Origin of the sequence: Micromonospora sp. NBRC 101691 (genome assembly GCF_030269285.1) — a bacterium.
Lineage (GTDB): Bacteria > Actinomycetota > Actinomycetes > Mycobacteriales > Micromonosporaceae > Micromonospora > Micromonospora echinospora.
Genome location: NZ_BSTB01000005.1, coordinates 1 through 112,777, shown reverse-complemented (window position 1 = coordinate 112,777; position 112,777 = coordinate 1). Strand labels below are relative to the sequence as shown.

Annotated in this window: 108 protein-coding genes, 1 tRNA gene, 2 pseudogenes and 1 riboswitch (1 of these 112 cut by a window edge); of the genes and pseudogenes, 58 read left to right on the top strand and 53 right to left on the bottom strand. The window is 72.6% G+C overall.

Going from position 1 to position 112,777, the window contains the following annotated elements; translation table 11 throughout:
• On the top strand, positions 1–878 hold the 3' portion of the coding sequence (locus QSK20_RS11055; RefSeq protein ID WP_285788500.1) for a phytoene/squalene synthase family protein. It extends 43 nt beyond the left edge of the window; 878 of the gene's 921 nt are visible here — the last part of the coding sequence; its start codon lies beyond the left edge, outside the window; its stop codon occupies positions 876–878.
• A gap of 105 nt (positions 879–983) precedes the next feature.
• On the opposite strand, the gene QSK20_RS11050 is transcribed toward QSK20_RS11055, so the two are convergent.
• From QSK20_RS11050 to QSK20_RS11040, 3 genes are all read right to left on the bottom strand, one after another.
• Positions 984–2,132 (bottom strand): serine hydrolase domain-containing protein, encoded by a 1,149-nt coding sequence (locus QSK20_RS11050; RefSeq protein WP_285788499.1) that lies wholly within the window; start codon positions 2,130–2,132, stop codon positions 984–986.
• Between the two features lie 66 nt (positions 2,133–2,198).
• Complete coding sequence (locus tag QSK20_RS11045) at positions 2,199–2,603, bottom strand: hypothetical protein (RefSeq protein WP_285788498.1); 405 nt, start codon at positions 2,601–2,603, stop codon at positions 2,199–2,201.
• Between the two features lie 19 nt (positions 2,604–2,622).
• On the bottom strand, positions 2,623–3,117 hold the full coding sequence (locus QSK20_RS11040) for a GNAT family N-acetyltransferase (RefSeq protein WP_285788497.1): 495 nt from the start codon (positions 3,115–3,117) through the stop codon (positions 2,623–2,625).
• Positions 3,118–3,256: 139 nt separating this feature from the next.
• Between QSK20_RS11040 and QSK20_RS11035 the strand changes: the two genes are divergently transcribed.
• Entirely contained in the window at positions 3,257–4,735 is a 1,479-nt protein-coding gene (locus QSK20_RS11035; protein WP_285788496.1) for a dihydrolipoyl dehydrogenase family protein, read from the top strand.
• A 19-nt stretch (positions 4,736–4,754) separates the two neighbouring features.
• Here QSK20_RS11035 and QSK20_RS11030 read toward each other — a convergent pair whose 3' ends face one another.
• Together QSK20_RS11030 and QSK20_RS11025 are read right to left on the bottom strand one after the other, a co-directional pair.
• Positions 4,755–5,516 (bottom strand): crotonase/enoyl-CoA hydratase family protein, encoded by a 762-nt coding sequence (locus QSK20_RS11030; protein WP_285788495.1) that lies wholly within the window; start codon positions 5,514–5,516, stop codon positions 4,755–4,757.
• A gap of 45 nt (positions 5,517–5,561) precedes the next feature.
• A complete protein-coding gene (locus QSK20_RS11025) occupies positions 5,562–6,485 on the bottom strand; it encodes an EamA family transporter (protein ID WP_285788494.1) in 924 nt (307 codons plus the stop codon).
• Between the two features lie 69 nt (positions 6,486–6,554).
• Positions 6,555–6,726, top strand: a riboswitch (cobalamin riboswitch).
• A gap of 52 nt (positions 6,727–6,778) precedes the next feature.
• Between QSK20_RS11025 and bluB the strand changes: the two genes are divergently transcribed.
• Complete coding sequence (gene bluB, locus QSK20_RS11020) at positions 6,779–7,405, top strand: 5,6-dimethylbenzimidazole synthase (protein ID WP_285788493.1); 627 nt, start codon at positions 6,779–6,781, stop codon at positions 7,403–7,405.
• A 92-nt stretch (positions 7,406–7,497) separates the two neighbouring features.
• Positions 7,498–8,352, top strand: a complete 855-nt coding sequence (locus QSK20_RS11015; RefSeq protein WP_285788492.1) for a Rieske (2Fe-2S) protein — start codon at positions 7,498–7,500, stop codon at positions 8,350–8,352.
• Positions 8,353–8,487: 135 nt separating this feature from the next.
• Here QSK20_RS11015 and QSK20_RS11010 read toward each other — a convergent pair whose 3' ends face one another.
• The 12 genes from QSK20_RS11010 to QSK20_RS10955 all read right to left on the bottom strand — a co-directional run bounded on the left by QSK20_RS11010 (position 8,488) and on the right by QSK20_RS10955 (position 17,595).
• Positions 8,488–9,573: a LysM peptidoglycan-binding domain-containing protein gene (locus QSK20_RS11010; RefSeq protein ID WP_285788491.1), complete on the bottom strand. Its 1,086-nt coding sequence runs from the start codon at positions 9,571–9,573 to the stop codon at positions 8,488–8,490.
• A 14-nt stretch (positions 9,574–9,587) separates the two neighbouring features.
• Positions 9,588–9,980 (bottom strand): pilus assembly protein TadG-related protein, encoded by a 393-nt coding sequence (locus QSK20_RS11005; protein WP_352232287.1) that lies wholly within the window; start codon positions 9,978–9,980, stop codon positions 9,588–9,590.
• A gap of 95 nt (positions 9,981–10,075) precedes the next feature.
• Positions 10,076–10,546 (bottom strand): TadE/TadG family type IV pilus assembly protein, encoded by a 471-nt coding sequence (locus QSK20_RS11000; protein ID WP_285788490.1) that lies wholly within the window; start codon positions 10,544–10,546, stop codon positions 10,076–10,078.
• Positions 10,543–11,019 (bottom strand): TadE/TadG family type IV pilus assembly protein, encoded by a 477-nt coding sequence (locus tag QSK20_RS10995; protein ID WP_502888881.1) that lies wholly within the window; start codon positions 11,017–11,019, stop codon positions 10,543–10,545. The genes QSK20_RS11000 and QSK20_RS10995 overlap by 4 nt, the downstream gene beginning before the upstream one ends.
• Entirely contained in the window at positions 10,983–11,183 is a 201-nt protein-coding gene (locus QSK20_RS10990; RefSeq protein ID WP_285788488.1) for a hypothetical protein, read from the bottom strand. Before QSK20_RS10990 ends, QSK20_RS10995 begins: the two co-directional genes overlap by 37 nt.
• 21 nt (positions 11,184–11,204) lie before the next feature.
• Positions 11,205–12,077 (bottom strand): type II secretion system F family protein, encoded by an 873-nt coding sequence (locus QSK20_RS10985; protein WP_285788685.1) that lies wholly within the window; start codon positions 12,075–12,077, stop codon positions 11,205–11,207.
• Positions 12,077–12,952 (bottom strand): type II secretion system F family protein, encoded by an 876-nt coding sequence (locus tag QSK20_RS10980; protein ID WP_285788684.1) that lies wholly within the window; start codon positions 12,950–12,952, stop codon positions 12,077–12,079. The genes QSK20_RS10985 and QSK20_RS10980 overlap by 1 nt, the downstream gene beginning before the upstream one ends.
• A 76-nt stretch (positions 12,953–13,028) precedes the next feature.
• Entirely contained in the window at positions 13,029–14,651 is a 1,623-nt protein-coding gene (locus QSK20_RS10975) for a TadA family conjugal transfer-associated ATPase (protein WP_285788487.1), read from the bottom strand.
• A complete protein-coding gene (locus QSK20_RS10970) occupies positions 14,641–15,441 on the bottom strand; it encodes a CpaE/TadZ family protein (protein WP_285788486.1) in 801 nt (266 codons plus the stop codon). The genes QSK20_RS10975 and QSK20_RS10970 overlap by 11 nt, the downstream gene beginning before the upstream one ends.
• 2 nt (positions 15,442–15,443) lie before the next feature.
• Positions 15,444–16,103 carry an SAF domain-containing protein gene (locus QSK20_RS10965; protein ID WP_416901648.1) on the bottom strand — a complete coding sequence of 220 codons (660 nt, stop codon included), beginning with the start codon at positions 16,101–16,103 and terminating at the stop codon, positions 15,444–15,446.
• A complete protein-coding gene (locus QSK20_RS10960; protein ID WP_502888887.1) occupies positions 16,100–17,074 on the bottom strand; it encodes a hypothetical protein in 975 nt (324 codons plus the stop codon). Before QSK20_RS10960 ends, QSK20_RS10965 begins: the two co-directional genes overlap by 4 nt.
• Positions 17,071–17,595 carry a hypothetical protein gene (locus QSK20_RS10955; protein WP_502888886.1) on the bottom strand — a complete coding sequence of 175 codons (525 nt, stop codon included), beginning with the start codon at positions 17,593–17,595 and terminating at the stop codon, positions 17,071–17,073. The genes QSK20_RS10960 and QSK20_RS10955 overlap by 4 nt, the downstream gene beginning before the upstream one ends.
• Positions 17,596–18,177: 582 nt before the next feature.
• Between QSK20_RS10955 and QSK20_RS10950 the strand changes: the two genes are divergently transcribed.
• Positions 18,178–18,945, top strand: coding sequence for a prepilin peptidase (locus QSK20_RS10950; RefSeq protein ID WP_502888885.1), 768 nt, complete (start codon positions 18,178–18,180; stop codon positions 18,943–18,945).
• A gap of 30 nt (positions 18,946–18,975) precedes the next feature.
• On the opposite strand, the gene QSK20_RS10945 is transcribed toward QSK20_RS10950, so the two are convergent.
• Entirely contained in the window at positions 18,976–19,611 is a 636-nt protein-coding gene (locus QSK20_RS10945) for a phosphatase PAP2 family protein (RefSeq protein WP_285788484.1), read from the bottom strand.
• Positions 19,612–19,770: 159 nt separating this feature from the next.
• Here QSK20_RS10945 and QSK20_RS10940 point away from each other — a divergent pair, with 159 nt between their 5' ends.
• Positions 19,771–22,224, top strand: coding sequence for a glycoside hydrolase family 65 protein (locus tag QSK20_RS10940; RefSeq protein WP_285788483.1), 2,454 nt, complete (start codon positions 19,771–19,773; stop codon positions 22,222–22,224).
• Positions 22,225–22,332: 108 nt separating this feature from the next.
• On the opposite strand, the gene QSK20_RS10935 is transcribed toward QSK20_RS10940, so the two are convergent.
• The 4 genes from QSK20_RS10935 to QSK20_RS10920 all read right to left on the bottom strand — a co-directional run bounded on the left by QSK20_RS10935 (position 22,333) and on the right by QSK20_RS10920 (position 25,276).
• Entirely contained in the window at positions 22,333–23,367 is a 1,035-nt protein-coding gene (locus QSK20_RS10935) for a hypothetical protein (RefSeq protein WP_285788482.1), read from the bottom strand.
• Positions 23,367–23,636: a hypothetical protein gene (locus tag QSK20_RS10930; protein WP_285788481.1), complete on the bottom strand. Its 270-nt coding sequence runs from the start codon at positions 23,634–23,636 to the stop codon at positions 23,367–23,369. The genes QSK20_RS10935 and QSK20_RS10930 overlap by 1 nt, the downstream gene beginning before the upstream one ends.
• A 114-nt stretch (positions 23,637–23,750) precedes the next feature.
• Positions 23,751–24,713 carry an L-threonylcarbamoyladenylate synthase gene (locus QSK20_RS10925; RefSeq protein WP_285788680.1) on the bottom strand — a complete coding sequence of 321 codons (963 nt, stop codon included), beginning with the start codon at positions 24,711–24,713 and terminating at the stop codon, positions 23,751–23,753.
• A 92-nt stretch (positions 24,714–24,805) separates the two neighbouring features.
• Entirely contained in the window at positions 24,806–25,276 is a 471-nt protein-coding gene (locus QSK20_RS10920) for a GNAT family N-acetyltransferase (protein ID WP_285788480.1), read from the bottom strand.
• 68 nt (positions 25,277–25,344) lie between these two features.
• Between QSK20_RS10920 and QSK20_RS10915 the strand changes: the two genes are divergently transcribed.
• Positions 25,345–25,869 carry an SMI1/KNR4 family protein gene (locus tag QSK20_RS10915; protein ID WP_285788479.1) on the top strand — a complete coding sequence of 175 codons (525 nt, stop codon included), beginning with the start codon at positions 25,345–25,347 and terminating at the stop codon, positions 25,867–25,869.
• Here QSK20_RS10915 and QSK20_RS10910 read toward each other — a convergent pair.
• The gene (locus QSK20_RS10910) at positions 25,866–26,462 is read right to left on the bottom strand and encodes a TetR/AcrR family transcriptional regulator (protein WP_285788478.1); all 597 of its coding nucleotides are present in this window, start codon (positions 26,460–26,462) and stop codon (positions 25,866–25,868) included. The two genes, QSK20_RS10915 and QSK20_RS10910, sit on opposite strands and share 4 nt — an antisense overlap.
• Positions 26,463–26,568: 106 nt before the next feature.
• Between QSK20_RS10910 and QSK20_RS10905 the strand changes: the two genes are divergently transcribed.
• Entirely contained in the window at positions 26,569–27,402 is an 834-nt protein-coding gene (locus tag QSK20_RS10905) for an SDR family NAD(P)-dependent oxidoreductase (protein ID WP_285788477.1), read from the top strand.
• 99 nt (positions 27,403–27,501) lie between these two features.
• Here QSK20_RS10905 and QSK20_RS10900 read toward each other — a convergent pair whose 3' ends face one another.
• Positions 27,502–28,635 (bottom strand): hypothetical protein, encoded by a 1,134-nt coding sequence (locus tag QSK20_RS10900; protein WP_285788476.1) that lies wholly within the window; start codon positions 28,633–28,635, stop codon positions 27,502–27,504.
• A 308-nt stretch (positions 28,636–28,943) separates the two neighbouring features.
• The gene (locus QSK20_RS10895; RefSeq protein WP_285788475.1) at positions 28,944–29,783 is read right to left on the bottom strand and encodes an SCO4651 family lipoprotein; all 840 of its coding nucleotides are present in this window, start codon (positions 29,781–29,783) and stop codon (positions 28,944–28,946) included.
• A 220-nt stretch (positions 29,784–30,003) separates the two neighbouring features.
• Between QSK20_RS10895 and QSK20_RS10890 the strand changes: the two genes are divergently transcribed.
• The 3 genes from QSK20_RS10890 to QSK20_RS10880 all read left to right on the top strand — a co-directional run bounded on the left by QSK20_RS10890 (position 30,004) and on the right by QSK20_RS10880 (position 32,818).
• Entirely contained in the window at positions 30,004–32,106 is a 2,103-nt protein-coding gene (locus QSK20_RS10890) for a prolyl oligopeptidase family serine peptidase (protein WP_285788474.1), read from the top strand.
• 176 nt (positions 32,107–32,282) lie between these two features.
• Positions 32,283–32,567: a type II toxin-antitoxin system Phd/YefM family antitoxin gene (locus QSK20_RS10885; RefSeq protein ID WP_285788473.1), complete on the top strand. Its 285-nt coding sequence runs from the start codon at positions 32,283–32,285 to the stop codon at positions 32,565–32,567.
• Positions 32,564–32,818, top strand: coding sequence for a Txe/YoeB family addiction module toxin (locus QSK20_RS10880; RefSeq protein ID WP_117671408.1), 255 nt, complete (start codon positions 32,564–32,566; stop codon positions 32,816–32,818). Before QSK20_RS10885 ends, QSK20_RS10880 begins: the two co-directional genes overlap by 4 nt.
• A gap of 175 nt (positions 32,819–32,993) precedes the next feature.
• Here the strand turns inward: QSK20_RS10880 and QSK20_RS10875 are convergent, their stop codons facing one another.
• Entirely contained in the window at positions 32,994–33,233 is a 240-nt protein-coding gene (locus QSK20_RS10875) for a hypothetical protein (RefSeq protein WP_285788472.1), read from the bottom strand.
• A gap of 2 nt (positions 33,234–33,235) precedes the next feature.
• Positions 33,236–34,435 (bottom strand): helix-turn-helix domain-containing protein, encoded by a 1,200-nt coding sequence (locus QSK20_RS10870; RefSeq protein ID WP_502888880.1) that lies wholly within the window; start codon positions 34,433–34,435, stop codon positions 33,236–33,238.
• A gap of 344 nt (positions 34,436–34,779) precedes the next feature.
• On the opposite strand from QSK20_RS10870, the gene QSK20_RS10865 reads away from it, so the two are divergent.
• The 4 genes and pseudogenes from QSK20_RS10865 to QSK20_RS10845 all read left to right on the top strand — a co-directional run.
• On the top strand, positions 34,780–35,859 hold the full coding sequence (locus QSK20_RS10865; protein WP_285788470.1) for a helix-turn-helix domain-containing protein: 1,080 nt from the start codon (positions 34,780–34,782) through the stop codon (positions 35,857–35,859).
• Between the two features lie 198 nt (positions 35,860–36,057).
• Entirely contained in the window at positions 36,058–36,594 is a 537-nt protein-coding gene (locus QSK20_RS10860) for an alpha/beta hydrolase family protein (protein WP_285788469.1), read from the top strand.
• Positions 36,595–36,876: 282 nt separating this feature from the next.
• Complete coding sequence (locus QSK20_RS10855) at positions 36,877–37,155, top strand: hypothetical protein (RefSeq protein ID WP_285788468.1); 279 nt, start codon at positions 36,877–36,879, stop codon at positions 37,153–37,155.
• Positions 37,156–37,937: 782 nt separating this feature from the next.
• Positions 37,938–38,625, top strand: a pseudogene (locus QSK20_RS10845) (tyrosine-type recombinase/integrase); the annotation flags it as partial.
• An 85-nt stretch (positions 38,626–38,710) separates the two neighbouring features.
• On the opposite strand, the gene QSK20_RS10840 reads toward QSK20_RS10845, so the two are convergent.
• A tRNA-Lys gene (locus tag QSK20_RS10840) sits at positions 38,711–38,782 on the bottom strand.
• Between the two features lie 109 nt (positions 38,783–38,891).
• Between QSK20_RS10840 and QSK20_RS10835 the strand changes: the two genes are divergently transcribed.
• Positions 38,892–39,974 (top strand): NAD-dependent epimerase/dehydratase family protein, encoded by a 1,083-nt coding sequence (locus QSK20_RS10835; RefSeq protein ID WP_285788465.1) that lies wholly within the window; start codon positions 38,892–38,894, stop codon positions 39,972–39,974.
• A gap of 39 nt (positions 39,975–40,013) precedes the next feature.
• On the opposite strand, the gene QSK20_RS10830 is transcribed toward QSK20_RS10835, so the two are convergent.
• The 3 genes from QSK20_RS10830 to QSK20_RS10820 form a co-directional block, all read right to left on the bottom strand.
• Positions 40,014–41,213 (bottom strand): GNAT family N-acetyltransferase, encoded by a 1,200-nt coding sequence (locus tag QSK20_RS10830; RefSeq protein WP_285788464.1) that lies wholly within the window; start codon positions 41,211–41,213, stop codon positions 40,014–40,016.
• Between the two features lie 56 nt (positions 41,214–41,269).
• Positions 41,270–41,989 carry a PP2C family protein-serine/threonine phosphatase gene (locus tag QSK20_RS10825; RefSeq protein WP_285788463.1) on the bottom strand — a complete coding sequence of 240 codons (720 nt, stop codon included), beginning with the start codon at positions 41,987–41,989 and terminating at the stop codon, positions 41,270–41,272.
• 92 nt (positions 41,990–42,081) lie between these two features.
• Positions 42,082–42,666 (bottom strand): helix-turn-helix domain-containing protein, encoded by a 585-nt coding sequence (locus QSK20_RS10820; protein ID WP_285788462.1) that lies wholly within the window; start codon positions 42,664–42,666, stop codon positions 42,082–42,084.
• 44 nt (positions 42,667–42,710) lie between these two features.
• Between QSK20_RS10820 and QSK20_RS10815 the strand changes: the two genes are divergently transcribed.
• Positions 42,711–44,045, top strand: a complete 1,335-nt coding sequence (locus QSK20_RS10815) for a benzoate/H(+) symporter BenE family transporter (protein WP_285788461.1) — start codon at positions 42,711–42,713, stop codon at positions 44,043–44,045.
• Between the two features lie 272 nt (positions 44,046–44,317).
• Here the strand turns inward: QSK20_RS10815 and QSK20_RS10810 are convergent, their stop codons facing one another.
• From QSK20_RS10810 to QSK20_RS10795, 4 genes are all read right to left on the bottom strand, one after another.
• Positions 44,318–44,683 carry a hypothetical protein gene (locus QSK20_RS10810; RefSeq protein ID WP_088981148.1) on the bottom strand — a complete coding sequence of 122 codons (366 nt, stop codon included), beginning with the start codon at positions 44,681–44,683 and terminating at the stop codon, positions 44,318–44,320.
• A 29-nt stretch (positions 44,684–44,712) separates the two neighbouring features.
• Positions 44,713–44,946 (bottom strand): hypothetical protein, encoded by a 234-nt coding sequence (locus QSK20_RS10805; RefSeq protein ID WP_088981147.1) that lies wholly within the window; start codon positions 44,944–44,946, stop codon positions 44,713–44,715.
• A gap of 79 nt (positions 44,947–45,025) precedes the next feature.
• Entirely contained in the window at positions 45,026–45,499 is a 474-nt protein-coding gene (mscL, locus tag QSK20_RS10800; RefSeq protein ID WP_285788460.1) for a large conductance mechanosensitive channel protein MscL, read from the bottom strand.
• 38 nt (positions 45,500–45,537) lie between these two features.
• On the bottom strand, positions 45,538–46,218 hold the full coding sequence (locus QSK20_RS10795; protein ID WP_285788459.1) for a FadR/GntR family transcriptional regulator: 681 nt from the start codon (positions 46,216–46,218) through the stop codon (positions 45,538–45,540).
• 49 nt (positions 46,219–46,267) lie between these two features.
• Here QSK20_RS10795 and QSK20_RS10790 point away from each other — a divergent pair, with 49 nt between their 5' ends.
• Positions 46,268–47,572: an MFS transporter gene (locus QSK20_RS10790; RefSeq protein ID WP_285788458.1), complete on the top strand. Its 1,305-nt coding sequence runs from the start codon at positions 46,268–46,270 to the stop codon at positions 47,570–47,572.
• A 27-nt stretch (positions 47,573–47,599) separates the two neighbouring features.
• Here QSK20_RS10790 and QSK20_RS10785 read toward each other — a convergent pair whose 3' ends face one another.
• The gene (locus QSK20_RS10785) at positions 47,600–47,953 is read right to left on the bottom strand and encodes an STAS domain-containing protein (protein WP_091647659.1); all 354 of its coding nucleotides are present in this window, start codon (positions 47,951–47,953) and stop codon (positions 47,600–47,602) included.
• A 166-nt stretch (positions 47,954–48,119) separates the two neighbouring features.
• Between QSK20_RS10785 and QSK20_RS10780 the strand changes: the two genes are divergently transcribed.
• The 6 genes from QSK20_RS10780 to QSK20_RS10755 are packed head-to-tail and all read left to right on the top strand — an operon-like array spanning position 48,120 to position 53,712.
• Positions 48,120–48,986: an STAS domain-containing protein gene (locus QSK20_RS10780; RefSeq protein ID WP_285788457.1), complete on the top strand. Its 867-nt coding sequence runs from the start codon at positions 48,120–48,122 to the stop codon at positions 48,984–48,986.
• Positions 48,986–49,393: an STAS domain-containing protein gene (locus tag QSK20_RS10775; protein ID WP_285788456.1), complete on the top strand. Its 408-nt coding sequence runs from the start codon at positions 48,986–48,988 to the stop codon at positions 49,391–49,393. Before QSK20_RS10780 ends, QSK20_RS10775 begins: the two co-directional genes overlap by 1 nt.
• On the top strand, positions 49,390–49,809 hold the full coding sequence (locus tag QSK20_RS10770; protein ID WP_088981140.1) for an ATP-binding protein: 420 nt from the start codon (positions 49,390–49,392) through the stop codon (positions 49,807–49,809). The genes QSK20_RS10775 and QSK20_RS10770 overlap by 4 nt, the downstream gene beginning before the upstream one ends.
• Positions 49,806–50,816: a SpoIIE family protein phosphatase gene (locus QSK20_RS10765; protein WP_285788455.1), complete on the top strand. Its 1,011-nt coding sequence runs from the start codon at positions 49,806–49,808 to the stop codon at positions 50,814–50,816. The genes QSK20_RS10770 and QSK20_RS10765 overlap by 4 nt, the downstream gene beginning before the upstream one ends.
• Positions 50,813–52,171, top strand: a complete 1,359-nt coding sequence (locus QSK20_RS10760; RefSeq protein WP_285788454.1) for a sensor histidine kinase — start codon at positions 50,813–50,815, stop codon at positions 52,169–52,171. Before QSK20_RS10765 ends, QSK20_RS10760 begins: the two co-directional genes overlap by 4 nt.
• Before the next feature lie 2 nt (positions 52,172–52,173).
• Positions 52,174–53,712: a SpoIIE family protein phosphatase gene (locus tag QSK20_RS10755; RefSeq protein WP_285788679.1), complete on the top strand. Its 1,539-nt coding sequence runs from the start codon at positions 52,174–52,176 to the stop codon at positions 53,710–53,712.
• A 111-nt stretch (positions 53,713–53,823) separates the two neighbouring features.
• Here QSK20_RS10755 and QSK20_RS10750 read toward each other — a convergent pair whose 3' ends face one another.
• Complete coding sequence (locus tag QSK20_RS10750) at positions 53,824–54,630, bottom strand: helix-turn-helix domain-containing protein (protein ID WP_285788453.1); 807 nt, start codon at positions 54,628–54,630, stop codon at positions 53,824–53,826.
• Between the two features lie 31 nt (positions 54,631–54,661).
• Between QSK20_RS10750 and QSK20_RS10745 the strand changes: the two genes are divergently transcribed.
• Both QSK20_RS10745 and QSK20_RS10740 read left to right on the top strand, forming a co-directional pair.
• Positions 54,662–55,234 carry a TIGR03086 family metal-binding protein gene (locus tag QSK20_RS10745; protein ID WP_285788452.1) on the top strand — a complete coding sequence of 191 codons (573 nt, stop codon included), beginning with the start codon at positions 54,662–54,664 and terminating at the stop codon, positions 55,232–55,234.
• A 34-nt stretch (positions 55,235–55,268) separates the two neighbouring features.
• Positions 55,269–56,222, top strand: a complete 954-nt coding sequence (locus tag QSK20_RS10740) for a threonine ammonia-lyase (protein ID WP_285788451.1) — start codon at positions 55,269–55,271, stop codon at positions 56,220–56,222.
• A gap of 166 nt (positions 56,223–56,388) precedes the next feature.
• Here the strand turns inward: QSK20_RS10740 and QSK20_RS10735 are convergent, their stop codons facing one another.
• A complete protein-coding gene (locus QSK20_RS10735; protein WP_285788450.1) occupies positions 56,389–58,485 on the bottom strand; it encodes a S9 family peptidase in 2,097 nt (698 codons plus the stop codon).
• Between the two features lie 94 nt (positions 58,486–58,579).
• Between QSK20_RS10735 and QSK20_RS10730 the strand changes: the two genes are divergently transcribed.
• The gene (locus tag QSK20_RS10730; RefSeq protein WP_285788449.1) at positions 58,580–60,124 is read left to right on the top strand and encodes an FAD-binding oxidoreductase; all 1,545 of its coding nucleotides are present in this window, start codon (positions 58,580–58,582) and stop codon (positions 60,122–60,124) included.
• A 57-nt stretch (positions 60,125–60,181) separates the two neighbouring features.
• Here QSK20_RS10730 and QSK20_RS10725 read toward each other — a convergent pair whose 3' ends face one another.
• A complete protein-coding gene (locus QSK20_RS10725) occupies positions 60,182–62,272 on the bottom strand; it encodes a SpoIIE family protein phosphatase (protein WP_285788448.1) in 2,091 nt (696 codons plus the stop codon).
• Positions 62,273–62,498: 226 nt separating this feature from the next.
• Between QSK20_RS10725 and QSK20_RS10720 the strand changes: the two genes are divergently transcribed.
• Together QSK20_RS10720 and QSK20_RS10715 are read left to right on the top strand one after the other, a co-directional pair.
• Positions 62,499–66,866 carry a hybrid sensor histidine kinase/response regulator gene (locus QSK20_RS10720; RefSeq protein WP_285788447.1) on the top strand — a complete coding sequence of 1,456 codons (4,368 nt, stop codon included), beginning with the start codon at positions 62,499–62,501 and terminating at the stop codon, positions 66,864–66,866.
• Positions 66,863–67,417: a response regulator gene (locus QSK20_RS10715; RefSeq protein ID WP_285788446.1), complete on the top strand. Its 555-nt coding sequence runs from the start codon at positions 66,863–66,865 to the stop codon at positions 67,415–67,417. The genes QSK20_RS10720 and QSK20_RS10715 overlap by 4 nt, the downstream gene beginning before the upstream one ends.
• 4 nt (positions 67,418–67,421) lie before the next feature.
• Here the strand turns inward: QSK20_RS10715 and QSK20_RS10710 are convergent, their stop codons facing one another.
• On the bottom strand, positions 67,422–67,757 hold the full coding sequence (locus QSK20_RS10710; RefSeq protein ID WP_285788445.1) for an STAS domain-containing protein: 336 nt from the start codon (positions 67,755–67,757) through the stop codon (positions 67,422–67,424).
• A 143-nt stretch (positions 67,758–67,900) separates the two neighbouring features.
• On the opposite strand from QSK20_RS10710, the gene hemL reads away from it, so the two are divergent.
• Genes hemL through ccsB form a run of 6 tightly spaced genes read left to right on the top strand, consistent with a single transcriptional unit; the run spans position 67,901 to position 74,024 of the window.
• On the top strand, positions 67,901–69,238 hold the full coding sequence (gene hemL / locus QSK20_RS10705) for a glutamate-1-semialdehyde 2,1-aminomutase (RefSeq protein ID WP_285788444.1): 1,338 nt from the start codon (positions 67,901–67,903) through the stop codon (positions 69,236–69,238).
• 20 nt (positions 69,239–69,258) lie between these two features.
• Entirely contained in the window at positions 69,259–69,894 is a 636-nt protein-coding gene (locus QSK20_RS10700; protein WP_285788678.1) for a histidine phosphatase family protein, read from the top strand.
• Positions 69,894–70,454 (top strand): TlpA family protein disulfide reductase, encoded by a 561-nt coding sequence (locus tag QSK20_RS10695; RefSeq protein WP_285788443.1) that lies wholly within the window; start codon positions 69,894–69,896, stop codon positions 70,452–70,454. The genes QSK20_RS10700 and QSK20_RS10695 overlap by 1 nt, the downstream gene beginning before the upstream one ends.
• Positions 70,454–71,353 carry a cytochrome c biogenesis CcdA family protein gene (locus tag QSK20_RS10690; RefSeq protein WP_285788442.1) on the top strand — a complete coding sequence of 300 codons (900 nt, stop codon included), beginning with the start codon at positions 70,454–70,456 and terminating at the stop codon, positions 71,351–71,353. The genes QSK20_RS10695 and QSK20_RS10690 overlap by 1 nt, the downstream gene beginning before the upstream one ends.
• Positions 71,353–73,002 carry a cytochrome c biogenesis protein ResB gene (locus QSK20_RS10685; protein WP_285788441.1) on the top strand — a complete coding sequence of 550 codons (1,650 nt, stop codon included), beginning with the start codon at positions 71,353–71,355 and terminating at the stop codon, positions 73,000–73,002. Before QSK20_RS10690 ends, QSK20_RS10685 begins: the two co-directional genes overlap by 1 nt.
• Positions 73,002–74,024, top strand: coding sequence for a c-type cytochrome biogenesis protein CcsB (gene ccsB, locus QSK20_RS10680; protein WP_285788440.1), 1,023 nt, complete (start codon positions 73,002–73,004; stop codon positions 74,022–74,024). Before QSK20_RS10685 ends, ccsB begins: the two co-directional genes overlap by 1 nt.
• Before the next feature lie 71 nt (positions 74,025–74,095).
• On the opposite strand, the gene QSK20_RS10675 is transcribed toward ccsB, so the two are convergent.
• Positions 74,096–75,451 carry a hypothetical protein gene (locus tag QSK20_RS10675; RefSeq protein ID WP_285788439.1) on the bottom strand — a complete coding sequence of 452 codons (1,356 nt, stop codon included), beginning with the start codon at positions 75,449–75,451 and terminating at the stop codon, positions 74,096–74,098.
• Positions 75,452–75,585: 134 nt separating this feature from the next.
• Between QSK20_RS10675 and QSK20_RS10670 the strand changes: the two genes are divergently transcribed.
• From QSK20_RS10670 to mqnP, 4 genes are all read left to right on the top strand, one after another.
• A complete protein-coding gene (locus QSK20_RS10670; RefSeq protein WP_285788438.1) occupies positions 75,586–76,299 on the top strand; it encodes a M23 family metallopeptidase in 714 nt (237 codons plus the stop codon).
• Positions 76,300–76,392: 93 nt separating this feature from the next.
• Positions 76,393–77,874: an AAA family ATPase gene (locus tag QSK20_RS10665; RefSeq protein ID WP_285788437.1), complete on the top strand. Its 1,482-nt coding sequence runs from the start codon at positions 76,393–76,395 to the stop codon at positions 77,872–77,874.
• Between the two features lie 237 nt (positions 77,875–78,111).
• Entirely contained in the window at positions 78,112–79,575 is a 1,464-nt protein-coding gene (locus QSK20_RS10660) for a menaquinone biosynthesis decarboxylase (RefSeq protein ID WP_285788436.1), read from the top strand.
• The gene (gene mqnP / locus QSK20_RS10655; RefSeq protein ID WP_285788435.1) at positions 79,572–80,474 is read left to right on the top strand and encodes a menaquinone biosynthesis prenyltransferase MqnP; all 903 of its coding nucleotides are present in this window, start codon (positions 79,572–79,574) and stop codon (positions 80,472–80,474) included. The genes QSK20_RS10660 and mqnP overlap by 4 nt, the downstream gene beginning before the upstream one ends.
• Positions 80,475–80,491: 17 nt before the next feature.
• On the opposite strand, the gene QSK20_RS10650 is transcribed toward mqnP, so the two are convergent.
• Positions 80,492–81,448 (bottom strand): terpene synthase family protein, encoded by a 957-nt coding sequence (locus QSK20_RS10650; protein ID WP_285788434.1) that lies wholly within the window; start codon positions 81,446–81,448, stop codon positions 80,492–80,494.
• 211 nt (positions 81,449–81,659) lie between these two features.
• Between QSK20_RS10650 and QSK20_RS10645 the strand changes: the two genes are divergently transcribed.
• Positions 81,660–82,289: a UbiX family flavin prenyltransferase gene (locus QSK20_RS10645; RefSeq protein ID WP_285788433.1), complete on the top strand. Its 630-nt coding sequence runs from the start codon at positions 81,660–81,662 to the stop codon at positions 82,287–82,289.
• Between the two features lie 68 nt (positions 82,290–82,357).
• Here the strand turns inward: QSK20_RS10645 and QSK20_RS10640 are convergent, their stop codons facing one another.
• Positions 82,358–82,627, bottom strand: coding sequence for a BldC family transcriptional regulator (locus tag QSK20_RS10640; RefSeq protein WP_088981116.1), 270 nt, complete (start codon positions 82,625–82,627; stop codon positions 82,358–82,360).
• A gap of 260 nt (positions 82,628–82,887) precedes the next feature.
• Between QSK20_RS10640 and QSK20_RS10635 the strand changes: the two genes are divergently transcribed.
• The 3 genes from QSK20_RS10635 to cds1 are packed head-to-tail and all read left to right on the top strand — an operon-like array spanning position 82,888 to position 85,349.
• A complete protein-coding gene (locus QSK20_RS10635; protein ID WP_088981115.1) occupies positions 82,888–83,346 on the top strand; it encodes an Lrp/AsnC family transcriptional regulator in 459 nt (152 codons plus the stop codon).
• Positions 83,347–83,385: 39 nt separating this feature from the next.
• The gene (locus tag QSK20_RS10630) at positions 83,386–84,210 is read left to right on the top strand and encodes an SDR family NAD(P)-dependent oxidoreductase (RefSeq protein ID WP_285788432.1); all 825 of its coding nucleotides are present in this window, start codon (positions 83,386–83,388) and stop codon (positions 84,208–84,210) included.
• Between the two features lie 44 nt (positions 84,211–84,254).
• On the top strand, positions 84,255–85,349 hold the full coding sequence (gene cds1, locus QSK20_RS10625) for an L-cysteine desulfhydrase Cds1 (RefSeq protein ID WP_285788431.1): 1,095 nt from the start codon (positions 84,255–84,257) through the stop codon (positions 85,347–85,349).
• Between the two features lie 72 nt (positions 85,350–85,421).
• Here the strand turns inward: cds1 and QSK20_RS10620 are convergent, their stop codons facing one another.
• The 3 genes from QSK20_RS10620 to QSK20_RS10610 form a co-directional block, all read right to left on the bottom strand.
• Positions 85,422–86,054, bottom strand: a complete 633-nt coding sequence (locus QSK20_RS10620; protein WP_285788430.1) for a putative glycolipid-binding domain-containing protein — start codon at positions 86,052–86,054, stop codon at positions 85,422–85,424.
• A 114-nt stretch (positions 86,055–86,168) separates the two neighbouring features.
• Positions 86,169–87,941, bottom strand: a complete 1,773-nt coding sequence (locus tag QSK20_RS10615) for a DEAD/DEAH box helicase (RefSeq protein WP_502888879.1) — start codon at positions 87,939–87,941, stop codon at positions 86,169–86,171.
• Between the two features lie 221 nt (positions 87,942–88,162).
• Positions 88,163–88,573: a hypothetical protein gene (locus QSK20_RS10610; protein WP_285788429.1), complete on the bottom strand. Its 411-nt coding sequence runs from the start codon at positions 88,571–88,573 to the stop codon at positions 88,163–88,165.
• A 205-nt stretch (positions 88,574–88,778) separates the two neighbouring features.
• On the opposite strand from QSK20_RS10610, the gene QSK20_RS10605 reads away from it, so the two are divergent.
• A complete protein-coding gene (locus QSK20_RS10605) occupies positions 88,779–89,483 on the top strand; it encodes a hypothetical protein (RefSeq protein ID WP_285788428.1) in 705 nt (234 codons plus the stop codon).
• A 280-nt stretch (positions 89,484–89,763) separates the two neighbouring features.
• On the opposite strand, the gene QSK20_RS10600 is transcribed toward QSK20_RS10605, so the two are convergent.
• Positions 89,764–91,296: a C40 family peptidase gene (locus QSK20_RS10600; RefSeq protein WP_285788427.1), complete on the bottom strand. Its 1,533-nt coding sequence runs from the start codon at positions 91,294–91,296 to the stop codon at positions 89,764–89,766.
• Between the two features lie 233 nt (positions 91,297–91,529).
• Here QSK20_RS10600 and mqnE point away from each other — a divergent pair, with 233 nt between their 5' ends.
• The 3 genes from mqnE to QSK20_RS10585 all read left to right on the top strand — a co-directional run bounded on the left by mqnE (position 91,530) and on the right by QSK20_RS10585 (position 93,606).
• Positions 91,530–92,699 (top strand): aminofutalosine synthase MqnE, encoded by a 1,170-nt coding sequence (gene mqnE, locus QSK20_RS10595; RefSeq protein ID WP_145834532.1) that lies wholly within the window; start codon positions 91,530–91,532, stop codon positions 92,697–92,699.
• Between the two features lie 58 nt (positions 92,700–92,757).
• On the top strand, positions 92,758–93,189 hold the full coding sequence (locus QSK20_RS10590) for a hypothetical protein (RefSeq protein WP_285788426.1): 432 nt from the start codon (positions 92,758–92,760) through the stop codon (positions 93,187–93,189).
• A gap of 117 nt (positions 93,190–93,306) precedes the next feature.
• Complete coding sequence (locus QSK20_RS10585; protein ID WP_285788425.1) at positions 93,307–93,606, top strand: DUF4229 domain-containing protein; 300 nt, start codon at positions 93,307–93,309, stop codon at positions 93,604–93,606.
• Positions 93,607–93,698: 92 nt separating this feature from the next.
• On the opposite strand, the gene QSK20_RS10580 is transcribed toward QSK20_RS10585, so the two are convergent.
• Complete coding sequence (locus tag QSK20_RS10580) at positions 93,699–95,045, bottom strand: C39 family peptidase (protein ID WP_285788424.1); 1,347 nt, start codon at positions 95,043–95,045, stop codon at positions 93,699–93,701.
• Positions 95,046–95,260: 215 nt separating this feature from the next.
• Here QSK20_RS10580 and QSK20_RS10575 point away from each other — a divergent pair.
• From QSK20_RS10575 to QSK20_RS10560, 4 genes and pseudogenes are all read left to right on the top strand, one after another.
• A pseudogene (locus QSK20_RS10575) lies at positions 95,261–96,586 on the top strand (M14 family metallopeptidase); the annotation flags it as partial.
• A gap of 349 nt (positions 96,587–96,935) precedes the next feature.
• Positions 96,936–97,874, top strand: a complete 939-nt coding sequence (locus QSK20_RS10570; RefSeq protein ID WP_285788423.1) for an ABC transporter substrate-binding protein — start codon at positions 96,936–96,938, stop codon at positions 97,872–97,874.
• Positions 97,875–97,906: 32 nt separating this feature from the next.
• Entirely contained in the window at positions 97,907–99,043 is a 1,137-nt protein-coding gene (locus QSK20_RS10565; RefSeq protein ID WP_285788422.1) for a FecCD family ABC transporter permease, read from the top strand.
• A gap of 137 nt (positions 99,044–99,180) precedes the next feature.
• Positions 99,181–99,957: an ABC transporter ATP-binding protein gene (locus tag QSK20_RS10560; protein WP_285788676.1), complete on the top strand. Its 777-nt coding sequence runs from the start codon at positions 99,181–99,183 to the stop codon at positions 99,955–99,957.
• Between the two features lie 3 nt (positions 99,958–99,960).
• On the opposite strand, the gene QSK20_RS10555 is transcribed toward QSK20_RS10560, so the two are convergent.
• Together QSK20_RS10555 and QSK20_RS10550 are read right to left on the bottom strand one after the other, a co-directional pair.
• Positions 99,961–100,722, bottom strand: coding sequence for a VOC family protein (locus tag QSK20_RS10555; protein WP_285788421.1), 762 nt, complete (start codon positions 100,720–100,722; stop codon positions 99,961–99,963).
• A 52-nt stretch (positions 100,723–100,774) separates the two neighbouring features.
• On the bottom strand, positions 100,775–103,084 hold the full coding sequence (locus QSK20_RS10550; RefSeq protein WP_285788420.1) for an AAA family ATPase: 2,310 nt from the start codon (positions 103,082–103,084) through the stop codon (positions 100,775–100,777).
• Between the two features lie 215 nt (positions 103,085–103,299).
• Between QSK20_RS10550 and QSK20_RS10545 the strand changes: the two genes are divergently transcribed.
• The gene (locus QSK20_RS10545; RefSeq protein WP_285788419.1) at positions 103,300–104,586 is read left to right on the top strand and encodes an MFS transporter; all 1,287 of its coding nucleotides are present in this window, start codon (positions 103,300–103,302) and stop codon (positions 104,584–104,586) included.
• A 33-nt stretch (positions 104,587–104,619) separates the two neighbouring features.
• A complete protein-coding gene (locus QSK20_RS10540) occupies positions 104,620–105,471 on the top strand; it encodes a menaquinone biosynthetic enzyme MqnA/MqnD family protein (protein ID WP_285788418.1) in 852 nt (283 codons plus the stop codon).
• Between the two features lie 48 nt (positions 105,472–105,519).
• On the opposite strand, the gene QSK20_RS10535 is transcribed toward QSK20_RS10540, so the two are convergent.
• Together QSK20_RS10535 and QSK20_RS10530 are read right to left on the bottom strand one after the other, a co-directional pair.
• Entirely contained in the window at positions 105,520–106,479 is a 960-nt protein-coding gene (locus QSK20_RS10535) for a serine hydrolase (protein ID WP_285788417.1), read from the bottom strand.
• Positions 106,479–107,417, bottom strand: a complete 939-nt coding sequence (locus QSK20_RS10530) for a hypothetical protein (RefSeq protein ID WP_285788416.1) — start codon at positions 107,415–107,417, stop codon at positions 106,479–106,481. The genes QSK20_RS10535 and QSK20_RS10530 overlap by 1 nt, the downstream gene beginning before the upstream one ends.
• A 374-nt stretch (positions 107,418–107,791) precedes the next feature.
• Here QSK20_RS10530 and paaA point away from each other — a divergent pair, with 374 nt between their 5' ends.
• From paaA to paaE, 5 genes are read left to right on the top strand one after another with little or no spacing between them, the layout of a single operon-like run.
• Entirely contained in the window at positions 107,792–108,862 is a 1,071-nt protein-coding gene (paaA, locus tag QSK20_RS10525) for a 1,2-phenylacetyl-CoA epoxidase subunit PaaA (RefSeq protein ID WP_285788415.1), read from the top strand.
• Positions 108,859–109,146 (top strand): 1,2-phenylacetyl-CoA epoxidase subunit PaaB, encoded by a 288-nt coding sequence (gene paaB, locus QSK20_RS10520; RefSeq protein ID WP_088981097.1) that lies wholly within the window; start codon positions 108,859–108,861, stop codon positions 109,144–109,146. The genes paaA and paaB overlap by 4 nt, the downstream gene beginning before the upstream one ends.
• The gene (gene paaC, locus QSK20_RS10515) at positions 109,143–109,895 is read left to right on the top strand and encodes a 1,2-phenylacetyl-CoA epoxidase subunit PaaC (protein WP_285788414.1); all 753 of its coding nucleotides are present in this window, start codon (positions 109,143–109,145) and stop codon (positions 109,893–109,895) included. The genes paaB and paaC overlap by 4 nt, the downstream gene beginning before the upstream one ends.
• A gap of 55 nt (positions 109,896–109,950) precedes the next feature.
• Complete coding sequence (paaD, locus tag QSK20_RS10510) at positions 109,951–110,427, top strand: 1,2-phenylacetyl-CoA epoxidase subunit PaaD (RefSeq protein ID WP_285788413.1); 477 nt, start codon at positions 109,951–109,953, stop codon at positions 110,425–110,427.
• Complete coding sequence (gene paaE / locus QSK20_RS10505; RefSeq protein ID WP_285788412.1) at positions 110,424–111,539, top strand: 1,2-phenylacetyl-CoA epoxidase subunit PaaE; 1,116 nt, start codon at positions 110,424–110,426, stop codon at positions 111,537–111,539. The genes paaD and paaE overlap by 4 nt, the downstream gene beginning before the upstream one ends.
• Positions 111,540–111,562: 23 nt before the next feature.
• Here the strand turns inward: paaE and QSK20_RS10500 are convergent, their stop codons facing one another.
• Positions 111,563–112,465 (bottom strand): type IV toxin-antitoxin system AbiEi family antitoxin domain-containing protein, encoded by a 903-nt coding sequence (locus QSK20_RS10500; RefSeq protein ID WP_285788411.1) that lies wholly within the window; start codon positions 112,463–112,465, stop codon positions 111,563–111,565.
• Positions 112,466–112,777 lie beyond the last annotated feature (312 nt).

Genomic DNA, 112,777 nt, shown 5'->3' with positions numbered 1-112,777 from the left:
TGCACAGGCGTCACGGTCGCACCTACTATCTCGCCACCCGCCTGCTCCCCGCTTGGAAACGGCGGCATGTGCACGCTTTGTATGGATTCACCCGGTACGCCGACGAGATCGTCGACCGCACCGAGGAACTGCCCCCGGCCGAACGCGCCGCGCGGCTCGACGAGTGGTCCGCCCGCTTCCTCGCCGGCCTGCACGGCGGGCCGGTGGACGACCCGCTGCTGCCGGCCGTCCTGCACACCATCGCCGTCTTCGACCTGGACCGGGGCGACTTCGCGTCGTTCCTGCGCAGCATGGCGATGGACCTGACCATCACCTCGTACCGCACCTACGACGACCTGCTCGACTACATGGAGGGCTCGGCTGCCGTCATCGGCACGATGATGCTGCCGATCCTCGGCAGCGCCGAACCGGCCGCCGCCCGGGAACCGGCCCGCCAACTCGGCCTCGCCTTCCAGCTCACCAACTTCATCCGGGACGTCGCCGAGGACCTCGACCGGGGCCGCACCTACCTGCCCGACGAGGACCTCGCCAAGTTCGACGTCACCCGGGAGGACCTGCTCGCGGCGAGGGCCCGGGGCCGGGGCACCCCGAAGATCCGGGACCTGATCGAGTACGAGGTCAGCCGTGCCCAGGCCCACTACGAGGCCGCCGCACCCGGGATCGTCCTGCTCGACCCTGGTTCGCAGGCCTGCATGCGGACCGCGTACGCCCTCTACGGCGGGATCCTCGACGAGGTGGCCGGCCAGGGCTACGACGTGTTCACCCGGCGGGCGCTCGTACCGGGCCGGCAACGGCTGGCGGTGGCGACGCGGGCGCTGCTGACCCCGGCCGGCACCCCGGTCACCGTCCCCGGCCCCCGGACCGTCGCGTCCGGTTGAGGTGGTGGCCGGAGCGGTCGCCGAGGTGGTTGCAGGGGCACCTTGCAGGTGCTTTTCGAGTAACAGGGGTCCCCTGCTACCACCTCGGCGGGGCGGGGCACCGCCTCAGAGGCAGGAGTGCAGGGCGTCGACGAGCGCCTCGACCCGGTCGAACCCGGCCAGCCGCGAGGTGGTGTACGCCAGCGTGTAGCCCCGGGCCGGGTCGGCCCAGGCGCAACTGCCACCGATCCCACCCATGCCCCAGCTCCCGTCCTCCTCGTACTGCATGCCGAGGGTCCACCGGGTGTGGTCGGCCAGGAGCAGGTCCGGGCCGTCGTACTGCACCCGGGTCGCCTCGGCCACCACGTCGGCGGTGAACAGGCGTACCCCGTCGAGGGTGCCGCCGGCCAGCAGCCCGTCGTAGAACCGGGCCAGCCCGGTCGCCGTGGCGTGCAGGTTCACCGCGGGAATCTCCGCGCCGCGCCAGAGCGGACTGTTCAGCACCGCCAGGTCGAGGCAGCCGGCGGGATTGCCGAGCGCCCGCTCCCGGAGGGACCCGGGTACGCCCAGCGTGGTCACCGGCCAGTCCGGGACCCCGTACGACAGGTCGGCGCAGCGCCGCTGGTCGGCCTGCTCCAGCCCGAAGGCGAGGTCCAGTCGCCACGGCCCGGCGATCTCCTCGGCGAGGAACCGGCCGACCGTCCGGCCGTCCACCCGGCGGACCAGCTCGCCGACGAGGTGCCCGTACGTCAGCGCGTGCTCGCCCGCGACGGTGCCCGGCTCCCACTCCGGCTCGGCGGCGGCGAGGTCCCCGGTGAGCAGTGCCCAGTCGCCCAGCGCGGCGGCCGGCCGGGGCACCGGGAAGACCGGCAGGCCGGCGGTGTGGGCGAGCACCTGCCGGACGGTGGCCGGGGCGCGGAACCCCGGCCAGTGCCGGACCACCGCGTCGTCCAGGTCGAGCCGACCCCGGTCGACCAGGAGCAGCAGGCAGAGGGCGGCCACCGGCTTGCCGACGGAGTACACGTTGACCAGGGTGTCCGGCCGCCACGCCCCGCGCGTCCGGGCCGTTGACGGCAGCGATCCCGAGCCGCCACCGGCGCGGAGCGGTTCGTCCGTGGGGAGCGGGCCGGCCGCGCCGGCCGGTCGGGTCGAGCCACCGACCAGGTCGACCACCGGCTGACCGTCGTACCGGACGGCCAGCGCCGCGCCGGTCTCCCGGCCCGAGGCGAACAGGTCGTGGAAGCAGTCGTGGACCGCCGCGAAGCGTGCGCGCATCGGGCCACGGTAGGGGGTGCCGCCCCGGTTCCGCGTCGGATTACCGCGCCGGGACCGACCCGGCGCTCAGCCGGACCCGGGCAACGCGTCGAGCGCCTCCCGACAGGCTCCCGCGAGCGCGCGGGTCACGGCGTCCGCGTCACCGGGCGCGCACCGTCCGGCGATCCGCCGGCTCATCGTGTCGAGGTACGGGGCGAGCGCGCCGGCCGGGGTGGACCGGACGACCTCGGAGGCCGGTACGACCACGTTGACGGTGAGCCGTCGCCGGGCGGCGGAATACCGGAGGTGGTGCACCCCGCCGTGGCCCTCGGCGCTCGTGACCGTGCCGCCCAACGTGAGGTGGACGTCGACCTCGTCGAGCCCGTCGACCTCGACCCGTGCGAACGCCGCCTTCAGCGCCCGCCGCAGCGTGACGGTCGTCGCCAGGGAGTGCTCCGGACCGCCGAGGCGGCAGGTGAGAACCAGTCGCACGGTCTGTCGTCCCCGGCCGTCAGTCGGCGTCGGTGTCCGGCGTGGACAGGTCGAGTGCGCCGACGGTCTGCCCGCCGCTGAGTTCCCCGGTCGGCCGGAACCCGAGCCGCAGGTAGAACCGCTCCGGTCCGTCGTCCCCCGGCTCCCAGGTCGTGTAGATCCGCCGCTCACCGCGTCGCCACGCCTCGTCGGCGACCGCCCGGACGGCGAACCGTCCGTACCCGCGTCCCTGCCGGTCGGCCGCGACGTTCAGCCGCCACAGTCCGGACCGCAGGTCGTCCGGGGCCTCCTCGCGCCAGGGGATCCGGAAGAAGCCCATCAGGAAGCCCACCAGCTCGTCGCCGTCGTAGATCAGCCGGGGCCAGGCGATGTCGGGCCACGCGTACGCCTCGGCCAGCGACCGGGCGACCGGCTCGACCAGGTGCTCCTGGTCCGGGCGTACCCGCAGGTCGCAGGCCGCGTCGACGTTGCCGGGCGTGATCTTCTCAAGGCGCGGCTCGGGTGCGGGTGGCATGGGCGGACCCTACCGGCCACCCACGACGGGCTCGACCTGGTTGTCGCGGCCGGGCCACCCCCGGAGACCGGGACCGCCCGGGTACGGGCCCGGCCGCCCTCCCGGTGCTCCGGCCGGGTGGGTGGGGGATGCTGTCGGGATGACGGAGCCGCAGCAGGTGGACGTGGTCGTGGTCGGGCTCGGGGTGGGCGGCGAGGAGGTGGCCGGGCGACTGGCCGAGGCGGGTCTCGACGTGGTCGGCGTCGAGCGGGGACTGGTCGGCGGCGAGTGCCCGTACTGGGGCTGCATCCCGAGCAAGATGATGATCCGGGCGGCGAACGCGCTGGCCGAGGCGCGACGGGTCGACGGGCTCGCCGGCTCCGCCGAGGTCCGGCCGGACTGGGCCCCGGTGGCCCGCCGGATCCGCGAGGAGGCGACCGCGAACTGGGACGACACCGCCGCCGTCGAACGGTTCACCGGCAAGGGCGGCCGCTTCGTCCGGGGCACCGGCCGGTTGGCCGGGCCGGGGCGGGTGGCCGTCGGCGACCAGGTCTTCCAGGCCCGGTACGGGATCGTCGTGGGGGTCGGCACCCGGCCGTCGGTGCCGCCGGTCGACGGGTTGGCCGGGACGCCCTACTGGACCAACCGCGAGGCGATCGAGGTGGCCACGTTGCCGGCGTCGCTGCTCGTGCTCGGGGGTGGGGCGATCGGGCTGGAGCTGGCCCAGGTGTTCGCCCGGTTCGGGGTACGGGTGACGGTGGTCGAGGCGTCCGACCGGGTGCTCGCCGTCGAGGAACCGGAGGCGTCCGAGGTGGCGGCCGCCGCCCTGCGCGCCGACGGGGTGGAGATCCACACCGGTGTCCGGGTGGAGCGGGTCGACCACGACGAGGCGGCCGGGTTCACCCTGCGGGCCGGTGACGGCGCCCGGTTCACCGCCGAGCGGCTGCTGGTGGTGACCGGCCGTCGGGCCCACCTGGAGGAACTGGGGTTGGACGCCGTCGGCATCGACGCCGGGCAGCGCTACCTGCCGGTCGACGACCGGATGCGGGCCGGCGACGGGATCTGGGCGGTCGGTGACGTCACCGGCGAGGGGGCGTTCACCCACATCGCGATGTACCAGGCGGAGATCGTCGTCCGCGACCTGCTCGATCACGTCGGTCGGCGGCGGGGCGGGCCGGACGCCAGTGGCACCGCCAGTTCGATCGGTGGCGCGGTCGGTGCGGCCGGAGCGCACGGCGACGGCTCCGGCCCGGACACGGCCGGCACGGTGCCCCGGGCGGACTACCGGGCGCTGCCCCGGGTCACCTTCACCGATCCCGAGGTGGGGGCGGTCGGGTTGACCGAACGTCAGGCCCGGGACCGGGGGATCAACGTCCAGGTCGGCTTCGCGCCGCTCTCCTCGTCGACCCGGGGCTGGATCCACCAGGTCGGCGACGAGGGGTTCATCAAGCTCGTCGCGGACGCCGACCGGGGGGTGCTGGTCGGCGCGACGTCGGTCGGCCCGGCCGGTGGGGAGGTGCTGTCCGGGCTGGTGGTGGCGGTGCACGCGGCGGTTCCGGTGGGCCGGCTCCGACACATGATCTACGCGTATCCGACCTTCCACCGTGCCATCCGGACCGCCCTGGACGACCTCGGCTGACGGCTGGCCGAGCCGGTGCTCAGTGGGCCGGGACGCCGTGCCGGCCCGCCCCACCGCCGAAGCGGGCGATGCCGTCGGCCGCCTCGGTGAGGGAGTCGACGCCGTAGGCCAGCTCGACGGCCATCGCCTCGGCCTCCGGGCGACCCGCGCCGGCCCGTACCGCGGCCCGGTCGTTGCGCAGGCAGCGCTGCGGCGCGCGGGCGATCTCGGCGGCCAGCCGCTCGGCCTCCGCGCGGGCCGTGCCGGGCGCGACCAACCGGTTGACCAGACCCATCGCGTACGCCTCCTCGGCCGGTACCGGTCGGCCGGTGAGGATCAGGTCCAACGCCCGGCTCTCGCCGATCAGCCGGGGCAGGCGCACCGTCCCGCCGTCGACCAGCGGCACCCCCCACCGCCGGCAGAAGACCCCGAGCACCGCGTCGGACTCGGCGACCCGCAGGTCACACCAGAGGGCCAGCTCCAGGCCGCCGGCCACGGCGTACCCGGAGACCGCGGCGACGACCGGCTTGGTCAGCGACATCCGGGTCGGACCCATCGGGCCGTCCCCCTCGGGCTCCACGCGGTTCCCGCTCGGCGTACCGATGGACTTGAGGTCGGCACCGGCGCAGAAGGTGCCGCCCGCTCCCCAGAGCACGGCCACGGCGGCGGTCGGGTCGGCGTCGAAGGCGCGGAACGCGTCGGCGAGCGCCCGGGCGGTCGGGCCGTCGACGGCGTTGCGGACCGCCGGCCGGTCCAGGATCACCGTGGTCACCGGTCCGTCGCGCTCGACCCGCACACCCATCGGACCAGGATGCCCGGCTCCTGCCGGGCCGCGCCAGACCCCCGGTCAGGCCCGGCCGGCGCGGACCAGCGTGGCACCGAGCGCGGCACCGACCACGCAGGCCACCCCGAGGAACTGCGGCCAGGTCAGCAGCTCGCCGAGCAGGACCAGCCCGACCAGCGCGCCGATCGCCGGTTCGAGGCTCAACAGCACCGCGAAGACCCGGGCCGGCATCCGGCGCAGCGCGGACATCTCCGCCGAGTACGGCAGCACCGACGACAACAGCGCGACACCGAGGCCGAGCAGCAGGATCCACGGGTCGAGCAGCGCGGTGCCGCTCCCCGCGACGCCGAACGGCAGCACGGCGAGTGCGCCGACGGCCATGCCCAGGGCCAGCCCCCGGCTGCCGGGGATCCGCTTGCTGACCGCCCCGCCGAACACCACGTAGCCGGCCCAGCCGACGGCCGTGGCGACGCAGAAGAACAGCCCGAGGCCGTCCACCGACGCCCCGCCCAGGCCACTGATCAGCAGGACGCCGCCGCCGGCCAGCACCGCCCAGCCGGCGTCGAGCAGCCGACGGCTGCCGGCCAGCCCCACCAGCAGCGGCCCGGCGAAGCCGATGGTCACCGCCACGCCCAGCGGCACCCGGTGCAGCGCGGCGTAGAAGCTGAGGTTCATCAACGCGAGCATCAGGCCGAAGCCGACCACCAGGCCACCGGTACGCCAGCCCAGCCGCAGCCCGGGACGGGCGATCGCGAGCAGGATCAGCGCGGCGAAGCCGAGCCGCAGCGTGGTGGTGCCCCCCGGGCTGGTGGTGCCGAACAACTGCTTGGCCACGGCCGCGCCGAGCTGGGTGGAGAACATCCCGAGCAGCATCAGCACCGGCGGCGGTACGGCGTCGGGACGACCGACCGTGCCGACGAGCCGGGCGACGGTGGAGGCGGGAACCGGCTGTGAACGGAGGGCGTGCGCGTACATGGGGTGCAGCATGCCGTCCGACCCCTGCGGAGGGCGACCGGAATCCCGTCCGCCGGTTACCATGCTGGCGGCACGACACAGTGAGGTGCCCCGCGCGAGCGGGGAGAATCGGGAAGCCGGTGCGAATCCGGCACGGGCCCGCCGCGGTGACCGGGGAGCCACCGTCCACGCGCGAACAGCGCAGCCACTGGTCCGCGAGGGCTGGGAAGGCGGACGGCACGGCGTCGATCCGGGAGTCCGAAGACCGGCCTCGCGTCACGCGCCCACCCCTGCCCGGGTGGGCCGAGCGCAGCGGGAGCCTGCCCATGGACCTGTACGACGTCATCCACCGCCGCCGGGACGTACGCGCCCAGTTCACCGGGGAACCGGTGCCCGACGAGGCGCTGCACCGGGTGCTCACCGCGGCGCACGCCGCCCCGAGCGTCGGGTACTCCCAGCCCTGGGACTTCGTCGTGGTGCGGGACGCCGACACGCGCCGCCGGTTCCACGAGCACGTCCGCACCGAGCGGGACGTCTTCGCCGCCACTCTGGCGGGCGAGGCGGCCGAACGGTTCGCCCGGATCAAGATCGATGGCGTGTTGGAGTCGACCCTGTCGATCGTCGTCACCCACGACCAGTCGCGGGGTGGGCCGGCGGTGCTCGGCCGGCACGCCATCGCCGACACCGGCCTCTACTCGACCTGCCTGGCCATCCAGAACCTCTGGCTCGCCGCCACGGCCGAGGGACTCGGCGTCGGCTGGGTCTCCTTCTACCGCGAACCCTGGCTGGCCGACCTGCTCGGCATCCCCGCCGGCATCCGGCCGGTCGCCTGGCTCTGCCTCGGCCCGGTCACCCACTTCGAGACCGTGCCGGACCTGGCCCGGCACGGCTGGCGGCAGGCCCGCCCGCTCGCCGAGGCGATCCACGACGACCGGTGGACACCGCGCGACTGAACCCGTCGACGGGCTGCCCGGTCACGCCGGGCGGCGGCGAAATGGTCACCGCCGCCCGGTTTGCGGGCTCCCGGACCGGGAAGTCGGTACGGGTGCGAGCACTACTGATGAGGATCGAGCAGGCCGCCGGCCTGGACCGGGTCGGCGACCGCCTCCAGCGGGCGGTCCAGAGCACCCTCCGACCGCAGCGCGTCCGTGACCTGCTGCACGGCGTCTGGCTGGGGCATCCGCTGCATCCGGCGCTGGTGCAGGTGCCGGTCGGCGCGTGGATCAGCGCCGCCGTCCTCGACGCGATGCCGGGCCAGCGGCGGGCGGCGACCGCACTGGTGGCCGTCGGTACGGCCAGCGCACTGCCGGCCGCCGTGACCGGGCTCAACGACTGGGCGGCCCTGAACCGGGAGCAGCGCCGGGTGGGGCTGGTGCACGCCGCCTCGAACACCGTCGGCCTGGCCTGCTACGCCGGGTCGCTCGCCGCCCGGCTGAGCGGGCGGCACAACCTCGGGCGGACGCTGGCGTACCTCGGACTCGGCGCGGCGAGCGCCGGGGCGTACCTCGGCGGGCACCTGGCGTACAAGCAGGGGGCGCAGGTCAACCAGAGCGTCTCCGAGGCGCACCTGATCGGTGACGGCTGGCACCCGCTCGACGACCTGTCCGCCCTGCCGGACCGGGAACTGGTCACCCGCGAGATCGACGACGTCTCGGTGATCGTCTACCGGCACGGCGACGACGTCACCGTGATGCTGGAACGCTGCCCCCACCAGAGCGGGCCGCTCGGTCAGGGCGAGGTGCAGGAGATCGACGGTCACCCGTGCGTCGTCTGCCCCTGGCACGGCAGCGCCTTCCAGTTGAACAGCGGCGGCAAGGTCGTCCACGGGCCGGCCGCCAACGACCAGCAGGTGCTCGCCACCCGGGTCGTCGACGGCGTCCTCCAGACCCGCCTGGCCTGACCCGCACCGGTGCATGCCCGACGTCGGCGCGGGCCACTCACCGTCAGGATCCGCCTCTACCCGTACGCTGGCGTACTCAGCGTGACCGCGAACCGCCGGCACCGGTCGACGAGCGAGCGTTTCGCAAGCGACGACCTAGTCACGCCGATGGCGACCGCTGCCCAGGGGGGCGCGGGTGCCCGCCGACGACGCCGGCCGGCGGCGCAGGCCGAGCACCGCGCCGATCTGCGCGCCGACGATGCTCGCCACGGCCACCACGGCGGAGACCGCCAACGGCCGGTTGACCCGGTCCTCCTGACCCGGGCGGGCCGCCCCGACGGTCATCGGCGGGGCCTCCTCCTGCGGCCACTCGGTGGTCGGCGGCTCCGGCGTGACCTGGCGCGGACCCTGGTCGGGTGCCTGCTGGGGAGCCTGGTCCGGCACCTCGTCGGGGACAGGGGAGGCCGGCGGCGGAGCCGGGCGCGGGGACGGCTTGCGCATCAGCCCACCGGTGGCGTGCGGCCGGGCACCGCCGTCCTCGGCCTGGTGGGGCAGCCTGATCAACTGTCCCGGGTGGATCCGGTCCGGATCGCCGAGCTTGTTCAGCTTGACCAGCACCCGGTAGCTCTGGAAGTCCTCCAGGTAGCGCTCGGCGACCTCGCCCAGGTAGTCGCCCTTGGCCACCCGGTACACCTGGGTCTGGTCGGTGGTCGCGGTCCGCTCCACCGCGCCGACCACCGGGGCCACGCCCCGGGCGACCGGGGCGACGGTGGTGGGCGGCGACGCCGTGGCCGGCCCGGTCGCCGACACGGCGTACGTGGTGGTGGGAGCCGACATCCCGTACGTGGCGGTCGCCGCGGTCGCCGCCGGGCTGGCCGCGATGATCAGGGCGACCGACCCGACCAGCGCTGCCGCCGCGCGCTGCTGGTTGCGCATGCCGGGCAGCTTCGGCGTCGGCCGGCGCAGCACCTGGGCGAGCATCTCCACCAGGACGGAGAACGCGAAGGTCGCCCATCCGAACCAGCCGAGAACCGCCAGGGCCCGGAGGAAGAGCTGCCCGTCGTCCCGACTGGTCAGGGCCGTGCCGACGGTGTCCAGCGTGGGCACCTCGGCCGGCAGCGGATTGCCGGCGAGGGCGACGAGGGCGACGGGCCCCCCGACCAGTACCGCGCCGAGCACGACGAGCGCGCCGAAGCCGGTGAGGACCTGACCGGTCCGCCGGGCGGAACGGGATGCGGCCATGGCGGCCTTCCTCTCTACGGTCCGGTGATGGCGCGTGCGGTCGCCTCGCCGGAGACGGTCACGGAGTCGGTGAGGTCGAACAAGCCGAGCAGGTACCTGTCGTAGGTGATGGTCAGTCGGACGGTGATCTGCTTTTCGCCGTCCACCACCGGGAAGCTCACGGTGTGGTCGGTGACGCCGGCAGCCGCCAGGTAGTGCCGGACGGCGGCGGTGGCGGCCACCTCGTCGATCTCCTTCTTGCCGCCGTTGATCGCCTGTGCCCGGTCGATGGCCTGGCCGCCGGTCCGGGCCGCCTCGGCGGCGAGGTTGTCGGCCCGGTGCATGGTGCGCAGCTGCCCGGTGCCGTCGAAGGCCAGCCCGATGATCATGAGTAAGCCGACCATGCTCACCGCGAGGAAGAGGCTCACCCGGCCCTCGTCCCCCCGGAAGCCCCGCCCACGGCCGGACCCGGGCTGCGGCGACCGTCGGCCGCTCGCCCCGGGGGCCGGGAACCGTCGGCGGCTCACCCCCGGCTCCGGTAGCTGTCCAGCGGCGAGGTGAAGCGCGCCGACACCAGCCGGCCGGCCGGCATCCCGGGCACGCTCGACAGGTGGATGTCGGCGAACGACACCGTGCAGCTCACCTGCACCGAGACCGCCGCCGGTTGCCCCGGGGCAGCCGCGTACGCCCGCTCGAAGCTGGTCGGGGCACCGCCCACCGATCCGGTGAAGCTGAACGACGGCGGTCCGACGCAGTTGAGCCCCTGCCAGTCGAGCTGCTTGCCGGCGGCGGCGACGGCGGCGTCCCGACCCGTGCCGGCGTCCCGGGAGATCGAGGCGGCGCGTGCCGCGTCGTGCGCGGCGGCCTGGATCGCCTCCGCTCCCACCGCGGTACGTCCGGCGACCCCGGCCAGCACCATCAGCGCGATGAAGGCGGGCGCGAGCACGGCCACCTCCACCGACACCGAACCCCGCTCGGTGCCCGGCCGGCTCACGGGGTGCCCGCCGTGGTCCAGCGCTCCACCGTGCCGTGGGCGGTCTGCGACACGGTCAGGCTCATCCCGGGTACGAGCGACAGCGGCTTGCCGGTCACCGTGCAGGTGACCTCGGTGGCTCCGGTGACACAGCTCGACTTCGCGCCGGCCAGCCAGTCCCCGGCGGCGGCCAGGAAGGCGTCGGCCCGCTCGGCTCCCGCACCCGCCGGAGCCTGGTGGACGCGTTGCGCGTTCACTCCGCTCTGCGCGGCGTGCAGCGCGGTGCCCCGGGCCAGGAACCAGGCGGCGAACTGGATCGAGCCAAAGAGGAGCAGCAGGATCGCCGGCATGACCACGGCCAGTTCGACCGGGTTGGCCCCCCGGTCGGCCCCGCCGGACGTCAACCGGCGTCGGACGGCGGCGACCGCCCGACGACCGGTGACACCGAGCCCTCGAATCACTGTGCGCCTGGACCCTGGATGGCGTCCATCCATTCTTTGGCCTTGTCGGAGACGAGCCCGGTGACGACGAGAGCGGCGGCCACCAGGCCGAAGATGATCACTGCGGTGGGGACCGGGCTGTCGCCGCGCTCGCTGTCGCGGCGCAACTCGGCCAGGCGTGTGCTGACCGCGACGTGCAGGTAGGTGAAGAAGGCCATCACGTTCTCCTTTGAGGGGTGTCAGAGGCGGGCGACGAACGGGTAGGCGACGAAGCCGAGCAGCACGAACACCAGCAGCGAACCGGGAATGTCGAGCCGACTGGTGATGCCTTCGGCCTGGGCCAGGTTGTCGGTGCGGATCTGGTCGCGCAGCGCGTCGGCGCGGCTGCGCAGGGTCTCGTGCACCTGCGCGCCCTCGCTGCCGGAGGAGCGCATGATCGCGCCGACGTCCCCCAGCTCCGGGATGCCGATCTTCTCGGCCAGGTCGCGCAGTTCGTCCCAGGGCGAGTGCATCTGCATCTGGGCGATCCGCAGCGCCTCGCGAATCCGGTCGAAGACCCAGCCGTCACAGACCTCCGCCGCCCGCTCCAATGACTGCACCGGCCCGTGCGCGGCGGAGAGTTGCAGAGCGACCAGGTCGAGATAGGCGCAGACGGCCTGGCGGAACTCCGACCGCGCCTTGTCGGCTTTCTCCAGCACCGCCCGGTGAGCCAGCAGCGCGGAGAGGAACGCCATGCCCAGGCTGCCCAGCACCGGCACGACGAACGGCAGCCGCACCCCGATCATCGACAGCCCGAAGGTCAGCAGGGCCGGCGAGGCCAGCCCGATCAGTGCGGAGAGCAGCACCGAGAGGGCGTACTGCTCGGGGGTCTGGCCGATCAGCGCGAGCTGCTTGTGTGGCGGGCGTAGCCAGCGGGCCGCCCCGGTCAGCCACTCCGGGTTCCGCGCGGCGGACGCGGTCGCTGCCCGGGCGGCGGTCGGCGGCTGGTGCAGCCGGCGCAGCGCCGGACCCAGCGCCGGGGTGGCCGGCAGCATCTCCCGGACCACCAGGAACACCCCCAAACCGACCGCCGCGCCGCCGACGACAGCGAGGGTGAGATGCCAGTTGAGGATCATGCGAGCGCGTCCTCCGGATCGGGGGCGGGCAGGAAGCGCGCCGGACGCGGAGGCTGGCTCATCGACCGCACCCAGGCCAGCAGGGCGATGAAGGCGGCGCCGAGCACCACCATCACGACCTGGCCGGTCGGGGTGCCGTACGGGCGGATGTAGTCGGTGTTCAGCAACCCGTACGCGAGGGTGGCCAGGGTCATTCCGGTGAGGAAGCGGACCGCGAACCGGGGCTGGGTGCGTTTCGCCTCGATCTCCCGGCGGGTCGCCACCTCGGCCGCCGCCGCCCCGGCGATCGCCCCGAGCACGTCGCCGAGGCGCTCGCCCCGGTCGGTGAGGTGCAGGATCAACGCCGCCACCACCTGGTCGGCGACCGGGTCGCCGATGTCGTCGGCGAACGCGAGCAGCGCGGGACGGGCCAGCCAGCCGGCCTGGAGCCGGGCGGCGAGCAGGCGTACCTCCTCCTCGATCTCCGGCGGCGCGGTGGCGATGGTGCCGACGATGGCCTGCTGGAGACCCTGACCGGTGGCGGAAATGTCCTTGAGCCGGCGGGTCCACTCGCCGACCGCCTCGATCCGGGCGATGGCCCGCTGCTCGGCCTGGCCGACCGAGAAGAGCCACGGCGCACCGGGCACCGCCACCGCGACCAGCAGCCCGACCACGGGCAGCCCGGTCAGCAGGAACGCCAGCGCGCCGGCCACCGCCGCCCCCACCAGCAGGGTCTGGTGACGCCGCTGGTCCCGCCGGCTGCTGCCGGAGCCGAGCCAGAGCCGGCGCAGGCCCGTTCCGCCGCCAGGTCCGGGGCCCGGCGGGCGCGTGGTGCCGACCAGGGCGACCACCGCCAGCACCAGCCCGGCCACGCAGGCCGCCCCGGAGACCATGGCGATCAGTTCGATGTTGACGATCACCGGCTCACCCCCGGCCGCGTCCGGTGTCCGACCGGTCCGGCCACGGGGATCACCGCCGACCCAACCGGGTCTGCACGGGCCGTCGCCACGCACCGGTGCCCGCCTCGATGTACGGGCTGAGCAGGCGGGCGTCGTAGCCGACCCGGAGGAGCTGCTGACGGATCCGCTCGGGCAGGTGCTTCGGCACCGCCCGACCGTCCGGTCCGGGGCCGAAGACCTCGGTGGTGGTGATCCGGTTGCCCTCGCCGGCCCCGATCACCTCCTCCACGTGCGAGACGAAGCGGTGCTTGCGCCCGCCGATCGCGGTCTCGTCCTCGACGTTGACGTAGACGATCAGGTCCAGCGCGTTGCCGGCCATCCGACGGGCCTGGTCGACGGTCATCTCCCGGCCGTGCGAGAGCGCCAGCTCGATGATCCGCTCGGTCACCCCGGCCGGCGTGCGGGCGTGGATGGTGCACATCGACCCACGGCTGGTGGTCATCGCCTGGAGCATCGGCACGATCTCCCGGGAACGCACCTCCCCGACGACGATCCGCAGCACACCCATCCGGAGCGAGACCGGGATCAGGTCGGCGATCGTCACCTCACCGGCCGGACGCCCGTCCAGGCCGCGCTCGCCGTGCCCCTCCCGGGCCTCGAAGCTCATCACCGCCCGGTGGCGGAGCTGGCGGCGGGCCGGCAACAGCTCCCGGCTCTCCTCCAGCAGCACGAACGGCTCGTCCGGCGGGATCTCGTCCATCAGCGCCCGGACCACTGTGGTCTTCCCCGCCCCGGCCAACCCGGCGACCATGATGTTCAGCCCGGCGCGCATGGCCGCGCGGAGAAAGTCCCGGAGCAGGACGTCGACCATCTCGTCGAGGTCGGCGCGGAAGCCGGCGACGTCGTCCAGGCTCACGTCGAGCGTGTTGTGCTTCCGGATCACCGCGTACGGTCGGCTGCTGACCAGGTAGACGGCGGCGAGCCGGCTCCCGTCGGGCAGTTGCAGGTCCAGGGTGGGCTTGGCGGTGGAGAGCGACCGCTCGGTCGCTCCGGCCCGGCGGGCGGCGGCCTGGAGGATCTCCACCAGCTCGTCGTCGCTGTCGGCGATCGGGTCGGCCCAGTCCACGCCGCCGCCGCGCCGGGTGATGCGCACCTGGTCGCAGCCGAGGATGTGCACCTCCTCGATCGTCTGGTCGACCAGCAGGGACTGGAGCCGGCCGAGTCCGACCAGCTCGGCGGTCACCTGGTGGAACAACTGCCGTTCCTCGTCGGCCGGCATCGGCGTGCCGGCCCGGCGCACCGCGTCGGCGTACTCGGCCACCACGTCGACGGCGATCCGGGCCCGCTCGACGTCCTCCTCGTCGACGGTGAAGTCCCGGCCGCGCTGCCAGAGGGTGAGGCGTTCGCTCAGCTCGCGGCGTAGCTCCCGGACGACGGTGAAGTCGACCCGGGGGCGCGGCGGCGGGCTCGGTGCGGGAGCCGGTGCCAGGGCCACCCCGCCGGGGTGGCGGCCGTTCGGCCCGGCCGGGTGCCCGTTCGGCGTGGACGGGTGGGAGTGCCCGTTCGACGCGGGCGGATGCGGATGCCCGTTCGGGCCGGTCGGGTGACGGTGTCCGTTCGCGGGGGCCAGTGGCGGGGTGACCGACGTGGCCGAAGCGGTGCGTGGGTCGTGCTGGACCGGTTCAAACCGCATGGGGCACCCCCTGGCCGGTGGGCCAGCCCAGGCGGGCCCGCCGCCGGTCCAGCAGCGTGCCGACCGCCACCTCCAGCGCGCCGGCCGCGCGCATCAGCGGCCGTCCGGCGCGGACGTTGCCGCCGAGTCCGAGCACCTGGGCGGTACGTGGGTCGTCCGGCAGCCGGCCGATCACCGGCAGACCGAGCGCCTTGCTGATCTCACTGTTGCCGTGGCCGTCGCCGACCACCAGCAGGCGCAGCGAGCCGGGGGCCACCCGGTGCTCGGTGAAGTCCCGCCCGATGGCGCGGACGAGCGACCGGGTCGCGGAGATGCCGGGCAGGGTGGCCCGGGTGACCACCAGCACCACCGCGGCGGTGCGCAGCATCGGCCAGGGCGGGCCGACCACGGCCAGCCGACCGCAGTCGACGAGCACGTCGTACCCGGGGGTGCCGTTCTCCAGCGTGCCGAAGAAGTCCGCGAACCGCTGCCAGAGCGGGGTGACGCTGCCGGCCTGGACCGGGTCGACCACGCCGGGCAGGAGCAGCCGTTCCCGTTTCGGCGCGTCCAGGTCGACCAGCTGCGACCAGAACATCGCCTCCAGGCTGCCGTCGCGCAGTTCCCCGACGGCCAGCTCGCCGAGCCCCCGGGGGCCGTCGAGCAGGCCCCCCAGGTAACCGGCGAGCACCGACCCGCCGGCCGGGTCGCACTCGGCCAGCACCAGCCGGCGGTGCCAGCTCAGCGTGCAGGCCAGCGCCGAGGTGGTCACCCCGGGCGAGCCCTTCGCCGAGACCAGCGCGATGATCGCCATGCTCAGACCGACCCGGTCAGCACGAGGGCGATCCGTTGTTCGGCGGCGAGCGCCACCACCGCCGGCACGTCCCGGACGGACACCGCCAAATAGACCACGACGGTGCTGGTCTCCGGGCTGTCGCTGTCGATGACGGTCGCGGTGAACCGGGTGGCCGAGGTGGTGGTCCGGCCGTCGTTGGTCTTCGTCGGCGTGCTGACCAGCAGCACCTTGTCGCCGGGACGCAGCGTGCGGGCCGGCACCTCGCTGGGCTTCAGGCCGAGCGCGAGCTGCTGCTGGTCGGGGCCGAGCAGCGGCTTGTCGGTGAGCTGCGCCTGGGTGACCAGGGTGCCCGGGGTGAGGGTGACCGCCGCCCGCTTGCCGATCACGTCGTCGATCTCGGCTGCTGCCACCGGCTTCAGGCCCTGACCACCGGCCACCTGCACGGACATCAGGTCGTCCGCGCTGAGCACGGTGCCCACCGCGACCGGGCGGGCGACGGCGAGGTACGTGCCGGTGGCCCGGACCGAGGTGACCGCGAAGGCCGCGCCGAGGCCGCCCAACGCGATCAGGAGCACCGCCAGACCGAGCAGGCCGGGCCGCATCCGTCGTTGCCGGACCACCTTGGGCGGGGCGACCGGGGCGTCCACCGGCCCCGGCCCGTTGCGCGTCGCCAGGCTCACCGGGTCACCACCTGAAGCTCGTTGATTTGGATCTGTGCGGAGTCGCTGGTCCGGGTCACCGGGATGGTGCCGCTCTCGTTGCCGCCCTCCCACTCCACGACCCAGTGGTTGGTGACGCTGATCCGGTACGTGCCGGCCTTCCGGTACCCGTTGTCGTAGCCGCAGTCGGGCGACTTCTGTCCGGCGAACGGACCGGTGGTCGAGTAGGGGGTGCCCGGAACCTTGCAGGTGACCGTCTCGCCGTCGCCCATGTTCCAGACGGCCTGGTTCACCTTGGCCGTGATCCGCACCGTCAGCCCGCGCTCCGAGGCGGAGGCAGAGATCTCACCGAAGTAGTTCGGGCCGGGGCTGGCCCACAGCCAGACCGGGAGTCCGACCAGGCCAGGACCCTGGCTCTTGCGCGGGGCCACCCAGATGTGCGGCTTGAGCAGGTCGATCGAGGCGAGCGCCCGGAACGCCAACTCCTCCGGATCCGGCGGCGCACCGAACCCGGGCGGCGGAGCGTCCAGCTCGACTTCTTGTGCGGAGCCCAGGCCACCGCCGGGATTGATGCAGGTGCGGGTGTACCACTGCTTGCCCGGGGAAGCCGGCCGTTGGGGCTCGGAGAGCTTGTAGTAGCAGCCATCGCTGTTGTTGAACCAGCCGGCTTCCTCGTCGTAGCAGTCGACGGGCTTGCCGTTCCACTGGCACTTGGCCGGGCCGCCGCCGTCGCCGTCCCCGCCGCCCGGACCACCCGGGGTGCCCGGATTCCCCGGGGCGCCCGGCTCGTCGTCCCAGACGCTGCAGTCGGTCTGTCCCACCGGGCACTCGGCCCCTGGGTCGGCGACGGCGGGCGTGGGCGCGGTGATCGTGAGGGCAAGCCCGGTGAGGGTGGCGACCAGGGCGGCGACCAGCCGGCGAGCCGTCCCGGCCGGCGCGCTCGCTCCGGTCCGGGTGCCCCTCCGGCGCGGCGTGGTTGCCGTCCGGGTCAGCACGGCTGGTCCTCGTGGGCGACCCCGGCGTTGATCAGCCAGCGCCCGTCCGGGTAGCGGGTCGCGGTGGCCGTGGCGAGGTGGCGTCCCGCCCCGGTGCCGGGGACGACCTTGCGGGTCTTCGCGTAGACCAGCTTGTAGTCCGTCGCGTCGAGACAGTCCTGGATCTCCACGGTGGCCGGGACGGTGTCCAGGCTCACCACGGTGACGGTCGGGTCGGAAACGAGCTTTCCGGTACGCATCGCACCGTGCTCCTTTGCCTCGCGAATTACCAGCCGCACCCTGGTCAGAAGTGGATCTGCCAGGTATTTGGCCAGGTCGGGATGATGTGGATCACTGCGTGCGCTGGCTGCCCGGGAAGCGGTCAGATATCCGGCGTACGCCGCGAGAGCCGCCTTTCCGGCCGCCTCCTCCTCCGCTTTCCGGTTCTCGGAAGTGGCGGGCTCGTGTTCCGCCGTGACCCGGCCGGGCGGCGCGGGATCCGTGCCGCAGGCGGTGCCGGTGCCGACCAGCAGGAGCATGACGAGGCAGGCCGTCCAGCGCCGGGGGTGCCGTGCTCGCAACGCCGCCCTCCTCGATGCGGAGCCCGTCCGGCCGGTTTCCGGGTATGCGGCAGCGCGTCCGGATGCCCCGGTCCGGATCATTCGATCTTCCATCTGCATTTACTCTTACGGATATGTGCCGATTTTTCTGTCGGGTTTCTGCCCGATCATCGGTCGACGTGTTCCGTCGACGGTTGCGTCCCACCCAAGGGGCGAGCATAGGCTGACGAAAGCCGATGCAACAGAGGCAATTGGATTGAATACTCTCCGTGATTGAGGGTGGTGGGATGCAGCGGCGTCGCCGTCGTCGTCGGGGTGTGCCGCCCGGCTCGTGTCGCCGTTCGGTGGCACGGGGGCGGCCGCCCGGACGCTCCACCACGGATTCCGGTACGGGACAACGGATCCGCTCGTCGCGGCGCTCGCCCTGCGCCCCGGCGAGGGGCGGGGCCTGTCGGGCGGCTGGTTCGGGTGTCGACCGGTGCGCCGGTCGGTGGCGGCTCTCGGAGGTGTCGCTCCGCCGATGACGAAACTACTTTGCGTATCCGCCGCTCCGGCCCGCACCTGGAGATCCACATGACGCTGACCCGGCCACCGGTCACCCGTTCGGCCTGGGTGCGCCTCGCCGCCGCCCTCGCCGTCACCCCACCGCTACGGCTGGCCGCGCTGCGGCACGCCGTACCGCCGGAGACGCCGTGCCGGAGCGGCTGCGCCGCCTGCGGCACCCCGATCGGCCTGGACCGGCCGGTGCCGGCACTCACCCCGGCGGCCCGCTGCCCACACTGCCGGGCCCGGGTCGGACCGCCGCCCGGCAGCGTCGAGGCGGCCGTGCTCGCCGCGCTGGTGCTGCTCGGGACGCTGGACCTGCCCCTCTTCGCCCTGCTCGCGACCGGCTGGTGGTTGGCCTGGGCGGTGCCGCTGGCCCTGGTGGACGTGGCGGTGCACCGGCTGCCCGACCGGCTGACCTGGCCGGCCGCCGCCGGCACCTGGCTGCTGCTCGGGGCCGCCGCGCTGACCAACGCGGGGCCGGGCCCCTGGATCCGGGCCACCGTCTGCGGCCTGTCCCTGGCCGCCGGCTTCGCCACCACCACGGTGCTGCTCGGGCGGCGCGGCTTCGGCCTGGGGGACGCCAAGCTGGCGCTCGGTGCCGGCGCGCTCCTCGGCTGGTTCGGCTGGACCGCGCCGGTGCTCGGGCTGGTGCTGGCCTTCCTGCTCTCCGCGCTGGTCGCCGGGATCCTGCTGGCCGCCCGGCGGGTGCGCTGGACCAGTCACCTCCCGTTCGGGCCGTTCCTGATCCTCGGCACCGCCCTCACCCTGGCGCTGCTCGGCTGAGGCACTCCGGCCCGCGAACAGCGGCCGGTTCTACCGGGCTCCGGTGGGGGTGCGGGTCTGCGCCGGCGGGCCGGTGCGGCGGCGGTCCAGCAGGTGGGCGACCGGTCCGGTCAGCGTCATCAGCAGCACGGTGCCGACCAGCGCGCCGAGCAGCACCCCGGCGACCACGTCGTGCGGGTAGTGCACCCCGACGAAGGTGCGGGAGAACGCGGCCAGCAGGGCCAGCGGGACGGCCAGCAGCCCCAGCCGGGGGCCGAGGACCAGGGTCGTGGCGGCCAACGCCCCGGCGATCGTGGAGTGGTTGCTCGGAAAGGACCAGTCCCCGGTCGGGGGGCAGTGCCCGGCCACGATGGTCAGCTCGGCCACAGCCCGGCACGGTCGTTCCTGGTCGACGAGAGTCTTGATCCATTCGCTGAGGCCGTAGGCGAGGACCACCGCCACCGGGGCGACCAGCGCCGCCGCCCGGTCGCGGGACGTCCCGCCGAACCGCCGCCAGGCCGCCAGCAGGAACAGCAGGCCGAGCAGGACGACCGAACCCTCGGTGAAGTGCGCGGAGAACCACTGCACCGGCTCCGGGGTGCGGTCGGCGAACTCGACGATGTCCCGGTACCACTCCACGCTGACCTGCGGCACGTCCTGTGGCAGGTCGACCATCCATGACGTCATCAACTGCTCATACCTCCTCCAGCCCGGATGGACTGTAGAAATGGGCGGAGTCCGGCACAGTGTGCGAAGGTGGGATCTGATCCCTGACTTTCGTCTCAGCGCGCGCACAGGCGAGCGTGCTGGGATGATGGCGAGTGCACCTGAGTACGGGGAGGCCGTGTGCCCGACACGACCGTCAGCGAGCAGCCGGCCGACCGCCGCGCCGAGGACGACGACTGGCGGATCCGACGGACCGAGGCAGACGCCGACCGCCTCGGCGAGACCGAGTCGATCTTCGCGCTGAGCAACGGCTGGCTGGGCTGGCGCGGCAACCTCGACGAGGGCGAGCCGTACGGCATGCCGGGCAGCTACCTCAACGGCTTCCACGAGCGGCGGGAACTCAGCTACCCCGAGGACGGGTACGCCTTCCCCCAGCTCAGCGACACCGTGATCAGCGCGCCGAACGCCGCGTTGATCCGCCTCTGGGTCGACGGCGAGCCGCTGGACGTGCGCACCGGCACGCTGCACCACCACGAACGGGTGCTCGACCTGCGGGCCGGTCTGGTCGAGCGGCACACCGAGTGGACCTCGCCCGGCGGACACCGGGTCCGCGTGCGCAGCACCCGGCTGGTGTCGCTCGCCCACCACCCCGTCGCCGCCGTGCGCTGGGAGGTGGAGGCGCTCGACGGGCCGGTCGACGTACGGGTCTGCTCCGACCTGGTCGCCAACCAGCGCGTCCCGGAACGCTCCGACGACCCCCGCGCCGCCACCGTCCTGGACGAGCCACTGGTCGCCGAGTACCGCCGGTCCGACGGGCCGGACGGCGTGCTGGTGCACCGCACCGGCCGCAGTGGGCAGCGGGTGGCCGTCGCCGTGGCGCACCTCGTCGAGGCCCCCGACACCACCGCCACCGACACCGGGTGCCAGGGCGACCGGTTCCGGCTCGCCCTCGACGGTCCGCTCCGCCCCGGGCAGCGGCTCCGACTGACCAAGTTCGCGGCGTACGAGTGCACCCGTACCGACGTCGTCGACCACCCGGCGGAGGCGGCGGACCGGCCGGCGGGCGACCCCGGGGGAACCGGGGCGGAGAGCCCGACGGACCTGGCCGCGCGGGCGGTGGAGGCCGCCGCCGAGGCCCGGTCGGTCGGCTGGGACGCCCTCGTCGTCGAGCAGCGGACCTGGCTCGACGCGGCCTGGACCACCGCCGACGTGGTGCTCGACGGCGACCCGGAACTCCAGCAGGCCACCCGCTTCGCCCTGTTCCACCTGATCCAGGCGGGGCGGGCCGAGGGCGACCGGACCATTCCCGCCAAGGGCCTCACCGGCAACGGCTACGACGGGCACGTGCTCTGGGACACCGAGGGGTACGTCCTGCCGGTGCTCACCTACGTCGCCCCGGCCATGGCCCGGTCGGCGCTGCGCTGGCGGCACGCCCACCTGCCCGAGGCGCGGGAACGCGCGGCCGAGCTACGGCTGCCCGGCGCGAGTTTCCCGTGGCGGACCATCGGCGGCCGGGAGTGCTCCGGCTACTGGCCGGCGGGCACGGCCGGGCTGCACGTCAACGCCGACGTCGCCGACGCGGTGCTGCGTTACGTCGCGGCCACCGGCGACGAGGGTTTCCTGGTCGACGCCGGACTGGAGATGCTGGTGGAGACCGCCCGGCTCTGGCACGGCTTCGGGCACTGGTCCGACACCGGCTCCTACCACCTGCGCGGGGTGACCGGCCCGGACGAGTACACCGCCCTGGTCGACGACAACGTCTTCACCAACCTGATGGCCCGGCGGAACCTGCGGGGCGCCGCCGACGCCGCCGAGGCCCACCCGGAGGTCGCCGCCCGGTTCGGCGTGGACGCCGCCGAGGTGGCCGCCTGGCGGGCCGCCGCCGACGCGATGCACCTGCCGTACGACCCGAAGCGTGGGGTGCACCAGCAGTCGGCCGGGTTCACCGACCTCCCCGAGTGGGACTTCGACGGCACCGACGGGGACGACTACCCGTTGCTGCTGCACTTCCCGTACCTGGAGCTGTACCGCAAACAGGTGGTCAAGCAGGCCGACCTTGTGCTGGCCATGCTGCGCAGCCCGGGGGACTTCACCGCCGACGAGAAGGCCCGCACCTTCGCGTACTACGAGGCGCGCACCGTCCGCGACTCGTCGCTCTCCTCGCCCGGCCAGGCGGTGCTGGCCGCCGAGGTCGGCCACCTGGACCTGGCGTACGACCACTTCGCCGAGTCGGTGCTCCAGGACCTGGAGGACCTCGGCGACAAGACCTCCGACGGGCTGCACCTCGCCGCGCTGGCCGGGGCGTGGATCGCCCTGGTGCAGGGGTTCGGTGGGCTGCGCGACGACCGGGGCGAACTCTCCTTCGTGCCCCGACTGCCCCGGCGGCTCACCCGGCTCGCGTTCAGCCTGCTCTGGCACGGGCAACGGCTGCGGGTGACCATCACCGGTGAGGAGGTCCGCTACGACCTTCCCGGTGCCGGACCGGACGTGGGACTCGACCTCTGGCACGACGGTGAACGCGTCCGGGTGACCGGCGGCGCCTCCTGCGTCCGCCCCCTGCCCACCCCGCCCGACCCGGGCCCGGAGCCGCCCACGCCCCCCGGTCGCCGTCCGACCCGCCGCGCCACGGCCTGAGCCGAACCGACGGCGTCAGGTGGTTGCAGGGGACCCTTCCTACCGCTTTTTGCCGAGCAGGGGTCCCCTGCAACCACCCGTGGTGCCCCGGCCGCGCCAGCCGAGCGTCTACGCGTACGGCCTGGTCGCGTAGGCGGCTCGCAGGGCGGCCAGTCCGGTGTCCTTCGGGATCAGCGTGCCCCAGCTCGAGTTGAAGTAGTTCGTCCGGGTGATCCGGGGGCCGCCCTCCCGGTTGAGCCGTCGGATCGCCTCCGGCACGGTGGCGATCCAGGCCGCCTGGTCCGGGAACTCCGCCTTCCGGACACCCCATTCGGCGATCAGCACCGGCCGGGAGAGCGCCACCGGCCCGAGGTCGGTGACCGCCCAGTCCTTCGTACGACGGAACCGGGCCAGCGCGGTGTGTGCGGGGTCGGTGGCGTAGACGTTCCACTGGAGGAAGTCCAGCCGGGTCATCAGCGACTCCGGGTGGGTCCGCCGGAAGCAGGAGCGGTCGAAGCCGCCGGCCCCGACGGAGAAGGTGGTGCCGGCCGGTAGCGACCGGGCCCGGAACCAGTCGACGACGTAGGACATCGCCGTCACCGCGCGGGCGTCCGACTCGGCCCAGTTGTACGCGGTGCCGGCTTCGGTGGTGCCGAACTCGTGGTCGGTGTCCAGCTCCGAGGCGAGCTGGATGTTCACCGGGAACCCCATGGTCCGGTACTGGGACAGGGCCCGGGCGAGGAGCCCGTCGCAGTGCCCGGCGAGAACCTGGCTGTACCCGTACGCCCTCGGCCAGGTGGTGCCGGGGCGCTGCTGGATCGTCATCGACGGGGCCGGGACCGTGTAGGTGACCCCGTCGACCGTGAAGGTCTGCGTGCCGGTGTTGGGGTTGCCGTAGTGCTTCAGCTCCAGCACCATGTTGACCCGCACCCCGGAACGGCCGAGGGTGAGCAGCCAGTCCTTCTGCCAGCCGGGGAAGGTGTACCCGTCGGCGAAGCTGCGGTACTGCGTCAGCGACCGGAAGCCGCCGCCGGCGAAGTCGGCCGTCGGGTCGGCGTTGCCGGCGAGGTAGTAGCCGCCCAGCACGGTGGTGACCTGGTAGTCCGCGGTGGCGGTCGCGGTCTGGCCGGCGGCGTCCCGGACCCGCACGGTGATCCGGGGCATCAGGCCACCGCCTGGAACACGGCGACCGCGCCGCTGTCGGAGACCCGGGTCCAGGTGCGGCCCGAGTCGTCGGTCACGGCCACGGCGAGAGGGTCGATCACGATCGGAATGGTCACCGGCGTGCTGTGGTTGCCCCGCGCGTCGGTGACCGCGATCGTGACGGTCAGTGGTTGGGTGTCGGTGTCGGCGTACGCGACGGTCAGGAGCATCTGGTCCCCGGGCGCGTACGTCGCCGCGTCCAGCGACGCGGTCACGGTCGGAACGGCCATGGCGGGTCCTCATTTCCGGCTCGAACCCTTTCCCGGTCAAACGACGGTCATCGCTTTACGGAATCGACCGTCGTCAGTCGCGTTCCTGGTTGCGCCGGAGCGCCCGGTGGCGGACTATCCGGACGTTTGCCAGGTGGCGGCGGCCCGCCGCAGCCGGTCGTTGACCGCCCGTCCGAGGCCGGCATCCGGCACCCGCTCGGCGACGATCTCGCGCACCCCGGTCGCGTCGAGCCGGTGCAGGGCGTCGAAGAGCCGGGCTGCCGCGCCGGTCAGGTCGCCGTCGGGGGCGAGCACCTCCACCGCCCCGTACGCCCCCTCGGGCGCTTCGCGGAAGGCGAGATACCCCCGCGTACCGTCGTCCGGCCGGTTCGGGGCCGGGGCGTCGACCACCCGCAGCGGAGTCCGGGGCGCGTAGTGCGCGGCCAGGGTGCCGGGCGCGACCGGCTGCCCGGAGCTGCCCGGCCGTACGCTGACCGGACCGACCGCCTCGACCAGCGCCTCCACCGGCAGCGACCCGAGCCGCAGCACCACCGGCTGGTCGCCGCGCGCGTCGACGATCGTGGACTCGATGCCGCACCGGGTCGGCCCACCGTCGAGGATCAGGTCCACCGCGTCGCCCAACCCGGCCACCACGTGCTCGGCCCGGGTCGGGCTGAGCATGCCGAACCGGTTCGCGCTCGGTGCCGCCACCGGCAGCCCGGCCTGCCGGATCAACTCCCGGGCGACCGGGTGGTCCGGCACCCGGACGGCCATCGTCTCCAGCCCGGAGGTGACGATCGGCGGTACGGCCGGCGGCCGGTCCACGATCAGCGTCAGCGGGCCGGGCCAGAACCGCTCGGCCAGCGCGGCCACGGTCGCCGGCAGCGCGCCGACCAGTGCCGCCAGGTCCTCGACGTCGGCGAGGTGGGTGATCAACGGATCGAAGCTGGGCCGGGCCTTCGCCTCGAAGATGCGGGCCGCCGCCCGCGCGTCGAGCGCGTTCGCGCCCAGGCCGTACACGGTCTCGGTGGGGAAGGCGACCAGCCCGCCGGACCGCAGGACGGCGGCGGCCTCGGCCACCCCGCTGGCCGCCGGCAGCACCGGCGCGGACTTCGCGCTCATGCCCCCGACGCTAACGTCCCGGGAGCGACGGGACGCACGGGGGCGGCGGTCCGAGGAAGTCCCCGGGGCTACAGGCGCTTCCGCATCTGGATGGAGGTGGTCTCGAAGCCCATCTGCTCGTACAGGCTGCGGGCGGCGTGGTTGAACCCGAACACGTTCAGGCCGACGGAGACGACGTCCCGCTCGCGGCACCACTCCTCGGCGGTCTCGAGGATCGCGCGGCCGTAGCCCCTCCGGCGCATTTCCTGGCGCACCTCGATGTTGAACACGAAGGCGTGCAGGCCGTCCGACTTCGGCACCACGTGCAGCCACAACATGCCGACCTCGGTGTCGCCGTCGTAGGCGGTCCAGAGATGGTGGTCCGGCGAGTTCAGGCCGTCGGGCAGCAGCGTCTCGTGGTCCCGGCGGGACTTCTCCTGAGCCTCCGGCAGGGGCATGGCGCCGGAGTCCGCGATGTTCCGCGCGTAACTGCCCTCCGCGTGTTGCCGGTACCGGTCGTACTGCTCCTCGGTCATCGGCGCGAACCTCAGCGTTCCCATGCCGGCACCCTAGGCGGCCGCCCTGCGGCGCGTCGTCTGGTTTTGGTGCGTGACGTTAGGGTGCTGGCGTGGACGATGAGCGCCGTGACCTGCCGCCGTCGCTGTCCGAGGCCCATCGGGAGGGCTTCGACTACGACGACGGTGCCGGGATCGACTTCGAGCCGTACGCCGAGATCCTCGACGCCCGCGAGACCGCCGAGTGGTGGCGGGCCTGGACGGGGAACGCGGCGCTCGACGGCGCCGAGTTCCGGGTCTTCGGGCAGGACGGCACCGGGGGTATGGCCGCCTTCTGGCTGGCGCGTCCGGGTGAGCCGCTGGATCGACAGCCGGTCGTGTTCCTCGGCTCCGAGGGCGAGAGGGGGGTCGTGGCGCGGGATCTGGGGTCCTACCTGTGGCTGCTCGCCGCCGGGGTCGGCCCCTTCGAGGCGACCATGTACGCCCCGGACGAGCATACTGCCCGTCCGGACGAGCGCCTGACGGAGATCGCCGAGCGCTGGGCGCCGTCGTCCCGCGCGTCCGCAGCCGAGATCGTCACCGCCGCGCGGGAGGAGTTCCCCGGCTTCGACGGCCTGATCGAATCGATGTGCCGTTAGTCGCGGGCGGTGGGAGCGAAGGCCCGGAGGGTGGCCTCGACCAGCGCGTCGGCGTAGGCGTCGTCGAGCGGTCCGGTCCGGCTCAGCCAGCGTTGGGTGAACGGGGCGTAGAGGAAGTCGAGGCAGAGGACGAGGTCCGCGTCGGGGTCGAGCTGGCCGGCGCGTTGGGCGGAGTGCAGCCGGTCGAGCTTGGCCTCGGTGAGCGGGCGTTCGACCTTCTCCCGGTAGAGCGTGGCCAGCTCCGGGTCCACGGCGATCTCGGCGTACAGGGCGCGCAGCAGGGCTGACAGGGTGGGGTCGGTGAACTCCACGGCGGTGGCCCGCAACACCGTCTTCAGGTCGGCTTCCAGGTCGCCGGTGTCGGGCAGGGTGATGGCGCCGGCCTCGTCCTCGCTCAACGCGCGTACGGCGTCGAACACCACCGCGCCCTTCGACGGCCACCAGCGGTAGATCGTCTGCTTGCCGACGCCGGCCCGGCGCGCGATGGACTCGATCGACACCCGGGGGTAACCGGCCTCGACGACGAGATCCCGGGCGGCGGCCAGGATCGCCAGGCGGGACCGGTCACTGCGGCGGGCGGCGTCGGGCGGCATGGCCGGAGCATATCCCGAGACGAGACGGTCCGTCTTGACAGGGGGCCGGATTGCGGGGACAGTTCTCCGCGAGACGGTACGGTCCGTCTCGTTGAGGAGAATCATCATGCGAACCTGGTTCATCACCGGCGCCTCCCGTGGCCTCGGGCGTGCCTTCACCGAGGCCGCACTCACGGCCGGGGATCGGGTGGTCGGCGTCGCCCGGGACGTCGGTCCGCTCGACGACCTGATCGCCGCGGCGGACGGACGTCTCGTCGCCTACCCCCTCGACGTCACCGACCGCGCCGCCGTCCTCGCCGGAGTGCGGCGGGCGGTCGACGAACTCGGACGGCTCGACGTCGTCGTCAACAACGCCGGCAGCGTGCTGCTCGGCATGGTCGAGGAGGTCACCGAGGAACAGGCCCGTGCGCACCTCGACGTGAACTTCTTCGGCGCGCTCTGGGTCAGCCAGGCCGTGCTGCCGGTGCTCCGCGAACAGGGCAGCGGGCACCTGTTGCAGGTCTCGTCGCTGGGGGCCTCCGGGGGATTCGCCTCGACGGGTCTCTACAGCGCGGGCAAGGCGGCCCTCGACGCCGTCAGCGACGCCCTCGCGATGGAGGTCGAGTCGTTCGGGGTCCGGGTCACCGTCCTGAACCCCGGTGGATACGAGACCGAACTGTTCACCAGGGGACTCACCCAGACCGCACCCCACCCGGCGTACGAACCGCTGCGCGCGAAACTGAACGAGATGTGGAGCGCGGCCGAGGACTTCGACCCGGCGCTCGCCGCGGACGTGGTCATGCGGGTGGTGGCACTGCCCGACCCGCCGAAGCGGATCCACCTGGGCGGTGTGGCGTTCGACCTGGCCCGCGAGATGGGGGCGGAGCGCGCCGCCGAGTACGCGCGCTGGGAGGAACTGAGCCGGCTCGGCGACCGTCCCAGCGCGCGCCCCGGGCAGTGACCCGCCTCCCCGTCTTCCGCCTCCGGCACCCGCCCGGACGGTGCCGTCGACGTGACCCCCGTCGACGGGCGCCGTCCGGGCGGATGGACGTGCGGTCTGCTACATGTCGGACTCGTCGAGCGGCTTGATCGACACACTGATCTCGACCAGGTCGTCGTCGCCGCCGGGGCTGTCGACGACGTTCATGCCCGCGCCCTGGCGGATCATCGCCATCAGTCGGCTGGCCACGTCGAATCCGCTGGCGAGCCCCCGGCGGATGCCCAGCGCCTGATTGTCGCGGAGCAGTTGCAGCGACTGCGACCAGGCGATTCCGGTCACGCCATTGGTGAGTTCGAGAACGTCCGCGTTGCTCTTGGCGAAAGTCCTCATAAGTGCGCCGAAGGTGTGGTGCATGGTCGAGAAAACCAGGCCGGCGGTACGGTTGTTGAGCTTGTCGAGACCCCACACGTTGTTACGGCCACCGCCGACGGCCATGAACGTCGTGGTCTTGTCGGCCTTGTCGTAGACCTGCATCCACAACGCCTCACCGTCGAGGGCGTGCACCTCCGACGTGCTCATCAACGAATACCGGACGACGTACAGGTCGTTTTCCAGAATCTTGGCCTGGCTGGCCTTGACGAAAACGTTGCCCAGGGAGATCGGCCCGGACACCGGGACGTTCTCGGTCAGCCGCTTCTGCCGGTACTCGACAAGCGTCCTGTCGTACTCGAACTCCTTGCTGAGGTCACTGTTCGCCGAGGAGTCGTCGATCACCGGCTGACTGATCCGCGGCACCTGCGGCACCTCGCCGCCGGACGGTGGGAACATCGACAGCAGGGCGCGGAACGGCATCCAGGACCGGACGTTGCCGAACAGCGGCTGGAACGGCGTGGGCACGGGCACCGCGTTGCTGACGTGCGTGTACATGTGGAACTTCTCGCCCGACACGCAGTCGGTGAAGCCGGACGCCCCCAGCTTGTTGGACTTCTTGCTGTAGGGCGTGGCCTCCTTGACGAATTCCATCACCTTCTCGCCGTTGTTGGCGGTCAGGTCACGGACGGCCTGCTCCGGGTTGTCGTAGTTCCACCTGATCACCGAGCTGCCGAGAGAGGCGGTGTGGAAGCGATCGCGCTGGTACTTGCGGATCGTGATGCCGGTGGCCAGGTCGAACTGGCTCAGAGAAAGCCGCAGGTAGAACAGAGCGTCCCTGCGGACGATCGGCGGCTTCGGCTCTTTCGGCTGCTCTGGCTGCATGGTTGTTCCCTTTCGCACCGGGCGCGCGGCCCCACGGCTTGCGCCCCGAAACTGAATCCCGACAAGCATGCGGCAGGAACGGGATTCCGGACGAAGCGAAAGCTACTCAAATCCCGTGTCGACGTGTCGGGTTTCTTGCACACGCCTTCGGCGTCGTGGTGCGCAAGATCCAAGCCCAGGCAAAACAGCAGATCAGGATTCCGGTAGCGCCGACGGATATGACGGGAGGCGCTGTCGTTTACGGCACGACGAAGGGCGGACCGCTCGTCGTACGAGCGATCCGCCCTTCGGTTCGTTCCGGGGCCCGGTCAGCTGCCGGCGGACATGTCCTTCAACTCCTCCAGCATCTTCATCAGGTCGGTGGTCTCCGCCGGGGGCGGCGTCTCGATGGTGACCGGCTTGCCGTAGTCGGTGTAGTCGATCGTCATGTCGCTCATCGTGCCCATGACCATGCGCGCCCGACGCGGCTGGTACTGCTCGTCGACCCAGAGGTCCAGCTTGACCTCCTTGACGCCCTGCTTGGCCAGTTCCTGCTCGACGCCCTTGCGCATCTCGGCGTCGAGCTGACCGAGGTAGGTGGCCACCGGAGCAGTGACGGTGTAGTGGACCGTGGCCGCGCCGTTCACCGTCTCCTCGCCGACGGCGGTGATCCCCTCGGTGGCCAGCAACGTCTTGGCCTGCTTGGTCGGGTCCATGTCGTCGAACTGCTTGGTGACGTCCATCCCCGCCATCTCACCGACAGCGGACAGGTCCATCATGAGCCAGCTCTTGCCGCCCATGTTGGCCCGCTCGGCCTCCGGCACCTGGGTGTAGACCGTGGTGCCGATCATCCGGACGGTCGTCGGGGTGCCGTCCTCGCCCGGCGTCGTCATCTCGAACTTGAGCGGGTCGCCCAGGTCGATGACGCCCTGCATGGACATCTTCTCGCCGGCGGCCGTGCCCTCCAGCTTCACAGCCACGGAATCGGCCTTGTCGGTGGTGTCGACCACCTTCTGCAACGAACCCTTGAGGTCACTGGCGAGCAGCTTCAGCACGCTCGGCTGCTGCGGAGCCTCCGACGACGAGCCGGGCTCCGAGCCGCAGGCGGTGACCGCGAGCGCGGTGAACGCGGTGACCGCGAGAACAGTGGACCTCTTCCACAACGACATGTGGCAACTTCTCCCCGTAGGACGGACGCCGGGGGTGTCCCCGGATCGACGGACACGCTATCCCAGCAGATCAACCCGGGGTGGCGCGGCCGGGTTGGCGTACCACGTCCGGTCGCCCGCGCCGACGACCCGGGCCGCCACTGATCGTGCGAGCCGGCCCGAGTCGCCATGCCGACAGCGAGCGGGTACGGCGACCGAGGCGTCGGGAATAGTTGTGCGGATGGCGAGCGACGAGGGTGACGACCCGTACCTGTGGCTGGAGGACCTCGACGGCGACGATGCCGCCCGGTGGGTGCGGGAGCGCAACGCCGAGACCGTCGCGGCGCTGACCGGCGACGAGACGTTCACCGGGTTGCGGGCCGAGATCCGGCAGGTCTTCGACTCGGACGAGCGCATCCCCTATCCGGGATGGTGCGGAGACGGCTTCTACTACGGCTTCTGGCAGGACGCGGCCCACCCGCGTGGAGTGTGGCGACGTACGACGTCGGACCAGTACCGCCGACCCGAGCCGGACTGGGACGTGTTGCTCGACGTCGACGAGCTGGCCGCGCGGGAGGGGGAGAACTGGGTCTGGAGCGAGGTCCACCGGCTGCGGCCCGGTCACCAGCGCGTCCTGATCAGCCTGTCCCGAGGCGGCGCCGACGCGGTGGTGGTCCGGGAGTTCGACCTGCACCGCCGTTCGTTCGTGGCGGACGGCTTCGAGGTGCCGGAGGCCAAGAGCTCGGTCTGCTGGATCGACGCCGACCACATCTACGTGGCCACCGACTTCGGGCCGGGGTCGCTGACCACCTCCGGGCATCCGCGGATCGTCAAACGGTGGCGGCGCGGCACCACGCTCTCGGAGGCCGAGGTCGTCTACGAAGGCCAGGCGGAGGACACGGAGGTGTCCGCCCGGCACGACCCGACGCCCGGCTTCCGGCGTGACTTCGTCCTCCGGGGCCTGGACTTCTACCGCAGCGAGAACTACCTGCTGACGTCGGCGGGCGAGCTGGTCCGGATCCCGGTACCGGAGGACGCCGACTGGAACGTACACAGGGAATGGCTGGTGATCCGGCTCCGTTCGCCCTGGACGGTCGACGGGGTGACCCACCCTGCGGGCGCGCTGCTGGCGACCAGGTTCGACGCCTTTCTCGCCGGTGCGCGGGAGATGACCCTGCTCTTCCGGCCCGACGCCCGGACCGCGTTGAGCTACCACTCCTGGACCCGGAACCACCTGATCCTGGCCACCACCGTGGACGTGCGGAGCCGGCTGGAGGTGTTGACGCCCGGCGACACGGGTTGGCAGCGGGCGCCGCTCGCGGGCGTGCCAGAGCACGAACACAGCTTCGTCCTGGACACCGATTCCGACCACAGCGACGCCTACCTGCTCGTCTCGGAAGGCTTTCTGCGACCGAGGACGCTCCGGCTCGGGCAGGTCCGGGGCCCGGTCGAGACGCTCAAGCGGGAGCCGGCGTTCTTCGACGCGGACGGCCTCGCGGTGCGCCAGTTCTTCGCCACCTCGGCCGACGGCACGAGAGTGCCGTACTTCGTGGTGGGGGATCCCGACGCGACCGCCGGGCCGGCGCTGCTCGTCGGCTACGGCGGGTTCGAGATCTCGCAGACGCCGCACTACAGCGGCACCATCGGCCGGGCCTGGCTGGCCCGGGGCGGCACGTATGCCGTGGCGAACATCCGGGGCGGCGGGGAGTACGGCCCTGACTGGCACCGCGCCGCGCTCCGGGAGAACCGGCTCCGGGCGTTCGAGGACTTCGCGGCGGTGGCGGTTGACCTGGTGACGCGAGGCATCACCACGCCGGAACAGCTCGGCATCATGGGCGGCAGCAACGGCGGGCTGCTGACCGGGGTGATGCTGACCCGCTACCCGGAGTTGTTCGGCGCGGTGGTCTCCCACGTCCCGCTGCTGGACATGCGGCGGTACCACCGGCTGCTGGCCGGTGCCTCCTGGATGGCCGAGTACGGCGACCCCGACCGGGAGGCCGACTGGGCCTACCTGCGCGAGTACTCGCCGTACCACAACGTCCGCAGCGGTCGGCCGTATCCACCGCTGCTGCTCGCCACCTCGACCCGGGACGACCGGGTACACCCCGGGCACGCCCGCAAGATGGCGGCCCGGCTACGCGAGCACGGCTACGACGTGTCGTACTACGAGAACGTCGAAGGCGGGCACGGCGCTGCCACGAACAACGAGCAACGGGCCTTCTTCTGGGCGTTGACGCTGGAGTTCCTGTGGCGGAGGCTGACCGGGCCGGCGCGTCCCGCCGTGCCGCGCCAGCAGTCGTCCGCCGACGCCGGGCAACCGGCACCGGTTGAGGGCCGGGCGTGATCTGGTGGCTGCCGGACGGCACGGTCAGGCACCTCGATCGCGGCAAGGGGATTTTCGGGCAGGATGGCCTCTCGCGGGGAGTGGGCCGGAGCCGCCGCAACGAACCACATGGTGAGCTGGCGCACGCGGCCTTACCGGGTTGTACAATTTCTTGTACGTCCTGCTCGGGAGGCATCATGCGTACCGTCCCTTACTCAGAAGTCCGGCAGAACCTGGCCAAGATGCTCGACCATGTCGTGGACGATGCCGAGGAAGTGGTGGTCACCCGCTCCGGCCGTGAGGCCGCCGTCATCATCTCGCTGCGTGAGTACGAGTCACTGAAGGAAACGGCGTACCTGATGGCCAGCCCCGCCAACGCGCGCCGTCTGAACGAAGCCGTCGAAGAGTTGCGCCACGGGGGTGGGGAGATGCACGACTTGATCGACCCGGATGCCGATCCGGGCGAGGCATCGGCAGCGTGAAGGTGCAGTTCGCCAGCCGGGGGTGGGAGGACTATCTGGCCTGGCAGCGGGATCGCCAGATGCTCAAGCGGGTCAACACGCTGATCGAGGACATTCGACGCAACGGGCATCAGGGCATCGGTAAGCCGGAACAGCTCCGAGGTAACTGGTCGGGATTCTGGTCGAGACGCATTGATCAGGAACACCGCTTGGTGTATCGGATCGTTGACGACACGGTTCAGATTGCGCAGTGTCGCTACCACTACGAGTGAATCCGCCGTTGCCCAGCAGGGCCATGCGCCCCTGTTGGACCGGACTCGCCCACTGTCGTCGGACGGATGCGAAGCGTAGTTAAATAGTGGGATCGCGTCGTGGGTGGGCCGCCAGGGACTGAACCCTGAACCTATGGATTGCCGGCGAGCCGGCCGGATCGGGTGCCGTCCGAGGTCACCCGACCTGCTGGGGGTCGTCTCGGTCGGGCTCGGTCGGCTCGGTTGCTGTACTCCGCTGCTGTACTTCTTCGGCCGTACGGAGGACGTTGCGGGCGGCGGTCGCCACCGGGCAGGCTGCGGTCCGGCAGATCGGGCAGCGGCCGTCGGGTCCGGGTCGGTGGTCGCGGAGGATCGCTCGGGCGGTGAGGATCAGCCGGTTGCGGATCTGCGCCAGGGACAGGAACGGCGCGGTCACCCTCAGCCCACCCCGAGAGTGGCGGCGAGGTGAATGAGCGTCGTCGGAGCGGCGGGATCTCGGGCGACCTGGGCGAGCACGTCTCGGCCGGCTGGCCGGTGGCGGATCTCGGCGGGTGCTATCCGGTCGGCCTCGATCAGGACCCGGCCGGCGTTGACCGGGTCGTCGGCGTACTGGTAAGCGCGGGCGGCGTCGATCAGGTGGGCGGCGCGGTGCTCGGCAGCCAGCCACCGCCACCCGTCCCGCGTGGTCGCTTTCTCATGCCAGGCCACGGCTTCCTCTGCGTCGCCTGACTCCACCATTGCGGCGACGCGGGCGAGCTGAACCGCTGTCGGCCCGAATCCGGTGCGATGGTGGTCGTGACCGTCCCCTACCCGCGCCGCCATGTCGGCGGCTTCTTTGATCAGTTCGGCGGCGGTGCGGTCGTCTCCGTCACGGGCAGCGGCCAAGGCGGCCTGGACCACCAGGGTGCCGCAGAGGGACAGCTCGGCCGGGGTGCCGTATTCGATCACGGGTGGGGCGATGCGGTACGCGGCGGCCAGCATTACCGACTTCCCCACCCGCGCCCGCCCCGATTCACGCAACACCTGGCCGAGCTGCACGGCAGCGGCAGCCACCAGCACCCGGTCACCGGTGGCGGCGATCATCGCGCGGTCGACCGCCAGCCATGCCACGTGGGGGGCACCGAGCTTCACCAGTAGCGATGCGGTCACCCGGTACGCCTCCACCAGCGGCACCCGACCCGCCTGAGGATCGTGGGCGTGGGTGCGCTGCGCGTCGGCCACCAACTCCGGCACCAGCTCGACGACCTGCGGGTAGCGGGCGTGCTGGAAGGTGATCCACGCGTGTGCAACCTCCCGCATCAGGCGGTCGGCCGGCAGCACACGGCGGGCCGCCGGGCGCTCCAAGGCGATCTCGTACGTCGACAGAGCTGCGCGGATCTGTTCCACACCCTCGACGCGCTCGGCCACCCTGGCCGGCTGGGCGTCCCGGCCGAGCAGCACCGCCGTGTTGATCTGTAGGACGGCGGCGATGTCCTGAAGCGTCGACACCTTGTCCAGCGACCGGACACCCCGCTCGACCTTGTCCACCCAACTCTTCGACTTACCCAGCCGATCAGCCAATACCTGCTGGGAGAGCTTTCGCCGCCCCCGCCAGTACGCCACCCGACGACCGACCGGCAACAGGTCAGTGCTGTCCACGACGCCACCGCCGATCCGGAATGGCCCGAGTAGCCTCTTCGGCCGGTATTCGATCGGCCTCGGCCTGCGCGAGGATCCGCTGCCGTGCCGCTTCCCGTTCCGCCTGCTGGATCTGCTCGCCCCTGGGTTGGTCCGGAACGTCGCCGCTCATTCCCGCCTCCGCCGTAAGAGGGGCGCGGCGACACTGCTCTTGGAAGGACCGATGCCGCCGCGCCCGGCTGTCGACGCAACCAGGCCCGGTGTCACACCAGCCGCGCGCTCACCGCGTCTGGGATCTACTCTGTGACCCCACGACTACGCTCGGAAGTGGCTCGATGCTTTCAGGACCTTTCACGGGGGCTCCGATGGATGACCTCGGCGCACAACTGAGGCAGGCTCGTACTGAGGCAGGCGTGACGCTGGCCTCCATCGCGGCCCGTACCTGCTACTCGGCATCGCACCTGAGCAACGTCGAGGCGGGACGCCGGACCGCGACGCCGGACATCGTGCTCGCCTACGCGCGAGCGTTGGGAGACCCGGACGTGAGACGCAGGCACCTTCTCCAGGCCGCCACCATCGGCCCGATCGCCGCCAACGAGCTGATCCGATCCGGCTTCACCGCCGCTCTCGCCGGCCGGCGGGACAGCGAGGACCGCTGGCGTGACCGGGTCGAGCAGTACGGCCGCGACTACATGGAGATCGGTGCCGACAGTCTTCAGACCCAGCTCGCCGGTGACCTTGTCGTCCTGCAACAGCAGCTCGACTCCCCGACGATGTGGGCGACCGCCGCCCGCGCACTTACCACATACGGCAAGACGACCAAGGACCCGACCGAGGCGATCGGCTGGTACGACACCGCCCGCATTGCCGCCGACCGCTCCGACGACCTCGCCGTCCGGGTGTGGGTACGCGGCCGGGCCGCCATCGCCCTGGCCTATGAAGGCGCGGCCCTCCCCGTCGCCAAGCGGTACGCCGACGAGGCCATCGCCCTGTCCGACCGGCCCTCGCTCGGACGCCTCCAGGCGTTGATGGCCCGCGCACACGCCGCCGCCGGACGAGGCGACATCGCCGGAGCCATCGCTGCCGACGAGGACGCCCGACGAGTCTTCGACCAAACCGCCTCACCGGACGGCGAGATCTCCGACGCCGCCGTACCCGCCTGGCGCATGGCCACCTTCCGGTCGATGCTCTACGCCAGACTCGGCATGGTCGGTCCCGGTGAGCAGGCCCAGACCGACGCCGACCGGCTCCGACCGCCGGTACTGACCAGGTTCGCCACCCACATCGAGCTGCACCGCGCCCTCATGATGACCAAGTCCGGCGACCGATCCGGCGGACTCGCCTACGCCCGACGAGCCTGGGCAACACTGCCAGCAGACCGCCGCTCACAGACCCTCGGACTGGTACTACAAGAAGTCGAGAGAGCAGCCCGCAAGCAAACCTGACCCCCGCTGGGGGGATGCGGTGGGTCTGTCGGTCTGTCTCAACTGGTGGTGCTCGGCGTTGCTGAGCAGGTGACGAGCGTCGTCGGTTCAGGTTCGGGGTCGACCTGTGTCGTCGCTCGTGCTGCCTTGCCCGACCCCTCGCTTGTAAGCTCTGCGCGCCGTCCAGCGGCGTCTTGACCGGTAGATAAGGTCGTCCGCATGGCTGACGCTGTCGTGATTCCCGGTGGTAGGTTCGGGCCGGGCGCGCCCCTGCTCATGTATGCCGGCGATGTGGCGGAGCAGCGGGGCGCAACGGTGCACCGATACTCGTGGTCCCAGGAGTTTCCGAAGTTTGATGAGCCGGAGATCGAGGGCTGGGTGAGCGGCGAGATCGCTCCGCTGATCGACACTGTTGGCGGTCGCCCACTGCTGATCGCTAAGTCGCTCGGCACCAATGCGGCGGCGATTGCCGCCGAAAGATCGCTGCCCGCGGTATGGCTCACGCCCTTGCTCACCCTGCCGTGGGTGGCTGATGCGTTGAGCCGTGCGACCGCACCATTCCTCCTCGTGGGTGGCACGGCCGACAAAGTATGGGACGGTGACACCGCCCGCCGGCTTTCACCACATGTGCTGGAGGTCGAAGGAGCGGATCACGGAATGTACGTACCGGGCCCGCTTCCGGAGTCGATCGCAGTGCTCAGCCGAGTCGTGGTCGCCGTGGAAGAGTTTCTTGACGCTATTGGCTGGCCGAGCTAGTGGCCCGTGGATGGCCCGCCGGGCGCTGACCCCGGCAACGCCGAAGGCCCTGGCTGGGACGTGTGTCCTGACCAGGGTCTTCGTGGTGGAGCGGGTGACGGGATTCGAACCCGCACTGTCAGCTTGGGAATCGGATTGATCTACACGTTGGGTAGCCGCATCGCCCGGTAGAGGAACACGGAGGGTTCGGGTTGTGGCCGCCGCGATGCCGACGTTGGCTCGTGTTCACCCCTGCATCGGGCACGTGATCGAGGGCGGGTGTCCGGGTGAGAGGCTGAGTACGTGGGGCTGAACAAGGAGACAGCAGCGCGGCTCGCCGATGCACGTCTGGCTGAATGGCAACGCGTCAGCTATGGCGAGTGGCGCGCGATGCTCGACGACAAGGACGTATGCCAGGTCGTCGGCGAGGACGGCAAGCGGTACAGCGTGGTCAGCTACGCCCTCGATGACGGCGATGGGCGTATCCGCATGGTGGTGGCCGTGGATGACGGGGGCTGGTCGGCGTTCGTTCCGCTGGTGCGCGACGAGATCATGATGCCGGATGGCACGTTCGTCGAATGACCTCTTCGGTGTAAAGGAACGATCAGCCACCGATGAGCTGCGCGAATGGTAGGACCGAGCTGCCCGAACGCTCCACCGAAGTCCATCGAGGTCCGGCGTTGTTCGTACCCGTCGTCACTCAGTTAGTCACCCGGCCCGAGGGATGCTCGGACCTCACTCGTGCACTTGTCTCGGCCACGAAGCCGCCGAGCGGGCCTGCGACGAACCCTACGGGATGGCTCCCACCCCAACCACCCACGGACCGCGAGCCGCCGACGGAGCCCCGGCGATCCTGGAGCCGGAGCGCCCCCGCCGGAGGCGCAGTAACCGCAACCCCGCCACCCGCCCGGCAGCCGCCGACGGGCCCGGCGTGCGCTTCCCCCACGCCGCGCGGTGCTCGCCGCGCGGCCCGGCCGGCTGCCGGCCCACCACCCCACCGGACAACAGCTGTCGTCATCCGGCGGCCCACCGGGCTACCCGCCTCCGCGCCAGCCGCCGGGCGTCCTGCGTGGCCGGAGTCGGAGCGCCAGCGCAGCGACGGGCGCGCGCCCTGGCGGCGGCGCGTGCGGCCCGTTCAGGGCCGCCTTGATAGACGTACAGAAAGTCCTCCCACACCGGCCGGCAGCAGGCCGGTCCGCCTCGGGCTACGAGATCACGGCGGGTGGACGTGTCGGTGCTCGGTGCTACTCTGGCGCTCGTTGAGCACGCCAGCGCGGCCTTCCTGCCGGATCGCTGGACTCAACTTCGGAGATGCCGAGCGGCCTTCCTGCCGCTAATGCGGGTCACGTCCCGCCGGCTCTCGATCGCAAGGGCTGATCACCCGCAACGTCGCGTCCCTGGTGAAGCTGCCGCCGGTACGTAAGCGCAAGCGGAAGGCGTGGACGAGCGATGAGGCGCGGCGCTTCCTGGAGTCGGCCCGCGCCGACGACGACCCGCTCTACGCCGCGTACGTCCTGGTCCTGGTGCTCGGTCTTGCGCAAGGGTGAGATGTTGGGGCTCACCTGGGCGGATGTCGACCTCGACGCGGGGGAGTTGACCATCGACCGGCAGCTCCAGCGGGTCGGTGCCGAACTGCTGCACCGAGAGACGAAGACGGCCGCCTCGGACGCCACCCTGCCGCTGCCCGACATCTGCGCCGTGGCGCTCGACCGTCGCCGTGCCGCGCAGACCGCCGCCCGGGATGCCGCTGGTCCGGCCTGGCAGCCCTCCGACCTGATCTTCACCACCCGGTACGGGCGGCCGGTCGAGCCGCGCAACGTCAACCGCTTCTGGGACCGGCGCTGCGACGCGGCCGGCGTCCGGCGGATCACCGTCCGGGACGCCCGGCGGACCTGCGCCTCACTCCTGGCGGACCTGGACGTGCATCCTCGGGTGGCGATGCAGATCCTCCGGCACGCGCAGTTCGCCATCACGATGGAGATCTACACGGTGGTGTCCTCGGCGGCCACCCGCGACGCCCTCAAGCGGCTCGGCAGCGCGCTGGACCGATGAACGGCCTACTGCTGTACTCCGCTGCTGTACCGGCCCTGGTCGCGGCGTTGCTGATCCCGGTCAGGGCGGCTGACCTGGGGAGGAGTGGGCCGCCAGGGACTCGAACCCTGAACCTATGGATTAAAAGTCCACAGCTCTGCCATTGAGCTAGCGGCCCGCGCGCTCAGGCTACCGGACAACGCGCGTTGATCGCTCGTCGCTTCCTGCGGGGGTGTCGGGCGGCGCCGGGCACGGTTGGAGCGGGCCGGACCGGGTACGGGAACGGCATGCGGATCGTGGTGGTGGGGGCCAGCGGTAACCATGGAACCGCCCTGTTGCGCCGGCTGCGCCGGGAGCCGGGGCTGGAACTGGTCGGGGTGGCGCGCCGCCTGCCCGACCCGTCGGCCGGGTCGCCGTACGACGCGGTCGAGTGGCACTCCTGCGACATCGGTGAACCGGGGGCCGTGGACCAGCTGGCCGGGGTCTTCGCCGGTGCCGACGCGGTGGTGCACCTGGCCTGGCAGATCCAGCCCAGCCACGACCAGCGGCAACTGCACCGGACCAACGTCGGCGGCAGCCGTACGGTGGTCGACGCGGTGCTCCGGGCGAAGGTGCCGGCCCTGGTGTACGCCTCGTCGGTCGGCACGTACGCGCCGGGCCCGAAGGACCACCCGGTCAGCGAGCGCTGGCCGACGACCGGGGTGCCGGCCTCGTCGTACAGCCGGGACAAGGCGGCGGTGGAGGAGCTGCTCGACCGGGTCGAGCGGGAGTACCCCGGGCTGCGGATCGTCCGGCTCCGCCCGGGGCTGGTCTTTCAACGGGACGCGGCCACCGAGATCACCCGGTACTTCCTCGGTCCGTTCGCGCCGGTCCGGCTGCTGCGGTACGGCCGGCTCCCGTTGGTGCCTACGCACCGCCGGCTGCGCATGCAGGCGGTGCACGCCGACGACGTCGCCGACGCGTACGCCCGGGTGCTCCTCGGCGACGCGCGCGGCGCGTTCAACGTGGCGGCCGACCCGGTGCTCACCCCGGAGCTGGTCGCCCGGCACTTCCACGGCTGGACGGTGCCGGTGGCCGCCCCGGTGCTCCGGACGGCGGCGGCACTGACCTGGCGGGCCCGGTTGCAGCCGGTCGACCCGGGCTGGGTGCAGTTGGCCCTGGACACCCCGCTGATGTCCAGCGACCGGGCCGAGACCGAGCTGGGCTGGCGGCCGGAGACGGACGCGCTGACCGCGCTGCGGGAACTCTTCGCCGGGATGGCCGACGGGGGGCACACGCCCAGCCCGCCGATGTCCGCCCGCAACGACCTCGCCGGCCGCCCCGGCGCGTTGCTGCTGGGCCGCCCCGCCGGCCAGGGCAACCCGTACTAGCCGGGCGACCCGACCGGGCGACGTCGGCGTCGGCGGAGGTCAGAAGCTGGCGCAGAGGTACGGCAGCTCGCGCGGGAAGAGGCGACGCAGCTCCAGCATCGCGTCGATCGGCACGTCACCGAGCCCGCGCACCACCACCTCGGCCGGGTCGAGCGCGCCGTACGCCAGGGCGGAGAGTCCGGCGGCGGTGAGCGTGGCGGACGGCGGGTCGACCGCGCCGAGGGACGCCCCGGACCGGATCTCCAGTTGCCCGGTCGTCCCGTCCAGCAGGTACGTCCCGGCGAGCCAGCGGTCCCCGGTCAGCTCCACCCGGCAGCACCCGGCGTCGGCGGGCAGCCCGGCCAGCGCGTCCATCGAGAGCACCCGGGCCATCGGGGCGGACTCGTCCGGACGGGTCACCCGGGTCTCGCAGACCACCCCCAGGTCGGTGGCCCAGAGTTCGGGCAGGTCGTCCGGGGCGACCACCACGCTCACCCGCTCCACCTGGTCGACGTGCCGGGCGAGGAACTGCAACAGCAGCGCACGGGCGAGGGGACTGGTGGCGAGCAGGTGGCCGCCTTCCAGGGTGCCGCCGTAGCCGTCGATCCGGTACGTGAGCAGGCCCTCGGTCACCCCGTCGACCCGCGCGGTCACCAGCCAGCGGTTGTCGTCGTCGCGTACCCGGATCCGGCGGTAATCGGGGAGGACCGCGAAGCCGTGCCGCTGGACCAGGCAGCGGTCGTGGAAGGCGGCGTACTCGTCGTATCCGGCACCGGTCCGTTGCCAGACCAGCTCGCCCGGCAGTTCCACCCGGAGCAGAGCGGCGAGGTCGTCCGGGGGGAACGTCGCGGTACGCGGCGCGGGGAGGCCGACGTAGCCGAACCGTTCGTAGAACGAGGGCCGGAACGGGTAGAGCGCGGAGAGCAGGTGCCCCTCGTCGAGCATCTCGTCGAGCAACTGGTGCATCAGGTCCCGGACGTGTCCCTGCCGGCGGGCGAGCGGGTGGCTGGCGAGCCCGGCGACCCCGGCCATCGGCAGCACGGCGCCGCGCAGGTTCTGCCGCATTCCGATGGCGGAGGCGCAGGCCAGGGTGGTGCCGTCCGCCTCGGCGACGAGCGTCCGGTTGCCTTCCTGGTACGGCAGCCAGTCCCGCATCGACTCGGCGTCGTCCGCCGGGCGGGGCGTCTCGTCGAAGGAGTACGCCTGGAGCGGGAAGCTGGTGGTCAGGCGTTCCCCGGGGGTGAGACGACGAATGCTCATCCGTCCATCCCAACCCCGGTCCCGGGGCCCCGCAACCCGATTCGCCCGTCGCCGGTTCAGACCTCGGTGACGTCGGAGACCACGACCGTGACGTTGTCCGGTGCGCCCGCCTGGTGGGCCAGTTTCACCAGCTGCTCGGCACACTGCTGCCGGTCCCCGTACGTGAAGACGGTGTTCGCGACCGTGCTGTCGTCGACGTAGTCGGAGAGCCCGTCGCTGCACAGCAGCAGCCGGTCGCCGGGCAGGACGGTGTACCGGGCGACCGACGGGGGCGCGTCGACCCCCTGGACCGCACGGGTGACCAGGGCTCGCTGCGGGTGCTGGCGGGCGGCGGCCGGGGTCAGCGCCCCCTGGTCCACGAGCGCCTGGACGAAGGTGTCGTCCTTGGTGAGCTGGTGCAGCGCACCCTCCCGGAGCAGGTAACACCGGGAGTCACCGACCTGGGCGACGACCAGGACGTCCTCGGCGAGCAGCGCGGCGGTCAGCGTGGTGCCCATGCCCTCGCGGGCCGGGTCGGCGTCGATGGCGGCCCGGATGCGCTGGTTGGCGGTCTGCACGACGGCGCGGAGCGCGTTCTCCGCCTCGTCCGGCGTCTCCGGTGGTATCAGCTCGTCGAGGATCCGGATGACGATCTCGCTGGCGACCTCCCCGGCCGGCAGTCCACCCATCCCGTCCGCCACCGAGACCAGCCGTTCCCCGGCGAGGGCGGAGTCCTCGTTGTTGGTCCGGACCAGGCCGACGTCGTTCAGAATGGCCGAGCGGAGGATCAGCGTCATGGGTGAAGTCTGCCAAGAAGACCACACCCACGTCTCCACCCCACCACCGCCATGGGTCGTCGTGGCGCTGGACCGTGCCCGGACGGACGGCTTCAGTCACGCGGGTAGCGCAGCAGGAGACTCGCGGCGACCTCCTCGTCACCGACTGCGGCGTAGCAGTGCGGCACGTCCGACGTCCAGCGCAGGTGCCCGCCTGCGGCGGCGGTCAGCGGCGCGTCGACCGGCCCGGCCCGGAGCACGCCCGCGAAGACGGTGACGTGCTCGGTGACCCCGGGTCGGTGCGGGGGTGACACCTGTCCCGGTCCGGGCGCGACCCGCATCCGGTACAGCTCGTAGGTCGCCCCGGCCTCGGTGAACACCTCCAGCAGGGTGGCGCGTACCGCGGCGCCGCGCACCGAGGGCGCGCTCGCCGGTCCGGCCAGCACCGCACCCAGGGGTACGCCGAGCTGCGCAGTCACCGCGTAGAGCGTCTCCAGGGTGGGGTTGCGGGTGCCGTTCTCCAGCCCGGAGAGGGTGGCCTTGCCGACCCCGGCCGACCGGGCCAGGGCGGAGAGCGAGACACCCCGCTCCTCGCGGAGAAGCCGGACCCGGCGGCCGATGGCGGCGGCACTTTCCTGGGGGGACGCGGAGTCGGCGGCTTCCCGCTGGGGGGCCGGTGGTCGGTCGGCGGTGGACATGCCGCTATCGTGCATCACGCCTCTGTTCCGTATACGGAACGGTCGTGAAGGGAGACGGAATGGCCGGCGTCCTGCAACCCGTGCTGGCCGGCGTGGTGACCGCCCTGGTCGGCTTCGCCAGCTCGTTCACCGTGGTCCTGGCCGGGCTCCGGGCGGTCGGCGCCACCGAGACGCAGGCCGCCTCGGGCCTGCTCGCGGTCTGTCTCGTGTCGGGGGCCAGCGCCGCCTGGCTCGGGCTGCGGCACCGGCTGCCGATGAGCGTCGCCTGGTCCACGCCGGGTGCCGCGTTGCTGGTGGCGACCGGCCCGGTGGCGGGTGGCTGGCCGGCGGCGGTCGGCGCGTTCGTGGTGTCCGGCCTGCTGGTCGTGGCCGCCGGTCTCTTCCCGCCACTGAGCCGAGCGGTCGCGGCGATCCCGAAGCCGATCGCGGGTGCGATGCTGGCCGGCGTCCTCCTGCCGCTCTGCACCGCGCCGGTCCGGGCCCTGGTCGAGGTGCCCGCCCTCGCCGGGCCGGTGGTGGTGGTCTGGCTCCTGTTGCACCGGTTCGCGCGCCGCTGGGCGGTGCCGGGGGCGCTCGTCGTCGCGGTGCTGGCGATCGCGTCGACCACGCCGTCCGGTCGGCTCGGGGGCACCGGGCTCTGGCCGGCGTTCGACCCGACGCCACCGGCCTGGAGCATGTCGGCCCTGGCCGGGCTGGCGGTGCCGCTGTTCCTGGTCACCATGGCCGCGCAGAACGTACCGGGCATGGCGGTGCTCACCGGGTACGGCTACCGCCCGCCGTTCGGCTCCGCGCTCCGGGTCACCGGGCTGGCCAGCGTGGCCGCCGCGCCTGTCGGCGGGCACGCGGTCAACCTGGCGGCGATCACCGCCGCGCTCGCCGCCGGCCCGGACGCCCACCCCGACCCGGACCGTCGCTGGATCGCCTCGGTCACCGCCGGGGTCGGGCTGGCCCTGCTCGGCCTCGGTGCGGGGGTGGCCACCACGCTGGTCCTGCTCTCGCCCCCGGTGCTGATCGAGGCGGTCGCCGGCCTGGCGCTGATCGGCGCGCTGGCCACCGCCCTGACCTCGGCCGTCGCCGAGCCGGACGACCGTGAGGCGGCGGTGGTCACCTTCGTGGTCACCGCCGCCGGGGTCACGCTGCTCGGGATAGGCGGCGCTTTCTGGGGGCTGCTGGCCGGTGGAGCGATGCGGCTCCTCTTCCGCCGGAGTCCCGTCGCCCGGCGTGGACGTCCCGTGCCGCAGCGCCGCTCGGCGGATCGGGAGCACCCCGACGGCGTCGGCGGGTCGGAGGGACCTGGGGAGCGGGAGTCACCGGAGGGTGACGGTGCATTGGCGAGAGACTGTGGAGCTGCCCGCACCGACGGGGCACCACGGGTCTGAGTGCTGTGCGAGCGGCCGGTCACCCTGGCCGTGGCCGTGGCCGTGGCCGGTCCGGCGAGCCGCACCGGTCGCGGTCCGGCGAGCGGTGCCGGGAGGGCGTCGGCCGGGGGCCAGGGGTTGGTGAGGCCGGCGTTCGACTGCCCCGTCTGTGCGGGCAGCTCCACAGGACGTGCGGAGGCACCATGCTCCCCCGGCCTGACTTCCTGTCGGCGGGGCGCAGCCTCCGCGCGCCCGACGGCTCTGACCTGCCCGATCGGGCCGGAGCGGCCGGGCTACTCCTCGCGGGCGAGGTCGGCGAGGGGGACGGTGAGGCGTACCCGCTGGTCGGCGACGTCGGCGATCTGCTCGGCGAGGGCGTAGACCGCCCAGCCGGATGTGGTGATCTTGAGATAGCCGCTACGCAGCAGTCGGGCGGCCAGATCGGCCGGCACGTCCGGTTCCTCGACCGCCGCCGACTCGATCAGCTCGTCGAGGCTGCTGCCCGGGTCGGCGGTCGGTGCCTCCACGGTCACCGCGTTCGGATCCCCACGCTGGACGAGGTCGACGGTGCCGACCTCGGTGCCGGTCGCGTCGACGACCCGCATGCCGGTGGTGACCCGTCCGATGACCGTCTGCGCGTCCGTGTCCTGTCGCGTCATGCTGGCGCGGTTCCCGGCCCGGCGTCCGGCTAAACGCGGGGCGGGCGCGGGGAGAGCTCCCGCCAGGTGTCGGTGCCGTCGAGCAGGGCCCGGACCGTCTCCTCCGCCTCCTCGGCGCTGTCGTACTCGTAGAACCGGGAGACGCCCTCGGCACCGCCGGCGCGTTGTTCGACGTGCCACCGGTCGGCGTCCACCCGGAGGAAGACGTCCCGTCGGGCCAGCCGCCCCCACTTGCCGTTCCACCAGTGCTTTCGCTGCTCCATGGCGGCACTGTATCGAACATGCGTACGAAAGAATCCGGCCCCTGCGGGATTCCCGCAGGGGCCGGTGTGCGTGGTCGGATCAGCGTGCGGTCGGCGGCTCCGGCCGGCGGCCGAGCACGTCGTCCAGCGCGCCGCGCTGCTGCCCGGGGGTGGTGTGCCCGGCGGCGAGCAGGGCGTCCCGGATCTCGGTGAGCAGCTTGACCTCCTCGCTGGGCGCCTTCGGCGGCGGCTCCTCGCCCCGCTTGCGCCGCTCGGCGAGCTTGTTCATCGGGTACACCACGAGGACGTAGAGCGCCGCTGCGGTGAGCAGGAACGTGATCAGCGCGTTCACGAACGCCACCCAGTCGAAGGGGATGCCCCGGAACATCGGCGTCGAGCCTTCGATGCCCTTCTCGTTGCCGGTGATCAGCACGATCAGGACCCGGACGAAGGGCTCCAGGAACGACTTGGTGAGCTGCGTGACCACACCGGTGAACGCGGCACCGATGACGACGCCGACCGCCAGGTCGACGACGTTGCCGCGCATGATGAAGTCCTTGAACCCTTTGAGCATCTGTCACTCCCGCTGTCCGGTGCTCGATCCCGGACAACCTATGCCCTGGCCCGCTGCTCCAGGAACGCGCCCGCCTCGTGCGCCGCCCGGATCGGGTCGCCCGCGCGGATCGCCGCCACCAGGCGGCTGTGGTCGACGTACCGGTCGGGCTCCAGGGAGCCGATCGCCTGGGCGACGGAGGCCCGCATCGCGGTGCCCACCGAGGCGTACAGCTCGGCGAGCATGGTGTTGTGGGCGGCGGCCACCACCACGACGTGCAGCCGGGCGTCGGCCTCCACGAACTCCTCGAACCGGCCGTCGCGCCAGGCCGCCTCCCGCTCGGCCAGCGCCGCGTCGAGCGCCGCCAGGTCCTCCGGGGTGCGCCGGAGCGCGGCCAGCCGGGCGGCCTCCACCTCGAACGCGCGGCGGACCTCGACCACCTCCGCCATCCGGTCGTCAGTGAGCCGACGGGCCACCACCGGGGCCAGTTCGTCGGTCGACACCACGTACGTGCCGGAGCCCTGGCGGGGCTCCAACACCCCGGCGTGCACCAGCGCGCGTACCGCCTCGCGGACGGTGTTCCGCCCCACCCCGAGGGCGGCGACGAGCTGCGGCTCGGTCGGGATCCGACCACCCAGGGGCCACTCCCCGCCGAGGATCCGGGCCCGGAGCTGCTCGATCGTCTCGCTCACCCGACGGCCGCGCGGCGGCACGGACGGGGAATGCCCGGACGGTGTCACTGGTTACAACCCACGCCGGAATTCATCCCATGATTGTAGGTTCAAGCTCATGACCCCGCCAACAGCCGCCCTCGCGGGACCCGACGTGGCCTCCGACGTCCCTCCGGCGACACCCGCCGACCAGAGTTCCGGCGCACCGGCCGCCACCTCCACCCCTGCCCCGGCCCGGCCCGGGACCGGAGGGCTGCTGGTGCTCGCCGGGATGCTCCTGGTCGCGCTCAACCTGCGGGCCGCCATCACCAGCCTCGGCGCGCTCCTCGACGAGGTCCGTACCGGCCTGGCGCTCTCCGGCGCGATGGCCGGCTTCGTGACCACGCTGCCCACCATCGCGTTCGCCGTGTTCGGCGCGTTCACCCCGTGGCTGGTCCGGCGGGTCGCCCCGGCCCGGGTGCTGGTGGTGGCGATGGTCACCCTCGCCCTGGGGCAGTTGCTGCGGGTCCTCACCGGCTCGTCCCTGGTCTTCCTGGTCGCCAGCGCGCTCGCGCTGGCCGGGATCGCGGTGGCGAACATCCTGCTGCCGATGCTGGTCAAGCAGTACTTCCCGCACCGCACCGGGCTGGTCACCGGGGCGTACACGGTGGCCCTGACCCTGGGCACGACGGTGGCCGCCGCCGCAGCGGTGCCGGTCGCCCACGCGTTCGGGTCGTGGCGGGTCGGCCTCGGGGTCTGGGCCGGGCTGGCCGCGGTGGCCGTACTCCCGTGGGCGCCGCTGGCGCTGCGGGCCCGGGCCGCCGCGCGGCGGGCGGGACGGACGGCGCAGGTCTCCGCCCGGTCGCGGATCCGGCCGGAACGCACCCGGCTCGGGTGGGCCATGGCGGTGTACTTCGGCGCCCAGTCGCTCAGCGGGTACGTGGTGATGGGCTGGCTGGCCCAGCTCTTCCGGGACGCCGGCTACCAGCCGCAGGACGCCGGGCTGCTGCTCGCCGGGGTGACCGCCTTCGGGGTGCCGGTGGCCCTGGTCATGCCCGCCATCGCCACCCGGCTGCGCACCCTGCGCCCGCTGGTGCTCTTCCTGTCCCTGTCGGCGACCCTGTCCTACCTGGGCCTCGCCTTCGCGCCGCACGACCTGGCGCTGCTCTGGGTGCTCCTCCTGGCCATCGGTCAGGGCGCGTTCCCGCTGATCCTGACCACCATCGGCCTGCGGGCGCGCACGGCGGAGGGAACGGTGCAGCTGTCGGCGTTCGCGCAGAGCACCGGATACGTGATGGCCGGCCTCGGCCCGCTGCTCGTCGGCATCCTCTACGAGGCGACCGGGGGCTGGCAGGTGCCGATCGCCTTCCTGCTGGTCGCCCTCGTCGTGCAGACCGTCGCCGGACTGGCGATCGCCCGGCCCCGCTACATCGAGGACGAGTGAGTCGACGGGTGGCGCGCGGGGGGTGGATCAGGAGGCCGGGGTCGGCTCCCCCGCCACCGCCTCGTCGACCGTCGGGTACGTCTGCAGCACCTCGACCAGTCCGCTGACCTCGAGGATGCGCAGCACGCCGCGCTGGGGTGCGGCGAGTCGCACCACGCCACCGGCCTCGTCGCAGCTGTTCTTGGCGCGTACGAACACCGACAGCCCGGTCGAGTCGCAGAACGAGACCTCGGCGAGGTCGAACACCAGCCGGCTGCGCCCCTTGTCGAGCAGGTCGGTGATCTGGTCCTGGAGTTGGGGGGCGGTCGCCATGTCCAGCTCGCCCGCGACCGACACCACGACCACGTCGCCGCGCTGTTCCGTGTGCACCGTCAACGACATCCGCCAGACCTCCTGTTGTCGGTGGAACCGTATCCCACCGTCGGGGCGCCACGCAGAACGGGAGCCGTTCCCGGTGGGGGCGGGCAACAGTTCTTTGTCCTGCGGCAACTAGTCTTACCAGGTCCGGTGATAGAGTCCGCCCCGGTCAGGGTGGAGGGGGAGTCCGATGGCGCTGAGCACGGAAGTAAGCGGACGGCTGGCCAGTCTGCTCACCGAGCATGCCGATCTGGTCACGCAGCGCTGGACGGAGATGGTCGCGGCCTCGCTGCGCGGCCGACTCAGCCAGGCGGAACTCCGCAGCCAGGTGCAGGACCTGCACCGCGGCATCGTCGTCGCCGGCGAGGGCGGGGCCGTCGACCTGGAGTCGGAGTCGGCCGGCGAGCTGCGGGCCGTGCTCGCCGAGCTGTCCCGGGGCCGGGCCCGGCAGGGCTTCACCGCCACCGAGACGGCGGTCAGCATCTACGCCCTCAAGGACGTGCTGCTGGAGCTGATGGAGAGCCTCTCCGACGACGGCACCCGGCTCCGCGACTTCGTGGGCTTCTCCAGCCTGATCGACAAGATGGGGCTGTTCACCTTCGAGAGCTACGTGCGCACCCGGGAGAGCCTGATCGCCGACCAGGCCGAGCAGCTCCTCGAACTCTCCACCCCGGTGGTCAAGCTCTGGGAGGGCGTGGTCGCCGTGCCGCTGGTCGGCACGCTCGACTCGGCCCGGGCCCAGGTGGTGATGGAGCGGCTGCTCCAGACCCTGGTGGACACCAGCTCGCCGTACGCGATCATCGACATCACCGGCGTGCCGGCGGTGGACACCCAGGTCGCCCAGCACATCCTGAAGACCGTGGTGGCCGCCCGGCTGATGGGGGCGGACTGCATCATCTCCGGCATCCGGCCGCAGATCGCCCAGACCATCGTGGCGCTCGGTATCGAGTTCGGCGACATCGCCACCAAGGCCAGCCTGGCCGACGCCCTGCGCCACGTGCTGCGGCTCACCGGCGTCGAGAACGCCGCCAACCGCCGCGTACGTCGGGAGGTCTGATGGAGCGGGTGCCGGTCCTCAAGATCGGTGACATCCTGCTGGTCTCCATCCAGGTCGACATGGAGGACCAGACCGCCCTGCAGCTTCAGGAGGACCTGGCCGAACGGATCGTCGAGACCGGTTGCCACGGGGTGATCATCGACATCACCGCCCTGGACATCGTCGACTCGTTCATCGGCCGGATGCTCTCCACCATCGCCTCCATCTCCAAGGTCCTCGACGCCGAGACCGTGGTGGTCGGGATGCGTCCCGCGGTCGCCATCACGCTGGTGGAGCTGGGCCTGTCCCTCAACGGCATCCGGACCGCGCTGAACGTCGAACGCGGTATCGAACTCATCGCGGCGGCCCGGGTCGAGGACGACGACCTCGACCTCGAGCCCACCGACGCCGAGCCGGCATCGCCATGACCACCGGCATCGACCTGGGCCGCCCGCAGGCGCAGGCGATCCGGAGCGACGAGGACGTGGTCCGTGTCCGCCAGTTGGTGCGTACCGTCGCGGTCGCCGTCAAGCTCTCCCTGGTCGACCAGACCAAGCTGGTGACCGCCGCCAGTGAGCTGGCCCGCAACACGCTGGTCTACGGCGGTGGCGGCGAGGTCGAGGTGACCTGCGTCGACAACGGCGTACGACGCGGGGTGCGGATCGTCTTCGCCGATTCCGGCCCGGGCATCGCCGACCTCGACCTGGCCCTCACCGACGGCTACACCACCGGCGGTGGCCTCGGGCTCGGGCTCAGCGGAGCCCGCCGCCTGGTCGACGAGTTCGACATCCAGACCGCAGTGGGCAAGGGAACCCGGATCACCGTGACCAAGTGGTCCCGATGACCACGGAACCCGTCTCCGACCAGGGCCTCTGGTTCCGGGTGGAGACGAGCAGCGCGGCCAGCGCGGTACGTCGGACCGCCGAGCGCCTCGGCGATCAGCTGCATCTCGGTGCCCGGCGCACCGCCGACCTGGCGATCGTCGCCGCCGAACTGACCAGCAACCTGGTCAAGCACGCCCAGGACGGGGTGCTCCTGCTCCGTCCGGTGCGGCGCGGCGGCGAGGCCGGCGTGGAACTGGTCGCCGTCGACTCCGGGCCCGGCATGGCCGACCTCACCGTCTCCTCCCGGGACGGGCACTCCACCACCGGCACCCTCGGCATCGGCCTCGGCGCGATCGCCCGGCAGGCGAGCTGGTACGACGGCTACTCGCAGTCCGGCCGGGGCACCGTGCTCGCCGTGCAGGTCTGGCCGTCGGCCGTGCCCTCCCCCGGCTGGGCGGCCGGCATCACCCGGCCGCTGACCGGGGAGGACCGGTGCGGAGACGCCTTCGCCGTGCGGCTGGTCGACGGGCGTCCGCAGGTGCTGGTCTGCGACGGGCTCGGGCACGGTCCGCTGGCCGCCGTGGCGAGCGAGGCCGCCGTCACCGCGTTCCGCGCCGCGCCCGCCGGGCCGCCGAAGGCCCTGGTGGATCACCTGCACCGGTCGATCTCGCACACCCGGGGGGCCGCGCTCGCCGTCGCCGAGCTGGAACCGTCGGCCGGGCGGCTGCGCTTCGCGGGACTGGGGAACATCGCCGCCACCGTGGTCGAGCACGGCCGACGGCGCGGGCTGGTCTCGCTCCCCGGCATCGCCGGCCACCAGCGTCCGGTGATCCGGGAGTACGAGTACCCGTTCGACGGGAACGCCCTGCTGGTCATGCACACCGACGGGGTGACCGACCGGTGGAAGCTCACCGACTACCCGGGGCTCACCGACCGGGCCCCGTTGCTCACCGCCGCCACCATCCTGCGTGACTACGGCGTGCGCCGCGACGACGCCGGTGTCCTCGTCGCCCGGGCCCCGGCATGAACCCGCCCCTCCCCGCGCCGCTGATGCAGATGGCGCTCCGCGCCGAGCCCGACATCTTCGTGCTGCGGCAACGCGGCCGGGAGGTGGCGACCGCCGTCGGTCTGGAGTACCAGGACCAGATCCGCATCGCCACCGCGCTCAGCGAGGTCGCCCGGGACCTGGTGCGTGCCGTCGGCGGCGCGGACGTCGCCTTCCGCGTCGCCGGGGCGGAGGAGGGGAGCCCGGTCCTGCGGGTCGAACTCGCCCCGCTGCGACCGTTCGGCCCGGCCGGGTACGAGCCGACCTCCGGCGCGGTGGCCCGGCTCGTCGACAGCCTGGACCTGACCCCGGTCGATGGAGTTACCGTCATACGGATGTCCCGACGCATTCCGGCCCACGCGGAGGCGCTGACTCCCCAGCGTCTCGCCGAACTGCGCGCCCAGCTCGCGCAGAGCGCGCCGGCCAGCGTGCTGGACGAACTCACCTCCCAGAACGAGCAGCTCATCGCCGCCCTCGACGAGGTACGCAGCCAGCGTGACGAGCTGGCCGTGCTCAACGAGGAGCTCCAGGAGACCAACCGGGGGGTGCTCGCGCTCTACAACCAGCTCTCCGAGGAGCTGGAGGAGACCAACCGGGGCGTGGTGGCGCTCTACGCCGAGCTGGACGAGAAGTCGGCGCAGCTCAAGGCGGCCAGCGAGTCGAAGAGCCGGTTCCTGGCCAACGTCAGCCACGAACTGCGCGCCCCGGTCACCGCGGTCATCGGGCTGGCCCGGCTGCTCGCCGACTCGGCCTCGGACCCGCTCACCAGCGAGCAGGCCCGCCAGGTGGGGCTGATCCGCTCCTCCGCCACTGACCTGCTGGCTCTGGTCAACGACCTGCTGGACCTCGCCAAGGCCGAGTCCGGCCGGATCGAGCCGGACTGGACCGAGGTCGACCTCCGGGTGGTTTTCGGTCAGCTCCGGGGCACGCTGCGGGCACTGGCCACCCGGCCCGGTGTGGACCTGGTGGTCGAGGAGCCGCCCTCCCCGGCGACGCTGCGGTCGGACGAGACGCTGCTGACCCGGGTGCTGCGTAACCTGCTGCACAACGGGCTCAAGTTCACCGAGGCCGGTGAGGTGCGGATGCGCGCCGACCTGGTCGACGGCCGGTGGCGGATCGTCGTCACGGACACCGGCATCGGTATCGCGCCGGACCAGCACGAACGGATCTTCGAGGATTTCTACCAGGTGCCCGGGAGCGCCAGCAGCGTCGGCACCGGCCTGGGCCTGCCGTACGCCCGGCGGCTGGCCATGCTGCTCGGGGGTGCCCTGCGGGTGGCCAGCGAGCCAGGCCGGGGCAGCGTGTTCACCCTGGACCTGCCCGTGGACGGGGCGTGACGGTGGAGGGCGGGCCCGCGACAGTGCTGGTGGTCGACGACAGTCGCACCAAGCGCTACCTGCTGGTGAGCTGGCTGACCCGGGCCGGCTTCGAGGTGCGGGAGGCGGAGACCGGCAAGGAGGCGCTGGAGCGGGTCGGTACCGACCCGGTCGAACTGGTGGTGCTCGACGTACGCCTGCCCGACATGAGCGGCTTCGAGGTGTGCGAACGGATCAAGGCCAGCCAGCCGGCCCTGCCGGTCATCCACGTCTCCGCGCACGCCATCGACGTGGTCGACCGGGCGCAGGGCCTGACCCGGGGCGCGGACGCGTACCTCGCCGAACCGATCGAACCGGACGAACTGGTTGCTACCGCCCACGCGGTGCTGCGCTACTACCGGGCCCGCCGACGGGCCGAACTCTTCGCCGAGCGGCTCGCCCGGCTGGCCGAGACCACCGTCGCGGTGCACGCCGCGCCGACCTTCGCCCGCCTGCTGGAGGAGGCGGCCGTGGGCGCGGCGGCGATCTTCCGTACCCCCGCCGCGGTGGTGGCCGAGACCTTCGACGGGGAGTGCGTGGCCGGGGTCTGCCCCGGCCCCGGCGAGGCGGGCAGCGTCGTCCCGTGGACGGTGGACGACACCGGGGTGCCGACCGGCACGACGGTGCGCATCGACGAGCCGTCCGACTGGGACCTGACCGACTGGCCGGCCGACGACCGGCTGGCGGTCGCCGCGGCCCGGCTGCGGGAGGACCGCGCCCCGCTCTACGTGGTGGTGCCGGCGGGAGTGCAGGTGCCGGGCATGCCGGTGCTGGTGCAACTCGCCCAGGCGGTGGCGGCGTCCGTCGAGGCGCAACGCTCCTACGACGAGGAACACCGCATCGCGGTCACCCTCCAACGCAGCCTGCTGCCGCGCCGTATCCCGACGATCGATGGCCTGGACCTCGCCGTACGGTACGAGCCGGCGAGCGCGCAGACCGAGGTGGGCGGCGACTTCTACGAGCTGGTGATGCTCGACGGGCACCTGCTGATGGCGATCGGCGACGTGGCCGGACACTCGCTGCACGCCGCCACGGTGATGGCCGAGCTGCGCCACGCGGTGCGGGCGTACGCGGTCGAGGGGCACCAGCCCGGGGAGATCCTGCACCGGGTCAACGAGTTGATGCGGCGACTGCTCCCGCACGAGCTGGCCACCATCTGCGTGCTGCTGCTGGAGCCGGACACCGGTAAGGTCCGGATGGCCAGCGCCGGCCACCTGCCACCGCTGCTCGCCGTGGACGGGCGGGTGGAGTTCCTCCAGCACACCGCCCCGCTGCTCGGGGTACGGGCGGCCCGCCCGCCGGACCTGGAGTTCGTGGTGCCGGCCGGGGCGACACTGGTGCTCTACACCGACGGGCTGATCGAGCGCCGGGACACCACCATCGACGAGGGACTTGCCGCCCTGGCCGGGCAGGCCGCCCGGGTCGAGCCGGACCTGGACGCCTTCTGTGCCCGCCTGCTGCGCGAACTCGCCCCCGCGGAGATCCACGACGACGTCGCCGTGCTCGCCCTCCGCCGCCACTGAGGTGGCATTTCGTGGTAGCAGGGGACCCCTGCACGGCATTTTTCGGTAGCAGGGGACCCCTGCTCATCACCAGGCGGTAGGAAGGGACCCCGGCAACCACCCGACTCCGCGCTACCCGGTGCGCAGTGAGCGGACGTAGGCGGTCGGGGTGATGCCGGTGACGGCGGTGAAGTCGCGGACCAGGTGCGCCTGGTCGCTGTAGCCCAGGTCGGCGGCGAGCCCCGCCCAGTCCGGCGGGCCGGCGGCGGCCCGCTCGATCGCCTCCTGAAGTCGGTAGCGCCGGATCACCCACTTCGGTCCGACACCGACGTGGTCGAGGAAGAGGCGCTGGAGGCGGCGGGTGGAGACGCCGTGCCGGCGGGCCAGGTCGTCCACCCGGAGGATGCCCCGGTCGGTGCGGATCTCGTCGGTCAGGCGCATCGCCTCGTCGGCCGACGGATCCGGCTCCGGTGCCCAGCCGAGGAGGAAGTCGTCGAGCGCCCGCCGTCGGTCGTCGTCGTCACCGGCGCAGACCCCGGCCGGGTCGGGTGCCGGCACGAGGGGCAGCCGACGGTCGGTCAGCTCGGCGACCGGACGCCGCCAGAACGGTCGGAACCCGCCCGGCCGGAACTGGACGCCGCAGACCCGGCCGACGCCGGCCAGGGTGATCGAGAAGAGGCGCTGCCCGACGCCGGAGACCTCGACCGAACCGGCAACGTCGCCGTGGGAGCCGACGTCGTGCCGGAACACCAGGTTCACCGCCGGGTGCGGTACGACCCGCTGCTCGAACGCTCCGGTCACCGCCCAGTCGACGAACCAGTAGTGCTCGACGTACCGGCGCAGCGGAGCGGCGGGCAGGTGCCGGCGGAAGCGCAGTTCACGGTGGAGCCGACCCGGGTCGAGGATGCCCCGGTTGTCGCTCCGCGGCTCGTGTCGCATTCCTTCAAGACCACCCTCATACGCTGCCCGTATGGCGACAAAGACTAGTGACCTGCTGACCGCCGCCGCCCCGGAGACCGTGGCGGTGGTCCGGGGCATCTCCGACGACCAGCTCGACCTGCCCACCCCGTGCCAGGAGTACGCCGTACGCGACCTGCTCGGCCATCTGTTCCAGGTGGTGGTCAACTTCCAGGAACTGACCGCCCGGCGCCCCGTCGACTGGGCGGAGCAGCCGGACCTGTTCACCGGCGACTGGCGGGACCGGTTCGCTGCCGAGACCGAGCGCGTCGTCGGGGCCTGGTCGGAGCCGTCCGCCCTGGAGGGGGTGTCCCCCGGCATGGGCATGCCGCAGGAGGTCGTCGGGGGCATGCTGCTGCTCGACCTGACGGTGCACGGGTGGGACCTGGCCCGGTCGACCGGCCAGCCGTACCGTACCGATCCTGCGGTGGTGGCCGACCTGCTCGACCTGGTCGCCCGGCTCGCGCCGACGGCCCGCGAGCGGGGCGTGTTCGGCGCGGCGGTGGAGCCCGCCGACACCGGCGACGACCTCGCCCGCCTGCTCTGCCTGACCGGTCGCGACCCGGCCTGGCCGTCGGCGGGCTGACCCGGACAGCCCGTCCAGCGGGCAGGATGTCGGGATGGACCTGGTCTCGCTCGCCGACATCCGCGCCGCCGCCCGTGCGGTCGCACCGACCGTGCTGCGTACCCCGCTGCTGCCCGCCCGGTGGGACGACCAGCTGTGGCTGAAGCCGGAGAGCCTGCAACCGGTCGGCTCGTTCAAGCTGCGGGGAGCGGCGCACGCGGTGGCCTGCCTCGACCCTGCCCGACGGGCGCGCGGTGTGGTCACCCACTCCTCCGGCAACCACGGCCAGGCCCTCGCGTACGCGGCCCGGGCGGCCGGGGTTCCCTGCACCGTGGTGGTGCCGGAGGGCGCGCCGACGGTCAAGGTCGACCAGATGCGGGCGCTCGGGGCCGAGGTGGTGCTCGTACCCCGGGAACGGCGGGGCGCCGAGGCCGACCGGATCGCCGCCGCGACCGGCGCGGCGCTGGTGCCGCCCTTCGACGACCGGCGGGTCATCGCCGGTCAGGGCACGGTCGGGCTGGAGATCGTCGAGGACCTGCCCGACGTGGACGTGGTGCTGGTGCCGGTGGGCGGCGGTGGGCTCTCCTCCGGGGTCGCCACGGCGGTACGGGCGGTGCGCCCGTCCGCCGTGGTGGTCGGGGTGGAACCGGCGCTGGCCGCCGAGGCGCGGGACTCGCTCGCGGCGGGCGAGGTGGTGGTCTGGGGCGAGGATCGCACCTACCGGACCTGCGCGGACGGGCTACGGCTGCCGCTCTCCCCGCTGACCTTCGCCCATCTGCGGGCCCGTCTCGACGGCATCCTCACGGTCACCGAGGACGAGATCCGGGCGGCGATGGGGCGGCTGGCCCGGGACGCCCGGCTGGTGGCCGAGCCGAGCGGCGCGGTGGCACTCGCCGCCCGGCTGTTCCACGCCGACGAACTGCCCGCTGGTCGTACCGTCGCGGTGGTCAGCGGAGGCAACGTCGACCCGGAGGCGCTCACCGCCGCGCTCTCCGCCCCACCTGGGTGAGGTGGTAGCGCCCCGCCCCGTCCTGCCCGCGCTGCCCTGCCCGCCGGCCGGGGCTAGGTGGTAGCAGGGGACCCCTGCTCCTCATAAAGCGGTAACAGGGGGCCCCTGCTACCACCTCAGCCCGAAAAAGAGCACCCAGGGTGCTACCGGGTGGGGTGCGGTCGGATCAGTTGCGGCGGAGGCGGTCGAGGATCCAGGCGTTGATGAACGCCTCTTCCTTCCACGCGTCGTACCGGCCGCTCGGGCCGCCGTGCCCGGCGCCCATCTCGGTCTTGAGCAGGTAGTCGCCCTGCGGCGCGACCGCGCGCAGCCGGGCGACCCACTTGGCCGGCTCGTGGTAGAGGACCCGGGTGTCGTTGAGGCTGGTCACCGCCAGGATCGCCGGGTAGTCGACCGGTGCCACGTTCTCGTACGGCGTGTACGACTTCATGTAGGCGTACACCTCCGGGTCGGCCAGCGGGTTGCCCCACTCCTCCCACTCGGTGACGGTCAGCGGCAGCGACGGGTCGAGGATGCTGGTCAGCGCGTCGACGAAGGGCACCTGGGCGACGATGCCGGTGAACGCGTCCGGGGCGAGGTTCGCCACCGCACCCATCAGCAGGCCGCCGGCGGAAGCGCCCCGGGCGACCAGCCGGTCCTGGGCCGTCCAGCCTGCCTTGACCAGGTGCCGGGCGCAGGCCACGAAGTCGGTGAAGGTGTTCTTCTTGGCCAGCAGCTTGCCCTCTTCGTACCAGCGTCGGCCCAGCTCACCGCCGCCCCGGATGTGCGCGACCGCGAACACCACGCCCCGGTCCAGCAGGGAGAGCCGGGGAATGGAGAACCACGGGTCGATGCTCGCCTCGTACGAGCCGTATCCGTAGACCAGGCAGGGGGCGGAGCCGTCCTTCGGGGTGCCGGCCCGGCAGACCAGCGAGATCGGGATGCGGGTGCCGTCGTCGGCGAGCGCCCAGTCCCGGTGCTGCTCGTACTCGGCCGGGTCGTACTCGCGCCCGTCGGGGCCGGGCCGCACCGGCTTCCGCCTGCGCAGGATCATCTCCCGGGTGACCAGGTCGAAGTCGTAGACCGAGTCGGGGCTGATCAGCGAGCTGTAGCGGAACCGGATCCGTCCGGTGCGGTACTCCGGGTTCGCGTCGAGGCCGACGCTGTAGAGCGGCTCCGGGAAGTCGATGTCGTACCAGTCGGTGCTGCCGTCGGTGAGCACCCGCAGGCCGGTGAGCCCGTTGGTGCGCAGCGAGATGACCAGGTGGTCGGCGAAGGCGTCGACCGACTCCAGCCGGGTGCCCGGGGCGTGGTCGATCATCGGCACCCAGTCGCCGGGTGCGTCCGCCGAGGTGTACGCCAGCGCGAAGTCCTCCGCGCCGTCGTTGTGCAGGATCAGGAAACGGTGCCCGTGGTGCTCGACGGAGTACTCGACGCCCTGCCGGCGCGGGGCGACGACGGCGGGCGCGCCGGTGGGATTGCCGGCCGGGATGACCAGCACCTCGCTGGTGATCTTGCTGTGGATGTCGATCAGGATGAACCGCTCGGAGCGGGTCAGCTCGACGCCGACCCAGAACCGCTCGTCGGGCTCCTCGTGGACGATGACGTCCTCGCTGGCCGGGGTGCCGATGACGTGCCGCCACACCCGGTACGGCCGCCACGACTCGTCGACCGTGACGTAGAAGAGGACGGAGGCGTCGGCGGACCAGGCGGTGCCGTAGGAGGTGTCGGGCACCTCGTCGGCGAGCACCTCGCCGGTGCTGAGGTCCTTGACCCGTAGCGTGTACCGCTCGTCCCCGGCGAAGTCGGTCGAGTACGCCAGCCAGCGTCCGTCCGGGCTGACGTCGTACGCGCCGAGCGAGAAGAAGTCGTGCCCCTCGGCGAGCTGGTTGCCGTCGAGCAGCACCTCCTCGCCCTCCAGGGGCGCGCCGTCGACGCTGACCGGGGGCTCGGTCTCGCCGTCGCGGACCGGCCGGCGGCACTGGATGCCGTACTGCTGGCCCTCGACGCTGCGGCTGTAGTACCAGTACCCACCCTTGCGCGCGGGTACCGAGAGGTCGGTCTCCTGGGTGCGCCGCCGGGTCTCCTCGAACAGGGTGGCGCGCAGGTCGGCCAGGTGGGCGGTGCGCGCCTCGGTGTAGCCGTTCTCGGCGGTCAGGTGGGCGATGGTCTCCGGGGCGTCCTTGTCGGCGAGCCAGGCGTACTCGTCGACGACCGTGTCACCGTGGTGGACACGCTCGGTGGGGACGCGCTTGGCGACGGGCGCGGGGGTCTCGGTGGTCACTCCGCCACGTTACCGGCCGGCATGCCGGGACCGGGGTACGCGCCGATGCCCGGTTTCGCCCCACAGCTGTTCGTACACATGTACGATTGCCGCCATGTCGGGATCCCTGCCTTCGGCCCACCGTTCCGGTTCGACCGACATCACCCGTCGGCTCGTCGAGATCTGCGGCCCGTCCTTCGCCCGTCCCGCCGGCCCGGCCGACGAGGTCGCCGGAGGACTGGCCGGCTGGGTGGCGGTGCCGGGCGACGCCGGTGCCGCCGCCGAGGTGCTGCGGCTGGCCGCCGCGCACGACCTGACCGTGGTGCCGCGGGGCGCCGGCACCAAGATCGATTGGGGTGCCGCGCCGGAGCGGGTGGACATCATGCTCGACACCGGCCGGCTCGCCGGCATCCGTTCCCCGGACGGCCCCGGCTGGCACGGCCCGGCCGGTGCCGCCCGGTCCGGGCCCGCCGGGAGCGGGCGGTCGGGCCCGGTCGGCCGTCCCGGCGGGCGCCACCGCCGGTCCGGGGGCGTTCCCGACCCGTCCGGATCAATGGTCGAGATCGGCGCGGGCACTCCGCTGCGCGCCGTGCAGGCCGCGTTGGAGCGGACGGGCTGGCGTCTGGCGCTGGACGCTCCGTCCCCCGGGGCGACCGTCGGCGGTGTGCTCGCCGCCGACGAGGCCGGTCCGCTGCGCCTGCGGTACGGCACCCCGGGCGACCAACTCCTCGGCCTGCGTTACCTGACCGCCGACGGGGAACTGGTCGAGACCGGCGGCGACGCGTCCGGTCCGGAGCTGGCCCGGCTGCTCTGCGGCTCGCACGGCGGGCTCGGCGTGCTCGTCTCGGCCACCCTGCGGGCCCGGCCCCTGCCACCCCGCCGGGCCTGGGTCACCCGTCCGGTCTGGACCCCGCTGGAGGTGCACGAGCTGATCCACGCCGTGCTGTCGGCCGGGCTCCGCCCCGCCGCGATCGAGCTGGACCTCCCCGCCGTGCGCCGGCCTCCGGCCCCCCGTCCCGCCGTCGCCGGCCCCGTCTGGTCGGGCCATCCGGCGGGCTCGGCCCGGGCGGCGCACCCGGCTGGTTCCGGGCGGGCCGCCCACCCGGCCGGCTCGGCGCGTTCCGGCCCGACCCCCGGGGCCGGGCGGTCCACCCCACCCGCCGCCGGTGACCTGGTGATGCTTCTGGAGGGCGGCCCGGCCGACGTGGCCGAGCGGGCCCGCCACCTGACCAGGCTGCTCGGTGAGGGGGCCACCGTCGCCGACTCCCCGCCCGAGTGGTGGCGGCACTATCCGTTCCGGCCGGACGACATCGCGCTCCGGGTCGACGTCCCCCTCACCGACCTGCACGCCGCCATCTACGCGCTGCGGGACGCGGTCGGTGCCCCGGTGCCGGTGCGTGGCTCGGTCGGCCTCGGCGTGGCCCATGCCGTGCTGCCCGGTGGCACACCCGTGGAGCGGGTGTCCTCGATCCTCACCGCGGTCCGACAGGTGCTCCTGGCCCGTGATGGCCGCTGCGTGGTGCTGGCCGCGCCGCCCGCCGTCCGGCAGGGTGTCGATCTCTGGGGCGACCTGCCGGCCCTGTCCCGGCTGCGCGCGGCCAAGCAGCAGCTCGACCCGCACCACCGGCTCGCCCCCGGCCGCCTGCCCGGCGGCCTCTGACCGCCAGGCGCCCGGGTCCCGGCGACCGGCTCGGGCCGGGCTCCGGGGAACCGGCGCTCAGACCGCGTCGTTCCGGATGACCAGCACGGCGATGTCGTCCCGGGGCGGCTCGGGCGAGAAGTTGATCGCGGTGGAGCGCAGCCGTGCGGCGATCACGTCCGCCGAGTAGCCGGCGAGCGGTGCGGCTGCCTCCCGCAGGCGGTCCGGGCCGAAGAGTTCCCGGCCGCGTCGCCGTTCGGTCACCCCGTCCGTGTAGAAGATCAGCGCGTCGCCGGGGTCGAGCGGGACCACCGAGGTCGGTGAGGCGATCGTGTCGAGCAGGCCGAGTGCCGTACCGCCGGTGCCGACGAAGGACGCCCCGCCCACGCTGCGCAGCAGCACCGGCCGGTCGTGCCCGGCGAGGTGCAGTGACACGTCGAGCTGGTTGCCCTCGCCCGGCCCGACCGCCGCCAGGGCGAGCGTGCAGTACCGTCCCCCGCCCCGCTCGACCAGGGTCTCGTTGAGCCGGTTCAGCGCCTCCGGCAGCGGCTTGCCGTCGCCGACCAGCACCCGGATCACGTCACGGACCAGCCCGGTCACCGCGGCGGCCTGGACGCCCTTGCCGGAGACGTCCCCGATCACCACCAGCCAACGGCCGTCCGGCAACGGCAGCACGTCGTAGAAGTCGCCACCGACCTCGGCGTCGTCCCCGGTCGGGACGTACTCGGCGGCGAAGCCGATGCCCTCGATCAGTGGCAGCACCGGCGGCAGCAGCGACTGTTGCAGGGTCTGCGCCACCCGGCGGCGCTCGGCGTGGATGCGGGCGTTCTCGATCGCCAGCGCGGCCCGCCGGGCCACGTCCTCCAGCACGGCGATCTCGTCCGGATCGTGGCGGTGGCGCTGGTGCCGGCCGACCGCGAGGGTGCCGAGCCGCTGTCCCCGCGCGACCAGGGGCACCGCGAACCCCTCCATCGGACCGCCCAGCGGCACCTGCGAGCCGATCCGGATCGCCTCGCGCAGCCGGGCCTGGATCGACTCGTGGCCGGTCTCCCGGAGCACCTTGTGCAGGTGCGGCAGGACCGACTCGTCGGTGTGGCTGGCCGCCGCCAGGTTGAGCTGCCCCCACTCGTCGGTGATGTGCACCGCGCACCACTGCCCGAGCCGGGGCACCACGAGCTGCGGGACGAGCGCCATGGTCAACTCGACGTCGAGGGACTGGGCGAGCAGTTCGCTCGCCTCGGCCAGGAAGGTCAGCCAGGCCTGCCGGCGGATGTCGGCCCGGCGCAGCCGGTCGTTCTCCAGGTGCAGGGAGAGCCGTTCGGCGGTCAACGCGGCGAGCGGGCGCGCGTACGCCGAGGGCACCGCGTCCAGCTCCAGCTCACCGGAGTACGGCCGCTGCACCGCCAGCCGTACCCGGAGCAGCTCGCTGTCGGTGCGGGGCGGTCGGCCGTACCGGGCCAGCACCTGGGTGCCCTGCCCGTCGCCCCGGTCCAGCCGGACCAACCCGCCGGTGGCCCCCACCATCGTGGCGACCCGGGCGAGCAGGTCGGTGGCGAAGTCGGGGAGCGGATCGTCGGCGTACGGGTCGGGACGGGTCTGCATCAGCTCGCTCATCGCGGCCGCGCTCGGCCCGGTGGTCTCCACCGGGTTCCCGTCGCCGTCGGTCCCCGACGAGCAGGGGGAGAGCCGGCGGCCCTCGGCGAGCGCGTCCCGGCGTGGCGGGGGGGCGTCCGGACGGTCCAGCCGGAACCAGACGCCCTTGCCGGAGGGGAGGTAGGTCGTCCCCCAGCAGCTCGCGAAGTGGTCGACCAGGAGCAGGCCCCGACCCCGCTCGGCGACCTCGGCGATGTCGGCCGTGTCGTTGCGCACCCCGACGGTCAGCTCGTCCACCGGCCCCGGCGCGTAGTCGGAGACCATCACGCTCAGCCCCACCCGGTCCGCGACCACCTCGATGTCCAGCTCGGTGCCGGCGTGCTCGACCGCGTTGGTGGAGAGCTCGGTGGTCAGCAGGAGCGCCTCGTTGAGCAGCTCGTCCAGGTGGGCTTCGGCGAGCACCGAGCGGACCACGGCACGGGCGGTGGCGGGCGTGCGGCGGTCGGCGGGCAGCCGGACCCGCCGGACGTGCTCGTCCGGGCCGCCGGTCGTCGTCGGTCCCGTCTCCGCTGCCACCCTCGTATCCTCCTCTCCCTTTCGCCGGGAAGCCAAGCGGGTCGACTCTCTTTCGCGCCCCGGCGCGTCGTCCCGCCCCATGTGTCACTCCGGCCACTCCGTCCCGCCGATCCAGGTGGCGACGCATCGACGGATGGGAGCGGCGTGGAGATGCGCAGGCCCGGTGCGGGCACAATGATGGGATGGCCGGCACGAGCCTGGAGGCCCCCGAGCTGAGCGAGGAACGATGACGACGGCGAGAACTCAGGCCGGCGCGGACTCCGCGGCGTCCGACCACGATGCTGTCCTCGGCGAGCTGGCGGCGGCGCTGCGCCGGGTCGGCCAGGGCGATTTCAAGGTACGGCTGCCCCGTCGGGCGGGCGTCGCCGGTGACGTGGTCGACGCCTTCAACGACGTGGTGTCGTTGCAGGAGCGGCAGTACTTCGACATGCGCCGGATCAGCCGGATCGTCGGCCGGGAGGGGCGGCTCACCGAGCGGCTCGACGAGGAGGGGCTGGACGGCTCCTGGGCGGAGGGCCAGCGGGCGGTCAACTCGCTCATCGACGACCTGGGCCGCCCCACCACCGAGATCGCCCGGGTGATCGTGGCGGTCGCCGACGGCGATCTCTCCCAGCACATGGCGCTGGAGATGGACGGCCGGCCGCTGCGGGGCGAGTTCCTGCACATCGGTCGCACCGTGAACACGATGGTGGACCAGCTCTCGTCGTTCTCCAGCGAGGTGACCCGGGTGGCCCGTGAGGTGGGCACCGAGGGCAAGCTGGGCGGCCAGGCCGACGTGCGGGGCGTCGCCGGCACCTGGAAGGACCTCACCGACTCGGTGAACACCATGGCGTCGAACCTGACCGACCAGGTGCGGTCGATCTCGCAGGTGGCCACGGCGGTGTCCGGGGGCGACCTGTCGCGGAAGATCACCGTGTCGGCGAAGGGCGAGGTCGCCGAGCTGGCGCACACCATGAACGGGCTCACCGACACGCTCCGGCTCTTCGCCGAGCAGGTGACCCGGGTGGCGCGTGAGGTGGGCACCGAGGGCAAGCTCGGTGGCCAGGCCGAGGTGCCGAACGTCGCGGGCACCTGGAAGGACCTGACCGACAGCGTCAACTCGATGGCGTCGAACCTGACCGCCCAGGTGCGGAACATCGCCCAGGTCTCCACCGCGGTCGCCCGGGGCGACCTCTCCCAGAAGATCACCGTCGCCGCGCAGGGCGAGATCCTGGAGCTGAAGGACACCGTCAACACGATGGTGGACCAGCTGTCGTCGTTCGCCGACGAGGTGACGCGGGTGGCCCGTGAGGTGGGCACCGAGGGCAAGCTCGGTGGCCAGGCGCAGGTGCGCGGCGTCTCCGGCACCTGGCGTGACCTGACCGAGAACGTCAACCAGCTCGCCGGCAACCTGACCAGTCAGGTCCGGAACATCTCCCAGGTCTCCACCGCGGTGGCGAAGGGTGACCTGTCGCAGAAGATCACTGTGGACGCCCGGGGCGAGATCCTGGAGCTGAAGTCGACGGTGAACACGATGGTGGACCAGCTGTCGTCGTTCGCCGACGAGGTGACCCGGGTGGCCCGTGAGGTGGGCACCGAGGGCAAGCTGGGCGGCCAGGCCCAGGTCAAGGGCGTCAGCGGTACGTGGCGTGACCTGACCGACAACGTGAACTCGATGGCGTCGAACCTGACGTCGCAGGTGCGGAACATCGCCTCGGTCACCACCGCCGTGGCGAAGGGTGACCTGTCGCAGAAGATCACTGTGGACGCCCGGGGCGAGATCCTGGAGCTGAAGTCGACGGTGAACACGATGGTGGACCAGCTGTCGTCGTTCGCCGACGAGGTGACCCGGGTGGCCCGTGAGGTCGGCACCGAGGGCAAGCTCGGCGGTCAGGCCCAGGTCCGTGGCGTCGCGGGCACCTGGCGGGACCTGACCGACAACGTGAACTCGATGGCGTCGAACCTGACCGCCCAGGTGCGGAACATCGCCCAGGTCTCCACCGCGGTCGCCAAGGGTGACCTGTCGCAGAAGATCACCGTGGACGCGCAGGGCGAGATCCTGGAGCTGAAGAACACGGTGAACACGATGGTGGACCAGCTGTCGTCGTTCGCCGACGAGGTGACGCGGGTCGCCCGCGAGGTGGGCACCGAGGGCAAGCTGGGTGGTCAGGCGCAGGTGAAGGGTGTCTCCGGCACCTGGCGGGACCTCACGGACAATGTGAACTCGATGGCGTCGAACCTGACGTCGCAGGTGCGGAACATCGCCTCGGTCACCACCGCCGTGGCCAAGGGCGACCTCGGCCAGAAGATCACCGTGGACGCGCAGGGCGAGATCCTGGAGCTGAAGAACACTGTCAACACGATGGTGGACCAGCTGTCGTCGTTCGCCGACGAGGTGACCCGGGTCGCCCGTGAGGTCGGCATCGAGGGCAAGCTCGGTGGTCAGGCGCAGGTGAAGGGCGTCTCCGGCACCTGGCGCGACCTCACCGAGAACGTCAACCAGCTCGCGTCCACCCTCACCACCCAGCTCCGGGCGATCTCCCAGGTCTCCACCTCGGTGACCCGGGGCGACCTGACCCAGCGGATCTCGGTCAAGGCGCAGGGCGAGGTCGCCGAGCTGAAGGACAACATCAACCAGATGATCGTCACCCTCCGGGAGACGACGAAGAAGAACGCCGAACAGGGCTGGCTGGACTCCAACCAGGCCCGCATCGGCGGTCTGCTCCAGGGGCAGCGCGACCTCGGCGAGGTCTGCCGCATGATCATGATGGAGGTCACGCCGCTGGTCGACGCCCAGCTCGGTGCCTTCTTCCTCGCCGAGACCTCGGACGGCGTCACGCGACTGCGGCTCACCGCCTCCTACGGATACGTCGCCCGGGGCCACGAGGTCACCTTCGGTCCCGGCGAGGGCCTGGTCGGGCAGGCCGCCCTGTCGCGGCGCACCATCCGGGTCAGCGCGGTGCCGGACGGCACCATCACCCTCCGCTCCGGCCTGGCCGAGACGAACCCGGCCGACCTGGTCGTGCTTCCCGTGCTCTTCGAGGGGGAACTGCTCGGGGTGATCGAGTTCGCCAGCGTGGCGACCTTCTCCGACCTGCACCTCTCCTTCCTGGAGCGGCTGGTGCTGACCATCGGCATCGCGGTCAACACCATCCAGGCCAACCGGCGTACGGAGGAACTGCTCTCCCAGTCGCAGCGGCTCGCCCTGGAGTTGCAGGAGCAGTCGGCGGAGTTGCAGCGCACCAACGCCGAGCTGGAGGACAAGGCCCAGCTGCTGTCCGAGCAGAAGGGCAACATCGAGACGAAGAACCGGGAGATCGAGCTGGCCCGGCTCGGCCTGGAGGAGAAGGCGCAGCAGCTCACCCGCGCCTCGGCGTACAAGTCGGAGTTCCTGGCGAACATGAGCCACGAGCTGCGGACGCCGCTGAACTCGCTGCTGCTGCTGGCCCGGCTACTCGCCGAGAACTCGGAGCAGAACCTCACCCCGAAGCAGACCGAGTTCGCCCGGACGATCCACAGCGCCGGTTCCGACCTGCTCTCGCTGATCGACGACATCCTCGACCTGTCGAAGATCGAGGCCGGCCGGATGGACGTCCAGCCGGTCGACGTGCGCTTCGGCGACATCCGGGGCTACGTCGAGCAGGCGTTCAAGCCGCAGGCCGAGGAGAAGGGGCTCGACTTCCAGGTCGAGATCTCCCGGGACCTGCCGACCACCGTGGTCACCGACGCCCAGCGGTTGCAGCAGATCCTGCGCAACCTGCTCTCCAACGCGGTCAAGTTCACCGACGCCGGAACGGTCACCCTGCGGATCGGCCCGGCGGCGGAGAACGTGGTCTTCGACGTGCCGGCGCTGACCAACGCCCGGCAGGTGATCGCCTTCACGGTGGTCGACACCGGGATCGGCATCCCGGACGACAAGCTGTCACTGATCTTCGAGGCGTTCCAGCAGGCCGACGGGACGACCAGCCGGCGGTACGGCGGCACCGGACTCGGACTCTCCATCAGCCGGGACCTGGCCCGCCTGCTCGGCGGCACGATCACCGTCGCCTCCGCGCCCGGCCAGGGGTCGACGTTCACCCTCTTCGTGCCCGACGTGCTGGCCCCGGACGCGGTGGTCGCCCCGCTGCCGCCCTCGCCGGCCCGGGCCGGGCTGCCCTCGTCGCTGCTGATGCCGCCGCCGGAGCTGCCGAAGCCGCCGGAGGGCCCGGCGACGCGGCGGCTGGAAGGGGCCACCGTGCTGATCGTCGACGACGACGTGCGCAACGTCTTCGCCCTGACCAGCGCGTTGGAGTTGCACGGCATGACCGTGCTCTACTCGGACAACGGCGCGGACGGGATCCGGCTGCTCGCCGAGCACCCGGAGGTCGACATCGTGCTGATGGACGCCATGATGCCCGACCAGGACGGGTACGAGACGACCCGATCGATCCGGCGCAACCACCGCTTCGCGGACCTTCCGATCGTCTTCCTGACCGCCAAGGCGATGCCCGGGGACCGGGAGTCCGCCCTGGCGGCGGGCGGCAGCGACTACATCACCAAGCCGGTCGACCTGGACGAGCTGATCGAGCTGATGTCGTCCTGGATCAGCGGCAGCGGACGCGAGGAGAACCAGTGACTCAGATGGCCAAGGCGCTGCTGGTGGACGACCGACGGGAGAACCTGATGGCCCTGGAGGCGATCCTCCAGGGCCTCCCGGTGCAGTCGGTGGCCGTCGAGAGCGGCGAGGCGGCCCTGAAGCAGCTCCTGGTGGACGACTTCGCGGTGATCCTGCTGGACGCCCAGATGCCGGACATGGACGGATTCGAGACGGCCGGGCACATCAAGCGCCGGGAACGGACCCGGCACATCCCGATCATCTTCCTCACCGCCGCCGACCGGGACGCCCAACTCGCCCTGCGCGGGTACGCGGTCGGCGCGGTGGACTACCTCACCAAGCCGTTCGACCCGTGGGTGCTCCGGGCCAAGGTGTCGGTCTTCGTCGACCTGTGGTCGAAGACCCGCCAGCTCGCCGCCCAGTCCGAGGTGGCCCGGGAGCGCGAGTCGCAGTGGCGGGTGCTCAGCGACGCGGTCGACGAGGCCACCGCGCTGCTGCGCTCCGACGACCCCGACGCCCGGGACCGCGCCGTCGAGATGCTGGAACAGGCCCGTTGGGGCAACCCCCTCTGAGCCCTCAGAGGGGGGAGTGGTTGTTGCGGATCATCAGGGCGGACCGCAGGCCGGTGATGTCCAGGACGCGCAGCAGGAAGTCGCCGACGTGGGTGAGCACCAGCAGGCTCTGCGCGTGACTGGCCTTGCGGCTCAGCACCACGAGGGTGCCGAGCCCCTGCGAGTCGCAGAAGGTGACACCCCCGAGGTCGAGGACGACGCGGGGCGGCGGATCGGCGAGGATCTCGTTCACCGCGCTGGAGAGCTGGGCTGCGGTGAGCATGTCGATCTCACCGACCAGGCGCAACACCACTTCGTCGGCCGTCCGGTGTACCGTGATGGACAGTTCGGCACGATCCACCCGGTCAGCCTAGCGCGAACCGGGTGACCTGGCCTGCCGAGCCCGATCCGGCCCCCGACCGGGCCGGTGACGGGGTGAGTCTGGTAACCCTGACCAGGGGTGGTTGTCGATCGGCCCCCCGGCGCTGACACAATGGCCGCATCGTGACGGATACGTACCCTGCCGGATCCGGCCGTTACCCGGCCGACGCACCGGCCTCCGAGGCCCTGTTCGACCGCGCCCGCGCCATCGTGCCGGGCGGGGTGAACTCCCCTGTGCGCGCCTTCCGTGCCGTCGGTGGCACGCCGCGCTTCATGGTCCGGGGGGAGGGTCCCTGGCTGTACGACGCGGACGACCGGCGTTACGTCGACCTGGTCTGCTCCTGGGGGCCGCTGATCCTCGGGCACGCGCACCCCGGCGTGGTCGAGGCCGTCCAGGCCGCCGCCGCGCGGGGCACCAGCTTCGGCACCCCGACCCCGGGTGAGGTCGAGCTGGCCGCCGAGATCGTCGACCGGACCCCGGTCGAGCAGGTCCGGCTGGTCAACTCGGGCACCGAGGCGACCATGTCGGCGATCCGGCTGGCCCGGGGCTTCACCGGCCGGTCCAAGATTGTGAAGTTCGCCGGCTGCTACCACGGGCACGTGGACGCGCTGCTGGCCGCCGCCGGCTCCGGCGTGGCCACCCTCGGCCTGCCCGACTCGCCCGGCGTGACCGGCGCGGCGGCCGGCGAGACGATCGTGCTGCCGTACAACGACCTCGCCGCGGTGGAGGAGGTCTTCGCCGCCGAGGGGCCGCACATCGCCGCGGTGATCACCGAGGCCGCCGCCGGCAACATGGGCGTGATCGCCCCCCGCGACGACTTCAACGCCCAGCTCGCCCGGATCGCGCACGCGCACGGCGCGCTGCTGATCGTGGACGAGGTGATGACCGGGTTCCGGGTCTCCCGCTCCGGCTGGCACGGCCTAGACCCGGTCGACGCCGACCTGTTCACGTACGGGAAGGTCATGGGAGGCGGGCTTCCGGCCGCGGCGTTCGGCGGGCGCGCGGAGATCATGGCCCGACTCGCCCCCGCCGGCCCGGTCTACCAGGCCGGCACCCTCTCCGGTAACCCGCTGGCCTGCGCCGCCGGCCTGGCCAGCCTGCGGCTCGCCGACGACGCCGTCTACCGCCGGCTCGACGAGACGGCCGCCGTCGTGGGCAAGCTGGCCGGCGACGCGCTCGCCGCCGCCGGGGTCCCGCACCGGCTGTCGTACGCGGGCAACATGTTCTCGATCTTCTTTACCGACGCCGAGGTGCGCGACTACGACAGCGCCCGCACCCAGGACGTGCCGGCGTTCACGGCGTTCTTCCACGCGATGCTGGCCGGCGGGGTCTACCTGCCGCCCAGCGCGTTCGAGGCGTGGTTCGTGTCGGCGGCGTTGGACGACGCCGCCTGTGAGCAGATCGCCGCCGCCCTGCCGGGCGCGGCGAAGGCGGCGGCAGCGGCAGGCCACGGGGGGTAGGTGCGGTGAGCAGCAAGACGGTGGTCCACGTGCTGCGGCACGGCGAGGTGCACAACCCGGACAAGATTCTCTACGGCCGGCTGCCCGGTTTCCGCCTCTCCGAACTGGGCGTGCAGATGGCCAAGGCCGCCGCCCAGGGCCTGGCCGACCGGGACGTGGTGCACGTCGTGGCGAGCCCGCTGGAGCGCGCCCAGCAGACCGCCGAGCCGATCGCCGCGCAGTTCGGTCTCCCGGTCGGGGTGGACGAGCGGCTGATCGAGAGCGCCAACTGGTTCGAGGGCAAGAAGGTCTCGCCCGGTGACGGGTCCTTCCGCGACCCGCGCAACTGGTGGGTGCTGCGGGACCCGGTCACCCCGTCCTGGGGCGAGGCGTACCGGACGATCGCCGAGCGGATGTTCGCCGCGCTGCACGCCGCCCGGGTCGCCGCCGAGGGGCGCGAGGCGGTCTGCGTCTCCCACCAGCTCCCGATCTGGACGCTGCGCCGGCACGTCGAGCGCAAGCGGCTCTGGCACGACCCGCGTCGCCGGCAGTGCGGACTGGCCAGCCTCACCTCGTTCCACTTCGAGGGGGCGAAGATCGTCGGCGTCGGGTACTCCGAGCCGGCCGCCCACCTGATCGCCATGTCGCCGACCGCCAGGACAGCCAAGGGAGCCTGATGAACGCCCGGAGGTGGACCGCCGCCCTGCTCGTCACCGTCGCCACGGTGGCGCTGGCCGGCTGCACCGCCGAGAACGGCGAGCAGCGCTGCGCCACCCGGGAGGGCTTCCTGGAGTGCGCTCCCGACCAGCGCGGCACCGCGCCCAAGGTCAGCGGGGAACTCCTCGACGGCGGCGGCTACGACCTCAGCCAGGACCGGGGCAAGGTCGTTGTGATCAACTTCTGGGGTTCCTGGTGCAACCCCTGCCGGGCCGAGGCCGACGATCTGGAGAACACCTACCAGGCGACCAAGGGCTCCGGGGTGACCTTCCTCGGCATCAACGTCTCCGACAGCCGGGACAAGGCCATCGCGTTCGAGAAGAACTTCGGGGTCACCTACCCGAGCCTCTTCGACCCGCCCGGCCGTACCGCCCTCGACTTCGAGATCGCGCCGAACGCGATTCCGGCGACCGTCGTCCTCGACCGGGAGGGGCGGATCGCGGTGCTGCGCCGTGGCGCGGTGATCCAGGACGCCCTGCAACCGGTGGTCGAGCGGATCGCCGCCGAGGACTCCCGCTGATGGGAGAGACCTTCCGCAGCCTCGCCGAGAGCGGCCCGCTGCTGCTGGCGATCGGCGCGGCGGCCCTCGCCGGCCTGGTCAGCTTCCTCTCGCCCTGCGTGCTGCCTCTCGTCCCGGGCTACCTCTCCTACGTCACCGGCCTCGCCGGCGCCGACCTGGAAGGCCGAGGTGGTGGTAGCAGGGGCCCCCTGTTACCGGATTCTGCCGAGGAAGGGCCCCCTGCAACCACCTCAGCCAGCGGCGGCATCAGCCCGGCGGGCGGCGGCACGGCGGGCGGCACGGCGCTGGCGGTGCGGGAGCGGACGTCGTCGACCGTTGCCGTGAAGGGGCGGGTGCTCGCCGGGACACTGCTGTTCATCGGCGGCTTCACCGCGGTCTTCACCGCCACCGCGATCCTCTTCGCCAGCGTCGGCAAGGTCCTCTTCGCGTACGAGCGGGCGCTGGAGATCGGCATCGGCACCCTGGTCATCGTGCTCGGGCTGGCGTTCGTCGGGGTGCTGCCCGGCCTGCAACGGGAGTTCCGGATCCACCGGCTGCCGTCAGCCGGCCTGCTCGGCGCGCCCGTCTTCGGCGCGGTCTTCGCGCTGAGCTGGATGCCCTGCACCGGACCGACCCTCGGGGCGGTGCTCGGCATGGCCGCCGCCGGTGGCCAGACCGACCGGGCGGTGGTGCTCGCCGTGGCGTACTGCCTCGGGCTGGGCCTGCCGTTCGTGGTCTTCGGGCTCGCGTTCCAGCGGCTGCTCGGCGTCTTCCGGCTGATCCGGCGTAACAGCCGCTGGGTCACCCGGGCCGGCGGGGCGCTGATGCTCCTGATCGGCCTGGCCCTGGTCACCGGGGGTTGGCAGAGCTTCGTGATCTGGTTGCAGACCACCTTCGGGGTGGGCGAGGTGAGCATCTGATGGCGATCGTCGACGACCGGCCCGCGACGCCCTCCCCGCCGACCCCGCGCCGCCGGTCCAACCCGGTGCTGGCCCTGCTGCGCAACTCGTGGCGACAGCTCACCAGCATGCGTACCGCGCTGGTCCTGCTCTTCCTGCTGGCGGTCGCCGCCGTCCCCGGCTCGGTGCTGCCGCAGCGCGGGGTCAACCCGGAGGACGTCGACGACTTCTTCGTCGAGAACCCCGACCTGGCCCGGGTGCTGGACCGGATCGGCGGGTTCGAGGTCTTCGGCTCGATCTGGTTCTCCGCGATCTACCTGCTGCTGTTCACCTCGCTGGTCGGCTGCATCGTGCCCCGGCTCCGCGACCACGTACGCGCGCTGCGGTCCGTACCGCCGGCGGCGCCGAAGCGGCTGGAGCGGCTGCCGCAGCACGCGGTCCTGACCGACCACGACGGCGGCCCGGAGGCCATCGCGGCGGTGCTGCGCCGCCGCCGGTGGCGGGTCATGGTCCGGGACAACGAGGTCTCCGCCGAGAAGGGGTACCTCAAGGAGACCGGGAACCTCCTCTTCCACACCTCGATGATCGCGGTGCTGATCGGTGTGGCCCTCGGCTCGTGGTACGGCTGGAGCGGCAACCGCCTCCTGGTGGCCGGCGCGGACAACGCCTTCTGCAACACCCAGTTCCAGTACGCCGAGTCGAAGTTCGGCGCCCGGGTGCAGAGCCCGGACCTGCCGCCGTTCTGCATGACGCTGGAGGAGTTCGAGGCCCGCTTCCTGGAGTCCGGCCAGCCGGAGTTCTACAACGCCACGGTGACCGTGACCGAGGAGGGACGTCAGCCGCGCCGGGAGGAGTTCTCGGTCAACTCGCCGCTGCGGCTCGACGGGGCCAACGCCTACCTGCTCGGCCACGGCTACGCGCCGATCATCCGGTACACCGACCGCAACGGCGACTCGCAGACCTCGACGGTGCCCTTCCTGACCACGGACAACACCCTCACCGGTGAGGGTGTGGCGCTTTTCCCGGACGTCAACGCGGACCCGGCGACCGGGAAGCGCAACCCGGACCTCCAGGTCGCCTTCGAGGGGCTCTACCTGCCCACCGCGCCGGACGCCCCGCCGTACGTGCGGTCGCAACACCCGACCGAGCGGAACCCGGGGGTCTTCCTGATCGGGTACCGGGGAAACCTGGGTGTGGACGCCGGCATCCCCGGTTCGGTGTACCGGCTCGACCAGCGGCAGGTCGACAACGGCAAGCTCACGCAACTCGGTGACGCGAAGCTGCTCCGGCCGGGCGAGAAGTGGACCCTGGACGACGGGAGCAGCGTCGAGTTCCTCGGCACCGAGCCGTTCATCACGCTCTCCGTCCGGTACGACCCGGGCTCCACGCTGATGCTGGTGAGCTGTGGGGTATTGCTGGTCGGCCTGATGGGGTCGCTCTTCGGGCGGCGGCGTCGGGTGTGGTTCCGGGTGGTTCCGGGTGGTGCCCCCGACCCGGACGGCGCGTCAACGACGGGCGGTAGTAGTTTGGTGGAGGCCGGTGGGCTGCCGCGCACCGAGTACCCCGGGTTCGCCGCCGAGTTCACGCAGCTCGTCGACGAGATCCAGGGCACCGGCGGGGCCGGTGCCGACGGCCGGGCCGCCCCGGGCTCGCGAGAAGGGACCGAGTGATGTCCGCGCTCTCCGATCAGCTGGTGACCTTCGCGATCCTCGCGTACCTGGTCGCGATGATCTGCCACGCCGTCGAGTACGCCCTCGGCAACGCCCGTACCCGGGCGGTGGCCGCGACGCCCGCCCGCGAGCTGGTCGGCGCGGGGGTCGGCGGGTCCGGCGGAAGCCCGGCCGGTGCGGACGCCCCGGTCGCCGGAGCGACGGCTGCGGACGACCTGGAGGGCGGGGACACCGACCCGAAGCTGCCGGCAGGCCCGAACGGGCGGGCCCGGATCGGCGGCCGGATCGCGGTCGTCGCCACCGTGGTCGCCACCCTGTTGCACCTCGCGGGCCTGGTCACCCGCGGCATCGCCGCCGACCGGATGCCCTGGGGCAACATGTACGAGTACGTGCTGACCGTCTCGCTCATCGGGGTCGTCGGCTGGCTCACGGTGCTCTGGAAGCGCCCCTCGCTGCGCCGCCTCGGGCTGTTCCTGACGCTGGTCATGGTGCTCCTGCTGGCCACCGCCGAGCTGGTGCTCTACGTGCCGGTGGTGCCGCTGGTGCCGGCGCTCAACTCGTACTGGTTCATCATCCACGTCTCGACGGTGGTCTTCGCCTCCGGTCTCTTCCTGCTCGGCTCGGTGCCGGCGGTGACCTACCTGATGCGCGCCGGGTACGAGCGCGGCAAGCGGAGCTTCCCGTACACGCTGGCGAAGCGGATGCCGGCGGCGGAGAGCCTGGAACGGCTCACCTTCGTGCTGCACGCGTTCGCCTTCCCGGTCTTCACCTTCGCGGTGATCGCCGGGGCGATCTGGGCCGAGGCGTCCTGGGGCCGGCCGTGGGGCTGGGACCCGAAGGAGACCTGGTCGTTCATCTCCTGGGTGATCTACGCCGGCTACCTGCACGCGCGGGCCACCCCGAGTGTGAAGCGGAACGTGGCCACCTGGATCGCGGTGCTGGGCTTCCTGACCATGCTGATGAACCTGTTCGGCGTGAACATCTTCTTCGAGGGCCTGCACTCGTACGGCGGCCTGGACTGACCCCACTCCGCCCCTGCGGACGACGACCGCCGGCGCCCTGACGGGCAGCCGGCGGTCGCGTCGTTCCGGGATCAGGAGATGGTCACGGGGGCGCTGTCGTTCGTCGGGTCGTCGTCCGCCCGTGGGTAGGCGTACGGGATCCGGACCTCGCCCGGCGCGCCGAGTGGGCCGTCGATCCGCAGGTCGAAGTCGACCAGGAAGGCCTCGCCGGCCGCGAAGATGCCACCCGGCTTGGTGCAGTACCAGGTCACCGGCCCCTCGAAGCCGTCGTCGCCGCCCATGGGCCAGCAGTCCGTCGGCCAGTTGGCGACGACCGTGCCGGCCGGCGGGACGAAGGCGAACTGGCCCGGATCCCCACCGGAGATGGTGTTGTCCGGGACGCCGGGACCGTCGTTGCGCATGCCGACCCGGACCGTCACCGTGTCACCCACCGAACCGGTGGCGGCGGCACCGAGCGTCACCACGTCGAATGCGCCGGGGACGTCGCGCAGGTAGTACCGGCCGTACGGGTCCTGGTGGTCGGCGCCGATGACATCGACCGGGGCGCCCACCTGGCGGAGCCGGAGGGTGCGGTCGGCGGGACGCGGCTCCAGCACCACGCCCGCCGGCGGCGGGCCGGCGGTCGTGGCCGGTTCCACCGTCTGCCTGATCTGCTTGCCGCCGAGGGCGGCCGGGCCGACAGTGGTGGCGAAGCCGCCCGGGACATGGTAGCTCAGCCCTGGGTGGAACGTGCCCGGGAAGGCGCAGACCGCGATCGTGCTGAGCTGGTCGCCGGCACCGTAGCGGCAGTTGCGGTAGGCGGCGGGCGCCAGCCCGACCGGGAACCGGATGGTGAGCCGGAGACCGGACATCGACACGTTGCCGGCGCTGATCAGGGCCACCGGCATGGCGAGGGTGTCGCCGGTGTCGACACCGTCGACGGACTCGTCGACCAGGCTGACCGCGTCCGGCCCGGCGTGCACCGAGACGGCGGCCTGCTGGGCCCCGTCGCTGACACCGTCGGCCAGCACGGTGTAGCCGATCGTCCCGACCACGCCGTCGGCGGTGCCGGGGACGGCCCGCAGCACGACCGGCACGCTGCCGTTCAGCATGCCGAGCTCGTCCGGGGTGGCGGTGGGCGGCATCGGGCAGGTGACCCCGGCGCCGGCGGTGACACACCAGTCCGGGAAGGTGGCGGTGGCGACTCCGGCCAGTCCGCTCAGGTCGAGGACGACCCGGGGATTGGTCGCTCCGTTGCTGACCAGGCTGAGAACGGTGGTCCGGCCGGGGGCGCCGGCGGCACCGATGGTGGTGTCGTTGAGCCAACCGTAGACCCAGCCGGGATCGTCCTCCGCCGATGCGGGGTTCGCCGCCAGGCCGACCACAGTCACCGCCGCGAGCGCGGCCGCGCCGACCTGGAACGTGCGGGTAACGCGTACAGGTGTCATGGGACTCCTTCAGGAGGATGATCCGGTCGGACCGCCCGGCCCGAGCGGCGGACCGGATCCTATGGGGACGGTGCGACGCGAGGGGGGTGGTCAGTAGCGGAAGCGGCCTGGCGCGGCCTGGCTAGGCTCGCCTCGTGGCCGAGAAGGAGTCTTCGGGGCGTCCGGTGCATCCGGAGGTCACGCTCTCGCTGCCGTTCGAGGGGCTGTGGCTCGTCCGGAACAGCCCGGCCCGGCGGGTTCCGAGTCATGGCACTGACCTGTTCGGTGAGCGGTACGCCATCGACTTCGTCGGGGTGGACGAGCGCCGCCGGACTGCCGACCGCCGCGACTGGCGGACCTTCCTCGCCACCGAACCGGCCGACCGGTTCTTCGCCTACGGTCGGCCGATCCTGGCCCCCGCTGACGGCACCCTCGTCGAGGTGCACGACGGCGAGATCGACCACGCCGGCCGGCGCTCACAGCTTGCTCTCGTGCCGTACACGCTGGGCCAGGCGGCCCGGGTCCGGCAGGGCGTACGTGCGGTGGCCGGCAACTACCTGGTCATCGCGCTCCCCGGTGGCGCGTTCGTGGCTCTCGCCCACCTGCGCGGCGGTTCCGTCCGGGTCACCCCCGGGGAGGAGGTGACGGCGGGGCAGCACGTGGCGGCCTGTGGCAACTCCGGCAACTCGACCCAGCCACATCTGCACATGCAGGTCATGGAGACCCGGGACTTCTCCGTCGCCCGGGGCGTCCCGATGGCGTTCCGGCACTTCCGCGAACGGCCGCGCGGCGGGAGGCAGTTCCACCCCAGGGAGTACGGCGTGCCAGGCGAGGGCGCGGTCGTCGAGCCGCTGGACCCGCCTTCCTGAGCGGCGCGCTCTGTCCCGTTCCCAGCCGCCACCCCGTCCGCAGAATGTATAACTACACTTCTTAGAAGTGTAGTTATACATCCTGGAGTGCCGATGACGCTCAGCAAGCCGGCGGGGATCTTCGACCGGGACGTCGAGTGGGCTGAGCTGGCCCGGTTCGCCACCGACGCCCGTCCCGGTGCGACCCTCGGTGTGGTCACCGGTCGCCGCCGACAGGGGAAGACGCTCCTCCTGTACGAGTTGGCCCAGGCGACCGGAGGCTTCTACTTCGGCGCGACGGAGGCGACCCCGGCGGAGTCGCTTCGCAGGCTGGGCGAGGCGATCGGTCGGTACACGGAGGCACCGGGGCCGGTCCGGCTGGCCGACTGGTCCGAGGCCGTCGACGCGCTGCTCGCCCTGGGCCGGGCCCGCCCGGTGACCGTGGTGGTCGACGAGTTTCCGTACCTGGCCCGGGCGAGCCGGGACCTGCCGTCGACCATCCAGCACGCGCTCACTCCGGGCAGACCGCAGCGTACGGACTCCCGAACCCGCCTGCTGCTCTGCGGGTCCGCCCTCTCGTTCATGGGCGGACTTCTCGCCGGGTCGGCTCCCCTGCGGGGGCGCGCGGGCCTGGAGCTTCCGGTCGCACCGCTCGACTACCGGGCGGCGGCAGCGTTCTGGGGGATCGGCGACCCGCTCCTCGCCGCCCGGTTGTTCGCCATCGTCGGGGGCACCCCGGCCTACCGCCGGGAGTATGTCCAGGACGACGCGCCGGGCGGCCCGGACGACTTCGACGACTGGGTGGTACGGGCGGTGTTGAACCCGGCCCGGCCGCTGTTCCGGGAGGCCCGGTACCTACTCGCCGAGGATCCGGACCTCCGCGACGCGGCGCTCTACCACTCCGTACTCGCGGCGGTGGCTGAGGGGAACGGCACCCGGGGTGGGATCGCCGGCTACATCGGCCGTAAGGCCACCGACCTCCAGCACCCGCTCACCGTGCTGGAGGACGCCGGCCTGCTGGCCCGGGACCCGGATCCGCTGCGCAGCGGCCGGAGCCGGTACCGCATCACCGAGCCGTTGATCACCTTCTACCAGGCGGTCATGCGCCCGGCCTGGACCGCTTTGGAGCAGCGGCGCGGTGCGGACGTCTGGCGCCGCTCCCAGCGCCGGTACGCGAGCGCGGTGCTCGGGCCGGGCTTCGAGGAGACCGTCCGGCAGTGGGCGCTCCGCTTCGCCGCACCGGAGACCTTCGGCGGGATCGTCGCCGAGGCGAGCGCGGCGACCCTGACCGACCCGGCCAGCCGGACCAGTCACGAACTGGACCTCGTCGCGCTGGGGGAGCCACCGCTCGGGGACGGGCCGCGGCCGTTGCTCGCCATCGGCGAGGTCAAGTGGGGGCGTACCCTCGGTCGGCCGGACCTGGAACGGTTGGAGCGAGCCCGCGTCCTGCTCACCGCGAGACCCGGGTGGGACGCCGGGAGCGCCCGCCTGCTACTGGCCAGCGGGGAGGGCTTCACCGACGAACTCCGGCAGCTCGCCGCCCGACGACCGGACGTACTTCTCCTCGACCCCGAACGGCTCTACTCCGGCGACTGAGCCGCCGGAGACCAGGTCGCTGGTCGTGATGTCTGTCCAGTGGGCCGGGCTCCCGGTGGTACCGCAACCCCGACCCGGTCCGCCCGCCCGGCGTCGGCCTCTTGTCGGTGTCCCGGTAGCCCGATGACGGGGACGCCCCCGGTCCGGCGACAAGAAGTGGATCATCGAGGGGGCGGTGACCGGCCCCCGTGGGGACCGGGTGGGGTGGGGCTCAGGTTGGTGCGGGACACTGGGGGTATGGCGGCTCGTGGCTTCCCGTACACCGATCTCAAGGACTTCCTGAAGGCGCTGGAGCGCGCGGGGGAACTGCGGCGCGTGAGCGTGCCGGTGGACCCGTCGCTGGAGATCAGCGAAATCGTCACCCGGACGGTACGGGCGAACGGCCCCGCGCTGCTCTTCGAGCGCCCCACCCGGGGCGAGATGCCGGTGGCGGTCAACCTCTTCGGCACCGAGAAGCGGATGGCGATGGCGCTCGGCGTCGAGTCGCTGGACGAGATCGGCGACCGGATCGGCGAGATGCTCAAGCCGGAACTGCCGATGGGCTTCTCCGGCATGATGGGCGGCCTGGGCAAGGTCATGCAGCTCAAGTCGATGCCGCCGAAGAAGGTGAAGACCGCCCCCTGTCAGCAGGTGGTCTACCGGGGCGACGACGTCGACCTGAACCGGCTGCCGGGGTTGCAGGTGTGGCCCGGCGACGGCGGCATCTTCCACAACTTCGGGCTGACCCACACGAAGCACCCGGAGAGCGGCAAGCGCAACCTCGGGCTGTACCGGCTCCAGCAGCACAGCCGCAACACGCTCGGCATGCACTGGCAGATCCACAAGAACTCCACCGCGCACCACGCGGTCGCGGAACGGCTCGGGCAGCGGCTGCCGGTGGCGATCGCGATCGGCTGCGACCCGGTGGTCAGCTACGCGTCCAGCGCGCCGCTCCCCGCCGACATCGACGAATATCTGTTCGCCGGGTTCCTGCGCGGGGAACGGGTCGAGATGGTCGACTGCCTGACCGTGCCGCTCCAGGTGCCGGCGCACGCCCAGGTGGTGCTGGAGGGCTACATCGAGCCCGGAGAGCGGCTGCCGGAGGGGCCGTTCGGGGACCACACCGGCTTCTACACCCCGGTCGAGCCGTTCCCGGTCATGCACGTCGAGACGATGACCATGCAGCGTGACCCGGTCTACCACTCGATCGTCACGTCGAAGCCGCCGCAGGAGGACCACGGCCTCGGCAAGGCCACCGAGCGGATCTTCGCCCCGCTGCTGCGGTTCCTCATTCCGGACATCGTCGACTACAACCTGCCCTCGGCCGGCGTGTTCCACAACTGCGCGATCGTGTCGATCCGCAAGCGCTACCCGAAGCACGCCCAGAAGGTGATGAACGCGATCTGGGGCGCGCACATGATGTCGCTGACCAAGCTGGTCGTGATCGTCGACGAGGACTGCGACGTACACGACTACCAGGAGGTGGCCTTCCGGGCCTTCGGCAACGTCGACTACTCGCGTGACCTGCTGCTCACCGAGGGGCCGGTGGACCACCTGGACCACGCGTCGTACCAGCAGTTCTGGGGCGGCAAGGCGGGCGTCGACGCGACCCGCAAGCTCCCCACCGAGGGCTACACCCGGGGCTGGCCCGAGGAGATGACCATGTCGCCGGAGGTCGTCGCCCTGGTCGACAAGCGCTGGAAGGAGTACGGCGTCCGATGACAGCGGTCGCCGAACGGCCCGGTCGGGTGAAGTCGTTCCTCCGGCTCGTCGCGATCGAACACTCGGTGTTCGCGCTGCCCTTCGCGTACCTCTCCGCGCTGACCGCGATGCAGGTCGAGGGCGGTCGGGTGCGCTGGGTCGACCTGCTGCTGATCACCGTGGCGATGGTCGGGGCGCGGACGTTCGCGATGGCCGCCAACCGGATCCTCGACCGGCGGATCGACGCGCGGAACCCGCGTACCGCCGGGCGGGAGCTGGTGACCGGGGCGGTGAGCGTGCGGACGGCCTGGACCGGCGCGGTGGTCGCGCTGGTGGTCTTCCTCGCCGCCGCCGCCCTGCTCAACCCGCTCTGCCTGGTGCTCGCGCCGCTGGCCGTGGTGCCGCTGGTGGTCTACCCGTACGGCAAGCGGTTCACCGACTGGCCGCACGCGATCCTCGCGGTGGCCCAGGCGGTCGGCCCGGTCGGCGCGTGGCTCGCCGTCACCGGCACCTTCGCCGGCTCCTGGCCGGCCTGGCTGCTCGGGATCGCGGTGGGCCTGTGGATCGGCGGGTTCGACCTGATCTACGCCTGCCAGGACGCCGAGGTGGACCGGAAGATCGGGGTGCGCAGTGTCCCGGCCCGGTACGGGCTGCGTTTCGCCCTGCACGCCTCGACGGCGGCGCACGTGGTGACCTTCGCGCTCTTCGTCTGGTACGGGGCGCTGGTCGGCTTCGGCTGGCCGTGGTGGGCGGGTCTGGCGCTCACCGCGCTCGCCTTCGGCTACCAGCACGTGGTGGTCAGCCCGACCGACCTGACCCGGGTCAACCGGGCGTTCTTCACCGCGAACGGCTTCGTCGGCATCGCCCTCTTCCTCTTCGCCCTGCTCGACCTGGTGCTCCGGCTGGACCTGCGGGCCTGAGCAAACCGCGCGGCCGGTCAGGACACGGGGTAGCGGGCGCTCTCCCGGGACCAGTCGATGGTGCCGCGCACGGAGTTCGCCACCGCGTCCAACTGGACGGCGACCGCCCGGTCCAGCTCCGGCCCGAACGACGGCACCGCCGTGCGCAGCGCCACGAAACGGTCCATCGCCTCCCGCCACCGGTCGGCCACCAGGGTGACCGCGGTCTCGACCGGCACCCCACGCTCGTGCGCGGTGGCCAGCACCAGGTTGTGCCCACCGGCACCGGCCCGGTCCCGCTCCAGCGAGATCACGTCGTTGAACCAGGAGAGCAGGTCGTTCGCGGTCTCGGCGATCCGGACCAGCAGCGGATGGTGGTAGACCGCGTCCGGCAGCACCTGTCCGGTGGCGAACTCCACCAGCGTGTACGAGACGTACGCCGCCGAGGTGGCCCGGCGCAGCGGCACGTACTCGTCGACTGTCGGCATCCGCCCGGCGGCCTTGTTGACCGACTCGCGCCACGTCCCGTCCAGGTGGTGGGTCATCGCGTCGGTGAAGCGGACCCGCCAGCGGGCGGGCATCCGGGCCCGGGGCGCCCGCCAGGCGTCCACCAGCATCCGGCGCAGCGGACCGGTGAAGCCGGGGTGGCGCGAGCGCGGACCGGCCCGCAGCAGCCGCAGCACCCCCTGCCGGAGCCCGTCGACCTCCTCCGGGGTGGAGCGGCGCGGCCCGTCGCAGAAGTCGTCGACCAGGAAGAACCAGGTGAACAGGGCGGCCAGGGTGCGTAGGTCGTTCTCGCCGGCGTCCGGGTAGATCCGGCCCGCGTACCGGGCGATGCCGGCCCGGTCGAGCCGTTCGAGGGCGACCCGCTCCAGCGGTAGGTCGAACCGGGCGACCCAGGAGGACAGCCATTCCTGGGTCGCGTCGACGTGCGGCGACAGCCGGGACGGAATGGGGCAGTCGAACCGTGGCGATCCGAGGGATCCGCCGGTCATCACCGATTCCTTCCCCGCTGTACGTTATGCACCCGCAGCATGCCAGGTGCAAACGCTCTCCCGTCACTCGCCCCCGGCGGTGACGCGGGGCGGTCGGTGTGGGGTTGCAGGGGTCCCTGCTACGCAAAAAGCGGTAGCAGGGGACCCCTGCAACCACGAAGCGGCGGGGGCGGCGGACACCCCGGGCGGGCGACCAGGCACGCTTGTCGGTATGCGTGAACCATGGGTGGTCGGGGTCTCCGGAGCCTCCGGTACGCCGTACGCGGCGGCGGTCCTACGCGGGCTGCTCGACGCCGGGGCGGCCGTCGACCTGGTCGTCTCCCGGGCGGCCCGGCTGACCGTCCTCGACGAGACCGGCCGGCCGTTCCGGGACGGGCACTGGCGGGAGGACCTGGGCGACTGGCTCGGGCGCGACCTCGACGGAGCCGATCTGCGGTACTGGTCCGCCGGTGACCTGGCCGCCGGTCCGAGCAGCGGCTCCTACCGGGTACGCGGCATGGCGGTGGTGCCGGCCAGCACCGCGGCCTGCGCGGGCATCGCCATCGGGCTCTCCAAGGACCTGTTGCAACGGGCTGCCGAGGTCAACCTCAAGGAGCGGCGGCCGGTGGTCGTGGTGCCCCGGGAGACCCCGGTGACCCGTAGCCACCTGGAACACCTCATCGCGCTGCTGGACGCCGGGGCGGTGGTGCTGCCCGCCAGCCCCGGTTTCTACGGTGCCGGGGCGTCCGCCTCCGCCCAACAGCTTGTCGATTTCGTCGCCGGCAAGGTGCTGGACGCGCTGGGCGTACCGCACACGCTGTTCCGTCGGTGGTCCGGGGAACTCGGCGCGGCCCTGGACTGACCCGCCGACCCGGTGGGACGGGACACGGACCGGCGGCCTGCGCCCGGTCCGCGTGACCCGTCGTCCGGTCAGTACATTCCGGCGTTGGCCGGCCCCGGGCCGGTGGAAGCCGTCGGTCCGACGTTGCGCGGCCGGTTCGCCACGTCCTCCCCCTCGTCGAGCATGCCCTCCCCCTCGAGCAGCGCCCGCACCTCGGATTCCCGAAAACGGCGATGCCCGCCTGGAGTCCGGATGCTGCCGATCCGGCCGGCCGCCGCCCATCTCGTGACGGTCTTCGGGTCCACCCGAAACAGCGCGGCCACCTCGCCCGGTGTCAGCAGGCGATCTCCAGTGTCCACAGCCCCCTCCTCGCGTCGACGAAGCCCTCGGCTGAACACACTGCCCCCGGCCGGTGCGAGCCCAGAGCCGTCATGAGGGACGTATGGCAATTACAGCACCAGCGAGGTGACGCGGTCCGCCAAACGCGAAAAATGCACTGGTTGGGAACGGGAAACCGGTGGGACGTCCGACCTCTGCCATTGTCGTACGGACCCGTGAGGTCGGAATCCCGCACGCCCGCCGTTCCGGGCGCTCCGGAGACGACTAGGGTCTACAGTCCGTGGACGCCATCGACCTCAGGCTCGTGGATCTGCTGCGGGGCAATGCCCGTCTGTCGTACGCCGAACTGGCCCGTCAGGTGGGTCTTTCCGCTCCTGCGGTACACGAACGGGTCGGCAAGCTGGAGGCCGGCGGGGTCATCCGGGCGTACCGGGCGGAGGTCGAGCCCGAGTCGATCGGGCTCGCCGTCACCGCCCTGATCGGCATCGTCGAGGACTCCGCCGCCGACACCGACGACGTGCTGGAGGCCCTTCGGCAGATGCCGGAGATCGAGTCCTGCTACTTCATGGCCGGGGTGGAGTCCTTCCTGCTCAAGGCCCGGGTGGCCACGATCGCCGAGCTGGAGCGGCTCATCGTCCGGCTGAACCGCACCCCCGGAGTGGCCTCCACCCGCACCGGCATCGCCCTGTCGACGAAGTGGGAGAACCGCCCACAGCCGGGCACCCCACCCACCGGTTGAGCCGCCCCGCCCACGCGGGCCGCGCGGTACGGTGCGGCGGTGACGGATCGGGCGCTCGGGACGGCGGTGGTGACCGGTGCGGCCGGCGGGCTCGGTCACGCCATCGCCGTCGCGCTGCACGCCGACGGTTGGCAGGTGCTCCTCACCGACCTGGACGCCGAGGCCGTGGGCGCGGTCGCCGGTCCGCTCGGTGGCTGGTCCCGTCCGCTGGACGTCCGTGACGAGGCGGCCTGCGCGGCGGTGGCCACCGAGGCGGCCACCCGCGCCGGCGGCCTCGGGCTCTGGGTGAACAACGCCGGCCTCCTGGTCACCGGCCCGTCGTGGAGCCACGACGCGGCCACCCGCCGCCGGATCGTCGAGGTGAACACCCTCGGCGCGATGAACGGCACCCTCGCCGCCCTGGCGGTGATGCGCGGCCAGGGAGCCGGGCACGTGCTCAACGTCGTGTCGCTCGCCGGGCTGGTCGCCCCGCCCGGCGAGACCGTCTACGCCGCCAGCAAGCACGCCCTGCTCGCCTTCAGCCTCGGCACCCTCGCCGACCTGCGGCTGGCCGGGCACCGGGACGTACACGTCTCCTGCCTCTGCCCGGACGGGATCTGGACGCCGATGCTGCACGACCGGCTGGACGACCCCGGAGCCGTGGCGTCCTTCACCGGGACGCTGCTGTCACCGCAGCGGGTGGCCCGCCGGGCCGCCCGGCTGGCCCGGCGGCCCCGACCGGTGGTCGCGCTGCCCCGCTGGCGTGGCGCGCAGGTCCGCCTGCTCGACGCGCTGCCGGGGCTCGCGCTCCGGCTGGCCCCGCTGGTCCGCGCCGCCGGCCGGGCCGGGCAGCGCCGCCAGCGCCGGCGGATCGACGGTACGTGAATCGGCCGGTACCGCCCGGACGCGAAGGTTGCTAGTTTCTCGGCGTGACTCATCTCGACCGGTGCGACGAGGCTGTCCGGGCGTGGGTGACCGAGGCGATCGCCGCCGTGGAGGCCGACGCGAACCGGTCGGCCGACACCCACCTGCTGCCGTTCCCGCTCCCCCGGGAGTGGGGCATCGACCTCTACCTGAAGGACGAGTCGGTGCACCCGACCGGCTCGTTGAAGCACCGGTTGGCCCGCTCGCTCTTCCTCTACGGGCTCTGCAACGGCTGGATCGGCCCGGACACCACGATCGTCGAGGCCTCCTCCGGCTCGACCGCGGTCTCCGAGGCGTACTTCGCGCGGATGCTGGGGTTGTCGTTCGTCGCGGTGATGCCCGCCTCCACCTCGCCGGAGAAGATCGCCCAGATCGAGTTCCAGGGGGGCCGGTGCCACCTGGTGGACGACCCGGCCAAGGTGGTCGTCGAGGCCCGCTGGCTGGCCGAGGACACCGGCGGGCACTTCATGGACCAGTTCACCTACGCGGAGCGGGCGACCGACTGGCGGGGCAACAACAACATCGCCGAGTCGATCTACGCCCAGCTCACCCTGGAACGGCACCCGGTGCCGGCCTGGGTCGTGGTGGGGGCGGGCACCGGCGGCACCGGTGCCACCATCGGCCGGTTCACCCGGTACCGCCGGCTGTCCACCAAGCTCTGCGTGGTCGACCCCGAGAACTCCGCGTTCTACCCCGCCTGGCAGGCGGCCGACTGGTCCGTCCGCACCGGCCGGGGCTCCCGGATCGAGGGGATCGGCCGGCCCACCGTCGAGGCGTCGTTCCTGCCCAGTGTGGTCGACCGGATGGTGCAGGTGCCCGACGCCGCCTCGCTGGCCGCGATGCGGGCCGGCTCGGCGGTCCTCGGCCGGCGGGTGGGTGGCTCGACCGGCACCAACCTCTGGGGCGCCTTCGGGCTGATCGCCGCGATGCTCGCCGAGGGGCGGACCGGCTCGGTGGTGACGCTCATCTGCGACGCCGGCGACCGGTACGTCAACACCTACTACTCCGACGACTGGGTGGCCGCACAGGGGCTGGACCTGGCTCCGCACCTGGCGACCGTCGAGCGGTTCCTGGACACCGGCGTCTGGCCCGCCGCCTAGGCGGTCGGCCCGGTCCGCCCCTCCGGGGCGGGATGCGGTCAGCCGGCGGTGGGCGTCCGGCGGGAACGCCGGTCAGCGCTCCGGGACGACCCGATCGGCGAGTCCCGGGTAGTGCCGCACGTAGCCGTCGGGGTCGAGGTCCAGGTCGGCGGTGAAGTCGCCGCTGGCGAAGCGGACCCGACCGCCGTCGAGCGCCGTGTACGTCTGCTCGGCGGGCAGCACCAACAGGCTCGGCACCAGCACCCAGGCGACCTCGATCCGGCGTTCGGTGCCCGGCTCGGCGTCGCGAAGCCCGAGCCGGCGTACCGGGAGGCTGTTGAACAGCGGTGACCCGCCCAGGTCGACGTCCACCGCGTCGGCCAGTCGGTCGGGGTCGTCGGTGCCGGGCAGCCCGACCGGTGGCCGGCCGGCCGCACGGAGCGCGGCGTCGAGGTCGCCCTGCTCGTTGGTCACGACCCGCCACCGGTCCGGCTGCCGCTCCAGCCGGACCCCACGTGACCAGCCCGCCCCCTCGACCTCGACCTCCAGCCGGACGGTCGCCCACTCCGGAGTGGTGGTCAGGGTGTACCGGCAGGTGTACGGGAGGGTGTCGACGGCCAGTGCCGTACCCCGGGCGGTGAGGCCGTTGGCGTCGTCCAACCGGGTGTGCTCGCAGCCGGCGGTGTCGGCGCGGTTCCAGAACAGCGACTTCGGCATGGTCGGCATGAGCCGGACACTACGGCAGGTCGGTGCCGCCGGCACCCGGGTCGCGATACACCGTCGACGCACGGACGCCGCCGTGGTGACAGGTGCACCACGGCGGCGTCCGGTCGACGTGCCTCAGTAGCTGCGTGCGGGAGCCCGTCCGCCGAACCCGCGCCGGTCGTCGCTCCGACCACCGAACCCGCGCCGGTCGTCGCTGCGCCCGCCGTGTCCACGCCGGTCGTCGCCACGGACCGGGTAGGCCCGCTGGTCGTCGGTCCGGCTGCGGTAGCCGGGACGTTCGTCGGTGCGGTGGTGGCCGGGACGCTCGTCACCGAAGCGTCGCTCGTCGCGGCCGGTGTGCCGGGTCTCGCCCCGGTCGGCCCAGCGCCGCCCGGCCGGACCCGCGCGGTGCTCGGCCTGGTCGCCGTAGCCGCGTCCACCCGGGCTCTCGCGGTCGCCGAACCGGCCGTCGCGGTCGCCGAACCGCTGTCCGCCCCGGCCGTCGCGGTCGCCGAACCGCTGTCCGCCCCGGCCGTCGCGGTCGCCGAAGCGCTGTCCACTCCGGCCGTCGCGGTCGCCGAAGCGCCGGGGACCGCCGGGGCGGTCGCCGAACCGGCGCGGCTCCTGCGGCTCGTTCGACACCGGCACCCCACTCGGCTGCCGGGCACCGGTCAGCTCGGTCAGCTCCGGGTCACCGGCCCGGACCCGCAGCTGGCCCGGCTCGACTCCGGCCTTCTCCAGCATGGCCAGGGTGGTCCGCCGCTGCTTCGGCAGGACCAGCGTGGCCACCGCGCCGGACTCGCCGGCCCGCGCGGTACGCCCGGCCCGGTGCAGGTAGTCCTTCGGGTCCTTGGGCGGGTCGACGTGCACCACGAGCGAGACGCCGTCCACGTGGATGCCGCGGGCGGCCACGTCGGTGGCGACCAGCACGTTCATCCGTCCCTCGCGGAACTCGGCCAGCGTGCGGGTACGCATCCGCTGGGTCTTGCCGCCGTGCAGGCCGCCGGCCCGGACGCCCACCGCACCGAGCTGCTCCACCAGCCGGTCCACACCGAGCTGGGTACGGGCGAACATCATGGTCCGGCCGGGGCGGGCCGCGATCGACGCCGCCACCGCGAACTTGTCGTGCGGCGGGATCAGCAGCAGGTGGTGGTCCATCGTGGAGACGGCGGCGGTGGCCGGGGCGGTGGAGTGCGTGACCGGGTCGGTCATGAACCGCTTGACCAGCGAGTCCACGTCGTTGTCCAGAGTGGCCGAGAAGAGCAGCCGCTGGGCGTTGGCCGGCGTCTTCGCGAGCAGTTCGGTGACCTCCGGCAGGAAGCCCATGTCGGCCATCTGATCGGCCTCGTCCAGGACGGTGATCTCGACGTCGTCGAGGTGGCACACCTGCCGGGAGATCAGGTCGCCGAGGCGTCCCGGCGTGGCCACGATGATCTCCACACCGCGCCGGAGGGCGTCGATCTGACGGTCGTAGGGCACCCCACCCACGGCGGTCTTGAGGAACACCCCGACCGCCTTGCCCAGCGGCACGAGCGCGTCGTTGACCTGCATGGCGAGTTCCCGGGTGGGCACCAGCACCAGGGCCCGGGGGTGCAGCGGCCGGGCCCGGTCACCGTCGGCGACCCGGGCCAGCAGCGGCAGGCCGAAGGCGAGGGTCTTGCCGGAACCGGTCTGGCCCCGGCCGAGGACGTCCCGTCCGGCGAGAGCGTCCGGCATGGTTGCCCGTTGGATCTCGAACGGGGTGGTGATGCCCTGCCGGGCCAGTGCCCGCACGAGTGGCTGCGGGAGCCCCAGGGCGGCGAAGTCGACGTGGTCGGTGCCGTCGGTGGGGGCGGTGTCGTTGCCGCTGGTCACCAGCGGGGTGTCGAAGGCGGACGGGGACGTGCTGAGGTCAGCAAAGGTCGTCAAGAAATACCTCTCCAGCGGGGCGCATCTTCGCGATGGCCCGCCGCGAAGGTGACGCCGCCGGTTCGCCCGCAAGATCGCCCATGGGCACGCGACGACGCGCACCAGGTCAGTGATCAATACCAGTGTACGGCGACCCGCACGGTCGGCAACCGCGCCGCGACGGGGTAGTGGGCGGGCTCACCCCGACCCGTCGGCTCCGGTGCCGGCGTCGGGACGGGGACTCACCCGTTGAGCAGGTTCTCCATCAGGCCACCCATCGCGTCGTTCGCGATCAGGGCCACCGCCACGCTGATCGCGACCAGCAGCCCGAGCGAGGCCACCAGCACGATGATCACCCGGGCGTTACGGGAACGCTCGGTGGGGGTGTCGGCCCAGCCCTGGGCGAGGATGTGCCCGGTCAGGGAGCCGGTGTTCTCGACCGGGTTCCCGGTGGGCAGGGCGACCGTGGCGAAACCGGGCCCCTCGGTCACCGAGCCGCCGTAGACCGTTCCGGAGCGGGCGGACGTGCCCGGACGACCGTCGGCGCCGACGTCGTTCCCGGTGGCCGGGGCGGCAACGATCCCGTTGGGCGGCAGGTGGTGGTGCACCGGCGCGCCGCCGCTGGGCGCGAGTGGTGACGGTCCGGCCGGCACCGACCGCCCACCCGGGTCGGTCCCGGGGTGTCCGCCCGGCACGGTCGGTGGCGGCCAGGTCGGCAGGGCCGGCTCCGGGACGACCGGCGATGCCGGCGCAGTGGAGGGCAGGGTGGCCGGTGGGCCGGAGGTCGGTGGGGTCCACGGCGTGGACGGGGCAGAGTGCAGGGTGGCCGGTGGGCCGGAGGTTGGTGGCGTCCACGGCGTGGACGGGGCAGAGTGCGGGGTGACCGGCGTCGGCGGTGCCGAGACCGGGTTGCGGCCCTGGACGACCGGGGACCCCGGTCCGCCGGGCGGAGCCGGATCGGCCGCCGCCGGAGCGAAGGGCGGTGCCAGTGATCCGGGGACGGCGGCGCTGCCGCTGATCCGAGCCGGCCCCGGAGCGGACGCCGTCGCGGCAGGGGCCGGGACACCCGAGACCGGGGTGGTGGACGAGGGTCCGGACGAGATGGTGGGTGCGGAGGCCGGTGGCGGCGGGAACGGCGGTGCCGGCATCGGCCCGGGCGGTGGCGGGGGCGGGGGCGTCGGTGGGCCGGGCGGCGGCGTGGGCGGACCCGGAGTCGGCGGCACCGGACCCGGCGGAGTGGGTGCCGGACCGGGCGGGACGGGTGCCGGAGGCTCCGGCAGCGGCGGCGTCGGTGTCGGCACCGGCGGTTCGGGCAGCGGTTCGGGTCGCGGCTCCGGGACCGGGGCGGGTTCGGACAGCGGCTCGGGCTGTGGTTCCGGGACCGGGATGGGGGTGGGCCGTGGCTCGGGCTGTGGTTCCGGGGCCGGCGTGGCCTCGGTGGAGCGGTACACCTTCGCCCCGCCGGTACGCACCCCGGCGGCGACACCGGCTTCCTGCGGCGACACCCGTTGCCCGCCCGGCACGGCGGCGCTGGCCCGAGCCGGGGAGGTGGGAGCACGCTGAGCCGGGACGACCGGCCCGTCCGGCGTACCCCCGGACGGGTTGCTGATGCTGGCCCGCCCGCGAGCCGGGGCGGACGCGGCCGGCGCGGTGTCGCCGACGCCGGGCGAACCGCTCAGCGGGCGGGACCCGGCACCGGATTCGACGGTCTCGGCCGGACCCTGCTGCTCGCCCATGTTCGTCCTCCGTGCTCGCACCCGGACCCGTGGCGCCGAGCCGGGAGTGCCTGGCTCTCACGGTGCCACATTCCGGTCCGGCCGCACAGCCGGAGTTGGGTTACCGGTCAGCCACCGGTGCTCGGGCTCGCGGACCCGCTCTGCGCCGGGCTGCCGCTGGGCTCGCCGGTGCCGCTCGCCGAGGCGCTCGGCTCGCTGCCCCCGGTGCTGCTGCTGGTGCTCGGCGTCGGGGCGACCGGCGGGGTCGTCGTGGGCGTGGGGTCGGGCGACGTGGACGGCGTACCGGTCGGCTTGGGCGTCGTCGAGTTGGTCGGCGTCGGGGTGGGCGACTTGGTCGGGGCCGGCGACTTGGTCGGAGCTGGCGACTTGGTCGGGGCCGGCGACTTGGTCGGGGAGGGCGTGGGCGACGGGGTGGCCCCCGGCGCCGGCACCGCGTCGATGACCCGGGTGGCCGCGAAGAGCCGCGACCAGCGGACGGTGGAGATCTTCACCACGTCGCCGGTGGTCGGGGCGTGCACCATCTTGCCGTTGCCGATGTACATGCCCATGTGGTGGATCGACGTCCAGCTGCTGCCCGAGGCGTAGAAGACCAGGTCGCCGGGGAGTAGGGCGCTCCGGCTGACGGTCTTGCCCTTCGTGGCGTTGTACTGGTCGCGGGAGACCCGGGGCAGGCCGGAGTAGTCGGCGCCCTTCGACCGGTACGCCGCCCAGACCAGGCCGGAGCAGTCGAAACGGTCCGGTCCCTCGGCCGCCCAGAGGTACGGGTCGCCGAGCTGCGCCAGGGCGTACCGGACGGCGGCCATGGCACGCGGGTGGGAGGTGAGCCCGTTGGCGGTCGCGCCCTGGAGGTACTGCTCGCCGAGCTTCTGCTCGGCGGCCTCCTGCTGACGCTCGATCTCGGCCAGCTGGGCGGTGTTGTCCTGCCGCAGCTTGAGCAGGGCCGCTTCCTGGGTGCGGTAGTTCTTCTGGGTGGCGGTGAACTGCTCCGTGGTGGTCCGCAGCCGGCTCTCCGCCGCCGTGTACGCCTGCTGGGCGGCCTGCTCGGTGGTGCGGGCGCGGTTCAGCTCGCCGGTCGCGGCGGTGGTGGTGCCCTCGACCTCCTCGCCCCGGTAGATCCGCTCCAGCACGCTCAACCCGTGCAGGTCCGACGCGAAGCTCCCCGGCGGCAGCTTGGCAGCGGTCTTGAGCGCCTCGGCCGCGGCGGCGTCGGCCTCCCGCTGGGCTACACCGAGGGTGTCCTTGGCGAGCTTCAGGTCGCGTTCGGCGGCGACGAGCTGGGTCTTCGCCTCGGTCTGGAGTTGTTCGAGCTTGAGGAGTTCCTGCCCGAGCAGGCCCACCTGTGCCTCGGCGGCGGCGATCTGCGCGGCGAGCGGGCCGGTGCCGACCGGGGTGATCGGGGTGGTGCCGAGCGGGCCGTTGCCACCGGGGGCCCCGCCGGGCAGGTGCAGCGGCCCGGCCAGGACCGGACGTGCGCCGGTGTCCGGGACGGTCTGGGGCAGGGCGGGGTCGGCGAAGACCGGGGTGGCCATGGCCGCTGCGGCGACCATGCCGAGCAGCGCGGACCAGAGCTTGGGACGCAGGACCGGCGAAACCAGCGGGGTCCTCCGTCGCGGCCGTCGCGTGCGCTTGCTGTCGGTCATCCTGCTCCCGTCCGGCGTGGCGAAGCCGCGCCCTCCCCGAGCGCGGCGTCCGGACGCTGTGTTGCGCGCCCCACTTTGTCTTACCTCAATGTTTCGACTGTGTCGATGGTGCGGCGGTAACGACAGCCTGAGAGTCCGGTGAAGTATGTCGCTGCTGGTGCCCGTGCTCGACGGTAGGGGGAGGCCGCGACGTAGGCTCGACCGGGACCGAGGTGGAAGGGACGGGCTTTTCAATGGACGCCGGACTCAAGCGCGAGCTCGAAGCCAAGGTGTACGCGGGTGAGCGGCTGACCCGGGAGGACGGCATCGCCCTCTACGACAGCGACGACCTCACCTGGCTGGGCCGTCTGGCCCACCACCGGCGTACCGAGCTCAACGGCGACCGGGTGATGTTCAACGTCAACCGGCACCTCAACCTGACCAACGTCTGCTCCGCCTCCTGCGCGTACTGCTCGTTCCAGCGCAAGCCGGGCGAGAAGGACGCCTACACGATGCGGATCGACGAGGCCGTCCGCAAGGCCAAGGAGATGGAGGACGAGCAGCTCACCGAGTTGCACATCGTCAACGGCCTGCACCCGACCCTGCCCTGGCGCTACTACCCGAAGGTGCTGCGCGAGCTGAAGGCGGCGCTGCCCAACGTCAAGCTGAAGGCGTTCACCGCGACCGAGGTGCAGTGGTTCGAGAAGATCAGCGGCCTGCCCGCCGACGCGATCCTCGACGAGCTGATGGACGCCGGCCTGGAGTCGTTGACCGGCGGCGGCGCGGAGATCTTCGACTGGGAGGTCCGGCAGCACATCGTGGACCACGCCTGCCACTGGGAGGACTGGTCCCGGATCCACCGGCTGGCCCACAGCAAGGGCATGAAGACGCCGTCCACCATGCTCTACGGCCACATCGAGGAGCCCCGGCACCGGGTGGACCACGTGCTGCGGCTGCGCGAACTCCAGGACGAGACCGGCGGTTTCGTGGTCTTCATCCCGCTGCGCTACCAGCACGACTTCGTCGACTCGGCGGACGGCAAGATCCGTAACCGGATCCAGGCCCGGACGACGATGGCCTCGCCGGCCGAGTCGCTGAAGACCTTCGCGGTCTCCCGGCTGCTCTTCGACAACGTCCCGCACGTGAAGTGCTTCTGGGTGATGCACGGCCTCTCGGTCGCGCAGCTCTCGCTCAACTTCGGCGTCGACGACCTGGACGGTTCGGTCGTCGAATACAAGATCACCCACGACGCGGACTCCTACGGCACGCCGAACACCATGCACCGGGACGACCTGCTCCACCTGATCTGGGACGCCGGGTTCCGCCCGGTGGAGCGGAACACCCGCTACGAGGTCGTCCGGGAGTACGACCCGGCCCCGTCGCTGGCCGAGCGGCGTTCCGAGCCGCAGCAGGTGTGGGCCTGACCGTCGCCGGGCCGGTCGCCGTCGGGCGGCCCGCCTGCTCACGTACCCTGCAAGCGTCATGAGCGAGCGCGACGAGAAACGGGACGGCTTCCCCCGGCGGGACGCCGAGGGGCGGGTCGTCGCCCTGGGCGACCTGCTCGGGGTGACCCTGGCCGGTGTGGTCATCGGGGTCCTGGCCCTGGTGCTGTTCGACTGGACGTTCGAGCTGATCGGCTCGGGGGACTTCGGCCAGGCCAACGGCTGGCTCGCGGTGATCCTGCCGGCCTGGCTCTTCCTGGAGGACTTCCGCGCCTGGAGTTTCGGGGCCGCCCGGGTGGTCGCCGCGCTGGTCGCGGTGGTGCTGGGGGTGGCCGGTGGTCTGCTGGTGGCGGGGCTGGCCGACGGGTTGCCGCCGTTGGCCTCCGGCACGCTGGCGGCGACGGTCTTCACCGTCGTCTACGCCGTCGTCTGGTTCAACGGCGTGCACTGGCTGGCCCGCCGGACGGGCTGACCGCCGGCCCGCGCACGGGCTGGACAGTTGGCCCGTCGGGTGGCCGGGCACCGGCCCGGCGGACGGGCCGAGACCTCTCGCCGGACGGCTGTCCGGCGCGGGAGAACGGAGTGGAACGTGAGCGCGGCGGTCAAGTACACGCTGGGCCGGATCGGGCTGTTCACGGTCGTGCTGCTCGCCCTCTGGCCGGTCGAGCTGAACATCTTCATCAAGCTGATGGTGGCGCTGGCCTTCTCCGCCGCGCTCTCCTTCTTCCTGCTGCGTGGCTGGCGGGACGAGATGGCCGAGGAGATGGCGGTCGCGGCCGAACGCCGCCAGAGCGAGAAGGAGCGGCTCCGCTCCGCCCTGGCCGGCGACGACCAGACCGACTCCACGTCGGGGCCGGACGCCCCGCCCGCGGACCGGCCCCGCCGGTGACGGCGTACCGGCACCGACGACCGTTCCGCACACCGGGCGGGACCCGCCGGTGACCGGCGTACCGGACGGGCCCCGCGAACCGGTGGCTCGGACTACCAGTTGGTGGAGCCGGCCGGGCGGTCCGGCCAGGGGCTGTCCAGCGGCTTGACCAGGTAGACGATGCCCCCGGGACCGCCGGCGACGCCACCGCTGGCCGTGGTCCGCTTGGTCCGCAGCCAGATCTGCTCGAACTGTTCCCGCTTGTAGACGTTGCGGACCACGTCGTTGCTCGACGACGCCGGGTCGTTGACGATCACGTCACCGTCGGCGGTGAAGCCCACCACCACGAAGAGGTGGCCGGAGGTCCCGTAGTTCGCCCCGTCGAGTTCGCTGGCGAGGAAGGACTGGCTGGTCACCACCGGGATGCCGGCGGCGATGAAGCGCTCCAGCTCGTCCAGCGAGTGCAGTCGGGTGACCCGCCCCTCCAGACCACGGAAGCTGGCCGCGTACGCGGTGTTGAAGGGCCAGTTGCCGGCCCCCTCGTAGGTGTAGTCGTAGACCGACCGGGCGGCGTGGTTGACCGTCGGGTCCGGGTACGTCGGGTCGACCCAGGCGGTGTCCTCCGCGCTGGGACGGCGGCCCCAGTACTCCACCACCATCTCGGTCGAGGTGGGGGAGCACCAGGCCTGACCACCGCCGTCGTACTCGGGGTAGTGGCCGGAGTGGACCATCTGCGAGTAGCGGGGCACCGGCAGCTCGACGCCCCAGGCGATGCCCCCGGCGCTCGGGGTGACGGTGAACCGGTCGGGGACGTGTGAGCTCATCGCGCCGACCATCCGGACCACCGGGGAGACCGACTGGTCGGTCGCCCGGTACAGGGTCAGCCGGAGCTGGTACCCGCGCAGCAGCGGTCCGGCCGTCTTGTTCCGGACGGAGAGGGTGTCGGTCCAGACGTCGGAGCGCCCGTCCCCCTGGTCGTCGACGGTGGTCCGCCGGATGTCGGCGTCGCCGGAGGCCCAGCGACCCATGACGTACCACGGGGTCCGGACGTCATCGGTGTACCGGCCCTGCACCTCGACCTGGATCCAGGTGCCGGCCGGGGTCGCCGCGTTCCAGGAGGCGATCATCTCGCTCGCGTCGAAGCCGATCCGGGTGACCGGCGAGGTCCACGTGCCGTACGCCCAGGTGCGGGTGACGCCGGTGTGCGGGTCCTGGTAGGTGGTGGTGCCGGCCGGAGTGCCGAGGGTGAGCCCGGCCGGGGTGGCGACCGTGCCGGCGGCCGTGCCCCGCCGCCACTCGCCCCGGCCGGTCCAGTCCTGCCAGGTGATCTGTTCGTCGTGGGTGGTCTGGCCCTTCCGGTCGGAGCCCGGGGACGCGACGGTGGCGGTGGCGGTGGTGGCGAGGAGGGCGAACGCGGTGACGCCGACGACGGCGACCGCGCGCAGACGTGGTCCGGCCATGGAAGCTCCGCTGCTGGTAGGGGTTGATGCATCGTCGACTTTCACTATCCCGTTCGGTGGGAAGTTTCGCCAGATGTCCATCGAGGGGAAAATTTTTGCCGATGCGAGGATGCGCTTGGCATGAAAGAGATGGCCGTCAATATTGATATGACCATGTGACCGGTGGTGAAGTGTGATCCACCAGCGGAGACACTCCGCGCCGTCAGGAGGTTGGCATGGCCTTCCGAAAATCCGTCACACTCCGTCGCGGGATGGTGTTCGCCGTCAGTGCCGCGGTGGGGCTCTTCGCCGTCGTCTCCGGACCGGTGGCCGCAGAACCCCGCGCCGACCGGTCCGAACCCGTCGCCGCGCAGTACCAGGTGCACGGTCCGCGTACGGTCGACGACCGCAGCGCGGTGGCCCGCACCGGTGCCAGCATCGACGGCATCGAGCACGGCCGGCTGGTCGTCTCGGCCACTCCGGCCGAGGCCGCCGCGATCACCAAGCTCGGCTTCCGGCTCGACCCGATGGCCGCCCCGCACGACGATCACTCGCACGAATCGTCGGACGTCGGCCCTGCGGCGTTCCCGCCGGCCGACTCGAACTACCACGACTACGCCGAGTTGACCGCGGTGGTGAACAAGGTGGTCGCGGACCATCCCACCCTCGCCCGCAAGATCAGCATCGGCCGCTCGTACGAGGGCCGCGACCTGATGGCGGTCAAGATCTCCGACAACGTCGCCACCGACGAGAACGAGCCGGAGATCGTGTTCAACTCCCAGCAGCACGCCCGGGAGCACCTGACCGTCGAGATGGCGATCTACCTGCTCAACCTCTTCACCGACAGCTACGGCACCGACTCGCGGGTCACCAACGTGGTGAACAGCCGGGAGCTGTGGATCATCCCGACGGTGAACCCGGACGGCAGCGAGTACGACATCGCCACCGGTTCGTACCGGTCCTGGCGGAAGAACCGGCAGCCGAACAGCGGCTCGACGGCGATCGGCACCGACCTGAACCGGAACTGGGGCTACCAGTGGGGCTGCTGCGGCGGCTCGTCCGGCTCGCCCGGGTCGGACACCTACCGGGGTCCGTCGGCGTTCTCCGCGCCGGAGACCGCGGCGTTCCGGAACTTCGTGAACAGCCGGGTGATCGGTGGCGTCCAGCAGATCAAGGCGAACATCGACTTCCACACGTACTCGGAGCTGGTGCTCTGGCCGTTCGGCTACACCTACAACAACACCGCGCCGGGGATGACCCTCGACCAGTACAACACCTTCGCCACCATCGGCCAGCAGATGGCGAACCTCAACGGCTACACCCCGGAGCAGTCCAGTGACCTCTACATCACCGACGGCGACAGCCTCGACTGGATGTGGGGGCAGCACAAGATCTGGGCGTACACCTTCGAGATGTACCCCCGCAACGCCTTCAGCGGCGGCTTCTACCCGCCGGACGAGGTGATCACCCGGGAGACCACCCGGAACAAGGACGCGGTCCTGCTGCTCAGCGAGTACGCCGACTGCCCGTACCGGGCCATCGGAAAGCAGGGCACCTACTGCGCGTGACAGCCTGACCAGGGACGTCGAGGGCGGGCCGGCCACGCCGGTCCGCCCTCACCGTCCGTGTTGCGCTACCGTTCCCCCCGGACCACCCGCAGCGAAGCCGGTCAGAACCCGGCGCTGTCCCGCAACTGTGACGCCTTCCGCCCCGGCCCTCCGGCCGGGGGCGTTCCGGCCTCCCGGGCCGGGGCGCCGCTCCCCGCCGGGTCACCGGCCCGAGTCGGGCGGGAGGACGAGCCAGGCCGCCTGCGGAGGGTCGCGACCCGCGCTCTCGAGGAAGGGCGCCTCGCGGGCGGTCGGGCCGTGGCCCCTGTCGGCGAAGCACACTCCTCGACCGACAGGAGGCCAGATGACACGACGCACCCCTCGACTCCTCACCGTGGCGCTCGCGGTCACCGCGCTCGCGCTCGGTGCCTGCGCCGACGCGGACGACGACGAGCCGGCCACCGGCGCGAGCGGCGCGGCGGGACAGTTCCCGGTCACGGTGGGCGGACTGACCCTGGAGAAGCGGCCCGAGAAGATCGTCTCGCTCTCCGCCGCCGCCACCGAGATGCTCTTCGCCATCGGCGCGGGCCCGCAGGTCACCGCCGTCGACGAGCAGTCGAATCACCCGCCGGAGGCGCCGAAGACCGACCTGTCCGGCTTCCAGCCGAACGCGGAGGCGATCTCCGCGAAGACCCCGGACCTCGTCGTGCTCTCCGACGACCGGAACAAGATCGTCGACCAGCTCACCGCGTTGAAGATCCCGGTGCACCTCGTGCCGGCGGCGCAGACGCTGGACGACACCTACCGGCAGATCGGCGAGCTGGGCCAGCTCACCGGGCAGGCCGACGGGGCGACCGACCTGACCCGGCGGATGAAGGACGACATCACCAAGCTCGTCGCGGACCTGCCGAAGCGTGCCGAGAAGCTCACCTACTACCACGAGCTGGGTCCGGAGCTGTACACCGCGACCAGCAAGACCTACATCGGCTCGCTGTACGCGATGGTCGGGCTGGAGAACATCGCCGACGCCTCCGACGCCGACGGCAAGAGCGGCGGATATCCGCAGCTCTCCCAGGAGGTCATCGTCTCCGCCGACCCGGACTTCATCTTCCTGGCCGACACCAAGTGCTGCCAGCAGAGCGCGCAGACGGTCGGCGCGCGCGGCGGCTGGGGCGGGATCACCGCGGTGAAGAACAACCAGGTCGTCGCGCTCGACGACGACATCGCCTCCCGGTGGGGTCCGCGCGTGGTCGACCTGCTCCGCGCGATCGTGGACGCCGTGGCCAAGGCCCCGGTCGCGTGACCGTGCCGAGTTGGTAGCAGGGGTCCCCTCCTATGCAGAAAGCGGTAACAGGGGACCCCTCCTCACACCTGGGCGGGGCGGGCAAGGGCACGGGTGCGGGTACGGCTCCGGCGTTCGGGGTGAAGGCGCGGCCGGCCGGGCTGCGCCTGCCCTGGCTGGCTGCCGGGATCCTCGCGGTGCTCGTCGCGCTCATCGCCGGGGTGTCGTTCGGCGCGGTCAGCCTGCCGCCCGGCAGCGTCGCCGTCGAACTGCTCAACCTCATTCCCGGGGTACGCCTCGACAGCGGGCTCACCGAACGTGAGATCGCCATCGTCGTCGAGCTGCGCCTGCCCCGCGCCGTGCTCGGCCTGCTCGTCGGTGGGCTGCTCGCCCTGGCCGGCGGCTGCTACCAGGGCGTCTTCCGCAACCCGTTGGCCGACCCGTACCTGCTGGGGGTGGCGGCCGGCGCGGGCCTGGCGGTGACCGCGGTGATCGCCCTCGGCGGCACCGACGGCGCGCTGAGCCGGCTGCCGTTCACGATTCCGCTGGCCGCGTTCGTCGGTTCGCTCGGCGCGGTGGCGATGACGTACCTGCTCGGCGCCGCCGGGGGACGCGACCGCTCCCCGGCGACCCTGATCCTGGCCGGGGTGGCGGTCTCGGCCTTCCTCTCCGCCGGCCAGACCTACCTGCTGCAACGCAACTCCGACAACATCCAGCAGGTCTACTCCTGGCTGCTCGGGCGGCTCGCCACCGCCGGCTGGCACGACGTGCTGCTGGTGCTGCCCTACTTCGCGCTGACCGCCGGGGTGGTGCTGCTGCACCGGCGGGAACTCGACGTGCTCGCCCTCGGCGACGACGAGGCGAGCAGTCTCGGCCTGCACCCGCAGCGCTCCCGGTACCTGCTGATCGCCGCCGCCTCGCTCGGCACCGCCGCCGCGGTCTCCGCCTCCGGCCTGATCGGCTTCGTGGGGATCATCGTGCCGCACACCGTACGGCTGCTCGCCGGCTCCAGTTACCGGGCCATCCTGCCGCTGTCGATGCTCTTCGGCGGGGCGTTCCTGGCGCTGACCGACGTGGTGGCCCGGACCGCCGCCGCCCCCGCCGAGGTGCCGATCGGCGTGGTCACCGCCCTGCTCGGCGGCCCGTTCTTCGTGCTGGTGCTGCGCACCGTACGCCGGGTGCTGACGTGACCGCCCGCCCGGCCGGTGCGTCCGGTGCCGGCCCGACCGTGCGCCGCCAGGCTGGCGCCGGCGTGACCGCCCACCGCCCGGCCGGTGCCGACGCCGGCGTCCGCCGTCCGGCGGGCGTTGGCGTCGCCGCCGTCGAGATCCGGGGGCTGCACGTCAGCCTGGACGGCGTTCCGATCCTCACCGGGGTCGACCTGACCGTCGCGGTCGGCGAGTGGGTCACCGTGATCGGTCCGAACGGCGCGGGCAAGTCCACCCTGCTCCGTGCCGTCGGGGGCCTGCTGCCCGCGTCCGGCGTGATCTCCCTGTTCGGTACGCCCAGCGCCGCCCTGCGCCGCCGGGACCGGGCCCGGGTGGTCGCCACGGTCGCCCAGTCCCCGGCCGTGCCGGCCGGCATGTCGGTCTTCGACTACGTGCTGCTCGGGCGGACCCCGTACATCCCGCCGCTGGGCCGGGAGTCCGCCGCCGACCTGGCCGCCGTGCACGAGGTGCTCGACCGGCTGGACCTGGCCGGCTTCGCCCGCCGTGAGCTGTCCACCCTCTCCGGCGGGGAACGGCAGCGGGTCTTCCTGGCCCGGGCGCTGGCGCAGGGGGCCACGCTGCTGCTGCTCGACGAGCCGACCAGTGCCCTGGACATCGGCCACCAGCAGGAGGTGCTGGAACTGGTCGACCAGCTCCGGCACGCGCACGGGCTGACCGTGCTCGCCACCATGCACGACCTCACCGTCGCCGGCGAGTACGCCGACCGGCTGGTGCTGGTCGCCGACGGCCGTGCGGTCGCCACCGGCGCCCCGCGCGAGGTGCTCACCGAGGAACTGCTGGCCACCCACTACCGGGCGCGGGTCCGGGTGGTCGACGGCACCCACGGCCCGCTGGTGGTGCCGGTCCGTCCCCGCCCGCCGTCCACCACGCCCTGACCGCTACCCGGCGGGCGCGATCACGGAGAAGAGGGCACCCTGCGGGTCGCGGAGGGCGGCGTACCGACCGGACCGGCTGTCCCGGGGCGGCACCAGCACCTCCCCGCCGAGCCGTACCGCGCGGTCGGCCGTCGCGTCCGCGTCGTCCACCGCGAAGTACACCGCCCAGTACGCCGGCAGGTCGGCCGGGAATCCGTCACCCAGCGGCGGCATCATCCCCGCGACGATCCGGTCCCCGAGTCGCCAGCCGGTGTACGGACCGTCCGTCGGCTGCTCCTCCGGGTGCCAGCCGAAGACCAGCTCGTAGAAGACCTTCGCCGCCTCCGGGTCGGGGGTCACCAGTTCGTTCCAGGCCATCGAGCCCGGGGCGCCGAGCACCTCCGCGCCGGGCATCGACATCGGCTGCCAGACCGACAGCACCGCACCCGCCGGGTCGCTGAAGACCGCCATCCGGCCCTGGTCGAAGAGATCGAACGGCGGCACGAACACCAGGCCACCCGCTGCGGTGACCCGCCCCGCGACCAGGTCCGCGTCGTCCGTGGCCACGTACGTCGACCAGATCGGCACCTGGTCGGGAGCGGCCGGCGGCCCCGCCCCGGCGACCGCTCGACCGTCGTGCCGGAAGACCGTGTAGCCCTGCGCGTCGGGCTCGGGCGAAACGTGCGCCGTCCAGCCGAACAGCTCGGGATAGAAGCGCCGCGTCTCCGCCAGGTCGGGGGTGGCCAGGTCGGCCCAGCAGGGCGTACCCGGTGGAACGTCGCGCACCGGATCCCCCTCTCGCCGGGGCGTACCCCGGCGGCACGCCCTGCCGGCATCCTCACACCGGCGGACGCGCCCCGTCCGGCGAACCGCTCAGAACGTCCGCGCGCCACGCCGGTCCGGTGAGCGGGGCGGGCAGGGGAACGGTGTGCAGCACGGCGAGGCGGGAGACCGCCCGGGTGAGCACCACGTAGAGGCGGTGCAGGCCACGCGGCTCGGCGGCGACGATCGCCGTCGGCTCGACGACCACCACGTGGTCGTACTCCAGGCCCTTGACCAGGGTGGCCGGGACGACGGTGACCCTCGCGGCGGCCTCGACGTCGTCCGCGCCGCCGGTCGGCACGCCGGCCGCGTCGAGTGCGGCGCGCAGGGAGTCGACCGCGTCGTCGGCGGCGATCACCCCGACCGAACCGTCGTGGGCCAGCGCCGCACGCACCTCGGCCACCGTCGCCGCGCCCAGGTCGGTCACGGTACGCACGTCGAGCGCCCCGTCGCGGCGCAGCGACTCGGCCGGCGGCACGTCCACGGCGAGCGCCGGCAGCAGCCGGTTGGCGAACGCCACCACCACGGCCGGCACCCGGAACCCGACGGTCAGCGGGACCACCGTCGCGTCCGGCTTGCCCAGGTGGGCCAGGCTCTCCCGCCAGTCGGTGGCGGCCCACGGGGCGGTGCCCTGGGCCAGGTCGCCGAGGAGGGTGATCGAGCCGTGCTCGCTGCGTCGGGCGACCACCCGGCACTGCATCGGGGAGAGGTCCTGGGCCTCGTCCACCACCACGTGCCCGTAGCCGGCCGGTCGTTCGATCAGGCCGGCGGCCTCGTCGACGAGGACGGCGTCGGCGGCGCTCCACCGGGTCGCCTTCGGGGTCCGGGCCGGCTTCGCCCAGGTCAGCAGCGCCTGCTCGGCCGGGGTGAGCAGGCCGTCGGCCGCCCGGGCGAGCAACTGCGGGTCGGCGAGCAGCCGGTGCACCAGCCCTTCCGGGGTGAGCGCCGGCCAGACCGCGTCGAGGAACGCGGTGACCGGTCGGGCCCGGCCCATCCGGCGCAGCCAGGCATCGCCCGGCGACTCGGCCCGCCGCGACTCGGCCTGCCGTTGCAGCAGCCCGACCACCCGGGCCCGGACCCGTTCCCGCCCGGTGGCGTACGGCAGCCCCTCACGGCGGGTCTCCTCGACCACCCGGTGCAACGGGTCCAGCCCGATCCGCCAGCGGAACGACCCGTCCGAGACCACGATCGGCTCGGTCGGCTCGCCCACGTGCGACCGGACCGCCCGACGCAGCACCTCCGCCATCCGCGCGTCGTGCTTGAGCGTCGTCACGGCCGGCTCGTCGACCGCGCGGACGGCGACCCGGCCGACCAGGTCCTCCACGGTGGCCTGCTCCACCTCGACCTCGCCGAGCGCCGGCAGCACCGCCGCGATGTACGACAGGAACGCCCGGTTCGGCCCGACGATCAGGACGCCGGACCGGCGCAGCCGTTCCCGGTGCAGGTAGAGCAGGTACGCGGCCCGGTGCAGGCCGACGGCCGTCTTGCCGGTGCCCGGCGCGCCCTGCACGCAGATCGAGTCGGCCAGGTCGGCCCGGACCAGTTCGTCCTGCTCGGGCTGGATGGTGGCGACGATGTCCCGCATCGGTCCGACGCGCGGCCGTTCGATCTCGGCGGTGAGGATCCGGCTGGTGGTGCCGAGTTCCTCGCCCCGGTCGAGGTGCTCGTCCTCGAAGCTGGTCAGCGCGCCTCCGCTGAAGCCGAACCGGCGTCGGGTCGCCACGCCCTGCGGGTCGCGGGCGCTGGCCCGGTAGAACGACCGCGAGACCGGGGCCCGCCAGTCCAGCACCAGCGGCTCACCGGCCTCGTCGGTGACGTGCCGCCGCCCGACGTGGTAGCGGTGCCCGGCGTGGCCCGGGTCGGTGCCACCGCCGTGGTGTCCGTCGGCGGTCAGGCCGCCGTGCTGCCCGTCGGCCGTCTGGCCGCCGTGGTGGCCGTCGGCCGTCCGGCCGCTGTGCTGCCCGTCGGCGGTCAGGCCGCCGTGCTGCCCGTCGGCCGTCTGGCCGCCGTGCTGCCCGTCGGCCGTCTGGCCGCCGTGCTGCCCGTCGGCCGCCTGGCCGCTGTGCTGTCCGTCGGCCGCCCGGCCGAAGTCGAGCCGGCCGAAGAAGAGCGGGGTGGAGGGGTCGTCGGCCAGTTCCGCGACCCGGCGGGCCATGTGCCGGCCGAGCTGCTCGGCGGTGTAGGCGTCACCGGCGACCTTGTCGCCGCCGGCGAAGAGGAGCTCGGCGCGTTCGCGCATCCGGCGCAGCGCCGTACGGGACGCGGCCAGGTGGGACTGTTCGGCGGCGAGTTCGTCCGCCAGGGACACGGGGGCGTGCAGGGACATCCGACGTACTCCTCGACACGGGGGAGAAGGCTGCCGCTCGCGTTTCCGACCGTGCGGGTCGGCGCGGGACGTCCGCTGCGGTGCTCGATCACCGCGGCCGTCGGCGGGAACGAAGAGTTTACGCCCCGCCGTCCGGCACGGCCGCCGATATCCCGCCCGTGGCGTCGCGGATAACCGGTTGTCCCGGGCGGAGGCGCGTAACTACGTTCCGCGAAATGCCCTCCACCTTCGTCCTGTCGGCACCGCCCTACTCCCGATGGTCCGACGTCGGGTTCGCGACCGTCGCCCGAGGCGTCTCCACCGGTGGGGACTTCCTCGCCGCCACGGCGCTGACCCTGGCGCTCCAGTCCGCCGGGGCAGGTGGGCTGGCGGTGTCGGCGCTGCTGCTCGCCGCGACCCTGCCGCTGGTGCTCCTCGCCCCGCTGACCGGACGACTGGCCGACCGGGTGGACAGCCGCACCCTGCTGGTCGGCACCGGGTTCGCCCAGGCGGCCGTCTGCCTGTCGCTCGCGTACGCCGAGCATCCGGTCGTGATCGTCACGCTGGTGGCGCTGCTCGCCAGCGGCCTCGCGGTCACCCAACCCGTGCTGGCCGCGCTGCTGCCCGCGATGGTCCGCGCCGAGGACCTGCCCCGGGCCAGCGCGTTCAACCAGACCGCGGCCACCATCGGCATGCTCGGCGGGCCGGCCCTGGCCGGGCTGCTGGTGGGACAGTTCGGCACCCGGGTTCCACTGCTCGTCGACGCCGCCAGCTACCTGGCGCTGGTGGTGGCCGGGCTCGTCATCCGTACCCGCCGGGGTGGCTCCCGGTCCGCCGGGCCGGCGTCCGGCGGCGAAAGCGCGGCGCCGGCCTGGCGACTGCGGCACGACCCGGTGCTGGTGGCGATGGTCGCCACGATGGCTGCGGTGGTCGGTGCGCTCGGCGCGCTCGGGGTGGTCGAGGTCTTCTACCTCCGGGAGACCCTGGACGCCTCCGCGACCATGTTCGGCGTGGTCACCGCAGCCTGGCCGCTCGGCATCCTGCCCGGGGCCTGGCTGCTGGCCCGGTTCGCCGCCCGGTTCACCGACGACGTCACACTGCTCTGGGGTGGGCTGGTCCTGCTGGCCGTCTGCTGCCTGATGGTCCTGGTCGGGGCGGTGGTGCCGGCCGCGCTGCTGGTGGTGCCGTGCTGGCTGCTGGGCGGGTTGGCCAACGGCGGCGACAGCGTGCTGAACAACCTCCTGCTGGCCCGCCGGGTGCCCGAGGCCGCCCGGGGCCGGGCCTTCGCGGTCTTCGGCGGGGCCACCCAGGGCGCCGCGATGGTCGGCTACCTGATCGGCGGGCTCGCGATGGAGGTGGCCGCGCCCCGCCCGCTGGTCGCCGCCTGCGGGGTGGCGGGACTGCTGGTGGTGGTCGTCTTCGTGGTGCCGGTCGCCCGCGCGGCGCGTAGCGACCGGCGGCACCGGCCGACCACGGACGGTGCCGTCGGTGCGGGGTTGCCCACTCCGACCCCCGCCCGGTGAGCGGCCGGTTTCCGACGGGGATACGGTCGGGGCATGGTTGACCGTGTCGCACGCCCCCGGGTCGGGCACATCCAGTTCCTCAACTGCCTGCCGATCTACTGGGGCCTGATGCGCTCCGGTGCGCTGATCGACGTCGACCTGCACAAGGACTCGCCGGACCGGCTCAGCGCCGCGCTTGTCGCCGGTGACCTGGACATCGGTCCCATCTCGCACGTGGAGTACCTGCGCCACGCCGACGAGCTGCTGCTCCTGCCCGACCTGGCGGTGGGCAGCGACGGCCCGGTGCTCTCGGTCAACGTGGTCTCGACCCGCCCGCTGGACGAGCTGGACGGCCGTCCGGTGGCGTTGGGCTCCACCTCGCGGACCGGGGTGCTGCTGGCCCAGTTGCTGCTCGGCGAGCGGTACGGGGTGCGACCCGAGTACTTCCGCTGCCCGCCCGACCTGACCCAGATGCTGCTGGAGGCCGACGCCGGGGTCCTGATCGGCGATGTGGCGCTGCGCGCGCTCTACGAGGCCCCGCGCCGGGGGCTGGCGGTGACCGACCTCGGGCAGGCCTGGCGGGAGTGGACCGGCCTGCCGATGGTCTTCGCCGTCTGGGCGGTTCGCCGGGACTTCGCCGCCGCCCACCCCGGGCTGGTCAAGGAGGTGCACGAGGCGTTCCTGCGCTCGCGTGACCTCTGCCTGTCGGAGCTGGACGAGGTCGCGGCCTCGGCGGCCCGGTGGGAGCCGTTCGACGCGAAGACGCTGGCGTCGTACTTCCGGGTGTTGGACTTCTCCCTCGGCGAGCGCCAGGTCGCGGGGCTGCGGGAGTTCGCCCGCCGTGCTGCCGAGGCAGGCGAGGCCCCGGCGCTGCCGGCCGGCGGCCCGGAGTTCTTCGCCGGCTGACCGGGGGCCGACCGCATGGGGGGCATCCCGGCGGCCGGCCCGACGAGATCAGGTGGCGGCGGCCCGGAGCTGCTCGGCGACCTTCTCGCAGTTGGCCATGCCGTACTCGTAGCCCAGGTTGATCGGGTAGCGGACCATCACGCCCATGGTCCAGCCGTCCCCGATGGCCAGGCAGTTGACGTGGATCTCCTGCTCGCGGGTCCGGTCGACCCAGCCGTTCTTGATGGCGATCTGCTTCTGCTCGGCGGCCGGGAAGGCCTTGCGGATGCCGAAGTCACCGGTGCCCCGGACCAGCTTCATCTCCTTGAGCAGCCAGTCGGTCCACTCCGGGCCGGCGGCCCGGCCGTCGGCGATGCAGGCCCCCATCCGGGCGGTGTCGCGTGCCGAGAGGTTGGTCCGGCTCCAGCCTCCGTCGGCGGCCGGGCTGCTGTCGGTCAGCTTGCACGTGGCGATGAGCCGCTTGATCGAGGGCTCGCCGCCGAGCGAGTTGTAGAACTGCTGCGTCCGGGTGTTGTCGCTGTCCCGGATGATCTTGGTGGCGTCGGCGAGCTTCGCGTCGCTCACCGTGCGACCGTCCTCGTCGGCACGGCGCAGGTAGTCCGCGACGATCCAGGCCTTGATCAACGAGGCGGTGGTGTTGGTCTCGCTCATGTTCGCCGAGCCGGCGATCTCGCCGCTCCGGGTGTCCAGCAGGCTCCAGCTCCACCAGCCCTCGGCGTCCAGCGTGACCTCGGTCGCGCGTAGCGGCAGCGGGGGCGGCTCGGGCGAGGGGGTCGGGGACGGGACCGGCGTGCTGCGCGTACTGCGGTCGGTCGCCCCGTCGGTGACCCGGGCGGCCGGGTCGTCAACGGTGCCCCAGCGGGCGGCGACGTCCGACTCGAACGGAGATCCGGGCAGCAGTCGGAGGGCGACCAGCACCAGCCCGATCAGGACGACCGCGACGCCGATCAGCCGCAGCGGCGAGGGATCGCCGCCACCCGACCGGTTGGCCCGGCGGTTGCCCGCCATCAGGGCTTCGCCACCGGCTGCGGGACCTTGAGCGCGGCACCCGGCTGCGGGGTGACGAGCTGGGTGGTCACGCTCTGGCAGACCTGCGCGCCGTAGTCCAGTCCGTGGTCCTTCGGGTACCGCATCATCACCGCGAGACTCCACTTGTCGGTCACGGCCAGACAGTTCAGGTGCCACTGGAGATCCGCCCAGAGCATCGTCCAGCCGTTCTTGATGCCGACCGGGCCCTGCTCGGTGATCGCCGGCGGCAGGCCGTCGATGATGCCCCACCGGCCGCCGCCCTGCTTGAGTTCCTGGTCCTCGGGAGCGGTGGTGCCCCGGACGCTGGCCATCTCCTGCAACAGGAACGGCGTCCACTTCGGGCCGGCGGCCGTGCCGTCGGCGATGCAGTCGCCCATCCGGACCGCGTCCCGGGGCGACATCTGGGTGTACGCCCATCGGGCCCGCCGGTCGACCCGGGTGTCGGTCAGCTTGCACGTGCTGATCAGCCGTTCGAGGACGGCCCCGCTGCCGCCGGCCTGGTAGAGCGCCTGGGCTGCGGTGTCGTTGCTGTCCCGGATGGCGGTGACCACCTGCGTGCGCTGCCTGGCGGGAAGCGGTTTGTCACCGAGGCGACGCAGGTAGTCGGCGGCGATCCAGGCCTTGATCATCGACTCGGTGGAGTTGGTGGTGGTGAGGTTCTCCGCGCCCGAGATGGTGCCGGTCTCGCGGTCCATCAGGGCCCAGGAGAAGTACTTGCCGTCGAAGGGCACCGACACGGGGGCGTTCGTCAGGGTGGGCGGCGGGGGCGCGGCGGGCGGCGGGGCCGCGACGCTCTCCGTGCCGTCGCCCGAGTTGCCGCTGTCACTGGCGAGACGGACGTACGCGGTCGGGACCAGTATGCCGGCGCCGAGCAGCACCGCCAGGATGGCGAGCACCAGGGTCACGCGGGGACGCATGAGCGGGCGAACTCCCAGAAGTCAGGGCCGGGGGGACCAGCTTTTCCGATGTACGTCGGCGGGGCGGCCGGAGGCCGGGGCGGGGATGCGGCCGGTCGGGGACGGCGATCGCCCGGAGCCGATCGGTGTGACCGGCAAAGTCTACGTCCGGGACCGGGAGGCGCCAGAAGCCGTGGCCGGTTGACGCGCCAGAAAACCAGGACATCTGACGCATTGCCCCACATTGCCCAGGTTCGAGAATGTGAGATGGCGCACTGTTCGGCGGATGTCCCGCCCGACCTGGCTGGAGGTGGTCGCCCGCCCGGTCGCCGCCCGATCCTGTTCGCTGTTACATCCCTCTAGCGCCCGTTACGGGGAGCTGTAACACTTGGACCGTGTACGGCAACGACTTCGCGAACCCGGACGAGGCCCCCGGCGGGGGTCTGCTCGATCAGGTCGAGGCGGCCGAGGCGGCCCTGCGGGAGGCCGCCGCGCGGGGGCGTCCCGACGGCGCCCCACCCGGGGCCGACCTGGAGGCGTACTTCGCCGAGGTGGTCGGGGCCGACCAGAAGATCGAGCCCCGCGACTGGATGCCCGAGGCGTACCGCAAGACGCTGATCCGGCAGATCGCCCAGCACGCCCACTCCGAGATCATCGGCATGCAGCCGGAGGGGAACTGGATCAGCCGTGCCCCCTCTCTCAAGCGCAAGGCGATCCTGCTGGCCAAGGTCCAGGACGAGGCCGGGCACGGGCTCTACCTCTACTCCGCCGCCGAGACCCTCGGGGTCAGCCGCGACGAGCTGGTCGAGATGCTCGTCTCCGGCCGTCAGAAGTACAGCTCGATCTTCAACTACCCGACGCTGACCTGGGCGGACGTCGGCGCGATCGGGTGGCTGGTGGACGGCGCGGCGATCGTCAACCAGGTGCCGCTGTGCCGCTGCTCCTACGGCCCGTACGCGCGGGCGATGATCCGGGTCTGCAAGGAGGAGTCCTTCCACCAGCGGCAGGGCTACGAGATCCTGCACACCCTCGCGCACGGGACACCCGAGCAGAAGGCGATGGCACAGGACGCCGTCGACCGCTGGTGGTACCCGTCCCTGGCCATGTTCGGCCCGCCGGACGGCGACTCCACCCACTCCGCGCAGTCCATGGCCTGGAAGATCAAGCGCTTCTCCAACGACGAGCTGCGCCAGCGCTTCGTCGACATGTGCGTGCAGCAGGCCGAGATCCTCGGCCTCACCCTGCCCGACGGCGACCTGCGCTGGAACGAGCAGCGCCAGGCGTACGACTTCACCCAGCCCGACTACGCCGAGCTGATGCGGGTCATCAAGGGCGACGGGCCGTGCAACCGGCAGCGGATCGAACACCGCCGCCGCGCCCACACCGAGGGGGCCTGGGTGCGCGAGGCCGCCACGGCGTACGCGGTCAAGCAGGCGGAGCGGAAGAAGGAGCAGGTCGCCGCATGAGCCAGGAACTGTCCCCGCTCTGGGAGGTGTTCGTGCGTGCCCGGCGCGGGCTGTCGCACACCCACGTCGGCAGCCTGCACGCCCCCGACGCCGAGGTGGCGCTGCGCAACGCCCGGGACCTCTACACCCGGCGGCAGGAGGGGGTCTCGATCTGGGTGGTCCCGGCCGGTGCGATCACCGCGTCCAGCCCGGACGAAAAGGACGCCTTCTTCGACCCGGCGGCCGACAAGGTCTACCGTCACCCCACCTTCTACCAGGTGCCGGACGGGGTGGCCCACCTGTGAACCGCGACCTGCACGAGTTCACCCTCCGGCTCGGCGACGACGCCCTGGTCGCCGCCCAGCGCCTCGCCGAGTGGACCACCCGGGCTCCGGAGATGGAGGAGGACGTCGCGCTGGCCAACATCGCCCTCGACCAGCTCGGCGCGGCCCGGCTGCTGCTGACCTACGCCGGCGAGCTGGAGGGCGCCGGGCGGGACGAGGACGCGTTGGCGTTCCTGCGTGACGACCGGGCGTTCCGCAACTGCCTCCTGGTCGAGCTGCCCAACGGTGACTTCGCGGTGACCATGGCGAAGCTGCTCTTCCTCGCCGCCTACCAGCACCTGCTCTACGACTGGCTGGTGGCCTCCACCGACGAGCGGCTGTACGCGATCGCGAAGAAGACCCGCAAGGAGTCCGCGTACCACCTCGACCACGCCGCGCTCTGGGTGCGGCGGCTCGGCGACGGCACCGAGGAGTCGCACCGGCGGATGCAGGCCGCCGTGGACGAGATCTGGCCGTACACCCACGAGCTCTTCGCCGCCGACGAGCTGACCGCCCGGCTGGACGCCGCCGGGCTGGCCGCCGCCCCGTCCACCCTGCGCCCGCAGTGGTTGGAGACCGTGGAGGCGGTGCTCGCCGAGGGCACGCTGAAGCGCCCGACGGACGGCTGGGGCCCCTCCGGTGGCCGCGACGGCGTGCACACCGAGCACCTGTCCTACCTGCTCGCCGAGATGCAGGTCCTGCACCGCGCCCACCCGGGTGCACAGTGGTGAGCGCGAGGAGTGCAGCGCAGCGGAGCCCCGCAGTCGCGAACGGAAGGCGGTTCCGGTGGTAGGTCCCCGGGAGGCGGTGGCGGCGGTGGTGGACCCGGAGATCCGGGTGGTCACCATCGACGACCTCGGCATCCTGCGCTCGGTCGAGGAGGACCCGACCACCGGCCGGGTGGTGGTGACCATCACCCCCACCTACACCGGCTGCCCCGCGATGGACGTGATCCGCGCCGACATCCGCCGCGCGCTGGCCGCCGCCGGCCATCCCGACGTCGAGGTCCGGACGGTGCTCACCCCCGACTGGAGCACCGACTGGATCTCCGACGCCGGGCGGGCCAAGCTCGCCGCCGCCGGTATCGCCCCACCGGCCCCGACCCGCAGCGGCGGGGTCGTGCCGCTGACCCTCGCCGTCCGCTGCCCGCGGTGCGGGTCGCCGGAGACCGAACAGGTCAGCCGGTTCGGCTCCACCGCCTGCAAGGCGCTGTGGCGGTGCCGATCCTGCCGTGAACCCTTCGACCACCTGAAGGCGCTGTGACTGTCACGATCACCCGGCCGGTCCGTCGTCGGCCGGTCTTCCACCCGCTGCCGGTGGTCGCCGTCGACCGGCTCACCGAGGACGCCATGGCGATCACCTTCGCCGTGCCCGAGGAACTGCGCGCGACGTTCGCGTTCCGCGCCGGTCAGCACCTCACCGTGCGGCTGCCCGGTGGCGGAGCCGACGACGCCGAGGTGCGCCGGTCGTACTCGATCTGCTCGACGCCGGACGACCTGGCCCGGCACGGCCAGCTGCGCATCGGGGTGCGCGAGGTCCCGGGCGGGGCCTTCTCCACCTTCGCCTGCGGCGCGCTGCGCACCGGTGACACCGTCGAGGTGCTGCCGCCGCTGGGGCACTTCACCACCGCGTTCGCGCCGGACCGGGTCCGCCACTACGGCGCGGTGGTGGCCGGGTCGGGGATCACCCCGGTGCTCGCGCTGGTCGCGACCGCGCTGGCCGTCGAACCGGCCAGCACCTTCACCCTGGTGTACGGCAACCGCACCGCGAACACCGTGATGTTCGCCGAGGAACTGGCCGACCTGAAGGACCGCCACCCCACCCGGCTGCACCTGGTGCACGTGCTCTCCCGGGAGCCGGGCGAGTCGCCGCTGCTCTCCGGACGCGTCGACGCCGACCGGCTGTGCCGCCTGCTGGACAGCATCGTCCCCGGCGACCGGATCGACGAGTGGTTCCTCTGCGGCCCGTACGGCATGGTGGTCGACGCCAAGGCGGTGCTGGCCGACCGGGGAGTCCCGGCGTCGGCGGTGCACACCGAACTGTTCCACGTCGACGCGCCACCGGAGCCGCCACGCCGACCGGCCGACGTGCCGGGGACCGGCGCCGAGGTCACCATCCTGCTGGACGGCCGGGCGTCGACCTTCATCATGGGACGCGAGCAGCGGGTGCTCGACGCCGCCCTGAAGGTGCGCGGTGAACTGCCGTACGCCTGCAAGGGCGGGGTCTGCTCGACGTGCCGGGCGAAGGTGGTCTCGGGTGAGGTGTCGATGGCCCGCAACTACGCCCTCGAACCGGACGAGGTGGCCGCCGGATACGTGCTGACCTGCCAGTCGTCCCCGACCACCGACCAGCTCGTCATCGACTACGACGCCTGACCGGTCGACCGCCGCCGCCCCGGTCACCAGCGGCGGCCAGGTCGGCCAGTGCCGGTGGTGGGTCGCCCCGGCCCGGGCGAGAGGGTTCGACGAACCTCTCGGACGATGTGGTCCGGGCGGAGATAGAGGTCCCGATCGGTGAAGTAGCGCATGGTCCAGCCGTTGGCCGACAGCCAGTTCATCCTGGCCCGGTCGCTCCGGAGGCGCTCGCGGGTCAGGTGGGAGCTGCCGTCGTACTCGACGCCGACCTGGTGGGTGCGATAGCCCAGGTCGAGCCGGAGGGCCGGGCGTCCCCACTCGTCGGTAACCCAGATCTGCGGCTCGGGCCGGGGCAGGCCGCCGTCGACGAGCACGAGACGTAGCTGGCTCTCCTGCCGGCACTCCGACCTGGCATCCGCCAGGGGTACGAGGTGTCGGGCCTGACGCACGCCCCGCAATCGGCCATGTCGCGTCACCTCCTGCTCAAGGTCGCCGGGCCGGCAGGCACCGGATCGCAGCGCAAGGTCGAGGAGGGGGAGTGCGTCGATCCGCCGCAGTGTGCGGGCCAGGTCGACGGCGCAGCGGGCGGCCGGGGCAGCCGGTATGCCGCAGACCATCACCGGATCGCGGACGGGCAGCACCGCCTCGTGCACGACCACCCCGGAGATCTTCGGTACGACCGAGCCGGCCGGCACGATCACGTGAAGGACGTCCTGCGGTACGTCACCGAACCCGTGCAGGCGGGCTCCGGTGTGGAAACCGACCACTGCCCCGGCCGGCAGCCGCATGAGCATCGCCCGCAACCACTCGCCGGGCTCACGGTTCGAGCCGGTGTAGATCCCCCGGGTCACCCGGCGAAGGTGCCCGGCCTCGACAGCGTGCCGCACGGTGCCACGGGACCTACCGGCGGAGCGCAACTCCGGATAGCGACGCAGTTCATCGGCCACACCACGATCCTCGTCACCTTCCCGCCCCCGAACGCCCCACCTGTGGACAACTCCACCCCCTGTGGAAAACCCCCTGATCAAGCCCTCCTCTGCTACACCCACCCACCCCCTCGCCCACCCACCCCCGCGCCCACCCCCCCCGCGCCCCCCCCGACCCCGTCGATCATGGACTTTGGGCAGTGCTCAAAGCCTGACAAACGCCACTTTCCGGGTGCCACAAGTCCATGATCGACGGGGTCGGGGGCGAGGGGCGGGGGCGAGGGGCGGGGGCGAGGGGCGGGGGCGGGGGCGGGGGGTCAGGGGGTGAGGAGG

Coding starts and splice junctions, on each gene's coding strand:
- QSK20_RS11050 (WP_285788499.1), bottom strand. CDS start 2,132: ATGCGCGCACGCTTCGCGGCGGTCCACGACTGCTTCCACGACCTGTTC.
- QSK20_RS11040 (WP_285788497.1), bottom strand. CDS start 3,117: ATGCCACCCGCACCCGAGCCGCGCCTTGAGAAGATCACGCCCGGCAAC.
- QSK20_RS11035 (WP_285788496.1), top strand. CDS start 3,257: ATGACGGAGCCGCAGCAGGTGGACGTGGTCGTGGTCGGGCTCGGGGTG.
- QSK20_RS11030 (WP_285788495.1), bottom strand. CDS start 5,516: ATGGGTGTGCGGGTCGAGCGCGACGGACCGGTGACCACGGTGATCCTG.
- QSK20_RS11025 (WP_285788494.1), bottom strand. CDS start 6,485: ATGCTGCACCCCATGTACGCGCACGCCCTCCGTTCACAGCCGGTTCCC.
- bluB (WP_285788493.1), top strand. CDS start 6,779: ATGGACCTGTACGACGTCATCCACCGCCGCCGGGACGTACGCGCCCAG.
- QSK20_RS11010 (WP_285788491.1), bottom strand. CDS start 9,573: ATGGCCGCATCCCGTTCCGCCCGGCGGACCGGTCAGGTCCTCACCGGC.
- QSK20_RS10995 (WP_502888881.1), bottom strand. CDS start 11,019: ATGGATGGACGCCATCCAGGGTCCAGGCGCACAGTGATTCGAGGGCTC.
- QSK20_RS10990 (WP_285788488.1), bottom strand. CDS start 11,183: ATGGCCTTCTTCACCTACCTGCACGTCGCGGTCAGCACACGCCTGGCC.
- QSK20_RS10980 (WP_285788684.1), bottom strand. CDS start 12,952: ATGGTCTCCGGGGCGGCCTGCGTGGCCGGGCTGGTGCTGGCGGTGGTC.
- QSK20_RS10975 (WP_285788487.1), bottom strand. CDS start 14,651: ATGCGGTTTGAACCGGTCCAGCACGACCCACGCACCGCTTCGGCCACG.
- QSK20_RS10970 (WP_285788486.1), bottom strand. CDS start 15,441: ATGGCGATCATCGCGCTGGTCTCGGCGAAGGGCTCGCCCGGGGTGACC.
- QSK20_RS10955 (WP_502888886.1), bottom strand. CDS start 17,595: ATGCTCCTGCTGGTCGGCACCGGCACCGCCTGCGGCACGGATCCCGCG.
- QSK20_RS10945 (WP_285788484.1), bottom strand. CDS start 19,611: ATGACGTCATGGATGGTCGACCTGCCACAGGACGTGCCGCAGGTCAGC.
- QSK20_RS10935 (WP_285788482.1), bottom strand. CDS start 23,367: ATGCCCCGGATCACCGTGCGGGTCCGGGACGCCGCCGGCCAGACCGCG.
- QSK20_RS10930 (WP_285788481.1), bottom strand. CDS start 23,636: ATGGCCGTTCCGACCGTGACCGCGTCGCTGGACGCGGCGACGTACGCG.
- QSK20_RS10920 (WP_285788480.1), bottom strand. CDS start 25,276: ATGGGAACGCTGAGGTTCGCGCCGATGACCGAGGAGCAGTACGACCGG.
- QSK20_RS10910 (WP_285788478.1), bottom strand. CDS start 26,462: ATGCCGCCCGACGCCGCCCGCCGCAGTGACCGGTCCCGCCTGGCGATC.
- QSK20_RS10905 (WP_285788477.1), top strand. CDS start 26,569: ATGCGAACCTGGTTCATCACCGGCGCCTCCCGTGGCCTCGGGCGTGCC.
- QSK20_RS10900 (WP_285788476.1), bottom strand. CDS start 28,635: ATGCAGCCAGAGCAGCCGAAAGAGCCGAAGCCGCCGATCGTCCGCAGG.
- QSK20_RS10895 (WP_285788475.1), bottom strand. CDS start 29,783: ATGTCGTTGTGGAAGAGGTCCACTGTTCTCGCGGTCACCGCGTTCACC.
- QSK20_RS10890 (WP_285788474.1), top strand. CDS start 30,004: ATGGCGAGCGACGAGGGTGACGACCCGTACCTGTGGCTGGAGGACCTC.
- QSK20_RS10885 (WP_285788473.1), top strand. CDS start 32,283: ATGCGTACCGTCCCTTACTCAGAAGTCCGGCAGAACCTGGCCAAGATG.
- QSK20_RS10865 (WP_285788470.1), top strand. CDS start 34,780: ATGGATGACCTCGGCGCACAACTGAGGCAGGCTCGTACTGAGGCAGGC.
- QSK20_RS10860 (WP_285788469.1), top strand. CDS start 36,058: ATGGCTGACGCTGTCGTGATTCCCGGTGGTAGGTTCGGGCCGGGCGCG.
- QSK20_RS10835 (WP_285788465.1), top strand. CDS start 38,892: ATGCGGATCGTGGTGGTGGGGGCCAGCGGTAACCATGGAACCGCCCTG.
- QSK20_RS10830 (WP_285788464.1), bottom strand. CDS start 41,213: ATGAGCATTCGTCGTCTCACCCCCGGGGAACGCCTGACCACCAGCTTC.
- QSK20_RS10825 (WP_285788463.1), bottom strand. CDS start 41,989: ATGACGCTGATCCTCCGCTCGGCCATTCTGAACGACGTCGGCCTGGTC.
- QSK20_RS10820 (WP_285788462.1), bottom strand. CDS start 42,666: ATGTCCACCGCCGACCGACCACCGGCCCCCCAGCGGGAAGCCGCCGAC.
- QSK20_RS10810 (WP_088981148.1), bottom strand. CDS start 44,683: ATGACGCGACAGGACACGGACGCGCAGACGGTCATCGGACGGGTCACC.
- QSK20_RS10805 (WP_088981147.1), bottom strand. CDS start 44,946: ATGGAGCAGCGAAAGCACTGGTGGAACGGCAAGTGGGGGCGGCTGGCC.
- mscL (WP_285788460.1), bottom strand. CDS start 45,499: ATGCTCAAAGGGTTCAAGGACTTCATCATGCGCGGCAACGTCGTCGAC.
- QSK20_RS10790 (WP_285788458.1), top strand. CDS start 46,268: ATGACCCCGCCAACAGCCGCCCTCGCGGGACCCGACGTGGCCTCCGAC.
- QSK20_RS10785 (WP_091647659.1), bottom strand. CDS start 47,953: ATGTCGTTGACGGTGCACACGGAACAGCGCGGCGACGTGGTCGTGGTG.
- QSK20_RS10780 (WP_285788457.1), top strand. CDS start 48,120: ATGGCGCTGAGCACGGAAGTAAGCGGACGGCTGGCCAGTCTGCTCACC.
- QSK20_RS10775 (WP_285788456.1), top strand. CDS start 48,986: ATGGAGCGGGTGCCGGTCCTCAAGATCGGTGACATCCTGCTGGTCTCC.
- QSK20_RS10770 (WP_088981140.1), top strand. CDS start 49,390: ATGACCACCGGCATCGACCTGGGCCGCCCGCAGGCGCAGGCGATCCGG.
- QSK20_RS10765 (WP_285788455.1), top strand. CDS start 49,806: ATGACCACGGAACCCGTCTCCGACCAGGGCCTCTGGTTCCGGGTGGAG.
- QSK20_RS10760 (WP_285788454.1), top strand. CDS start 50,813: ATGAACCCGCCCCTCCCCGCGCCGCTGATGCAGATGGCGCTCCGCGCC.
- QSK20_RS10750 (WP_285788453.1), bottom strand. CDS start 54,630: ATGCGACACGAGCCGCGGAGCGACAACCGGGGCATCCTCGACCCGGGT.
- QSK20_RS10745 (WP_285788452.1), top strand. CDS start 54,662: ATGGCGACAAAGACTAGTGACCTGCTGACCGCCGCCGCCCCGGAGACC.
- QSK20_RS10740 (WP_285788451.1), top strand. CDS start 55,269: ATGGACCTGGTCTCGCTCGCCGACATCCGCGCCGCCGCCCGTGCGGTC.
- QSK20_RS10730 (WP_285788449.1), top strand. CDS start 58,580: ATGTCGGGATCCCTGCCTTCGGCCCACCGTTCCGGTTCGACCGACATC.
- QSK20_RS10720 (WP_285788447.1), top strand. CDS start 62,499: ATGACGACGGCGAGAACTCAGGCCGGCGCGGACTCCGCGGCGTCCGAC.
- QSK20_RS10695 (WP_285788443.1), top strand. CDS start 69,894: ATGAACGCCCGGAGGTGGACCGCCGCCCTGCTCGTCACCGTCGCCACG.
- QSK20_RS10690 (WP_285788442.1), top strand. CDS start 70,454: ATGGGAGAGACCTTCCGCAGCCTCGCCGAGAGCGGCCCGCTGCTGCTG.
- QSK20_RS10685 (WP_285788441.1), top strand. CDS start 71,353: ATGGCGATCGTCGACGACCGGCCCGCGACGCCCTCCCCGCCGACCCCG.
- ccsB (WP_285788440.1), top strand. CDS start 73,002: ATGTCCGCGCTCTCCGATCAGCTGGTGACCTTCGCGATCCTCGCGTAC.
- QSK20_RS10675 (WP_285788439.1), bottom strand. CDS start 75,451: ATGACACCTGTACGCGTTACCCGCACGTTCCAGGTCGGCGCGGCCGCG.
- QSK20_RS10665 (WP_285788437.1), top strand. CDS start 76,393: ATGACGCTCAGCAAGCCGGCGGGGATCTTCGACCGGGACGTCGAGTGG.
- QSK20_RS10660 (WP_285788436.1), top strand. CDS start 78,112: ATGGCGGCTCGTGGCTTCCCGTACACCGATCTCAAGGACTTCCTGAAG.
- mqnP (WP_285788435.1), top strand. CDS start 79,572: ATGACAGCGGTCGCCGAACGGCCCGGTCGGGTGAAGTCGTTCCTCCGG.
- QSK20_RS10650 (WP_285788434.1), bottom strand. CDS start 81,448: ATGACCGGCGGATCCCTCGGATCGCCACGGTTCGACTGCCCCATTCCG.
- QSK20_RS10645 (WP_285788433.1), top strand. CDS start 81,660: ATGCGTGAACCATGGGTGGTCGGGGTCTCCGGAGCCTCCGGTACGCCG.
- QSK20_RS10620 (WP_285788430.1), bottom strand. CDS start 86,054: ATGCCGACCATGCCGAAGTCGCTGTTCTGGAACCGCGCCGACACCGCC.
- QSK20_RS10600 (WP_285788427.1), bottom strand. CDS start 91,296: ATGACCGACAGCAAGCGCACGCGACGGCCGCGACGGAGGACCCCGCTG.
- mqnE (WP_145834532.1), top strand. CDS start 91,530: ATGGACGCCGGACTCAAGCGCGAGCTCGAAGCCAAGGTGTACGCGGGT.
- QSK20_RS10590 (WP_285788426.1), top strand. CDS start 92,758: ATGAGCGAGCGCGACGAGAAACGGGACGGCTTCCCCCGGCGGGACGCC.
- QSK20_RS10580 (WP_285788424.1), bottom strand. CDS start 95,045: ATGGCCGGACCACGTCTGCGCGCGGTCGCCGTCGTCGGCGTCACCGCG.
- QSK20_RS10570 (WP_285788423.1), top strand. CDS start 96,936: ATGACACGACGCACCCCTCGACTCCTCACCGTGGCGCTCGCGGTCACC.
- QSK20_RS10565 (WP_285788422.1), top strand. CDS start 97,907: ATGCAGAAAGCGGTAACAGGGGACCCCTCCTCACACCTGGGCGGGGCG.
- QSK20_RS10550 (WP_285788420.1), bottom strand. CDS start 103,084: ATGTCCCTGCACGCCCCCGTGTCCCTGGCGGACGAACTCGCCGCCGAA.
- QSK20_RS10545 (WP_285788419.1), top strand. CDS start 103,300: ATGCCCTCCACCTTCGTCCTGTCGGCACCGCCCTACTCCCGATGGTCC.
- QSK20_RS10540 (WP_285788418.1), top strand. CDS start 104,620: ATGGTTGACCGTGTCGCACGCCCCCGGGTCGGGCACATCCAGTTCCTC.
- QSK20_RS10535 (WP_285788417.1), bottom strand. CDS start 106,479: ATGGCGGGCAACCGCCGGGCCAACCGGTCGGGTGGCGGCGATCCCTCG.
- QSK20_RS10530 (WP_285788416.1), bottom strand. CDS start 107,417: ATGCGTCCCCGCGTGACCCTGGTGCTCGCCATCCTGGCGGTGCTGCTC.
- paaB (WP_088981097.1), top strand. CDS start 108,859: ATGAGCCAGGAACTGTCCCCGCTCTGGGAGGTGTTCGTGCGTGCCCGG.